The 111,991-nt window shown below is 72.0% G+C and carries 102 protein-coding genes, 8 tRNA genes, 1 pseudogene and 2 CRISPR repeat arrays (2 of these 113 cut by a window edge); of the genes and pseudogenes, 59 read left to right on the top strand and 52 right to left on the bottom strand.

The genetic code is table 11. From position 1 onward, the window contains the following. A CRISPR array of direct repeats spans positions 1 to 870; the repeat unit is 29 nt; unit sequence GTGAGCCCCGCAGACGCGGGGATGGACCG; it reaches 135 nt to the left of the window's first position. Positions 871 to 887: 17 nt separating this feature from the next. Continuing rightward, positions 888 to 1,067, top strand: a pseudogene (locus DVR05_RS04610) (BldC family transcriptional regulator); the annotation flags it as partial. Between the two features lie 281 nt (positions 1,068 to 1,348). Here the strand turns inward: DVR05_RS04610 and DVR05_RS04605 are convergent. The 3 genes from DVR05_RS04605 to DVR05_RS04595 all read right to left on the bottom strand — a co-directional run bounded on the left by DVR05_RS04605 (position 1,349) and on the right by DVR05_RS04595 (position 1,619). Next, positions 1,349 to 1,425, bottom strand: a tRNA-Val gene (locus DVR05_RS04605). A 14-nt stretch (positions 1,426 to 1,439) separates the two neighbouring features. Further along, positions 1,440 to 1,510: transfer RNA gene (locus DVR05_RS04600), tRNA-Cys, on the bottom strand. A 36-nt stretch (positions 1,511 to 1,546) separates the two neighbouring features. Next, a tRNA-Gly gene (locus DVR05_RS04595) sits at positions 1,547 to 1,619 on the bottom strand. 215 nt (positions 1,620 to 1,834) lie between these two features. On the opposite strand from DVR05_RS04595, the gene DVR05_RS04590 reads away from it, so the two are divergent. After that, entirely contained in the window at positions 1,835 to 3,031 is a 1,197-nt protein-coding gene (locus tag DVR05_RS04590) for a molybdopterin molybdotransferase MoeA (RefSeq protein WP_232831981.1), read from the top strand. Positions 3,032 to 3,289: 258 nt separating this feature from the next. On the opposite strand, the gene DVR05_RS04585 is transcribed toward DVR05_RS04590, so the two are convergent. Then, positions 3,290 to 4,927: an MFS transporter gene (locus DVR05_RS04585; protein WP_116244538.1), complete on the bottom strand. Its 1,638-nt coding sequence runs from the start codon at positions 4,925 to 4,927 to the stop codon at positions 3,290 to 3,292. 172 nt (positions 4,928 to 5,099) lie between these two features. Between DVR05_RS04585 and DVR05_RS04580 the strand changes: the two genes are divergently transcribed. From DVR05_RS04580 to DVR05_RS04570, 3 genes are all read left to right on the top strand, one after another. Then, complete coding sequence (locus DVR05_RS04580; protein ID WP_116244537.1) at positions 5,100 to 5,651, top strand: TetR/AcrR family transcriptional regulator; 552 nt, start codon at positions 5,100 to 5,102, stop codon at positions 5,649 to 5,651. 330 nt (positions 5,652 to 5,981) lie between these two features. Continuing rightward, entirely contained in the window at positions 5,982 to 7,172 is a 1,191-nt protein-coding gene (gene manA / locus DVR05_RS04575; protein ID WP_116244536.1) for a mannose-6-phosphate isomerase, class I, read from the top strand. Positions 7,173 to 7,258: 86 nt separating this feature from the next. Next, positions 7,259 to 7,630 (top strand): FKBP-type peptidyl-prolyl cis-trans isomerase, encoded by a 372-nt coding sequence (locus DVR05_RS04570; RefSeq protein ID WP_116244535.1) that lies wholly within the window; start codon positions 7,259 to 7,261, stop codon positions 7,628 to 7,630. Between the two features lie 103 nt (positions 7,631 to 7,733). On the opposite strand, the gene DVR05_RS04565 is transcribed toward DVR05_RS04570, so the two are convergent. Then, positions 7,734 to 8,909: an acyl-CoA dehydrogenase family protein gene (locus tag DVR05_RS04565; RefSeq protein ID WP_116244534.1), complete on the bottom strand. Its 1,176-nt coding sequence runs from the start codon at positions 8,907 to 8,909 to the stop codon at positions 7,734 to 7,736. 162 nt (positions 8,910 to 9,071) lie between these two features. Here DVR05_RS04565 and DVR05_RS04560 point away from each other — a divergent pair, with 162 nt between their 5' ends. Continuing rightward, positions 9,072 to 9,707: a TetR/AcrR family transcriptional regulator gene (locus DVR05_RS04560; protein ID WP_116244533.1), complete on the top strand. Its 636-nt coding sequence runs from the start codon at positions 9,072 to 9,074 to the stop codon at positions 9,705 to 9,707. Here DVR05_RS04560 and DVR05_RS04555 read toward each other — a convergent pair. Continuing rightward, positions 9,704 to 10,276 (bottom strand): TetR/AcrR family transcriptional regulator, encoded by a 573-nt coding sequence (locus DVR05_RS04555; protein ID WP_116244532.1) that lies wholly within the window; start codon positions 10,274 to 10,276, stop codon positions 9,704 to 9,706. The genes DVR05_RS04560 and DVR05_RS04555 overlap by 4 nt on opposite strands. A 121-nt stretch (positions 10,277 to 10,397) precedes the next feature. Here DVR05_RS04555 and DVR05_RS04550 point away from each other — a divergent pair, with 121 nt between their 5' ends. Further along, entirely contained in the window at positions 10,398 to 11,882 is a 1,485-nt protein-coding gene (locus DVR05_RS04550; protein ID WP_116244531.1) for an FAD-dependent oxidoreductase, read from the top strand. Between the two features lie 49 nt (positions 11,883 to 11,931). Here the strand turns inward: DVR05_RS04550 and DVR05_RS04545 are convergent, their stop codons facing one another. Next, positions 11,932 to 13,338, bottom strand: coding sequence for an MATE family efflux transporter (locus DVR05_RS04545; protein WP_116244530.1), 1,407 nt, complete (start codon positions 13,336 to 13,338; stop codon positions 11,932 to 11,934). Between the two features lie 171 nt (positions 13,339 to 13,509). Between DVR05_RS04545 and DVR05_RS04540 the strand changes: the two genes are divergently transcribed. Then, positions 13,510 to 13,956, top strand: coding sequence for a carboxymuconolactone decarboxylase family protein (locus tag DVR05_RS04540; protein ID WP_116244529.1), 447 nt, complete (start codon positions 13,510 to 13,512; stop codon positions 13,954 to 13,956). Positions 13,957 to 14,114: 158 nt separating this feature from the next. Then, complete coding sequence (locus DVR05_RS04535) at positions 14,115 to 15,932, top strand: long-chain fatty acid--CoA ligase (RefSeq protein ID WP_116244528.1); 1,818 nt, start codon at positions 14,115 to 14,117, stop codon at positions 15,930 to 15,932. Positions 15,933 to 16,035: 103 nt separating this feature from the next. On the opposite strand, the gene DVR05_RS04530 is transcribed toward DVR05_RS04535, so the two are convergent. Beyond that, positions 16,036 to 16,545, bottom strand: coding sequence for a hypothetical protein (locus DVR05_RS04530; protein ID WP_116244527.1), 510 nt, complete (start codon positions 16,543 to 16,545; stop codon positions 16,036 to 16,038). 235 nt (positions 16,546 to 16,780) lie between these two features. Next, positions 16,781 to 17,752 (bottom strand): SDR family NAD(P)-dependent oxidoreductase, encoded by a 972-nt coding sequence (locus DVR05_RS04525; RefSeq protein WP_116244526.1) that lies wholly within the window; start codon positions 17,750 to 17,752, stop codon positions 16,781 to 16,783. A gap of 96 nt (positions 17,753 to 17,848) precedes the next feature. Between DVR05_RS04525 and DVR05_RS04520 the strand changes: the two genes are divergently transcribed. The 4 genes from DVR05_RS04520 to DVR05_RS04505 all read left to right on the top strand — a co-directional run bounded on the left by DVR05_RS04520 (position 17,849) and on the right by DVR05_RS04505 (position 21,106). Further along, on the top strand, positions 17,849 to 18,421 hold the full coding sequence (locus tag DVR05_RS04520) for a TetR/AcrR family transcriptional regulator (RefSeq protein ID WP_116244569.1): 573 nt from the start codon (positions 17,849 to 17,851) through the stop codon (positions 18,419 to 18,421). A gap of 117 nt (positions 18,422 to 18,538) precedes the next feature. Further along, positions 18,539 to 19,300 carry an SDR family NAD(P)-dependent oxidoreductase gene (locus DVR05_RS04515; protein WP_198659038.1) on the top strand — a complete coding sequence of 254 codons (762 nt, stop codon included), beginning with the start codon at positions 18,539 to 18,541 and terminating at the stop codon, positions 19,298 to 19,300. 184 nt (positions 19,301 to 19,484) lie between these two features. Further along, a complete protein-coding gene (locus DVR05_RS04510; RefSeq protein WP_116244524.1) occupies positions 19,485 to 19,682 on the top strand; it encodes a hypothetical protein in 198 nt (65 codons plus the stop codon). Positions 19,683 to 19,846: 164 nt separating this feature from the next. After that, positions 19,847 to 21,106 carry a potassium transporter TrkG gene (locus tag DVR05_RS04505; RefSeq protein ID WP_116244568.1) on the top strand — a complete coding sequence of 420 codons (1,260 nt, stop codon included), beginning with the start codon at positions 19,847 to 19,849 and terminating at the stop codon, positions 21,104 to 21,106. A 237-nt stretch (positions 21,107 to 21,343) separates the two neighbouring features. Here DVR05_RS04505 and DVR05_RS04500 read toward each other — a convergent pair whose 3' ends face one another. Both DVR05_RS04500 and sph read right to left on the bottom strand, forming a co-directional pair. Then, entirely contained in the window at positions 21,344 to 21,649 is a 306-nt protein-coding gene (locus tag DVR05_RS04500; protein WP_369974496.1) for an SHOCT domain-containing protein, read from the bottom strand. 209 nt (positions 21,650 to 21,858) lie between these two features. Then, complete coding sequence (gene sph, locus DVR05_RS04495; RefSeq protein ID WP_116244523.1) at positions 21,859 to 22,782, bottom strand: sphingomyelin phosphodiesterase; 924 nt, start codon at positions 22,780 to 22,782, stop codon at positions 21,859 to 21,861. Between the two features lie 371 nt (positions 22,783 to 23,153). Here sph and DVR05_RS04490 point away from each other — a divergent pair, with 371 nt between their 5' ends. After that, positions 23,154 to 24,908, top strand: coding sequence for a Na+/H+ antiporter NhaC family protein (locus DVR05_RS04490; RefSeq protein WP_116244522.1), 1,755 nt, complete (start codon positions 23,154 to 23,156; stop codon positions 24,906 to 24,908). A gap of 15 nt (positions 24,909 to 24,923) precedes the next feature. On the opposite strand, the gene DVR05_RS04485 is transcribed toward DVR05_RS04490, so the two are convergent. After that, complete coding sequence (locus DVR05_RS04485; protein ID WP_116244566.1) at positions 24,924 to 25,325, bottom strand: MerR family transcriptional regulator; 402 nt, start codon at positions 25,323 to 25,325, stop codon at positions 24,924 to 24,926. A 64-nt stretch (positions 25,326 to 25,389) separates the two neighbouring features. Between DVR05_RS04485 and DVR05_RS04480 the strand changes: the two genes are divergently transcribed. Then, positions 25,390 to 26,637, top strand: coding sequence for an MFS transporter (locus tag DVR05_RS04480; protein WP_116244521.1), 1,248 nt, complete (start codon positions 25,390 to 25,392; stop codon positions 26,635 to 26,637). Between the two features lie 523 nt (positions 26,638 to 27,160). After that, positions 27,161 to 28,165: direct repeats of the CRISPR family, unit length 29 nt; unit sequence GTGAGCCCCGCAGACGCGGGGATGGACCG. 488 nt (positions 28,166 to 28,653) lie between these two features. On the opposite strand, the gene DVR05_RS04470 is transcribed toward DVR05_RS04480, so the two are convergent. From DVR05_RS04470 to DVR05_RS04450, 5 genes are all read right to left on the bottom strand, one after another. Next, positions 28,654 to 28,730 (bottom strand) — tRNA-Val (locus DVR05_RS04470). Between the two features lie 25 nt (positions 28,731 to 28,755). Next, positions 28,756 to 28,830 (bottom strand) — tRNA-Cys (locus DVR05_RS04465). Between the two features lie 46 nt (positions 28,831 to 28,876). Next, positions 28,877 to 28,949 (bottom strand) — tRNA-Gly (locus DVR05_RS04460). Positions 28,950 to 29,011: 62 nt separating this feature from the next. Continuing rightward, positions 29,012 to 29,084 (bottom strand) — tRNA-Gly (locus tag DVR05_RS04455). Between the two features lie 174 nt (positions 29,085 to 29,258). Beyond that, positions 29,259 to 29,690 carry a roadblock/LC7 domain-containing protein gene (locus tag DVR05_RS04450; protein WP_116244520.1) on the bottom strand — a complete coding sequence of 144 codons (432 nt, stop codon included), beginning with the start codon at positions 29,688 to 29,690 and terminating at the stop codon, positions 29,259 to 29,261. Positions 29,691 to 30,090: 400 nt separating this feature from the next. Here DVR05_RS04450 and DVR05_RS04445 point away from each other — a divergent pair, with 400 nt between their 5' ends. Continuing rightward, entirely contained in the window at positions 30,091 to 30,933 is an 843-nt protein-coding gene (locus DVR05_RS04445) for an aminotransferase class IV (RefSeq protein WP_116244519.1), read from the top strand. 72 nt (positions 30,934 to 31,005) lie between these two features. Here DVR05_RS04445 and DVR05_RS04440 read toward each other — a convergent pair whose 3' ends face one another. Beyond that, a complete protein-coding gene (locus DVR05_RS04440) occupies positions 31,006 to 31,428 on the bottom strand; it encodes an SsgA family sporulation/cell division regulator (protein ID WP_116244518.1) in 423 nt (140 codons plus the stop codon). 476 nt (positions 31,429 to 31,904) lie between these two features. Here DVR05_RS04440 and DVR05_RS04435 point away from each other — a divergent pair. Next, positions 31,905 to 31,978, top strand: a tRNA-Val gene (locus DVR05_RS04435). Between the two features lie 123 nt (positions 31,979 to 32,101). Here DVR05_RS04435 and DVR05_RS04430 read toward each other — a convergent pair. Beyond that, a complete protein-coding gene (locus DVR05_RS04430; protein ID WP_198659036.1) occupies positions 32,102 to 32,401 on the bottom strand; it encodes a PGPGW domain-containing protein in 300 nt (99 codons plus the stop codon). Between the two features lie 502 nt (positions 32,402 to 32,903). Between DVR05_RS04430 and thrS the strand changes: the two genes are divergently transcribed. After that, positions 32,904 to 34,880 (top strand): threonine--tRNA ligase, encoded by a 1,977-nt coding sequence (thrS, locus tag DVR05_RS04425; protein WP_116244517.1) that lies wholly within the window; start codon positions 32,904 to 32,906, stop codon positions 34,878 to 34,880. A gap of 258 nt (positions 34,881 to 35,138) precedes the next feature. Here thrS and DVR05_RS26900 read toward each other — a convergent pair whose 3' ends face one another. The 5 genes from DVR05_RS26900 to DVR05_RS04405 all read right to left on the bottom strand — a co-directional run bounded on the left by DVR05_RS26900 (position 35,139) and on the right by DVR05_RS04405 (position 41,427). Continuing rightward, positions 35,139 to 35,297: a hypothetical protein gene (locus DVR05_RS26900; RefSeq protein WP_198659035.1), complete on the bottom strand. Its 159-nt coding sequence runs from the start codon at positions 35,295 to 35,297 to the stop codon at positions 35,139 to 35,141. A 111-nt stretch (positions 35,298 to 35,408) separates the two neighbouring features. After that, a complete protein-coding gene (locus DVR05_RS04420; RefSeq protein WP_116244516.1) occupies positions 35,409 to 36,086 on the bottom strand; it encodes a hypothetical protein in 678 nt (225 codons plus the stop codon). Positions 36,087 to 36,573: 487 nt separating this feature from the next. After that, positions 36,574 to 37,731, bottom strand: a complete 1,158-nt coding sequence (locus DVR05_RS04415) for an acyl-CoA dehydrogenase family protein (protein WP_116244515.1) — start codon at positions 37,729 to 37,731, stop codon at positions 36,574 to 36,576. Continuing rightward, positions 37,728 to 39,722: a biotin carboxylase N-terminal domain-containing protein gene (locus DVR05_RS04410; protein ID WP_232831980.1), complete on the bottom strand. Its 1,995-nt coding sequence runs from the start codon at positions 39,720 to 39,722 to the stop codon at positions 37,728 to 37,730. The genes DVR05_RS04415 and DVR05_RS04410 overlap by 4 nt, the downstream gene beginning before the upstream one ends. Before the next feature lie 94 nt (positions 39,723 to 39,816). Further along, positions 39,817 to 41,427 carry a carboxyl transferase domain-containing protein gene (locus DVR05_RS04405; RefSeq protein ID WP_116244513.1) on the bottom strand — a complete coding sequence of 537 codons (1,611 nt, stop codon included), beginning with the start codon at positions 41,425 to 41,427 and terminating at the stop codon, positions 39,817 to 39,819. A 134-nt stretch (positions 41,428 to 41,561) separates the two neighbouring features. Here DVR05_RS04405 and DVR05_RS04400 point away from each other — a divergent pair, with 134 nt between their 5' ends. Continuing rightward, the gene (locus DVR05_RS04400; RefSeq protein WP_116244512.1) at positions 41,562 to 42,176 is read left to right on the top strand and encodes a TetR/AcrR family transcriptional regulator; all 615 of its coding nucleotides are present in this window, start codon (positions 41,562 to 41,564) and stop codon (positions 42,174 to 42,176) included. A 97-nt stretch (positions 42,177 to 42,273) separates the two neighbouring features. Continuing rightward, positions 42,274 to 43,746 carry a catalase gene (locus DVR05_RS04395; RefSeq protein WP_116244511.1) on the top strand — a complete coding sequence of 491 codons (1,473 nt, stop codon included), beginning with the start codon at positions 42,274 to 42,276 and terminating at the stop codon, positions 43,744 to 43,746. Between the two features lie 61 nt (positions 43,747 to 43,807). On the opposite strand, the gene DVR05_RS04390 is transcribed toward DVR05_RS04395, so the two are convergent. After that, on the bottom strand, positions 43,808 to 44,845 hold the full coding sequence (locus DVR05_RS04390; RefSeq protein WP_116244510.1) for an alpha/beta hydrolase: 1,038 nt from the start codon (positions 44,843 to 44,845) through the stop codon (positions 43,808 to 43,810). A 145-nt stretch (positions 44,846 to 44,990) separates the two neighbouring features. After that, positions 44,991 to 45,434 carry a hypothetical protein gene (locus tag DVR05_RS04385; protein WP_116244509.1) on the bottom strand — a complete coding sequence of 148 codons (444 nt, stop codon included), beginning with the start codon at positions 45,432 to 45,434 and terminating at the stop codon, positions 44,991 to 44,993. A 266-nt stretch (positions 45,435 to 45,700) separates the two neighbouring features. On the opposite strand from DVR05_RS04385, the gene DVR05_RS04380 reads away from it, so the two are divergent. After that, the gene (locus DVR05_RS04380; RefSeq protein WP_116244508.1) at positions 45,701 to 47,077 is read left to right on the top strand and encodes an NAD(P)/FAD-dependent oxidoreductase; all 1,377 of its coding nucleotides are present in this window, start codon (positions 45,701 to 45,703) and stop codon (positions 47,075 to 47,077) included. On the opposite strand, the gene DVR05_RS04375 is transcribed toward DVR05_RS04380, so the two are convergent. Continuing rightward, positions 47,062 to 47,793, bottom strand: a complete 732-nt coding sequence (locus DVR05_RS04375) for a metal-sensitive transcriptional repressor family protein (RefSeq protein WP_198659034.1) — start codon at positions 47,791 to 47,793, stop codon at positions 47,062 to 47,064. The two genes, DVR05_RS04380 and DVR05_RS04375, sit on opposite strands and share 16 nt — an antisense overlap. Positions 47,794 to 47,846: 53 nt before the next feature. Beyond that, on the bottom strand, positions 47,847 to 48,137 hold the full coding sequence (locus DVR05_RS04370; RefSeq protein ID WP_116244507.1) for a metal-sensitive transcriptional regulator: 291 nt from the start codon (positions 48,135 to 48,137) through the stop codon (positions 47,847 to 47,849). A gap of 324 nt (positions 48,138 to 48,461) precedes the next feature. On the opposite strand from DVR05_RS04370, the gene DVR05_RS26495 reads away from it, so the two are divergent. From DVR05_RS26495 to DVR05_RS04345, 5 genes are all read left to right on the top strand, one after another. Beyond that, on the top strand, positions 48,462 to 49,943 hold the full coding sequence (locus DVR05_RS26495) for a hypothetical protein (RefSeq protein ID WP_157982383.1): 1,482 nt from the start codon (positions 48,462 to 48,464) through the stop codon (positions 49,941 to 49,943). Positions 49,944 to 50,089: 146 nt separating this feature from the next. Further along, positions 50,090 to 50,710 carry a DUF4126 domain-containing protein gene (locus DVR05_RS04360; RefSeq protein WP_116244506.1) on the top strand — a complete coding sequence of 207 codons (621 nt, stop codon included), beginning with the start codon at positions 50,090 to 50,092 and terminating at the stop codon, positions 50,708 to 50,710. A gap of 93 nt (positions 50,711 to 50,803) precedes the next feature. Beyond that, the gene (locus DVR05_RS04355) at positions 50,804 to 51,478 is read left to right on the top strand and encodes an HAD family hydrolase (RefSeq protein ID WP_116244505.1); all 675 of its coding nucleotides are present in this window, start codon (positions 50,804 to 50,806) and stop codon (positions 51,476 to 51,478) included. 263 nt (positions 51,479 to 51,741) lie between these two features. After that, positions 51,742 to 53,748, top strand: a complete 2,007-nt coding sequence (locus DVR05_RS04350; RefSeq protein WP_116244504.1) for an acetoacetate--CoA ligase — start codon at positions 51,742 to 51,744, stop codon at positions 53,746 to 53,748. A 262-nt stretch (positions 53,749 to 54,010) separates the two neighbouring features. Continuing rightward, complete coding sequence (locus DVR05_RS04345) at positions 54,011 to 55,273, top strand: heparan-alpha-glucosaminide N-acetyltransferase domain-containing protein (protein ID WP_116244564.1); 1,263 nt, start codon at positions 54,011 to 54,013, stop codon at positions 55,271 to 55,273. Positions 55,274 to 55,324: 51 nt separating this feature from the next. On the opposite strand, the gene DVR05_RS04340 is transcribed toward DVR05_RS04345, so the two are convergent. Continuing rightward, the gene (locus DVR05_RS04340) at positions 55,325 to 56,014 is read right to left on the bottom strand and encodes a hypothetical protein (protein WP_116244503.1); all 690 of its coding nucleotides are present in this window, start codon (positions 56,012 to 56,014) and stop codon (positions 55,325 to 55,327) included. A gap of 211 nt (positions 56,015 to 56,225) precedes the next feature. Here DVR05_RS04340 and DVR05_RS04335 point away from each other — a divergent pair, with 211 nt between their 5' ends. The 7 genes from DVR05_RS04335 (at position 56,226) to DVR05_RS04305 (ending at position 64,558) form a co-directional block, all read left to right on the top strand. Then, positions 56,226 to 57,644, top strand: a complete 1,419-nt coding sequence (locus DVR05_RS04335; RefSeq protein WP_116244502.1) for a sugar porter family MFS transporter — start codon at positions 56,226 to 56,228, stop codon at positions 57,642 to 57,644. Positions 57,645 to 57,925: 281 nt separating this feature from the next. Continuing rightward, complete coding sequence (gene deoC, locus DVR05_RS04330; RefSeq protein ID WP_116244501.1) at positions 57,926 to 58,867, top strand: deoxyribose-phosphate aldolase; 942 nt, start codon at positions 57,926 to 57,928, stop codon at positions 58,865 to 58,867. A 4-nt stretch (positions 58,868 to 58,871) separates the two neighbouring features. Continuing rightward, positions 58,872 to 60,302 (top strand): aldehyde dehydrogenase family protein, encoded by a 1,431-nt coding sequence (locus DVR05_RS04325; protein ID WP_116244500.1) that lies wholly within the window; start codon positions 58,872 to 58,874, stop codon positions 60,300 to 60,302. Then, positions 60,295 to 61,206 carry an aldehyde dehydrogenase family protein gene (locus tag DVR05_RS04320; protein ID WP_116244499.1) on the top strand — a complete coding sequence of 304 codons (912 nt, stop codon included), beginning with the start codon at positions 60,295 to 60,297 and terminating at the stop codon, positions 61,204 to 61,206. The genes DVR05_RS04325 and DVR05_RS04320 overlap by 8 nt, the downstream gene beginning before the upstream one ends. A gap of 58 nt (positions 61,207 to 61,264) precedes the next feature. Next, the gene (locus tag DVR05_RS04315) at positions 61,265 to 61,927 is read left to right on the top strand and encodes an N-acetyltransferase (RefSeq protein WP_116244498.1); all 663 of its coding nucleotides are present in this window, start codon (positions 61,265 to 61,267) and stop codon (positions 61,925 to 61,927) included. Beyond that, the gene (locus DVR05_RS04310) at positions 61,924 to 62,721 is read left to right on the top strand and encodes a purine-nucleoside phosphorylase (protein ID WP_116244497.1); all 798 of its coding nucleotides are present in this window, start codon (positions 61,924 to 61,926) and stop codon (positions 62,719 to 62,721) included. The genes DVR05_RS04315 and DVR05_RS04310 overlap by 4 nt, the downstream gene beginning before the upstream one ends. Before the next feature lie 169 nt (positions 62,722 to 62,890). Then, positions 62,891 to 64,558 (top strand): phospho-sugar mutase, encoded by a 1,668-nt coding sequence (locus DVR05_RS04305; protein ID WP_116244496.1) that lies wholly within the window; start codon positions 62,891 to 62,893, stop codon positions 64,556 to 64,558. Between the two features lie 18 nt (positions 64,559 to 64,576). Here the strand turns inward: DVR05_RS04305 and DVR05_RS04300 are convergent, their stop codons facing one another. After that, a complete protein-coding gene (locus DVR05_RS04300) occupies positions 64,577 to 65,068 on the bottom strand; it encodes an Lrp/AsnC family transcriptional regulator (RefSeq protein WP_116244495.1) in 492 nt (163 codons plus the stop codon). Between the two features lie 745 nt (positions 65,069 to 65,813). On the opposite strand from DVR05_RS04300, the gene DVR05_RS04295 reads away from it, so the two are divergent. The 10 genes from DVR05_RS04295 to DVR05_RS04250 all read left to right on the top strand — a co-directional run bounded on the left by DVR05_RS04295 (position 65,814) and on the right by DVR05_RS04250 (position 76,840). Further along, positions 65,814 to 66,851 (top strand): thiamine pyrophosphate-dependent dehydrogenase E1 component subunit alpha, encoded by a 1,038-nt coding sequence (locus DVR05_RS04295; protein ID WP_116244494.1) that lies wholly within the window; start codon positions 65,814 to 65,816, stop codon positions 66,849 to 66,851. Beyond that, positions 66,848 to 67,867 (top strand): alpha-ketoacid dehydrogenase subunit beta, encoded by a 1,020-nt coding sequence (locus tag DVR05_RS04290; protein ID WP_116244493.1) that lies wholly within the window; start codon positions 66,848 to 66,850, stop codon positions 67,865 to 67,867. The genes DVR05_RS04295 and DVR05_RS04290 overlap by 4 nt, the downstream gene beginning before the upstream one ends. Positions 67,868 to 67,872: 5 nt before the next feature. After that, the gene (locus tag DVR05_RS04285) at positions 67,873 to 68,217 is read left to right on the top strand and encodes a biotin/lipoyl-containing protein (RefSeq protein WP_116244492.1); all 345 of its coding nucleotides are present in this window, start codon (positions 67,873 to 67,875) and stop codon (positions 68,215 to 68,217) included. 139 nt (positions 68,218 to 68,356) lie between these two features. Next, positions 68,357 to 69,088, top strand: a complete 732-nt coding sequence (locus DVR05_RS04280; protein ID WP_116244491.1) for an alpha/beta fold hydrolase — start codon at positions 68,357 to 68,359, stop codon at positions 69,086 to 69,088. A 334-nt stretch (positions 69,089 to 69,422) separates the two neighbouring features. Beyond that, the gene (locus tag DVR05_RS04275; RefSeq protein WP_116244490.1) at positions 69,423 to 70,475 is read left to right on the top strand and encodes a BMP family protein; all 1,053 of its coding nucleotides are present in this window, start codon (positions 69,423 to 69,425) and stop codon (positions 70,473 to 70,475) included. Between the two features lie 162 nt (positions 70,476 to 70,637). After that, complete coding sequence (locus DVR05_RS04270) at positions 70,638 to 72,248, top strand: ABC transporter ATP-binding protein (RefSeq protein ID WP_116244489.1); 1,611 nt, start codon at positions 70,638 to 70,640, stop codon at positions 72,246 to 72,248. Then, positions 72,245 to 73,798, top strand: a complete 1,554-nt coding sequence (locus tag DVR05_RS04265) for an ABC transporter permease (protein WP_116244488.1) — start codon at positions 72,245 to 72,247, stop codon at positions 73,796 to 73,798. The genes DVR05_RS04270 and DVR05_RS04265 overlap by 4 nt, the downstream gene beginning before the upstream one ends. Then, positions 73,795 to 75,057, top strand: coding sequence for an ABC transporter permease (locus DVR05_RS04260; RefSeq protein ID WP_116244487.1), 1,263 nt, complete (start codon positions 73,795 to 73,797; stop codon positions 75,055 to 75,057). The genes DVR05_RS04265 and DVR05_RS04260 overlap by 4 nt, the downstream gene beginning before the upstream one ends. Beyond that, complete coding sequence (locus tag DVR05_RS04255; protein WP_116244486.1) at positions 75,036 to 75,467, top strand: cytidine deaminase; 432 nt, start codon at positions 75,036 to 75,038, stop codon at positions 75,465 to 75,467. The genes DVR05_RS04260 and DVR05_RS04255 overlap by 22 nt, the downstream gene beginning before the upstream one ends. 83 nt (positions 75,468 to 75,550) lie before the next feature. Next, entirely contained in the window at positions 75,551 to 76,840 is a 1,290-nt protein-coding gene (locus DVR05_RS04250; RefSeq protein WP_116244485.1) for a thymidine phosphorylase, read from the top strand. Positions 76,841 to 76,927: 87 nt separating this feature from the next. Here the strand turns inward: DVR05_RS04250 and DVR05_RS04245 are convergent, their stop codons facing one another. From DVR05_RS04245 to DVR05_RS04230, 4 genes are all read right to left on the bottom strand, one after another. Further along, positions 76,928 to 77,305 carry a DUF1330 domain-containing protein gene (locus DVR05_RS04245; protein WP_116244484.1) on the bottom strand — a complete coding sequence of 126 codons (378 nt, stop codon included), beginning with the start codon at positions 77,303 to 77,305 and terminating at the stop codon, positions 76,928 to 76,930. 203 nt (positions 77,306 to 77,508) lie between these two features. Next, positions 77,509 to 77,811, bottom strand: coding sequence for a hypothetical protein (locus DVR05_RS04240; protein WP_116244483.1), 303 nt, complete (start codon positions 77,809 to 77,811; stop codon positions 77,509 to 77,511). Positions 77,812 to 78,093: 282 nt separating this feature from the next. After that, positions 78,094 to 78,987 carry an SPFH domain-containing protein gene (locus tag DVR05_RS04235; protein ID WP_198659033.1) on the bottom strand — a complete coding sequence of 298 codons (894 nt, stop codon included), beginning with the start codon at positions 78,985 to 78,987 and terminating at the stop codon, positions 78,094 to 78,096. A 228-nt stretch (positions 78,988 to 79,215) separates the two neighbouring features. After that, positions 79,216 to 79,662 carry a hypothetical protein gene (locus DVR05_RS04230; RefSeq protein ID WP_116244482.1) on the bottom strand — a complete coding sequence of 149 codons (447 nt, stop codon included), beginning with the start codon at positions 79,660 to 79,662 and terminating at the stop codon, positions 79,216 to 79,218. A gap of 512 nt (positions 79,663 to 80,174) precedes the next feature. Here DVR05_RS04230 and DVR05_RS04225 point away from each other — a divergent pair. Further along, complete coding sequence (locus tag DVR05_RS04225) at positions 80,175 to 81,314, top strand: vanadium-dependent haloperoxidase (protein WP_198659032.1); 1,140 nt, start codon at positions 80,175 to 80,177, stop codon at positions 81,312 to 81,314. Between the two features lie 69 nt (positions 81,315 to 81,383). Here DVR05_RS04225 and DVR05_RS04220 read toward each other — a convergent pair whose 3' ends face one another. Together DVR05_RS04220 and DVR05_RS04215 are read right to left on the bottom strand one after the other, a co-directional pair. Beyond that, positions 81,384 to 82,670 carry an RNA polymerase sigma factor gene (locus tag DVR05_RS04220; protein WP_116244480.1) on the bottom strand — a complete coding sequence of 429 codons (1,287 nt, stop codon included), beginning with the start codon at positions 82,668 to 82,670 and terminating at the stop codon, positions 81,384 to 81,386. Between the two features lie 15 nt (positions 82,671 to 82,685). Beyond that, entirely contained in the window at positions 82,686 to 83,105 is a 420-nt protein-coding gene (locus DVR05_RS04215; protein WP_116244479.1) for a YciI family protein, read from the bottom strand. 210 nt (positions 83,106 to 83,315) lie between these two features. Here DVR05_RS04215 and DVR05_RS04210 point away from each other — a divergent pair, with 210 nt between their 5' ends. Further along, on the top strand, positions 83,316 to 84,077 hold the full coding sequence (locus DVR05_RS04210; protein ID WP_116244478.1) for an MBL fold metallo-hydrolase: 762 nt from the start codon (positions 83,316 to 83,318) through the stop codon (positions 84,075 to 84,077). Between the two features lie 220 nt (positions 84,078 to 84,297). Here the strand turns inward: DVR05_RS04210 and DVR05_RS04205 are convergent, their stop codons facing one another. After that, a complete protein-coding gene (locus DVR05_RS04205) occupies positions 84,298 to 84,924 on the bottom strand; it encodes a hypothetical protein (RefSeq protein WP_116244477.1) in 627 nt (208 codons plus the stop codon). 152 nt (positions 84,925 to 85,076) lie between these two features. Here DVR05_RS04205 and DVR05_RS04200 point away from each other — a divergent pair, with 152 nt between their 5' ends. From DVR05_RS04200 to DVR05_RS04175, 6 genes are all read left to right on the top strand, one after another. Beyond that, a complete protein-coding gene (locus tag DVR05_RS04200) occupies positions 85,077 to 86,819 on the top strand; it encodes an acyclic terpene utilization AtuA family protein (protein WP_116244476.1) in 1,743 nt (580 codons plus the stop codon). A 107-nt stretch (positions 86,820 to 86,926) separates the two neighbouring features. Continuing rightward, positions 86,927 to 88,462 carry an acyl-CoA carboxylase subunit beta gene (locus tag DVR05_RS04195; protein WP_232831978.1) on the top strand — a complete coding sequence of 512 codons (1,536 nt, stop codon included), beginning with the start codon at positions 86,927 to 86,929 and terminating at the stop codon, positions 88,460 to 88,462. Between the two features lie 26 nt (positions 88,463 to 88,488). Next, positions 88,489 to 90,597: a biotin carboxylase N-terminal domain-containing protein gene (locus DVR05_RS04190; protein ID WP_116244474.1), complete on the top strand. Its 2,109-nt coding sequence runs from the start codon at positions 88,489 to 88,491 to the stop codon at positions 90,595 to 90,597. Further along, positions 90,594 to 91,766: an acyl-CoA dehydrogenase family protein gene (locus DVR05_RS04185; RefSeq protein ID WP_116244473.1), complete on the top strand. Its 1,173-nt coding sequence runs from the start codon at positions 90,594 to 90,596 to the stop codon at positions 91,764 to 91,766. Before DVR05_RS04190 ends, DVR05_RS04185 begins: the two co-directional genes overlap by 4 nt. Before the next feature lie 61 nt (positions 91,767 to 91,827). Further along, positions 91,828 to 92,442, top strand: a complete 615-nt coding sequence (locus DVR05_RS04180; RefSeq protein WP_116244472.1) for a TetR/AcrR family transcriptional regulator — start codon at positions 91,828 to 91,830, stop codon at positions 92,440 to 92,442. A 106-nt stretch (positions 92,443 to 92,548) separates the two neighbouring features. Continuing rightward, positions 92,549 to 93,121 (top strand): hypothetical protein, encoded by a 573-nt coding sequence (locus DVR05_RS04175; protein WP_116244471.1) that lies wholly within the window; start codon positions 92,549 to 92,551, stop codon positions 93,119 to 93,121. A gap of 14 nt (positions 93,122 to 93,135) precedes the next feature. Here DVR05_RS04175 and DVR05_RS04170 read toward each other — a convergent pair whose 3' ends face one another. Next, positions 93,136 to 94,014: a hypothetical protein gene (locus tag DVR05_RS04170; RefSeq protein ID WP_116244470.1), complete on the bottom strand. Its 879-nt coding sequence runs from the start codon at positions 94,012 to 94,014 to the stop codon at positions 93,136 to 93,138. A 283-nt stretch (positions 94,015 to 94,297) separates the two neighbouring features. Here DVR05_RS04170 and DVR05_RS04165 point away from each other — a divergent pair, with 283 nt between their 5' ends. The 3 genes from DVR05_RS04165 to DVR05_RS04155 are packed head-to-tail and all read left to right on the top strand — an operon-like array spanning position 94,298 to position 95,464. Next, a complete protein-coding gene (locus DVR05_RS04165) occupies positions 94,298 to 95,116 on the top strand; it encodes a helix-turn-helix transcriptional regulator (protein WP_116244562.1) in 819 nt (272 codons plus the stop codon). Beyond that, positions 95,103 to 95,282, top strand: coding sequence for a DUF397 domain-containing protein (locus DVR05_RS04160; RefSeq protein ID WP_369974495.1), 180 nt, complete (start codon positions 95,103 to 95,105; stop codon positions 95,280 to 95,282). Before DVR05_RS04165 ends, DVR05_RS04160 begins: the two co-directional genes overlap by 14 nt. A gap of 2 nt (positions 95,283 to 95,284) precedes the next feature. Beyond that, entirely contained in the window at positions 95,285 to 95,464 is a 180-nt protein-coding gene (locus DVR05_RS04155) for a DUF397 domain-containing protein (protein WP_116244468.1), read from the top strand. Positions 95,465 to 95,518: 54 nt separating this feature from the next. Here DVR05_RS04155 and DVR05_RS26490 read toward each other — a convergent pair whose 3' ends face one another. From DVR05_RS26490 to DVR05_RS04135, 5 genes are all read right to left on the bottom strand, one after another. Then, complete coding sequence (locus DVR05_RS26490; RefSeq protein ID WP_157982381.1) at positions 95,519 to 95,848, bottom strand: hypothetical protein; 330 nt, start codon at positions 95,846 to 95,848, stop codon at positions 95,519 to 95,521. A 243-nt stretch (positions 95,849 to 96,091) separates the two neighbouring features. Then, entirely contained in the window at positions 96,092 to 97,411 is a 1,320-nt protein-coding gene (locus DVR05_RS04150) for a GH1 family beta-glucosidase (protein ID WP_116244467.1), read from the bottom strand. A gap of 29 nt (positions 97,412 to 97,440) precedes the next feature. Beyond that, on the bottom strand, positions 97,441 to 98,763 hold the full coding sequence (locus tag DVR05_RS04145; RefSeq protein WP_116244466.1) for an MFS transporter: 1,323 nt from the start codon (positions 98,761 to 98,763) through the stop codon (positions 97,441 to 97,443). Positions 98,764 to 99,235: 472 nt separating this feature from the next. Further along, the gene (locus DVR05_RS04140; RefSeq protein ID WP_116244465.1) at positions 99,236 to 101,188 is read right to left on the bottom strand and encodes an acyl-CoA dehydrogenase; all 1,953 of its coding nucleotides are present in this window, start codon (positions 101,186 to 101,188) and stop codon (positions 99,236 to 99,238) included. Between the two features lie 145 nt (positions 101,189 to 101,333). Next, positions 101,334 to 101,609: a helix-turn-helix domain-containing protein gene (locus DVR05_RS04135; RefSeq protein ID WP_116244464.1), complete on the bottom strand. Its 276-nt coding sequence runs from the start codon at positions 101,607 to 101,609 to the stop codon at positions 101,334 to 101,336. 78 nt (positions 101,610 to 101,687) lie between these two features. Between DVR05_RS04135 and map (DVR05_RS04130) the strand changes: the two genes are divergently transcribed. The 3 genes from map (DVR05_RS04130) to DVR05_RS04120 are packed head-to-tail and all read left to right on the top strand — an operon-like array spanning position 101,688 to position 103,168. Beyond that, positions 101,688 to 102,458, top strand: a complete 771-nt coding sequence (gene map, locus DVR05_RS04130; RefSeq protein ID WP_116244463.1) for a type I methionyl aminopeptidase — start codon at positions 101,688 to 101,690, stop codon at positions 102,456 to 102,458. A gap of 39 nt (positions 102,459 to 102,497) precedes the next feature. Then, positions 102,498 to 102,773: a hypothetical protein gene (locus DVR05_RS04125; RefSeq protein ID WP_116244462.1), complete on the top strand. Its 276-nt coding sequence runs from the start codon at positions 102,498 to 102,500 to the stop codon at positions 102,771 to 102,773. Then, positions 102,773 to 103,168, top strand: a complete 396-nt coding sequence (locus tag DVR05_RS04120) for a type II toxin-antitoxin system VapC family toxin (protein WP_116244461.1) — start codon at positions 102,773 to 102,775, stop codon at positions 103,166 to 103,168. Before DVR05_RS04125 ends, DVR05_RS04120 begins: the two co-directional genes overlap by 1 nt. Positions 103,169 to 103,212: 44 nt before the next feature. Here the strand turns inward: DVR05_RS04120 and DVR05_RS04115 are convergent, their stop codons facing one another. From DVR05_RS04115 to map (DVR05_RS04085), 7 genes are all read right to left on the bottom strand, one after another. Next, on the bottom strand, positions 103,213 to 104,202 hold the full coding sequence (locus tag DVR05_RS04115) for an LD-carboxypeptidase (RefSeq protein ID WP_116244460.1): 990 nt from the start codon (positions 104,200 to 104,202) through the stop codon (positions 103,213 to 103,215). 96 nt (positions 104,203 to 104,298) lie between these two features. Further along, a complete protein-coding gene (locus DVR05_RS04110; RefSeq protein ID WP_116244459.1) occupies positions 104,299 to 105,672 on the bottom strand; it encodes a M20/M25/M40 family metallo-hydrolase in 1,374 nt (457 codons plus the stop codon). A 135-nt stretch (positions 105,673 to 105,807) separates the two neighbouring features. Beyond that, positions 105,808 to 106,641: a M55 family metallopeptidase gene (locus DVR05_RS04105; RefSeq protein ID WP_116244458.1), complete on the bottom strand. Its 834-nt coding sequence runs from the start codon at positions 106,639 to 106,641 to the stop codon at positions 105,808 to 105,810. A gap of 227 nt (positions 106,642 to 106,868) precedes the next feature. Then, a complete protein-coding gene (locus DVR05_RS04100) occupies positions 106,869 to 107,123 on the bottom strand; it encodes a hypothetical protein (protein ID WP_116244457.1) in 255 nt (84 codons plus the stop codon). A 293-nt stretch (positions 107,124 to 107,416) separates the two neighbouring features. Next, positions 107,417 to 107,680: a hypothetical protein gene (locus DVR05_RS04095; protein WP_116244456.1), complete on the bottom strand. Its 264-nt coding sequence runs from the start codon at positions 107,678 to 107,680 to the stop codon at positions 107,417 to 107,419. Positions 107,681 to 108,051: 371 nt separating this feature from the next. Then, entirely contained in the window at positions 108,052 to 108,291 is a 240-nt protein-coding gene (locus tag DVR05_RS04090) for a hypothetical protein (RefSeq protein ID WP_116244455.1), read from the bottom strand. Positions 108,292 to 108,564: 273 nt separating this feature from the next. Then, positions 108,565 to 109,416, bottom strand: coding sequence for a type I methionyl aminopeptidase (gene map, locus DVR05_RS04085; protein WP_116244454.1), 852 nt, complete (start codon positions 109,414 to 109,416; stop codon positions 108,565 to 108,567). A 126-nt stretch (positions 109,417 to 109,542) separates the two neighbouring features. Here map (DVR05_RS04085) and DVR05_RS04080 point away from each other — a divergent pair, with 126 nt between their 5' ends. Continuing rightward, positions 109,543 to 109,722 (top strand): hypothetical protein, encoded by a 180-nt coding sequence (locus DVR05_RS04080; protein WP_116244453.1) that lies wholly within the window; start codon positions 109,543 to 109,545, stop codon positions 109,720 to 109,722. A 129-nt stretch (positions 109,723 to 109,851) separates the two neighbouring features. Further along, positions 109,852 to 110,547, top strand: coding sequence for an NADPH-dependent F420 reductase (gene npdG, locus DVR05_RS04075; protein ID WP_116244452.1), 696 nt, complete (start codon positions 109,852 to 109,854; stop codon positions 110,545 to 110,547). Between the two features lie 40 nt (positions 110,548 to 110,587). On the opposite strand, the gene DVR05_RS04070 is transcribed toward npdG, so the two are convergent. Both DVR05_RS04070 and panB read right to left on the bottom strand, forming a co-directional pair. Next, the gene (locus DVR05_RS04070; protein WP_116244451.1) at positions 110,588 to 111,628 is read right to left on the bottom strand and encodes an LLM class F420-dependent oxidoreductase; all 1,041 of its coding nucleotides are present in this window, start codon (positions 111,626 to 111,628) and stop codon (positions 110,588 to 110,590) included. A 183-nt stretch (positions 111,629 to 111,811) separates the two neighbouring features. Continuing rightward, a protein-coding gene (gene panB, locus DVR05_RS04065; protein WP_116244450.1) for a 3-methyl-2-oxobutanoate hydroxymethyltransferase crosses the window boundary here: on the bottom strand, positions 111,812 to 111,991 show its final stretch. The gene runs 675 nt beyond the window's last position; 180 of the gene's 855 nt are visible here — the last part of the coding sequence; the start codon falls outside the window, past its right edge; the stop codon is at positions 111,812 to 111,814.

The following is a 111,991-nucleotide window of genomic DNA, read 5'->3' as shown; positions in this document are numbered from 1 at the left end:
ACGCGGGGATGGACCGCGGGACGGGCAGACCCGGCGGTGGATGGTGCCGTGAGCCCCGCAGACGCGGGGATGGACCGCCTACGAGCGGGCCCGTATCCGCGCCGACTTCGTGAGCCCCGCAGACGCGGGGATGGACCGCCTACGAGCGGGCCCGTATCCGCGCCGACTTCGTGAGCCCCGCAGACGCGGGGATGGACCGCCGTCCAGTTCGTCATCGGAGGTGGTGGTGACGTGAGCCCCGCAGACGCGGGGATGGACCGAACCCCCCGTGTCCGGCCTCAGCGACGACCTGGTGAGCCCCGCAGACGCGGGGATGGACCGGGCGACACGTACACCGTTCCCAGCGCCCTTGAGTGAGCCCCGCAGACGCGGGGATGGACCGGCCGTCGACCAGGCCCCCACGGACCCGGAGGGGTGAGCCCCGCAGACGCGGGGATGGACCGCCAACGCACTCCAGATCGCGACCGGCGACCCGGTGAGCCCCGCAGACGCGGGGATGGACCGGACATGGGCACCACCGCCGAAGACGAGCAGCCGTGAGCCCCGCAGACGCGGGGATGGACCGACGACTTTCGGGCCAGGAGAGCGACCTCCTGGGTGAGCCCCGCAGACGCGGGGATGGACCGGTTTTCGCGATGGCTGTAGTAGCCACTGACGGGTGAGCCCCGCAGACGCGGGGATGGACCGATGTCGTACGTGGCGTTGTGGCAGATGACCTGGTGAGCCCCGCAGACACGGGGATGGACCGGCCGACACCATCCGAGCAGCGCGCACTGGCACGTGAGCCCCGCAGACGCCGGGATGGACCGAAGGGCGGCCGTCCCTCCAAGGGCGACCGACAGTGAGCCCGGCGGACGCGGGGGTGGACCTCAGGTGTACCGACAGGCGTGTCCCCGCCGATCGGCGAGCCGGAGCCCCTGCTGGCCCCCGCCGAGGTCGTGGTCATGTTCCACGTGGCACCCATGACGGTCACGCGGTGGGCCAGGTCGGGAAAGCTGCGTTCGTTTCGCACCCTGGGCGGCCACCGCCGCTACTGCGAGGCCGAGGTGCGCTCCTTCCTGAACGGAACCCCACGGGTCTGGCGACTGACGGAGGTTGAAGCCTCGGGTCGTGGAACGACTGCATGGTCGGCTTCGCTGATCCCTGCCGCCGGGATCGACGCCGTATCCGATGATCCCGTGTGCCTGGAGTCCTGCTCCGGGCGCACGGGGGCTACGTGTTCGGGAGTGATTCGGTGGTGTCGCCTGTCGACCACGGGCCAGGAACGCGGCAGGCCCTCGTTCTGGCGCCAGAGCGCCTGGACACGACGAAAACGGGCTCCCGCGGGAGCCCGTTCCGAAGGTGTTGCTGGTGGGCGATACAGGATTCGAACCTGTGACCTCTACCGTGTCAAGGTAGCGCTCTAACCAACTGAGCTAACCGCCCGTGTGAAGCATGGGAGGTGGAGACGGGATTTGAACCCGTGTAGACGGCTTTGCAGGCCGCTGCCTCGCCTCTCGGCCACTCCACCGAGACACGCGGAGCACGAGGCCCCGCGTCTCCTCCGAGCGGACGACGGGATTCGAACCCGCGACCCTCACCTTGGCAAGGTGATGCTCTACCAACTGAGCCACGTCCGCTTGCCGCTCGGCCCGGGCCCCGTTTCCGCGGCCCCCGCCGTGCTGCTGGTAAGAACTCTAGCGGAAAGTCGGCAGACGGCAAATCGGTCCAGCGCGCGACCGGTGCGCGGCCCCTCGTCGGCGCCCGCGCCGCCCGCGTGAGCGGCGGTTAACGTCCGCGTCACACCGAGGGGTGAACAATGGGAAGCACCTGCGCGAACGACGGGGGAGGCGGCATGGACGGGACCGGGGGCGTCCCCACGGACGGAGACCCGGGACACGGCGCACAGCGGTCGTGGCGGGAGGCCCGGGAGACGGCGCGCCGCCTCGGCCTCGAACTCGCCCTCGCCCCGCGCGAGGTCCCGCTGGAGGAGGCCCTGGGCGCCGTCCTCGGCGACGACGTGCGCGCCCTGGTCGGCCTGCCCGCCTACGACGCCTCGGCCATGGACGGCTACGCGGTGGCGGGGGAGGGGCCCTGGCGGCTGGTCGGCACCCGGTTGGCTGGGGCGCCGGCGTCGCGCGACGGGCTGCGCCCCGGTGAGGCCGTCGAGATCGCCACCGGCGCCCACGTGCCCAAGGGCACCGAGGCGGTCCTGCCCTACGAACGGGCGACGCTCGCGCCGGGCCGGGTCGGGGGCGATGTCACGCCGGGGCGACACGTGCGCTGGTCGGGTGAGGAGATCGCGCCGGGTGAGACCGTTCTCACACGGGGTGCCGTGGTCACTCCGGCCGCGCTCGGCCTGGCCGCCAGCCTCGGCCACGAGACCCTGCCCGTCCGCCAGCCCCGGGTGGCCGTGATCGTCACCGGCGACGAGGTCACCGACTCCGGACTGCCGGGGGAGGGCACCGTGCGCGACGCCATCGGCCCCGTTCTGCCGGGGGTCGCCCGGTGGGCGGGGGCGCGGGTCGTACGGGTGCGCCGCCTGGGCGACGACCGGCGGGCGCTGCGCGCGGCCGTCACCGGGACGGGCGCCGACGTGGTCGCCGTGTGCGGCTCGTCGTCGAAGGGGCCCGCCGACCACGTCCGAGCGGTCCTGGCCGACCTCGGCGCCGAGGTCGTCGTGGACGGCGTCGCCTGCCGACCAGGCCACCCCCAGGTGCTCGCGCACGCCGGCGGCACCGCGTTCGTGGGCCTGCCGGGCAACCCCGGTGCCGCCCTCGTCGCGGCGCTCACCCTCCTGGTCCCCCTGGTCAGCGCCCTGGCGGAGCGGCCGGACCCGAGCCGGGACGCCGCCCGGGTGCCCCTGGAGGGTGACGTGTGTCCGCACCACCGCGACACCCGTCTCGTCCCCGTGCGCGTGTGTGACGGATGCGCCCTCCCGGTGGGCCACGACCGGCCGGGCAGCCTGCGCGGGGCCGCGATCGCCGACGCCTACGCCGTGGTGCCGCCGGGTTGGTGCGGTTCCGACGTGGAACTCCTCCGCCTGCCCTGACCGGTCACGGGGCACCACCGGCCCCGGACAGGCGTCGGCCCCGGGGAACCCTCCCCGGGGCCGACGCCTGTCCGGCTAGGGCCTGTTTCTGGAACGGTCACCCGAAGGGGTGTCGTTCGGGTGCCGCCAGGGTGCTGCAAGACGAGGCGAGCCGCGAGCGAGGAACGAGCGTCAGGCGTGGCCGAGGATGAAGCATCCCTGGCCGTTGGGGCGCCCGAACACGGTCCGAAGCGAAGCGGAGGACCCAAGGAACACGGCCTATCCGCGCGACCGCTCCTGCTCGCGTGGCTCCGCGGCCGACGCGTCGGTCCCGTCCCGCTGGCCCGTCATGGCCGGGCCGGTCTCCCGGCGCAGGAGCACCCACGCCTGGACGGCCGCGGCCAGCACGATCAACGCGGCGATGACGCTCGTCACGTGCATCCCGCCCGTGAACGCGGTCCGCGCCGCGTCCAACAGGTCGGCGCCGGCGGTCCCACCCAGGCCGGCCGCGGCGTTGGCGGCCCCGCCCAGGGTCTGCCCCGCCTGCTCCATGCTGGGCGCGGGAACACCCTCGACCCTGGTCAGACCGGACTGGTAGAACCCGGTCAGCACGCTGCCCAGCACCGCGACGCCGAGCGCGCCGCCCAGCTCGTAGGCGGTCTCGGAGATCGCCGAGGCCGCGCCGGCGCGCTGTGGCGGGGCGGCCGACATGATCGCCCCGTTGGTCAGGGTCTCGGCGAAACCGGCGCCGGTGGCGATCAGGCCGAAGCCCAGGGCCACGACCGCCACGCCGGTGGCGGTGTCGTGCTCGGAGGTGAGCACGAGTACCGCGAACCCGGCCGCGGTCACCACGAGGGCCGAACCGATCACCGTCGCCAGGCTGAGCCGACGGGCGGCCCGCACGGCGACGAAGCTCGCCAGCACCGACAGCACCAGGCCCGGCAGCAGCACGTACCCCGCGCGCATCGGCGACACCCCCAGCACCAACTGGAGGTACTGCGTGAGGAAGAACAACGACGCGACCAGCGAGAACACGATCATCAGGTTCGTGACGACCGCCACGCTGAACACCCGCGACCGGAACAGGTCCACGTCGATGAGCGGGTCCTTCAGGACCAGCTGTCGCCGGACGAACACGGCGCCGAGGACCAGGCCGAACACCAGGGACACGGCCGGAACCACCGTGATCCCCTCCGTGGCGAGCTTCTTGATCCCGTACACGGCGGGCAGCATCGTCGCCATCGACAGCGCGACGCTGGGCAGGTCCATCCGGCCCGGGCGCGGGTCGCGCGACCCGCGGACCAGGATCGGCACGAACACCAGGATCAGCGCCATCACCGGCAGGTTGATGAGGAAGACCGAACCCCAGAAGAAGTGCTCCAGCAGCCATCCGCCCAGGATCGGGCCGAGCGCGGCTCCGGCGGAGAACCCCGACGCCCAGATGGCGATGGCCAGCAGGCGCTGGCGCGCGTCGAGGAAGGTGTTGCGCAGCAGGGACAGGGTCGAGGGCATCAGTGACGCGCCCGCCACGCCCAGCAGGGCGCGGGCCACGACGAGCACCTCGGGTGTGGGCGCGAACGCGGCCAGCAGGGACGCGCCGCCGAAGGCCGCGGAGCCGACCAGCAGGAGTCGGCGGCGGCCGACGCGGTCCCCCAGGGACCCCATGGTGATCAGCAGTCCGGCCAGGATGAAGCCGTAGATGTCGATGATCCACAGCAGCTGGCCCGCGCTGGGCCGCAGTTCCTCGCTCAGTTGGGGGACCGCGAACCCGAGCACGGTCATGTCGACGGAGATCAGGACGACGGGCAGGACCAGAACGGCGAGCGCGGCCCACTCACGCGGCCCCGCGAGCGCGGGGGCGGCCCCTCGGGGGCCGAGCGTGGGGATCAGGCCGCGGCGGGCCTTGCCGAAACTCATCTTTCCTCGTTACGACTCGTTGGTGGCGCGCCGCACGGATCGGGGGCGCGGTGCCGCCGGACGGGACCAGGGGTTCCGGGCCGACGGGGGAGGGTGATCGACCGGAGGCACACTCCGGGATTCTTAAACCGTCCAGACGGTACAGTACCGTCCAGCCGGTACAGTGTCAATCGTGAACACATCGAACACCCGTGACCGCATCCTCGACGCGCTCCAGGACATCCTCATCAACGAGGGCTACACCGCGGTGACCCTGGAGGCGGTCGCGCGCGCGGCCTCGGTCTCCAAGGGCGGCCTGCTCTACCACTTCCCCTCCAAGTCCGCTCTGCTCACGGGGTTGATCGACCGCCTGAGCGTGCTCGCCGAGGAGGAGTTCCGCGAGGCCCGGGAGGGCGGCGAGGGCGTGGTCCGCGTGTTCCTGCGCACCTCGCTTCCGCAGAGCCCGGAGGAGCGCGAGCTCTACTGGTCCGTCATCGCCGCCCTGCGCGGCCAGGAGGACCTGTCCGAGGAGGCCGTCCGCCTGGTCCAGAACCTCTTCACGCGGTGGGGGGAACTCCTGCACGAGGAGCTCGCCGACCCGGTGCTGGCCGAGATCATCCTGCGCGCGGGCGACGGGCTGTACATGGCCGCGATCGCCGGCCTGCCCCAGCCCGACCCGGCGCTGCGCCAGCAGATGTTCGACCGCCTGGTCGAGGCCTCCGACAAGGTGCGTCGCCCCCGCTGAACCGGCGCGGAGCCGGGTGTCCGGCGCCCCGGTCCGGGAAGGATCACCGACACGGGTCCGCCGCCCGCGGAGGTGTCGGGAGTGTGTGGGGGAGGTAACGGTGTGGTGCTGTTCACACGACTCCGATCGTGGTTTACTAGCCAGTAACTTCGTAGCCGCAACCGGGCCCCGCGCTCGTCGGGTGCCCGCCCACCTGGCGAGGTGAAGTGTGCACTACCTCAGTGAGTGGGGTGCGCCAGGTCGACCCGGGCGCCGTGCTTCGCGAGACTGGTCCCACCTCGCCGGAGCGTCCACGGGGTGAGAACACGCAGACGGGAAGGCGGGGAGCCGATGCACAGGCTCACCAACCAGGTACGGCCGTACGCCTGGGGCGCGCGAACCGCGATTCCTCGGCTCCTGGGCACCGAGCCCGACGGCACACCCCAGGCCGAGCTGTGGTTGGGCGCCCACCACGGCGCACCCAGTACCGCGCACTGTGACGAAGGCCCCAGACCCCTGCCCCGCCTCATCGCCGACGACCCCCACCGCGTCCTCGGCCGCCGGGCCGCCGAACGCTTCGGACCCCGCCTCCCCTTCCTGCTGAAGTTCCTGGCCGCCGAGGCGCCCCTGTCCCTCCAGGTGCACCCGGACGCCGAACGCGCGCGATCGGGCCACGACGCCGAGGAGCGCGCGGGCATCCCCCTCGACGCGCCGCACCGCAACTACCGCGATCCCCACCACAAACCCGAGCTCCTCCTGGCCCTGGAGCCCTTCGAGGCGCTGTGCGGCTTCCGCGAACCCGCCGCCGCCCGCGCCGACCTGGAGGGGCTGGACTGCGCGCTGGCCCGACTGCTGCGCGACGACCTCGCCGCCCCCGACGCCGGCGACGCCCTGCGCTCGGCCCTCACCCGCCTGCTCACGCTGCCCGCGGCGGACCGGGGGAGGCTGATCGGCGAGTTCGTCGCCGAATGGTCGGCCCGCGGGGGGCGCGGCGCGCACGCGGGGATCCTCACCGACCTGGCGGACCGCTACCCGGGCGACCCCGGCGCCGTGGCCGCCCTGCTGCTCAACCGCGTCACCCTCTGGCCCGGACAGGCGCTCTTCCTGCCCGCCGGGAACATGCACGCCTACCTGCGGGGCACGGCCGTGGAGGTCATGGCCAGCTCCGACAACGTGCTGCGGGCCGGGCTCACCTGCAAGCACGTCGACGCCCCCGAGCTGTTGGACGTGGTGGACTTCTCGGTTCTGCCGATCCCCTACTCCCGCCCCCGCCTCCTGGACGGACGCCGCGAGTTCCGTCCGGCCGCGCCCGAGTTCGCCCTCCACGAGATCGGCCCCGGCCGGGTGGCCGCCCACCTGCCCGGCGAGGGGCCGACCGTGGTGCTGGCGCTGCACGGCGAGGTCGAGCTGGTGGCCGAGGTCGGCCGCGGGATCACCCTCCAGCGCGGCGAATCGGTGTTCGTGCGGGCCGACAACGGGCCGATCAAGGTGGAGGGGCACGGCCACGTCGTCGCGGCCACCGTGGGCGACCAGGGCCGTTGACGCTCGGTTCGTCCGCCGCGGAGCACCTCGTACCCGCCGATACCCTGGGCCCCTACGTTCACTCTGACAACATGAGGGGTACCACCATGGCGCTTGAGCGTCCGGAGATCGACATGCCCGACGGCCCGCCGCCCGCGGAGCTGGAGATCACCGACATCACGATCGGTGAGGGCGAGCAGGCCGGGCACGGCAGCAACGTCGACGTCCACTACGTCGGCGTCGCCCACTCCACCGGCGAGGAGTTCGACGCCAGCTGGAACCGCGGCCAGACGCTGGGCTTCAGGCTCGGCTCCGGCCGGGTCATCCCCGGCTGGGAGCAGGGGGTGCTGGGCATGCGCGTGGGCGGCCGCCGCAAGCTGGTCATCCCGCCGCACCTGGCCTACGGCTCCAGCGGCGTGGGCCCCATCAAGCCGAACGAGACGCTGATCTTCGTCGTCGACCTGGTCGGCGTCAAGTAGGGGGCCGACCTCGGGGCGCCGTGCTCGCAGGGCGCCCGGACACGGCGACGGGGCCCGGGGCGCGCGGAAGGCGCGCCCCGGGCCCCGTCTTCGTTCCCGCGTCCTACCCGAGGGTTGCGCCCACCGTCACGTGGCCCTTGAGCAGGTCGCGGGCGATGGTGCGGCGCTGGATCTCGTCGGTTCCCTCGAAGATGCGCAGCAGCCGCAGGTCCCGGTACCAGCGTTCGATCGGCAGTTCGCGCGTGTAGCCCATCCCGCCGTGGATCTGCATGACGCGGTCGACGATCTCGTTGGCCTTGACCCCGCCGAAGAGCTTGGCGATGGACTGGGCGTGCCGGGAGTCGCGGCCCACCGAGACCTGCCAGGCGGCGTGCAGGACCAGCAGGCGCAGCGCCTCGATCTCCGTCTGGGAGTCGGCGATCATCCACTGGATCGCCTGTCTGTCGGCGATCGGCGCGCCGAAGGTCTCCCGGGTCTTGGCGTACTCGATCGCCATACCGAGCAGTCGTTCGCAGCCGCCCAGGGCACGGGCGGGCAGCAGGTAGCGGCCCTTGCCGATCCACTGCATGGCCAGCGCGAAGCCCTGGCCCTCCTCGCCGAGGATGTTCTCGTGCGGCACGCGCACGTCCTGGAGGATCAGGGCGGCGGGGCGGCGCTCGCCCATGGTGTCGATGGGCTCGGAGGTCCACCCCATCTCGCGGTCGACGAGGAAGCAGGTCACCCCGCCGTTGGCCCCCAACGTAGGGTCGGTGACGGCGAAGACCATCGCGAAGTCGGCCTCGTTGCCGCCGGTGATGAAGGTCTTCTCGCCGTTGAGCACCCAGGTGTCGCCGTCGCGGACGGCCCGGGTGCGGATCGCCTTGGCGTCCGAACCGGCTCCGGGTTCGGTGATGGCGAAGCAGGACCTGCGCTCGCCCTCGATCGTGGGCAGCAGATAGCGCTTCTTCTGCTCGTCGTTGGCGTGGTAGAGGATGTTGTCGGCCTCGCCGCCGAACCGGAACGAGACGAACGACCGGCCCAGCTCGATCTCGATGATCGCGGCCGTGATCGGGTCGAGGCCCATCCCGCCGTACTCCACCGGGGTCTCCACACCCCAGAAGTCGGACTTGCGGGCGAGCGCGCGCAGCCCGTCGCGCTCCTCGGCGGTGAGGCCCGGCGTGTGGCCCGCGCGTTCGCGCCGCAGCACCTCGTTCTCCAGGGGGATGAGTTCGCGCTCCACGAAGGTCCGCACCCAGTCGCGGACGGCGCGCTGTTCTTCACTCAGCGAGAAGTCGATCACGGCCTGCTCCCAATAACCTAACGGCGTTCGGTTATGTGAGCGTACGGCCTCCCCCGCCCGGTGTGCAAGGGGTCGGGCGGTCCCGGTCGCCGTCCGGACGTGCGATGATCGGGCCGAGGTGGCCGGACGGTCCGCCGCGAGAACCGAGAAGGGGAGCAGTCCGTGGCCCGACCCAAGACGCCGATCCTGAGCAGGCAGGCCATCCGAGCCGCCGCCCTGGAGCTGATCGACAGGGAGGGGCTGGACGGTCTGTCCATGCGCAAACTCGCCCAGGAGCTCGACGTGCAGGCGGCGTCCCTGTACAGCCACTACCGCACCAAGGAGGAGCTGCTCGGCGAGGTGGCCGACGAGGTGACCTCGCGGGTCGACGTCTCCGGCTTCGAGAAGGAGGACTGGCGCGCGGCCGTCGCGGCGTGGGCCCGTTCCTACCGGGCCGCGCTGGCCGCGCATCCCAACCTGGTGCCGGTGATCGCCGCCGGTCCCGGGCGCCGTGAGGACGCGCTGCGCCGGGCGGACGCGGTCCACGGCGGTCTCGTGCGCGCGGGGTGGCCGCCGAGGTACGCCACGATGATCGGCGCCTCGACCAAGTACCTCGTGGTGGGCGCGGCCACGCAGTCCTTCGCGCGCGGCTTCGACGACGACGTGCGCGTCTACCGCGACCGCTACCCCAACCTGTCGCAGGCGCACCGGCTGCCGGACCACGCGGCCGAGATCGACGAGGCGAGCTTCGAGCTGGCGCTGTCGGCCTTCCTCGACGGCCTCACCCCCCTCTACGAACGGGTGTGCTCGCAGTCCTAGCGGGCGGCCGCCGCCAGGGCCCGGGCCACCCGCTCAGCGTCCTCACCCCGGGGCAGGGGTAGACCCGAGGCCAGTCGGGCCATGATCATCCCCGACAACAGGTCGGCGACCACCAGGGCGTTCCTCGTGTCGGGCAGTTCGCCGCGCGCCACGGCCCGGCCCAGCACCTCGGTCACCAGTTCCAGGCGCCGGCCGAGGGTCGTGCGCAGTATCACCTCGCCCTCCTGGTTCCGGAAGGTCGCGGCGAGGGCGTGCCGGGCAAGCGCCTCGGTCCCGGGCTGTGAGAACACCCGGAACACCGTCGTCGCGACCGCGACCATGTCGCTGTCCAGCGAACCCGTGTCGGGGACCTCGACGCGGTCGATCGTGACGCTCTCCGCCGCGGCCAGCACGAGTTCCTGCTTGGTGGCGTAGCGCCGGAAGACGCTCGTGCGGCCGACCCCGGCGCGTGCGGCCACCTCGTCGAAGGTCAGGTCGAATCCGCGTTCGACCAGCAGTTCCGCCGCGGCGTCGAGGATCGCCGCGTCCACGGCCGGGTCGGGGCGGCGACCGCCGCGACTTCCACTCATGGGTTCCCACCTCCGGGGGTTGACTCTGATTCAGGTACTCGTAGTATCGGTACTTAAGATACCGGAACTCACAGTACCGGATATTGTCCGTCCGGTGCCGCACCCTCCGAAGGAGCACGTCATGAGCGTCATCGTCGTCGGAGCCGGCCCCACCGGGCTCATGCTCGCCGGAGACCTGGCCGAGGCCGGGACGGACGTGAGGATCCTGGAGCGCCGCTCCCATGAGTCCAACCTGACCCGGGCCTTCGCCGTCCACGCCCGCTCCCTGGAACTGCTGGAGGCGCGCGGCATCGCCGACGAACTCGTCGAACAGGGCTTCACCGTTCCCGAACTGCGCGCCAGCTTCGGCACGCGCGGCTTCTCCGTCGACCTCGGCCGCCTCGACAGCCGCCACCCCTACGTCCTCATGGTCCAACAGGCCCGGACGGAGACCCTGCTGCGCCGCAGGGCCGAGCGGCTGGGCGTCCCCATCGTCCGGGGCGCCGAGGTCACCGGCCTCACCCAGGACGGGGACGGGGTCGTCCTCACCGTCCGCACCGCCGAGGGCGAACACACCGAGCGCGCCGACCACGCCGTGGGCGCAGACGGAGCCCACAGCGCGGTCCGCGGCCTCCTCGGGGTCCCCTTCGTCGGCCGCAGCTATCAGACGCACATCATGATCGCCGACGTCCGCCTGGAGAACGACCTCCCCAACGCGATCAACCCCTTCGTCGCCGCTGACGGCTTCGCGCTCCTGCCCCCCTTCGGCGACGGCTGGTTCCGCGCCGTGGTGTGGGACCGCACCCGTGAGGAGACGCCCCTCGCCGAGCCCGTGACCGAGGAGGAGCTGAACGCCTCCCTCGACCGCCTCACCCGGGGCCGGGTCCGCGTCGCCGAGACGCGCTGGTCCACCCGTTTCCTCAGCGAGCGCCGCCAGGCCGAGCACTACCGCGTCGGCCGTGTCCTGCTCGCGGGGGACGCCGCGCACGTCCACTCGCCGATCGGCGGCATGGGCATGAACACCGGACTCCAGGACGCCGCCAACCTGGGCTGGAAGCTGGCGGGGGTCGAAGCGGGCTGGGCGCCCTCCTGGCTCCTCGACTCCTACGAGGCCGAACGCCACCCCGTCGGCCGCGCGACCCTGCGCCTGACCGACACGATCACCCGCATGGTCGTCGCCTCCGGCCCGGTGCGCGCCCTGCGCCCCTACGTGGTGCCCCGACTGGTCGCCAACGAGCGGGTGTCCCGCGCCGTGCTGGGGATGATGTCCGGGATCGGGTTCTCCTACGACCCGCCCGACTCCCTGGTCGGCTCCCCGGGCGCGGGGGAGCGGGTCCCCGACCTGGACCTGCGGGTCGACGGTGCGCCCACACGGCTGTACGCGCTGATGGACGCGGTGCGCTTCACCCTGGTCGACACCTCGCCGGACGGTGCCGCCGCCACCGCCGCCGAGCCCTGGCGCGCGCGGGTCCGCCCGGTGCGGGCCGGGGGAACGCTGCCGCACGGCGCCGACGTCCTGCTGGTCCGCCCCGACGGCCACACCGCCTGGAGCGGCCGGGCCGCCGACGCCGGAGACCTCCCCCGGGTGCTCACCGAGTGGGCCGGGACGGCGCCCGCCGTCCGCTGACGGCGGTTCCCGTGACCGTCCGAACGCGCCTTCGCGGCCGGGTGCCCGTTCATACGCGGGCCGACAGCCGCCAGAACGCCACCCCCTGGCCGACCACGAGCCCCAGCGTCGCCACCGCGTACCCGGCCCACAGCAGGGTGAGCCCGCCCAGCTCGGCGAGCGGGACCGCGGCCAGGGCCAGCAGGCCATAGCAGACCCCGAACGAGTACAGGGACGGCAGCGTGTTCCGGAGCCCCATCAGACCCATACCGGGCTGCGACTGCGCGGCGTCGCACACCGTCACGACGAACAGCACCGGCAGCAGCGCGGCCACCCCGGACCGCACCTGGGGGTCGGCGGTGAGCAGCCCCACCACCGGAGCCGACGCGACCCAGACCGCCGCCGTGCTCACCACCACGACCGGCAGCGACACCAGGTAACCCGCCGCCACCGAGCGCCGCACCCCCGTCCGGTCGCCCCGCCCCGCGGCCCTGGCCGTGAACGGGACCGAGGTCTGACCGGCGGCCACGGCGGGCAGGAAGGCGAACGAGGCGATGACGACCAGCAGCTGGTGGGTGGCCGCGTCCGCGGTGGTGGTCCGGGCCATGGCCATTGCCAGCACGCTCAGCGTCCCGAACTTGACGAGCAGGGTCGATCCCGTGGGCAGGCCCACCCGCGCGATCGCCCAGACACCGGACCACCGGGGCGCGCCGCGCCAGACCGGGACCCGTCGCAGGACGGTGCGCCGACGGACGACGTACACCGACAGCGGTACCGTGAGAGCGCCGTCGACGAGCAGCGCCACCGCCGCCCCGGTCAGCCCCAGTTCCGGCGCGGGACCGACACCGAGGATCAGGGCCGGGGTGAGCACGACCGACAGACCCGTGCTCACCAGACTCAGGGCCAGGACGCTCCGGCCGCGCCCCAACCCGATGAGCAGCACGGTCATCGACGACTTCACCGCCGCCAGCACCACCCACGCGCCGATGAGGAGCGGATAGGCGCCCAACGCCGTCAGCGTGGGCTCCGCGACGCCGAGCGGCCCGGCCCACAGCGGCACCGACGCCACGAGCGCGCCGCCCAGGAACCCCAGGAGCACGGCCAGCAGGGCGCTGTGCCGCACGACCTCCACGAGCGCTCCGGGGTCGGTCTCGTGCTCGGCGACGAAGGGCATCGACCCGCGCAGGGCGCCCTGCACCACCATGAGCACGGGGTTGAGGACGGCGACGACCAGCGCGTGCGCGGCCAGATCGGCGGTGCCGACGTTGCCGAGGACCCCGGCGGTGACCATGCCTCCGACCATCGTGGCCAGCATCGACAGGTACAACGGCCCGGCCTTGCCCGCGATGGTGCGCGCCAGGCGGCCGACGGGTTCGGCGGGCGCGCCCCCGGCGGGGCCGTCACCGGCGGGCGCGTCCGGTCCGGTGGTCCGGGAGCCGGGTGCGGGGGTGGGGGGATCGGCCGGTCTCCCGGGCATGGGTTCCCTTCGACGGTGCTCCGTGGCGGGGTCGGGACAGACGGTAGCAGTCGGCCCCGGACACGCGACCGTCGCGGGCGAGGGGGATCCGCGCCCGGCCGGTTGGTAGCGTGAACGCGGACACGTGCCGCGCGAACGCGCGGGGAACCGCGGTCGTCACTGGAGGGCGTCATGGCCGAGAAGCGTGTGATCTGGTCCAAGAAGCTTCCCGAGGTGTACGGCAAACTCGACGAGGTCGACAAGGTCGTCGGCGAGCACCTCGACACCACTCTCCTGGAGCTGCTGAAACTGCGCTCCTCGATGCTCAACGGCTGCGCGTTCTGCGTCGACCTGCACACCCGGCGGGCGCTGGATGCGGGTGAGACCCAGCAGCGCCTCTTCCAGGTGTCCACCTGGCACGAGGCGGGGGAGGTGTTCACCGACGCCGAACGCGCGGTGCTGGCGCTCACCGACGAGATGACCCGCATGGGCGAGGGCGGGGTGTCCGACGCGACCTACGCCGCCGTCGCTGAACACTTCTCCGACGAGCAGGTGGCCGCGCTGATGACGGCCATCGCCATGATCAACCTCTACAACCGGCTCGCGGTCACCAGCGGACTGCACCCGCGCAGGCGCTGAGCCGCGGCCGCCCGGCCCCGCCGCCAGGCGCGCGGCGCCGGGTGGCCGCAGGGTTCGGTCGTGACCCCCTTTCCGGAGGGAGGCGGAGGGGTCACAGTGGGACCGACGCAGTCGGTTCCCCTCCTGGCCCCGGCCAGGACGAACTCCGGGAGTGCGGTATGACCTCCGACGTTTCCGTCGACCGTGACACCACCGACCACACGATCTGCTCCCTCCTCCAGCGCAACGCCGACGACCGTTCCGACCTGCCCGCCCTGTCCTGGCGCGACCCCGACTCCCTCGAGTGGTCCACGCTCACCTGGTCCGGGGTCCGTCAGCGGGTGGCCGACCTCGCCGGGCGGTTGGCGGCCCTCGGGGTCGAACCCGGCGACCACGCTCTCCTCATGATGGGCAACCGCCCCGAGCACTGGCTCTGCGACCTCGCCCTGGTCCATCTCGGAGCCGTCACCACGACCGTCTACGGCACCTCCGCCCCCGCCCAGGTCGCCTACATCGCACGGCACAGCCGGGCCCGCCTCGCCGTGGTCGGCGACGCCGCCACCGCCGAACTCTGGGAGGACCTCCTGCGCGCGGACGACGTCCCGCTCGAACGGCTCGTCGTCGTGGACGGCGCCGATCCCGCCCGGGGCCACACCGACCTGGCGGACACGGCCGCCGAGCCGGGGGAGGGCGCGGCCCGACACTGGCGCGACCTGACCCCCGACCACCTCCTGACCGTCATGTACACCTCCGGGACCACCGGCGACCCCAAGGGCGTCGCCGTGACCCATCGCGACGTCCTCAGCAACGCCGTGGCGCTGGACGCGGTCACCGAGGTGCCCGAGCGCGCCGCGCACGTCTGCTACCTGCCGCTCGCCCACATCGCCGAGCGCATGCTCGGCCTGTACCTGCCCCTGGTACGCGCGTCGCACGTGTGGATGTGCGAGGACCCGGCGGCCCTGACCGACGTCCTCAGGCACGTGCGGCCACCGCAGTTCTTCGGGGTCCCGCGCGTGTGGGAGAAACTGGCCTCCGCGCTCCGGGCGGACCTGGCCCGGCTGCCGGGGGACCGGCGCGCCGCCGTGGACCGGGCGCGGGCCGTGGCCGCCGAGTACGCCGCCCACCGCGAACGCGGCGGAGGCGTCCCCGCCGACCTGGGCGAGCGGTTCGAGCGGGAGCGCGCACGCGTCCTGGAGCCGATCCTGGCCCGTGTGGGCCTCGACCGCGTCACGTGGGCCTCCTGCGCCTCGGCGCCGATGCCCGTCGAGGTCCTGCGGTTCTGGGCCGGGTTCGGCGTGTGCGTCATGGACGCGTGGGGGCTGACCGAGACCTCGGGGGTGGCCACCGTGAACAGTCCGCGCACCGGCTTCCGGACGGGGTCGGCGGGCCGTCCGATCCCCGGGACACGGGTCCGGATCGGCGACGACGGGGAGGTGTTCGTCCGGGGGGCCTCCCTCTTCCAGGGCTACCTGGGCGCGGACGGCTCGGTGGCGCCCGCCGCGGACGCGCGGGGGTGGTTCGCCACCGGCGACGTCGGACGCGTCGACGAGGAGGGGTTCCTGTGGATCACCGGCCGCAAGAAGGAACTCATCATCACCTCCGGCGGCAAGAACGTGTCGCCCGCCCTGGTGGAGGGCGCGCTCAAGGAGCATCCGCTGGTCGGGCAGGCCCTCGCCCACGGTGACCGCCGTCCCTACCTGGTCGCCCTGCTCGTCCTGGACCCGGAGACCGCGCCGGTGTGGGCCGCCGAGCACGGAATCGACACCGGCGGCGACGTGCGTGCCCTGGCCGAGCACCCGGCCGTGGTCGCGGAGGTGGGGCGCGCGGTCGAGGCCGCCAACGCGCGGCTCAGCCGCCCGGAGCGGGTCCGGCGCCACGCGCTGCTGGCGCGGGAGTGGGGGCCGCGGACCGGGGAACTGACGCCGACGCTCAAGCTTCGCCGCGGGGTGGTGGTCGAGCGCTACGGCGACGTTCTGGACCGTCTCTACGAGGACTGAGGGGGCGGTCCGGACGGTCCGGACACGGGAACGTCCCCGCCCGGGATGGTCGGGCGGGGACGCTGTCTCGGTGGTGACGGCGCCGGATTCCGGCGCGCGACGGTCAGCCGGTCGTCTGTTCGCGTCCGCTGGACCGTTCGGTCGACCCCTGCGCGCTCTTCGCGCCGCGCGGCGCCTCGTGGGCCGCCTGGTAGCCGCTGCGGTAGGCGGCCTCCCTCCGGTCGGGCTCCGTCTCCTCGGTCGAGGGCCATCCGGCGGTCATGCCGTAGATCACCAGGACGTTGACGGCGATCGCGACGAGTGACCACAGCGGCATGGCCACGAGGAAGGCCATCTGGGCGACGATGTTGATCGCGGCGAGGACGACGCCGAACACCCGGGCCCAGGTGCTGCCCGACAGCACGGCCAGACCCGCGATGACGAGGACGGCGCCCCACAGACCCAGGAGCGCGCCCCAGGCTCCGTACTCCCATACGAGCATCCCGGTCTCCGTCACCGCGTAGAAGCCGGGTGTCACGAGCGCGACCACGCCCTGCACGATGTTGATGGCGCCGATGACGATCATGAGTGTCGCGACGAAGAACTGCCAGCCGTTGGCGGGTGGTGTCCGCATGGCGTGCTCCTAACCGGCCGTCCGGGCGGACCGAGGTCGGACTCCGGGTACGGCTCCACGGGTGTCACGGACGTGTGCGCTGGTACGCATACCGCCCGTTCATCATCCGCCAGGGTCGGTCACCGGGAGCCCAGCGTCGGTTCCGGATCCGGCAAAGCCCGCCAGCCGGAGGGGGACGTCCCGCGCGGCGGGCGATCCGACGCCCGGCCGGGCACCGGATCGCGAGCCCGGTCCCTCAGGGCCGGGAGGCCGACGCGAAGGCGTCCGCCCCCGTGAGTTCGGCCGACCACGCCCACAGCCGTTCGGCCTGCTCGGGGTCGACGGCGTAGGAGCGCACCCCGGGGCGCGCGTCGTCGGTTCCCGCGGGCACGGCGATGTCGCAGTCCTCGCAGTACACCCCGCCCATCCCCGAGAGCCGGGGCGACGTGGCGGCCCAGACCTGGGTGGCGGCGCCCTGCTCGGGGGTCTTGAACGACGGGTTGGCCAGGTTGCCGTCCTCGTCGATCCACCCGTTGGCGACCATCTCCTCCTTGGCCATGTGCCGCTGCAGCGGGGTGAGGATCGCGCCCGGGTGCAGGGAGAAGGCCCGGACCCCGAAGGCGGCGCCCAGCCGGTCGAGATGGACGGCGAAGAGCACGTTGGCCGTCTTGGCCTGCCCGTAGGCCAGCCAGCGGTCGTAGCCGCCCTCGAACCACGGGTCGTCCCAGCGGATCGGCGAGTTGTGGTGTCCGACCGAGGAGACCGACACGACCCGGGCGCCGCCGTCGGCGAGGGCGGGCCACAGCCGGTTGGTGAGGGCGAAGTGCCCCAGGTGGTTGGTGGCGAACTGGTACTCCCAACCGGGCCCCGCCGTCCACCGGGGGCAGGCCATGACCCCGGCGTTGTTGACGAGGAGGTCGATCGTGCGGCCGGTGTCCAGGAGGCGGTCGGCGAAGGCGCGCACACTGTCCAGGTCGGACAGGTCGAGGGTGTCGACCACCACGCCCCCGATCCCCGCCAGCTCCCGCTCGGCGGTCTGCGGGCGCCGCGCCGGAACCACCACCCGGGCGCCCGCACCGGCCAGCGCCCGGGTCGTCTCCAGCCCGATCCCCGAGTATCCGCCGGTCACCACCGCCGTCCGACCGGTGAGGTCGATCCCCTCCAGCACCTCCCGCGCGGTGCTGCGTGCGCCGAACCCGGAACCGATCGTCTGCTGCGGTGTCGTCATGCCCCGAACCCTAGAACCTGGAGCGCACTCCAGGTCAAGCGTGTCCCACCCCCCTTTTCTTGACCGATCATTCTCGAAAGGGCTAGTGTCGTGGACATGGCGAGAACCAAGGAGTTCGATCCGGACGCCGTGCTGCGCAAGGCCGTGGACCTGTTCCGGCGCAAGGGGTACGAGGCGACCTCGATGGCCGACCTCGTCGAGCACCTGGGCATCAGCAGGGCCAGTCTGTACTCCACCTTCGGGGGCAAGCGCGAGCTGTACGTGCGGGCCCACGACCGGTACGTGGCGGAGGGGGTCGACTTCGTCGGCCTGCTCTCCCAGCCCGGGCCGGTCCTCCCGGCCGTCCGCTCGATCGTGGAGCACTACGCCGAGGAGGCCGTCGCCGACCGTGACGGCTGCCTCGTGGTCAACTCCGCGGTGGAGATGGCGCCGTGCGACCCCGCGGTCGGGCGCCGGGTCGAGGCCAACTGGAACCTCGTGGAGACCGCGCTGGCCTCGGCCCTGACGCGGGCGCGGGCCCAGGGGGAGCTGTCCGAGGACCGGGACCCCCGTGCCCTGGCGCGGTTCCTGCTGGTCCTGCTCCAGGGGATGCGCGTGGTCGGGCGGGGCGCCGAGGACCCCGCCAGGATCCGCGACGCGGCCCGGGAGGCGCTGGCCGCTCTGGACTGAGCGGTGCCCGCCCTTCCCGGGCGTTCTCATGCCCAAATTCAAGAACGATCATTCTAAAAAATGTCCCCTTCCGGCTTCGTCAGAGCGCGCCGGAGGGACCGACCCGAGGAGCCCCACGTGACCGCACGCTTCACCGACCGCACCGTCCTCGTCGTGGGCGGGGGGAGCGGCATCGGCCGGGCCACCGCCCGCGCCTTCGCCCGCGAGGGCGCCACCGTCGTGGTCGCCGGAACCACCGAGGCGACCCTGTCCGAGACCGTCGCGCTGATCACGGAGGACGGGGGACGGGCCGACCTCGTCCGCGCCGACGTCACGTGTGAGGAGGAGGTCGAGCGCATGGTCGCGACCGTCGTGGAGCGCCACGGCGGGCTCGACGTCGCGCACAACAACGCCGGCGTCTTCGGCCAGGCCGCCCCGGTCGCCGATCTGGACCCGGACACGTGGCGGCGCGTCATGGACGTCAACGTCACCGGCGTGTTCCTCGCCATGCGGCGCGAGATCACCCACATGCGCGCGCACGGCGGCGGCGTGATCGTCAACACCTCCTCCAACATCGGCGCCCACCAGAGACTGGCCGGGCTGGCCGCCTACGGGGCCTCCAAGGCCGCCCTGAGCCACCTGACCCGCACCGCGGCGCTCGACCACATCGGCGACGGCGTCCGGATCAACGCCGTCAGCCCCGGCCCCGTGGACGCACCGATGTCCCTGCTCCCGGGGGAGAGCGCGGAGCAGCGCCAAGCCCGGATCGCTCCGTCCGTTCCCGCCGGGCGGATCGGTGGCCTGGACGAGGTCAGCTCCGCCGTGCTCTGGCTCGCCTCGGACGAGGCGGGCTTCACGGTCGGTCACGACCTGGTGCTGGACGGGGGCATCACGGCCTGAGCCCCGGCCGGAAGGGCGCCGCACGTGACAGGACCGGCCGCGGTCCTGCAGAGTCGGTCCGGCGCCCTCCCGGGCCGCCGCACGCGACCCGGGAGGGCCACGGCGTAGCATCGTCTCCGCACGAGAAACGCCGAAACCGGCGCTGACCTGGCGTTCTGACCCAGGTGGAGGACGGAACACCCCAATGCACAAGGACAATCGCGCCCTGGGCGCCGACGGCTGCGTCACCAAGCCGTTTGGGACGAGGACGAGCCGTTCGTCCGGGTCGGGGCGCCCGCGTCACCTCACCGCCGACCCCGGGCCGGGGGGTCGGCCCCTCCCGGTCGCGGCGGAGCGGGGCGCCCTCGGCGCCGAGGAGGACCGGTGCGGAGGCCGGGAGTGATCACGAGAGGTCAGGGGCGCGTGGGATCGCGGCTGTCCCGGCTGCGACTGAGGGCGAGAAGCCGGGCCGACCGCGCCCTCCGAGGGCTGTCGGGATGGGCGAAGCCGCCCCAGTTGACGGCCGGGGCGTTCGCCTCGGTGATCCTGGTCGGCACGGCCCTACTGATGCTGCCCGCCGCCACGGAGACGGGGGAGGCCACCCCGTTCGTCGCGGCGCTGTTCACCGCGACCTCGGCGGTGTGCGTGACCGGCCTGGTCGTCGTGGACACCCCGGTGTACTGGTCCACGTTCGGTGAAGTGGTGATCCTGGCGCTGATCCAGGTCGGCGGCTTCGGCATCATGACGCTGGCCACGGTGCTGACCCTGGTGGTCGGCCGCAAGCTGGGGCTGCGCATGGCCGTGCGCGCCGGGTCGGAGGCCAAGGCCCTGACCCTGGGGGACGTGCGCCAGTTGGTGACGGGCATCCTCCTGGTGACGGTCGTGGTCGAGTCGATCCTCGCGGCGATCCTCTCGCTGCGCTGGTGGCTCGCCTACGGGGAGTCCGTGGGCCACGCCCTCTACCTCGGGGTGTTCCACTCGGTCTCGGCCTTCAACAACGCCGGGTTCGCCCTGTTCTCCGACAGCCTCGAAGGCTACGTGACCGACCCGTGGATCAGCGTTCCGGTGGCGCTCGCGGTCATCGCGGGCGGCCTGGGCTTTCCCGTGTGGGTGGAGCTGTGGCGGTTCTCCCGCAGGCGGCGCACGGCCTACCACTGGTCCCTGCACGCCAGGATCACCCTGACCACCACCGCCGTCCTGCTCGCGGTCGCCTTCGTCGCCTTCCTCACCCTGGAGTGGAGCAACCCGGCGACCATGGGCGGGCTCGACCTGCGGGGCAAGGTGCTCTCGGCGTTCTTCCAGGCGGTGATGCCGCGCACGGCCGGGTTCAACAGTCTCCCGTTCGGGGAGATGAATACCTCGACCCTGCTCGTCACCGACATCCTGATGTTCGTCGGCGGCGGCAGCGCCGGGACCGCCGGGGGTATCAAGGTGACCACCTTCGCGCTGCTGGCCTTCGTGATCTACGCCAACGTGCGCGGCGAGCCGAGCGTCCACGTGGCCGGCCGCCGCCTGGCCTCGGGGGTCGCCTCCCAGGCCATGACAGTGGCGCTGCTCGCCGTCGGCCTGGTCATGGCCTCGACCCTGGCCCTGATGGTGATGACCCCGTTCACGTTGGACCAGATCCTGTTCGAGGTGACCTCGGCCTTCGGCACGGTCGGCCTGTCGACCGGCATCACCGGCCAACTGACGGCGCCGGGGGAGGTGCTCATCGTGTTCCTCATGTTCGTGGGCAGGACCGGACCGATCACCCTGGCGTCGGCGCTCGCGCTGCGGCGTCGGGCGCGCCGCTACGAACTCCCCGAGGAACGCCCGATCGTCGGTTAGCCGGTGCCGTCCGCGGTGGTCCCCGGGGGGCGAGCGGATCCGTCGACCCCCTGCCCTCCGGTCGGGATGTGCGTCCCGGTGCGGTCCCAGGCCGGGCCGGGAGGAGACACGCGTCCGGTGAGCGACCACATCCCCGGGGCCACCGCGGCCCACGAGGAGCTCATGCCCTGGAGGGCGCCCAAGCGGTCCTGACAGGGGCCCGGCCGGGCGGTGTGTCGGCGCCGTCCGGCCGTGAGATCACTCTTCGAGGTCGGTCTTCCTCTGGAAGTACTCCTCGCGGGAGATCTCACCGGTGGCGTACCGCCTCCGGAGTTCGGCCAGCGCGGGGTCCGGCGGTGACGGGTGCGAAGCGGCCGTGCCCCGGGAGCCCCCCGAGCGGCCCAGCCAGACCACGAGCGCCACCACGAGGACGATGACGGCCAGGGCGCCGAGGACCCAGACCCCCATCAGCCAGCCGCCCATCAGCCAGGGACCCGTCATCCAGGGGTGGGGTGGTCCCCACCCGTACGCGATCGTCGGGACGTCCACCAGGGTCTGCCACATGACCGCTCCTCACCCCGTCCGGGTGCGTGGCCGGCGCGGTGACCCCCGCGCCGGCCGCCCGGGCGCGTCCACCGACGGGACCGTTCCTCCTTCCACGCTACTCCCGGGGCCCGGGCCGGTCGCCAGCCCGGCTCCCCGGTGCGGGAACGGTCGGGGCACGCCCCGGAGGGGTCCGGAACGTGCCCTTCGCGGATCGTCGCCGCGGCGCGCTAGCCGCCGAGGACGGGGTAGTGGTCGGAGTAGTCCTCGTAGGTGTAGGAGCGGCCCCACGACCAGACCGTCCACGGTTCGCTGTGCACGTCGCGCGTCTCGTTGACGTAGGAGGCGGGCGCGGCGGAGTTGCGGATCGGCAGCACGTGGTCGAGGTGTTCCGACGGCCAGTCGGGGTAGTTGTAGCGGGCGATGGAGTTGGTCTCGGTGTCCCAGGAGTAGGGGGCGCCCACGAGGGTCGGCTCGACGGCGTCGAGCTGCTTGAGGGCCCGCTCCCACTCCTGGCTGCCGCCGACGATGTTCAGGTCACCGGCGAGGTAGACGGGTTCGTCGTCGGGGACGGTGGTGTCGATGAAGCCGCGGATCTGCCCCAGCTGGTGGGTGCGGATCTCCTGGTCCTCGCCGTCGGAGCAGGCGCTGTCCTCCGACTGCATGTGGGTGCCCACGACGTGCAGGGGGCCGTCGGGGGTGTCGAGCTCCACGTAGGCGAAGCCCTTGTTGGCGAACCAGTCGGCGCCGCAGGCGCGGGTGAAGATGTGCTGTTCCCGGCGGGTGATCGGCCACGTGCTGTGGATGCTCACGCCGCCGTTGGTCGTGGTGTAACCGCGGTAGCCCGAGGTCGCGTCCCAGCCGTCGCGGGAACGGCCGACCACGGGGGTGCCGTGCGGGTACTCCTCGGAGATCCCCTCGCGCAGGATGTCGGCCGAGGAGTTGTCGAACAGTTCCTGGAGCACCACGACGTCCTGGCCGGAGACGACGCCGTCCCGGACGATCAGGTCGGCGCGGATCGACTGGCCCCAGTTCGGGTACAGCGCGGTGGGCAGCAGGTAGGCGTTGTAGGTGGTGATGCGGGGAGCCCGTCCGTCGTCGGCCGAAGCGGGGACGGCCGTGACGAGGAGGGGGATGAGTGCGGCGAGAATCATGGGGGCAATTCGTCTGTACACGAGGGCACAGCCTGACCACCCCAGAACGCTAACCGGGCACCGCCGGGTTACTTGTCGGTAGCGAAAGCGTGGCCGTTGTACCCCTGTGACCTGTTCCTTCACCGAGGGTATGGGTGTGGTGCCCCTGCGTCCACGCCGCCGCCGGGGTCGGGCCCGCGCGCCGGTCCTCGGGACCGGTGCCGTCGGCGGCGAGGGTAAAGACCGTTCCCCGAAAGGACAATTCGCGCGGTCGTTTCGCGTTCGGCGCCCCGGGGTGGGCGACCGTCGAGGTACCCGTCGACCACCGATGACCCCGCGCGTACGCCCGGAACACCAGCCCGCCCGACGGTACCCACCCGGAAGGAACGGCCATGACACGGATCAGACCGACCACGGAGGACGGCCGGGCCAGGGGAACCCGTGCGCCGCGCCCCGGGCGGTGGCGGAGCGGGGGCGGTGCGCTGCTGCTGGCGGCCGTCGCGGTGGTCGTCCTGGGCGCCTTCGTCTCGGCCGCGGGGGCCGCACCCGCACCCGCCGCCCCCGCGCAGGAGGTGGACGCCGTGTCGACGGGGCGCTGGTGGTCGATCCTGCCGCCCGTGCTGGCGATCGGGCTCGCGCTCGCGACCCGGCAGATCCTGCCCGCCCTGTTCGCGGGCATCTGGCTGGGAGCGTGGCTCCTGGAGGGGCTGTCCCCGCTCGGTCTGCTGACCTCGCTGCTCGACTCGGCGAGTGTGTACACCGTCGAGGCGCTGGCCGACCCCGATCACGTGATGATCGTGGTGTTCACGCTGATGATCGGCGGTCTGGTGGGGGTGATCCGCAAGAACGGCGGCACCGACGGGATCGTGCGGGCGGTGACCCGGTGGGCCGGTACCCCGCGCGGGGGCCAGACCGTCACCGCGGGCCTGGGCGTGGCCGTCTTCTTCGACGACTACGCCAACACCCTGGTGGTCGGTAACACGATGCGCCCGATCCTGGACCGGCTGAACGTGTCCCGGGAGAAACTCGCCTACATCGTCGACTCCACGGCGGCGCCGGTGGCGACGCTCGCGCTGCTGTCGACCTGGATCGGCTTCCAGGTGGTGCTGATCGACGACGCCGTCGCCGGGACGGGACTGGCCATGAACGGGTTCGCGGTCTTCGTGGAGTCGCTGCGGTACGCGCTGTATCCGATCCTGGCGATCGTGTTCGTCTTCGCGGTCGCGCTGACGGGCCGGGACTTCGGTCCGATGCTGGCCGCCGAGCGTAGGGCGCGCTCCACGGGGGAGGTGCTGCGCCAGGGGTCCCACCTGGGTGTCGGGGAGGGCACGGAGGACGAACTGGCCCCGGCCGAGGAGACGCCGCGCAGGCTGCTCAACGCCCTCGTCCCGATCCTGGTCCTGGTCGCTGTCACGGTGGTCGGGCTGTTCGCCACCGGGGAGGGTGACACGGTCGTCGAGATCGTGGGGGACGGGGACCCGTTCTCGTCACTGCTGTGGGGGTCGCTCCTGGGGCTGATCGTGGCGGCCGTGATGAGCATGGGACAGCGGATCCTGAGCATGGGGGAGGCCGTCGACGCGTGGTTCGCGGGCCTCAAGTGCGTGCTGTACGTGGTCATCATCCTGACCCTGGCCTGGGCGCTGTCCGACCTCACCGCCCGGCTGGGCACCGCGGAGTTCATCGCGGGCACGCTCGGCGAGGCGATCCCGCTGTTCCTCCTCCCGGCCCTGCTGTTCGTGATCGCCGCGGCGGTGGCCTTCGCCACCGGGACGAGTTGGGGGACCATGGGCATCCTGACCCCGCTGGCGGTCCCGCTGGCCTGGGCCGCGCTGGAGGCCCGGGGGTTGGACGCGCCCGACGGCCACCCCATCCTGTTCGCCGCCGTCTCGACCATCCTCGCGGGTTCGGTGTGGGGCGACCACTGTTCGCCGATCTCCGACACCACGGTCATCTCCTCCCTGGCGTCCCAGTGCGACGTCATCGACCACGTGCGCACGCAGTTGCCGTACGCGCTGTTCGTGGCCGGGGTGGTGCTCGTGCTGGGGCTGCTCCCGGTCGGGCTCGGCCTGCCCTGGTGGGCGGCGCTGATCCTGTGCGCGGTGGCCGTCGTGGCCGGTCTGAGGTTCCTGGGGCGCAGGGTGGAGTGAGGCACGGCCGCGGGCTCAGGCGTGGGAGGGGGGCTCGCCCACCTGGCCGGACGGGGCCCGGCGCACCGCGTCGAGGTACTCCGACACCGCGTCCCTGTTGCGGGTCAGGCACTCGATACGTCTGGTCATCCGTTCCCGTTCCCGTTCCCGTTCCAGCATGGCCAGCATCTCCGGTGTCGCGTCGGAGAAGTGGATCGTTCGCGGCTTGTCCAGGCACGGCAGGATCTGCTTGATGATCCTGGTCGGAAGACCCGCGTCGAGCAGCCCCCTGATCTGTGTGACCCGGTCGACGAAACGCTCGTCGTACTCCCGGTACCCGTTGGGAAGGCGTTCGGGGACGATCAGTCCCTGCTCCTCGTAGTACCGGAGCAGGCGACGGGAGGCGCCGGTGCGTTCCGACAACTCACCGATGCGCATGTGGCACACCTCACTGTGGTCCGGATTGACCTTCACATAAGTGTGAGGGTCTGAGTATGCGGTCATGTCCACTGACAGCACACATCCACCGGCGAAAAGCACCGAAGGCCGGACACTTCCCGTCGCCGCGCTGTTGGCGCTCGCCACGGCGGTGTTCATCACCGTTGTGACGGAGACCCTGCCGGCGGGACTGCTGCCCGCGATGAGCGAGGACGTGGGGGTCGACGAATCCGCGATGGGGCAGGTCGTGACGGTCTACGCGATCGGCACCGCTCTCACCGCGATTCCCCTCACCGCAGCCACCGCTGGCTGGCGCCGCAGAAGACTCCTGGTGACCGCTGTGGCGGGTTTCGCTCTGGCTAATACCGTCACAGCATTCTCGGCGGACTACGTCCTGACCATGACGGCTCGCCTCGTCGCCGGTGTGGCGGCGGGGCTGGCGTGGGCGATGCTCGTCGGGTACGCGCGCCGTATGTCCCCCGAACACCTCCAGGGCAAAGCGATCGCGATCGTCATGGCGGGCATCCCCATCGCCCTGTCCCTCGGAGTGCCCGCCGGAACCTTCGTCGGCGGCTTCCTCGGCTGGCGCGTGACGTTCGCGATCATGACCGGCCTCGCTCTCGTGGCGATCGGCTGGATCCTCGTGGCCGCTCCCGACTTCCCCGGGGAGAAGTCGCGTCACCGCACCTCGGTTCTGCGGGCCCTCACCATTCCGGGCGTGGTCCCGGTCCTCGCCGTCACCCTCCTCTACGTGCTCGCGCACACGATCCTGTACACCTACATCGCCGCCTTCCTGGAGGGGGTCGACATGGGTGACCTCGTCGGCCTCGTACTCCTGGTCTTCGGCGCCACCTCCATGATCAGCATCTGGGTCGTGGGGTCGTTCATCGACCGCGGACTGAGGACGCTGACCGTCGCGGGTATCGTCCTCATCGGCGCGGCCGCCGTGGTCCTCGCGGTCCTGGCGCAGAGCCCCGTGATGGTGTACGCGGCCGTGGGGCTGTGGGGCCTCGGCTGGGGTGGTGTCCCCACGTTGTTGCAGACCGCGGCGGCCGACGCCGGAGGTGATCCCGCACAGGCCATGCTCGTCACCCTGTGGAACGTGGCGATGGCGGGCGGCGGAGTCGTCGGCGGCGTCCTCCTCGGCGTACTCGGCTTCGGCGCCTTCCCGTGGAGCGTGATCCTGCTCCTCGTTCCGGTGCTGCTCATCGTGCTCGCCGCACGGGCGCACGGCTTCCCCGCCAAGAACGCGGGCGTGCACGCGTCAGCGGCGATGTCGACGGTCCGTCGGGTGTCGCCCCCGGCCGAGTGAACGCGCGGAGGTGAGGAAGGGCGTGTGCCGGAGGAGCCCGGCGCACGCCCTGAGGTGAGTCGCGTCGTCGGGCGGACCCGAGGCGGGCCGAAGGGACCCCGCGAGGCGGAGACCCGTGTCCGGGGCCCCGGGGTTTCCGCCCGAACGAAGAAACGACCCGGCGAGGCGGCCGAGGGCCGCCGAGCAGGATCGTTCCGGAATGAAGTGGGCGATACAGGATTCGAACCTGTGACCTCTACCGTGTCAAGGTGGTCACGGCGTTGGGGCGACCCGCGTCGACAGGCATCCGTAGATCCCTCGGGCATCATGGAAGGGTGGTGGGGAGGGAGCCCCTCCGATGGCCACGATAGGTCGGCGTTGTGGCCTTACTTGTGCTCATGGGGGGAGCGTAGCGGTGGTGTTCTGTTCGCACATGTTCGAGTTTCGCGTTGTGCAACGGCGAACCTGAGTGGTGCACGGCCCCTGTCACTGCTATCTGGTGTTGCGGGAAGATAACGCTTGGCGTTGTCGCAGGTCATTTGCTGTGAGCCCCGCAGACGCGGGGATGGACCGGGCCTTCACTGATCGGTGGGTGGACTCCCGTAGTGAGCCCCGCAGACGCGGGGATGGACCGATCAGCGCGCCGGACAGCCCGGTGTACGCGGCGTGAGCCCCGCAGACGCGGGGATGGACCGTCGACCCACCAGCCTCGAACGCGGGATTCACGGTGAGCCCCGCAGACGCGGGGATGGACCGGAACGTGAGATCCTGATACGTAGGAACGCCCGGTGAGCCCCGCAGACGCGGGGATGGACCGCCATCCGCGCGAGGGAGGTCGCCCACACCAGCGTGAGCCCCGCAGACGCGGGGATGGACCGTCACCACCGGCCTTCGCACCGCGCCCGAGGCAGTGAGCCCCGCAGACGCGGGGATGGACCGTTGCGGGAAGACTTTGTTATTGGAGTCTGGACGTGAGCCCCGCAGACGCGGGGATGGACCGGTCGTCTCGACGGTGGTGGCGCTCCACACCCGGTGAGCCCCGCAGACGCGGGGATGGACCGCCATCTGGGACATGGGCCGTGTCCCCGACCCCGTGAGCCCCGCAGACGCGGGGATGGACCGCTCAATCGCGTCGGATAGGACATTCCATAGCTGTGAGCCCCGCAGACGCGGGGATGGACCGCCCGCCGGACCTCCCATCCGGCATCTGTCCCAGTGAGCCCCGCAGACGCGGGGATGGACCGTCGGCGCCGGCGACCACGATCCGCCACGACTGGTGAGCCCCGCAGACGCGGGGATGGACCGTCGATCGAGTCAAACAGATCCTCGATCTGGGGGTGAGCCCCGCAGACGCGGGGATGGACCGAACACCACCACCGGCACACCAGCCGCCTCCAAGTGAGCCCCGCAGACGCGGGGATGGACCGGCCGACCCCGAACAGCTCGGATGGTTCGGCAAGTGAGCCCGGCAGACGCGGGGATGGACCGCCAACGGGCGGCTCGAACTCTTACTGCATCGGGTGAGTTCCGCGGACGCGGGGGTGGGCCTCAGGTGTATCGACAGGTGTGCCCCCGCCGATCGGCGATCTGGAGCCCCTGCTGGCCCCCGTCGAGGTCGTGGTCATGTTCCACGTGGCACCCATGACGGTCACGTGGTGGGCCAGGTCGGGAAAGCTGTGTTCGTTCCGCACTCTGGGGGTGGCCACCGCCGCTACTGCGAGGCCGAGGTGCGTTCGTTCCTGAACGGAACCCCACGGGTCTGGCGACTGGCGGAGGTTGAAGCCTCGGGTCGTGGAACGACTGCACGGTCGGCTTCGCTGATCCCTGCCGCCGGGATCGACGCCGTGTCCGGTGATCCTGTGTGCCTGGAGTCCTGCTCCGGGTGCACGGGGGCTACGTGTTCGGGAGTGATTCGGTGGTGTCGCCTGTCGACCACGGGCCAGGAACCCAGGAACGCGGCAGGCCCTCGTTCTGGTGTCAGAGTACCTGGACACGACGAAAACGGGCTCCCGGGGGAGCCCGTTCCGAAGGTGATGCTGGTGGGCGATACAGGATTCGAACCTGTGACCTCTACCGTGTCAAGGTAGCGCTCTAACCAACTGAGCTAACCGCCCTCATCTGGGGGATGAGGTCCCACAGTGGAGCCGGAGACGGGAATCGAACCCGTGTGCAGGGATTTGCAGTCCCTTACCTAAGCCACTCGGACACTCCGGCAAGGAAGGGCACGAGGGCCTTGCTCCGACCCGTGCGGGCCTCCTCGAGCGGACGACGGGATTCGAACCCGCGACCCTCACCTTGGCAAGGTGATGCTCTACCAGCTGAGCCACGTCCGCGTGTGGTCCGAACGAATCCGGACCGGTGCGGTTCACCCGGGGAGGGAACCACACCTTTTCCGAGCGGACGACGGGATTCGAACCCGCGACCCTCACCTTGGCAAGGTGATGCTCTACCAGCTGAGCCACGTCCGCGCGGCGAGTTCTTCCGGTCCGGCCGGTCCTGCCGGCCGCCCCGCTCGCTGCGTTAAGAACTGTAGCGGATTCCTGGCCAAGCACGAAATCGGCTTTCCCCGGGCGTGCTTCCGCTCCCCCGCGGCGGTCCTCGCACCCGTGGCCCGCCCCGACGGCCCGCCCGGACGACCCTTCCTACTTCTCCACGTGCGCGGGGGTGGACGGCATGTCCGGGCGCGGCGGCGCCGAGAGGTACTGGCCGACCCTCTCGATCACCTTGTTCATCTCGTAGGCGATGAGGCCGACGTCGCTGTCGGCGTCCGACATCAGCGCCATGCAGGCACCCTCGCCCGCGGCGGCCACGAACAGGAAGGCGCGGTCCATCTCGATGATGCTCTGCCGGATGTCGCCCGCGGAGAACTGCCGGCTCGCTCCGCCCGCGAGGCTGTGCAGTCCCGAGGCGATCGCGGACAGGTGCTCCGCGGCCGGGCGTTCCAGCCCGCTGGAGGTGGCCATGAGGAGTCCGTCGGTGGACAGGACGATGGCGTGCTGCGTACCGGAGGCGCGGGTGAGGAGATCATCCAGCAGCCAGCTGAGTTCTCCACGTGCAGTGCTCGGTGGGGTCATGGCTCTCTTTTGCTCTGTCAGTCGGTCGGGCGTGACGGGGACCCGCGCGTGGTGCGCGGTTGACCTGCCCTGTGGGGGTGGCGGCCGACGGCGTGCACCGGTCCCGCATAAGCGTTGCCCAGATGATAGTCATTCGTAACTTATCTGTCCGGTCCGTCGACCGTGGCCGGGGTGGGCCGGAGTCGGGAGTCGACTCCGTGACCAGTCGTGATGCCGTGCGAATGGCGAATCAGAAAGCAGACCGGCGGCCGGTGCCGGACACGGGCCTTGCCAAGCGGCCGGCATCGCCGGTACGGGGACGTGGCCGCGTCCGGGGTGGTCGCGCCGCAGGTCGGGCGGGGGTGGCAGGATCGACGGTGTGGCATCGCCCGAGAGTGCGCGAGAGGACCTGGGGGTTGGGATGAAGGTGTGGATCGCCGGGGCCGGTTTCGGCCGCGGCACGGTCGTGGACGAGCGCGAGGCGCTCATCCCCGTGTTCGACCACGGCATCACGGTCGGCGACGGTGTCTTCGAGACGGTGCGCGCCCGGGAGGGGCGCCCGTTCGCGCTCACGCGGCACCTGCGCAGGCTCGCCCGCTCCGCCGGGGGCCTCGGCCTGGCCGAGCCCGACCTGGACCTGATCGCCGACGGGGTGACCCGGGCGCTGGCGGCCAACTCCGAGGTCACCGACGCGCGCGTGCGGATCACCGTCACCGACGGCGCCGGGCCGCTGGGCTCGGACCGCCTGCCGGGAGAGCAGACGGCGATCGTGGCCGTCAGCCCGTTTCCGACGATCCCGCCCACCGCCGATGTCGCCCTGTCGCCCTGGCCGCGCAACGAGTTCGGCGCGCTGGCGGGGCTGAAGACCACCTCCTACGCCGACAACGTGCGCGCGCTCGCCCACGCGAGGGAGCGGGGCGCCTCCGAGGCCGTCTTCCGCAACGTGAGCGGCAACCTGTGCGAGGGCACCGGCAGCAACGTCTTCGTGGTGCTGGACGGCAGGCTGGTCACCCCGCCGCTGTCGGCCGGGCCCCTGGCGGGGATCACGCGTGAGCTCGTCCTGGAGTGGTTCGGCGGCGAGGAGGAGGACGTCCCCATGGAACGCCTCCCCGAGGTCTCCGAGGCCTTCCTGACGTCCACCGGGCGCGACGTCCAGCCGATCCTGCGCGTCGACGGGCGCGAGATCTCCTCCGGGCCCGGTCCGATCACCACGAAGGCGCGCTCGGTGTTCCTGGAGCGCGCCGCGGCCGACATCGACCCCTGAGGGACCTCGGACACGACTGGGGGGACGGCGCCGACGGCGCCGTCCCCCCAGTCGTGTCGGGTGAGGGTCGGGTCAGGGGTTCAGGTGTCGCTGGATCTCCTCGTCCAGGTCCACGAACGTGGGCTCCTGGCCCGCGGGCACGATCTCGTACGTGCGGTGCAGGAACTCGGCCAGCGGCGAGACCTGGGTGTCGAACTCGGCCTGGCCGAAGGGGGAGGAGAGCGAGATACTCACGGTGCGCTCCCCGTTGTCGTCCTTGGAGGGCCACACGCGGACATCGCCCTCGCCCACCGGGCGCACGATGCCGACGGTGAGGAGTTCGCGGGCGAAGATCCACTCGACGGGGTCGTCCTCGCCGGTGTGGAAGGCGACCCGGATCGCGTACGGGTCGTCCGCGCTGTAGTCGAGTCGCGCGACCAGGGGCACCGAGGTGCGCTCGGGGACCACGAGCCGCAGGCCCAGCTCGGCGGTGGCAGTGGTGTCGCTACTGTTCATGTTCGCCAAACCTTTTCTCGTCCGGCCCTGCCGTTGCGGTGCGGGTCGGTTGCCGTCTCACTCGCTCCAACGCGGCCGTCCGCGGACTATGACGTGAGTACGGAGACTTTCTTGGTCGGGTGGGACCGGAGGCCGCGCTGTCCGCTCCTCGGGGCCAGCGTGCCGCATGGCGGCTGCCCGATCCTTCGTCACTGTAATGACCAGGGGAAACCAAAGATTTCCCAACGTCGGGTGGCCCACGTCACGCCAGAGTAATGAGGGAGGGTCCTCCGCGGGCTCCCCTGGGGCTGGATCTCCCTCCCACGGCGGGGATCCGGGCCACATCTTGGCAGGATCGGACGGGCGGCGGGGGTGAATGTGACCTCCGTCACATGTCTTGGCGGCCCCGGGGTGCGGACGGGTGCGCGGACCACCCCCGAACATGCGCTAGAGTCTTTCTTGTCCGGCCGACGGGGCGGACGGGGCAGCAGCCCGGAGGGCGATTAGCTCAGTTGGCTAGAGCGCGTCGTTCACACCGACGAGGTCACTGGTTCGAGTCCAGTATCGCCCACACACGCCAAGGGGCCGACTCCGTGGAAACGGGGTCGGCCCCTTCGTCGTCCGTGATCCGCGCGGTGCGCGCTCGGCGGGCTTCCGGCCGGGGCGAGGGCCGGGAGAGGCTGCGGAGGCCGTCCTAGTCGGGGTCGGGGGCGGTGAGGCCCTTCCTGGCCGCCCGCCGGGCGCGGAGGCGGCACAGGAGTTCGGCCTTGACGCGGTGGCCGTACCGTTCGGCGCGGCGGAACCACCTGCGCGCGGGGCGCAGGAGACGGTGGGCCCAGTGGAACTCCGTGCTCAGGATGAACAGGCCGAGGATGACCGAGGCCGCGCCGGGGCCGGGGAACACCAGCATGACGAGCCCGGCCACGATGACGAGGACCGCCACGGTGGTGACCGCGACGCGCCAGGTCAGGCGCAGGGCCGGGTGGGCGTGCATGTATCGCCGGAAGAGGCGGAGCCGAGCCCGCAGCCGCCGCCACCGGCGAACGCGAGCAGGGAAGGGGGATGTCTCCGGGGCCGACGGACCGTGGGAAGGGCTCGGTGACATGCGCTCACAGTATTCGGTCGAAGTGAGTGTTCAGATTCGGGTCGGATACGGGGGCGATCAGATGTCAGCTGATTCTCACCGATCTTCGGGGGTTGATCAATGCTCCACGGTGGGGGAGTCAACGATCTCGGGAATATCGTGACGATCCATGACAGATTCGGCGGGGATCGGTGATGGGGCTTCTTCCTCCTCCTTCGTGGGGATGTGTCTGGGGACCGCCCCACGTATCCGAAATCATGCGACCGAATCGAGCGCCCTGGCCGCCCGCCGGGCTGTGGACAACGCGAACCGGCGCGTACGCGGAGCCGATACCATCGGACGCGAAACGCCTGGCCGCCCGCCCGTGGCGGCCTCGGCGCCGACCACGAACCACGCATCCCTAGGAGTCACCGTGTCCGCCGCGCCTGAGCTGCACATCACCCTCGCCGGAACCCCGCGTGCGGTGGCGGCCACGACCACGGCGGGGCAGGCCCTGGAGGCCGACGGCAGGACCGTGATCGCGGCGATGGTCAACGGCGAGCCGCGCGACCTCGACCGCGAGCTGGCCGACGGCGACGTCGTCGAGCCGATCGCCATCGACTCCGAGGAGGGTCGGGCGATCCTCCGCCACTCCACCGCCCACGTCCTCGCCCAGGCGGTCCAGGAACTCTTCCCCGAGGCCAAACTGGGCATCGGCCCGCCCGTGGAGAACGGTTTCTACTACGACTTCGACGTCGCCGAGCCGTTCACCCCCGCCGATCTGAAGAGCATCGAGAAGAAGATGCAGCAGATCATCAAGCAGGGGCAGCGTTTCGACCGCCGGGTCGTCTCCGACGAGGAGGCCCGGGCCGAACTGGCCACCGAGCCGTACAAACTCGAACTCATCGGTATCAAGGGCAGCGACGCGGCCGAGGCCGCCGAGGGCGCCGGCGTCGAGGTCGGCGCGGGTGAGCTGACCATCTACGACAACGTCCACCCGCGCACCGGCGAGCAGTGCTGGAAGGACCTGTGCCGGGGCCCGCACCTGCCCACCACCAAGGTCATCCCGGCCTTCAAGCTCATGCGCACCGCCGCCGCCTACTGGCGGGGCAAGGAGACCAACCCGCAGCTCCAGCGCGTGTACGGCACCGCGTGGGAGAACAAGGACGCCCTCAAGGCGTACCTGACCTTCCTGGAGGAGGCGGAGAAGCGCGACCACCGCAAGCTCGGCTCGGAGCTTGACCTGTTCTCCATCCCGGACGAGATCGGGTCGGGCCTGGCGGTCTTCCACCCCAAGGGCGGGGTCATCCGCCGCGTGATGGAGGACTACTCGCGCAAGCGGCACGAGCAGGGCGGCTACGAGTTCGTCTACTCCCCGCACGCCACCAAGAGCACCCTGTTCGAGAAGTCGGGGCACCTGGACTGGTACGCGGACGGCATGTACCCCCCCATGCAGCTCGACGGCGGTCAGGACTACTACCTGAAGCCGATGAACTGCCCGATGCACAACCTGATCTTCGACGCGCGCGGGCGCTCCTACCGCGAGCTGCCGCTGCGCCTGTTCGAGTTCGGCACCGTGTACCGGTACGAGAAGTCCGGTGTGGTGCACGGCCTCACCCGCGCCCGGGGCTTCACCCAGGACGACGCGCACATCTACTGCACCAAGGAGCAGATGGCGGACGAGCTCGACTCGCTGCTGACCTTCGTGCTGGACCTGCTGCGCGACTACGGGCTCGACGACTTCTACCTGGAGCTGTCCACCAAGGACCCGGAGAAGTACATCGGCGACGACCACGTGTGGGCGGAGGCCACCGAGACCCTGCGCCAGGCCGCCGAGAAGCAGGGCCTGGAGTTGGTCATGGACCCCGGCGGCGCCGCGTTCTACGGCCCGAAGATCTCGGTGCAGGCCAAGGACGCCATCGGCCGGACCTGGCAGATGTCCACCATCCAGCTGGACTTCAACCTGCCCGAGCGCTTCGACCTGGAGTACACCGCCGCGGACGGTTCCCGTCAGCGTCCGGTGATGATCCACCGCGCCCTGTTCGGCTCCATCGAGCGGTTCTTCGCCGTCCTCCTGGAGCACTACGCCGGCGCCTTCCCGGCGTGGCTGTCCCCGGTCCAGGTCGTCGGCATCCCGATCGCCGACGAGCACGTCCCCTACCTGCGCGAGGTCGAGGCCAAGCTGCGGGCCGAGGGAATCCGGGTCGAGGTGGACGCCAGCGACGACCGGATGCAGAAGAAGATCCGCAACGCCCAGAAGCAGAAGGTGCCCTTCATGCTGCTGGCCGGTGACGAGGACATCAGCAAGAACGCCGTGTCGTTCCGCTACCGCGACGGGTCGCAGAACAACGGGGTGCCGATCGACGAGGCGGTGGCCGAGATCGTGGCCGCCGTCCGCGAGCGCCGTTAGCGGACTCCCGCCGAGGAGAGGACACGGCGGGGCGCCACCGGGCCGGGGCGCGGTTGGGCGCCTCCCCGCGGCGCGGACCCCGGCCCCACACGTGTGAACGCCCACCCGGATCGACCCGGGTGGGCGTTCGTCGTTCCCGAGGGCCGCCGCTGAGGGACCGACCGGTGCTGGGAACCGGGGACGGGACATCATCGGGTGTGCCCGAGGAAATCGTGTCCGAGGTTTTAGGCCGCGCGTCGGCCCTCTCGTCCGGGGCGGTTAGCGCTCGGACCGGGGAGCCAACGGCTCGTCGTCCCTGAAGAGCTCCTCACGGGAGATCTGGGCCGTGGCGTTGGGGTCCGGTGCGGTCCGCTCCTCCTCGTCGTCCCTGAAGAGCTCCTCGCGGGAGATGTGGTGCGTGGCGTTGGGGTCACTCATGGGGGTGGTACTCCTTGTGCGTTGGGGCAAGCCGGATTTTATCTCGCCTTCACGCCTGGTACGGCATGTTCCGTCCCGCGCACACACGGTTCTGGCGTGGTCGGCCGCTGCTCAACGGCCGGTCGGACGTTCATGCCACACCGCCGCCGGAACCCGGTCCAGGAGGTCGATGAGGTAGTCGGCCGCGGTGAGCGCCCGATCCGGGTCCAGTCGCATGGGCGCCCAGGTCAGGACGTGGTCGCCGGAGAACCGGACCGGAAGGGACCGGGAACGGGTGTCGGCCAGCAGCCAGGCCCTGGTGGACCGGTCCAGGACCGCGTGGGTGAACGCGGCGTCGCTGCCGAAGGTGTGGAAGGCCAGCTCGAACAGGGTGTCGGTCGGGTCGCTGTCGGCGGTGGCGGACCGGGGCGCCACGCGTCGGCGGATCTCCAGCTCGGCGTTGGGACCCGGTGTGCGCACGGCCACGATCCGGTAGGTGTGCCGTGACCGGCCGGTGCCCCGCCGGTCGCTCGCCGACGCGGCGTGCGTGTACTCGAACGCGGTCACCAGGTGGGCCCCACGCCGCCCGGTGAGCACGTGCTGGGAACGCGCGTGCTGGCCGTGGACGGCGCGGGGGAGCACCGTGCCCTCCAGCGGTCGCGGATGGTGGTCGGTGTAGTGCCAGCCGTGCTCGCGGGCCCAGGAGCGCAGCTCGGCCGCACGGTCCTTGCGGAAATGCGCGGCGACCGCGATCGCGCCCGCCGACACCACGACGGCCACCAGCGCGATCACCGACAGAGCGCCTTCCATCCGGTGTCTCCTCCGGCCGGGGAACGTGGAACGGCCTCGTCACCCGTGGCGGGGCCGCTGCGCGCGGTTCGGGTGCGGGACCCGATATCAGGGGGTCCGGCCGTGCGAGTCCATTCTGTGCTGATCGCGGGTACTTGTCACCCCTTCCGGTCGCCCCTCCGACGGTCCCGGCGTTCCCGTGCGCCCCGGTGGCGTCCCGGCCGCGCGCGTACTCCGCCGAGCACCGGCGCCACCAGAGCCCCGCGCTCCACCAGCGATCGGATGACCACCGCCATGACCAGCGCCTTCGCGCCCCCGCCCGTCGAGCGCCCGGTGGCTGGTGCGCACCGTGCGCACTGTGCGCTCACCTCGGCCACACGGGGGGCGAGGGTTGTCCGGAACCGGCCACGAACCATGTCCGAACGCCCCTGGCGGGGAGGACCGCAGGCGCCCACGGCACCGTACCCGCGGTCCCCGGGAGCCCCCTCCCGGGGACCGCGTCCTCCGATCAGGCCGGAAGGCCCAGCTCACGGGCGATGAGCATCTTCTGCACCTCGCTGGTGCCCTCGCCGATCTCCAGGATCTTGGCGTCCCGGTAGAACCGGCCCACCGGGTACTCGTTCATGAACCCGTACCCGCCGAACACCTGCGTGGCGTCGCGCGCGTTGTCCATCGCGGCGTTGGAGGCCACCAGCTTGGCGATCGCCGCCTCCTTCTTGAACGGTTCGCCCGCCAGCATCCGGGACGCGGCGTCGTAGTAGGCCAGCCGCGCCGTGTGCGCCCGCGCCTCCATCTCGGCGATCTTGAACTGGATCGCCTGGTAGTGCCCGATGTGGTGCCCGAACGCGCTCCGCTCGTGGGAGTAGCGCACGCTCTCGTCCACGCAGCCCTGGGCGAGCCCCACCGACAGTGCCGCGATCGCGATGCGCCCCTCGTCGAGGATCCGCAGGAACTGCGCGTACCCCCGCCCGCGCTCACCCACCAGGTTGGCCTCCGGCACGCGGCAGTCCTCGAACACCAGCTCGTTGGTGTCGGAGGCGTTCCACCCCACCTTCGAGTACTTCTGCCCGACCGTGAACCCCGGCGTCCCCGCGGGCACCAGGATCGACGAGATCTCCGGCCTCCCGTCCTCGCGCCGACCCGTCACCGCCGTCACCGTCACCAGCGCCGTGATGTCGGTCCCCGAGTTGGTGATGAACGACTTGGTCCCGTTGATCACCCACTCGCCGCCCTCCAGGCGCGCCGTGGTCTTGGTCGCGCCCGCGTCCGAACCGCCGTCCGGCTCGGTCAGCCCGAACGCCCCCAGCGCCGCGCCCGAGCACAGCCCGGGCAGGTAGGTCTTGCGCTGCTCCTCGGTACCGAACCGGAAGATCGGCATCGCGCCCAGCGACACCCCCGCCTCCAGTGTGATCGCCACCGACGAGTCGACCCGGGCCAGCTCCTCCAGGGCCAGGCACAGGGCGAAGTAGTCCCCGCCCATCCCCCCGTACTCCTCCGGGAACGGCAGCCCGAACAGCCCCATCCGTCCCATCTTGGCGATGATCTCGTATGGGAAGGCGTCCCTGTCGTAGTAGTCGCCGATCACGGGCGCGACCTCGGAGCGGGCGAACTCCTCCACGGCGGCCCGCAGGTCCGCGTGCTCGGTCGACAGCTCATGGCGGTTCATCGTGTGGTCTCCTCGCTGGTGGCGGGGTCGGACGGGGCGGCCGCGGTGGCCTCCGCCCCGTCGGGTGTGACGGTCACCAGGGCGGCGTCCATCGGTACGGACGCGCCCGGCCGGACCGCCACGTCGGTGACGGTCCCGTCGATCGGGGAGGGCACGGAGTGCTCCATCTTCATGGCCTCGACGACGGCCAGTGCCGTGCCAGCGGTGACGTGCTGACCCACCTCGACCGGGACGGCGAGCACCGTGCCCGGCATGGGGCTGCGCACGGTGCCGTCGGCGGCGGCCTCGTCGTCGCGCAGGGCGGCGGCCACCGGTTCCTCGTGCAGGGTCCACACCACGCCGTCGGCGCCCAGCCAGCGGTGGGCGGTGGCCGTGTCGTGGGCGCGGACGTAGCAGCGCGTCCGCCCCGCGTGGGTGACGGTCAGCCGCCCGCCGTCGGGCGAGCGGTGGGCCCGGGCGGCGACCGGCGCGCCTTCCGCCACCCGGACCTGGTACGACCCGGCCGCCACGCGGCGCACGTACACCACCGCCGAGTCGTGCCGGGGCGCGCGCAGCCGCCACCGCGTCCAGGCGGGTCCGCCCATCCGCCACCCGTCGGGGACGGCGAACCGGTCGGCCGTCGCGGCGGGCTCCAGGTCGAGCTGGTGGTCCAGGGCGGCGGCCACGTACACCTCCTCCGGCACGCGGTCGGGCGAGGTCTCGGGGGGGTCGGTCTCGATCAGGTCGGTGCTCAGGTCCCCGGCCACGACGCGGGGGTGGCGGAGCAGGCGCCGCAGGTAGGCGGTGTTGGTGACGCAGCCCAGCAGCAGGTACCCGGCCAGGGCCGCGTCCATCCGGCGCAGCGCCTGGGCGCGGTCGGGCCCCCACGTGACCACCTTGGCGAGCATGGGGTCGAAGGCGGAGGTCACCTCGCCGCCCTCGGCGATCCCCGAGTCCACCCGAACCCCCTCGCCGGAGGGCTCGGACAGGGCCAGGATCGGCCCGCCGCTCGGCAGGAAGCCCCGGTCGGCGTCCTCGGCGTAGATCCGCGACTCCACCGCGTGCCCCTCGAAGCCCACGTCCTGCTGACCGAACGGCAGCGGTTCGCCCAGGGCCACGCGCACCTGGAGTTCGACGAGGTCGACGCCGCGTACGCCGCCGATCGCCACGACCTCCTCGGTGACCGGGTGTTCGACCTGGAGGCGGGTGTTCATCTCCAGGAACGAGAAGGACAGCTCGCCGTCGTCCCCGGACTCGGCGATGAACTCGACCGTGCCCGCCCCCTCGTAGCCGCACGCCCGGGCGGCGGCGACCGCGGCCTGACCCATCCGCTCCCGCTGGGCTTCGGTGAGCAGCGGGGAGGGCGCCTCCTCGACCACCTTCTGGTGGCGGCGTTGCAGGCTGCACTCGCGCTCGCCCAGGTGGACGACGTTGCCGTGCCCGTCGGCCAGCACCTGGACCTCGATGTGCCGTGGGCGTTGGACCAGGCGTTCCACGAGCAGCGTGGCGTCCCCGAACGAGGCCAGCGCCTCCCGGCGCGCCGCCGCGGCGTCGGCCAGCAGCGTGTCGGGGGAGTGGACGGCGCGCATCCCCTTGCCGCCCCCGCCCGCCGAGGGTTTGATGAGCAGCGGGTAACCCGTGGACTCGGCCGCCACCACCAGTTCCTCGTCCGACAGCGGACGGCCGGGCTTCTCGGTGAACCCGCCCAGGACGGGCACCCCGGCGGCGGCGACGGTGTCCTTGGCGCGGATCTTGTCGCCCATCGCCTCGATCGCCGAGGCGGGCGGGCCGACGAACACCAGACCGGCGTCCGCGCAGGCCCGGGCGAAACCGGCGTTCTCGGACAGGAACCCGTAGCCGGGGTGGACCATCGTCGCCCCCGCCTCCAGGGCGGCGGCGACGATCGCGGGGGCGTCCAGGTAGCCGTCGACCCGCAGGGCCCGGTCGGCGGCCAGGGTGTGCGGCGCGTCGGCGTCGGCGTCGGTGTACACCGCCACCGACCCGATTCCCATCCGCCGCAGCGTGCGCAGGATTCTCAGGGCGATCTCACCCCGGTTGGCGACGAGCACGATCGCCGTGGGTACTGAGGTCGTGGTCACGGGTTCCTCACATCCGGAAGACGCCGTAGCCCACCGGCTCCAGCGGCGCGTGGCGGGCGGCGGACAGGGCCATGGCGAGCACCTCGCGGGTGTCGACGGGGTCGATGACGCCGTCGTCCCACAGGCGGGCGGTGGAGTAGTAGGGGCTGCCCTGCTCCTCGTACTGGTCGCGGATGGGCGCCTTGAACGCCTCCTCGTCCTCGGCCGACCACTCCTCGCCCCGGGCGGCCAGCTGGTCGCGGCGGACGGTGGAGAGCACGGAGGCGGCCTGTTCGCCGCCCATCACCGAGATCCGGGCGTTGGGCCACATCCACAGGAACCGGGGGGAGTAGGCGCGGCCGCACATGCTGTAGTTGCCCGCCCCGAAGGAGCCGCCGATGACCACGGTGAACTTGGGGACGCGGGCGCAGGCCACGGCGGTGACCATCTTCGCGCCGTGTTTGGCGATCCCGCCCGCCTCGTAGTCGCGGCCGACCATGAACCCGGAGATGTTCTGGAGGAAGACCAGGGGGATGCCGCGGCGGTCGCACAGTTCGATGAAGTGGGCGCCCTTGAGCGCCGACTCGGCGAACAGGATCCCGTTGTTGGCCACGATGCCGACCGGGTGTCCGTGCAGGTGCGCGAACCCGGTGACCAGGGTCGTGCCGTACTCGGCCTTGAACTCGGTGAACTCGCTGCCGTCGACGATCCGGCCGATGACCTCGCGCACGTCGTAGGGGGTGCGGGTGTCGGAGGGCACCACCCCGTACAGCTCCTGCGGGTCCAGCGCGGGCGGGCGCGGGTCGCGTGTCTCCCAGGCCGGGGGGTCGGGCGGCCCCAGGGTGTCGGCGATGCGCCGCACGAGGGCGAGGGCGTGGGCGTCGTCGTCGGCCAGGTGGTCGGTGACGCCGGAGACCCGGGAGTGCAGGTCGCCGCCGCCCAGCTCCTCGGCCGTGACGACCTCGCCGGTGGCGGCCCTGACCAGTGGGGGGCCGCCCAGGAAGATCGTGCCCTGCTCGCGGACGATGACCGCCTCGTCGCTCATCGCCGGGACGTAGGCGCCCCCGGCGGTGCACGATCCCAGCACGGCCGCGATCTGCGGGATGCCGAGCCTGGACATGGTGGCCTGGTTGTAGAAGATCCGCCCGAAGTGTTCGCGGTCGGGGAAGACCTCGTCCTGCATCGGCAGGAAGGCGCCCCCGGAGTCGGCGAGGTAGACGCACGGCAGGCGGTTGTGCAGCGCCACCTCCTGCGCGCGCAGGTGTTTCTTGACCGTCATCGGGTAGTAGCTGCCGCCCTTGACCGTGGCGTCGTTGGCGACCACGACCACCGGGCGGCCGGCCACCCGGCCGACGCCCGCGATCATCCCCGCCCCGGGCGCGTCCTGCCCGTCCTTCCCGTACAGGCCGTAGGCGGCCAGCGGGGAGATCTCCAGGAACGGGGAGCCGGGGTCGAGGAGGAGGTCGACGCGGTCGCGCGGCAGCAGCTTGCCGCGTTCGACGTGGCGTGCCCGGGTCTTCTCCGGGCCGCCCAGGGCCGCGGTGGCGATCCGCTCCCGCAGCTCCAGGGCGAGGGCGCGGTTCGCCGCGTCGTTGGCGGCGAACGCGGGCCCGGCGGTGTCGACCGCCGAACCGAGCACGGATGCCCTGCTCATGGTGTCCTCTCGTGGAGGGATGTTAATGCTCACTAACGCTTGTGATGTTAATAACTACTAACATGGGTGTCCAGAGGCGGGGCGGCGCGCCGCCCCCGGAGTCGAGAGAGGCGGGGCGGATGGGGCCGAGACCGACGATCGAACGCCGGACGGCGATCCTGGGGGCGGCGGCCGAACTCTTCGCCGAACGCGGGTACCGGGGCGTGACCATCGACGAACTCGGTCGGGCCGTGGGCACCACGGGTCCCGCGCTGTACCGGCACTTCCCGGGCAAGGAGGCCCTGCTCGGCGAGGTCCTCGTCGACATCAGCGAACGGCTCGCCCGGCGCGGGGCGGAACTCGTGGCACGCGCCTCGGGCCCCGAGGAGGCCCTGGAACTGCTCCTGCGCGGCCACATCGCCTTCGCGTTGGACGAGCCCGCGCTGATCACCGTCCACGACCGGGAACTGGGCAACCTCACGGAGACGGACCGCCGCCGGGTCCGCCGCCTGCAACGCGGCTACGTGGAGGAGTGGGTGGACGTCCTGGCCGCGCTGCGTCCCGGGGCCTCGCGCGTCACCCTGCGCGCCGCCGTCCACGCCACCTTCGGCCTGCTCAACTCCACCCCGCACAGCCGGGGCGAACTGCCGCGCGACCGGATGGCGCAGCTCCTGCTGGCCATGGGCACCGCCGCGCTCACCGTCCCCGAACCGTCCTCTCCCACCACGGCTTCCGCCCCCGCGTCCGCCGATTGACCGTAGCTTGACCGGGCCCCGGGTAGGCCACGCCCTGGAGACGCCCCCGGGACCCTGGGCCCCGGGGCGCGAGAGCGTGAACGAGGGGGAGAGTTCCATGGTCGAGGGGCCTGGTCGAAGCGGCGATCCGATCACCACCACCAACGCGGGTACGCCCGTGGCCAGCGACGAGCACTCGCTCAGCGTGGGCCGGGACGGGCCGCTGGTCCTGCACGACGCCTACCTGATCGAGAAGATGGCCCACTTCAACCGGGAACGCGTCCCGGAACGGGTGGTGCACGCCAAGGGGAGCGGGGCCTACGGGACCTTCCGGGTGACCAACGACGTCAGTGAGTTCACGCGGGCGGACGTGTTCCAACCGGGCCGACGGACCCCGATGCTCGCCCGCTTCTCCAGCGTGGCGGGCGAGCTCGGCAGCCCGGACACCTGGCGGGACCCGCGCGGATTCGCGCTGAAGTTCTACACCCGCGAGGGCAACTACGACATGGTCGGCAACAACACCCCGGTGTTCTTCATGCGCGACCCGCAGAAGTTCCAGGACTTCATCCGCTCCCAGAAGCGCGACCCGCGCACGGGGCTGCGCGACAACACCATGCAGTGGGACTACTGGTCGCTGTCCCCGGAGTCGGCGCACCAGGTGACCTGGCTCATGGGTGACCGGGGCATCCCGAAGAACTTCCGCCACATGAACGGCTACAGCTCGCACACCTACATGTGGGTCAACGCCGAGGGCCGACGCGTGTGGGTCAAGTACCACTTCGTCACCGACCAGGGCGCCGACTTCCTCACCCAGGCCGACGCCGACCGGATCGCCGGGACCGACGCCGACTTCTACCGGCGCGACCTGTTCCACGCGATCGAGCGTGGCGACCACCCCTCGTGGACGCTGAAGGTGCAGATCATGCCGCTGGAGGACGCGGCGGACTACCGGTTCAACCCCTTCGACCTGACCAAGGTGTGGCCGCATGGGGACTACCCGCTGATCGAGGTCGGGCGGATGACTCTGAACGAGAACCCGGAGAACCACTTCATCCACGTGGAGCAGGCGGCCTTCGAGCCGTCCAACCTGGTGCCCGGCGTCGGCCCGTCGCCGGACAAGATGCTGCTCGCCCGCCTGTTCTCCTACCCGGACACGCACCGGTACCGGATCGGCGTCAACTACGACGAGCTCCCGCCCAACCGGCCCCATGTGCCGGTGCGCTCCTACGCCAAGGACGGGCAGATGCGCTCCTACCCTCCGGGGACCGGGGCCGTGTACCACCCCAACTCCTTCGGCGGCCCCGAGGGCGCGGGCCAGACCGGGGTGGACCCGACGGGCTGGCAGGTCGAGGCCGGCGAGCTGGTGCGCGAGGCCTACACCAAGCACCGTGAGGACGACGACTTCGTCCAGCCCCGGGCGCTCATCAACGACGTCATGGACGACGCGGCGCGCGACCGTCTGGTGTCCAACATCGCCGGGCACATGTCCTCGGTCACCGACCAGGGCGTGCTCTCGCGGGCGCTGAAGTACTGGCGCGACATCGACTCCGAGATCGGCGAGCGCGTGGCCGCCGAACTCAACGGCGGCTGAGCCGCTGCGCACGGACGGGGCCGTGGGGAGCGGTAGCCTCCCCACGGCCCCGCCACGTCCGTCAGGGGCCCGTGGGCCGTCCCGCCCCGGTGGAGGGCGCCGACCGCGCGCTCTCGGCGCGCTGCCGCGGCACCGCGGCCGTGGTCTCCAGCACCTCGCCGAGGAAGTCCGCGGCGAGCACGAGCGCGGCCCGGTTGGCGCGGGTCTCGCGCAGGGCGTCCAGCATCATGAAGTCGTGGATCATGCCCTGGAAGCGCACGGCCGTCACCGGGACGCCCGCCTCGCGCAGCTTGTTGGCGTAGGCCTCGCCCTCGTCCCGGAGCACGTCGGCCTCGCCGTTGAGCACGAGCGCGGGCGGCAGACCGCGCAACTGGCCGATCGAGGCGCGCAGCGGTGAGGCGGTGATCTCGGCGCGCTGTTGCGGGTCCTGGGTGTACTGGTCCCAGAACCAGATCATCCCGTCGCGGTTCAGGAAGTAGCCCGTGGCGAACTCGTGGTAGGACCCGGTGTCGAAGTTGGCGTCGGTCACGGGGTAGAACAGCGCCTGCCCCCGCAGGTGCGCGTCGCCCCGTTCCTTGGCCATCAGGGTCATCGCGATCGCCATGTTGCCGCCCACCGAGTCCCCGCACACCGCCATGCGCTGGGCGTCCAGTCCCTTGTCGGCGCCGTGGCGGGTGATCCAGCGCGCGACGGTGTAGTTCTGCTCGATCGCGGTGGGGTAGCGCGCCTCGGGTGCGCGGTCGTACTCGGGGAAGACCACGGCGGCCCCGGTGCGGGTGGCCAGTTCGCGGATGAGGCGGTCGTGGGTGCGGGAGCTGCCGAAGACCCACCCGGCTCCGTGGATGTACAGGATCACCGGGAGCACGCCGGTGGCGCCCTCCGGCCGGACGATCCGGGCCGACACCTGGCCGGTCGGTCCGCCCGAGATGGTGGTCCACTCGGAGTCGACGTCGGGTTTCATCACCCCGTAGCCGCTCTGCACGCTCTCCAGCACCTCGCGGCCCTCACTGGGCGGGAGCTGGTAGATGAACGGTTCCGTGGCGTTGGCTTCGGCGAACTCCCGCGCCGCCGGTTCGAGGACGATCGTGTTGTCGGTCATCGCTGTGTGCTCCCGTGGGATGGAGAGTCGGTGTCGGTTCGGTGCGGCGGGGCTCCGCCGCGGCCGGGTACGCGGTGCGTGGTGTCCGTGCGCGCCACACCCCCCGAGGCGCCCGCCTCGGGGGGTGTGGCGTGTGATCCGCGGCTCAGACCAGGCCGCCGACGGGATCGGTGGTCGCGCCCTCGACGGGGTCGGTCGCCCCGCCGACCGTGTCCTCCACGCCGCCGACGGTCCCGGTGGCGTCCTCGACGGCGCCCACGTCGACCGCCTCCAGCGTGCCGAGCGGGTCCTCCGTCTGCAGGAGCCGTCCGATGGCCGCCACCGCGTCGGGGTCGCCGAGCAGCTCGACCGCCTCCGGGTTCGACAGGAGCTCGCGGACCGCCGGGTCCTCCAGCAGGGCTGCCGCCTCCGGCGACACCTCGGGGAGGTCCTCCGTCGCGTCCTCGGCGGTCCCGGTGACCCCCTCGGTGGTCTCCTCCACCGTCTCCACCGGGTCGTCCGGCGGCTGTGCGAGGGCGCTCCCGAGCCCGATGACGGACAGTCCCCCGGCCAGTGCCGAGGCGACGGCGATCTTGGTGAACGCACGCATACGCGTTCCCTGCTCCCTTCGGTCTCACGTGGCCATGCATTTCGTGTTCACATGACCACACACAGTCAACAAGTGTCCGTCCTGTCGGGTCATGTGCGGGTTACGGGGCCCTGAAGCACCCGTATGGCTTTCGCGGCCACGGACAAGGGCCAACAAAGGCACGCAAACCTCTCGTGCGGGTCGTCGCCGCGGGGCCGTACGAACACCCGCCGACGGGTACGCCCGCGTTCGGTGGTGACCAGACGCGCAGAAGGAACGGTGAACTGATGTCTCGGCCTCGCATCGTGGTGGTCGGAGCGGGCTTCGGCGGGCTCCACACCCTGCGTCACCTCGAACGCCGGATCCCGAGGGGGATGGCCGACATCGCCCTCGTCGCCCCGCACGACTACATGCTCTACAGCCCGCTGCTGCCCCAGGTCGCGTCCGGGATGCTCACCCCCCAGTCCGTCGCGATGTCCGTGCACCGGCTCACCCGCGACACCAGGCTCATCCCCGGACACGCCGTGGGGGTCGACACCGCGGACCGGACGGTCGTCGTCCGGCGTCCGACCGGCGAACTCGCGCCGTGCCCCTACGACCGCCTGGTCCTCGCACCCGGCGGGCTCACCCGGTCCTTCGACATCCCCGGTCTGAGCGAGCACGCCTACGGGGCCAAGACCCTCGCCGAGGCCGTGCTCCTGCGCGACCACGTACTCGCCCAGCTGGAGTTGGCCAACGACAGCCGGGATCCGCTCGAACGCGAGGAGCGCTGCCGGTTCATCGTGGTCGGGGGCGGCTACACCGGAGTGGAGACAGCGGCCTCACTGATGCGGCTCACCGAGGAGGCGGCCCGCCGCTATCCCGAGCTGCGCGCAGCGATCAGCTGGCACCTGGTCGACATCGCGCCCAAGGTCCTGCCCGAGCTGGGCGAACGTCTCGGCCGCAAGGCGCTGGACATGCTCCGTGGAATGGGGATCGAGGTCAGGCTCAAGGTCACCGTCCGCGAGGTCACCGCCGACAAGGTCGTCCTGACCGACGGCCGGGCCCTGCCCTGCCGCACCCTCATCTGGACGGCCGGTGTCGCGCCGAGCCCGCTCATGACCACGCTCGACAAGCCCACGGATCACGGGCGGCTGGAGGTCGGCGCCGATCTGCGGGTCCCCGGTCTGGACGACGTGTTCGCCCTCGGCGACGCCGCCGCGGTGCCCAACCTCGCCCACACGGAGCACACCTACTGTCCTCCGACCGCCCAGTACGCCAGCCGCCAGGCCGCCACCGTCGCCTCCAACGTGGTCGCCTCGATCCTGGGTCGTCCGCTCGACGAGTTCCGACACCGCGACATGGGGCTGGTCGTGGACCTGAGCGGCAAGGACGCGCTGGCCCGGGTGCTCAAGTTCGACCTGAGCGGACCGCCCGCGCTGGCGGCCACCCGCGGCTACCATCTGGCGGCCGTGCCCTCCACCCCCGCCCGGGCCCGGATCCTGGCCAACTGGGGGATCCGCGCCCTCACCGGCGGCGAGGTGTCGCGGCTCGGTTTCGCCGACGACGGCAGACCGTCCTCGTTCGTGGACAAGGAGGCGGTGGACTATCTGGACGCGGACACCTCGCGCCGGGAGGGCGCCCGTCTGATGGAGAACCTGCGCGCGCGTTACGGCGAGGACTGAGGACCGGGCTCCGAAGGCTCCCCGTCCTCGGGGGGATCGGGGTTCCCGGTGGACCGCGCTGATGTTCGGCCTCCGGGGGAGCGCAGGTCCCGGAGGCGGGCCCAGCGGTGCAGGACGACGACGGCGGTCGCTCCCAGGGCCAGGGCGATCGCCGCGGCCGTCGGCCACCATCCGTAGGCGTCGATCGTGTCGTCCAGGACCCGGCGGCTGGCCGAACCCGGATCGGCCAGGATCGCGGTGACGAAGACGGCCGCCAGCAGCGTGGTGGTGACGGTCACGGCGGTGCCCCAGCGCCCGGTGAGGCCCATCCGCCGCCGCAGCATGCCGCCCGCCTGGACGATCCGGGTGACCCGCAACAGGTGCAGCGTGCCCACGATCCGCAGCAGGCGCAGGACCTGGGCCGGACCGAGCGCGAACAGGACGGCGGGGACGGTCACGGCCGCGACGACCGTCATCCACAGGTGTCTGCGCAGCCACGCGCGCCGGTTCTCGGCCGACGCGAAGAGCACCGCCCACTCGACCCAGAGCAGGAGCCCGGCGAGCCGGGTGACCGCGCCACCGACGGTCGACCAGGCTCCGCTGCCCCACAGGTCGAGGAAGACGGCGGGCACGGAGACGAGCGCCGACACGAGCACGGGCACGGCCAGTCGGCGTTCGATCTCGCGGGAACGGCTGTTCTCCTGGGGATCGGAGGGGGAGGGGGTGGTGGGGGACATGACGCGCGTTCATCGCGCCGCGCGGGCTCGGGGGAGGCCGCGGGCGCCGTGGGTCAGGAGCGGACCAGTCGGGCGATCGCGTCGGAGGCCTCGCGGACCTTCTCGTCGGCCTCGTCGCCGCCGCTGGCGACGGCGTGCGCGACACAGTGCTTGAGGTGCTCGTCGAGCATGGACAGAGCGAAGGAGCGCAGCGCTTTGTTCACCGCCGAGGTCTGGGTGAGGATGTCGATGCAGTACTGGTCGTCCTCGACCATGCGTTGGAGGCCGCGGATCTGTCCCTCGATGCGGCGCAGTCGGTTGATGTGACTCTGCTTGTCGTTGCTGTAGCCGTGCGTTGCCGCCATGTCGCCGTTTCCGTGTCGTCCCTGTTCAGATGCGATGAGTATACCCCTACGCGGTATTCAACGGCGGAGGATTCGGGTGCATTCCTCCGGTGCGTGCGACCGTGGTGGGCGCGTTCTGGCCGGTTCGGCGCGGGGGAGTTCTCCGCACGAATCGGACGGGGTCGCGCGCTCACCGGTTCTCGGTTCCCGCCATTGAAGTTTGCCTGATCTTGACGCGTGTCGCCCTCCGGCGCCTCGGCCGTGGTTGCGTTCGCTGGCTACCGTTGGACAGTCTGGCCAGCTGTAACTACATAGGGTGATCACTTGAATACTCTTCGTGAAACTATGGTGAGAAAGGCTCGGACAGGTGCCGTCGCGTCAGTCTCGGCGCTGACGGCGTCCGGGCTGATCGTCGTCGGCGCCACCTTGGGCATGCCCGGAGTCGAGGCCCAGCCCGCGACGCCCTACGCGACGAGCACGTGGGCCCAGCTCACGCTGGACCCGGCCGTCTACGGTTCCGGCGCCGTCACGGGCAGCCGTGGCGTGGCCGAGGTCGGTGGCGCAGACGCCGCGCAGGAGTGGAACATCGGTTCCGGGGCCGCGTCGGTGATCGACGACAACGTCCCCTCCGCGACGGGGACCGCCGTCGTGGAGACCACCCTCAACCCGTCGAGCGCGCGTGCCAGGGCGGACGGGGCGTTCACCCAGTTGCTGGTGCCGCCGCCCGAGGGTACGACCGGGCCCGCCCAGGTGATCGTGAACGAGGGAACCCCGGCCGCGGGCGGACTCACCCAGGTCCTTGACGTCGCCACCTGGCAGAACAGCGTCAACTGCACCTTCCCGCACGACCCGATCTTCCTGACGGCCGCGGTGTCCGTCTCGGTCTTCGGCCGGACGGTCCCGGTCTCCCAGCAACTCCAGACGACCGCCCTCGACTTCATGGGCGACTACGGGCCGGGGACGTCCGGTGTCCGGGTTCTCGTGACCACCCAGCAGGTCCAGGAGGCCGAGGGGAGCCGGGGGCACGCCGAACTCGCCCTGTCGGCCACGGCGCAGCTCCTCGACGAGAGCGGTCAGCCCATCGGAGAGACGGTGACGCTCTTCGACCTGATCCTGGGCGACGTCACGATGGACTGTGCTCCGCTGGACCCGTCGCCCAGCCCGAGCCCCTCCCCGTCGCCGTCACCGAGCCCGGAGCCCAGTCCTTCCCCGAGCCCGGAACCCAGCCCGAGCCCGTCGCCTTCTCCGAGCCCGGAACCCAGCCCGAGCCCGTCGCCTTCTCCGAGCCCGGAACCCAGCCCGAGCCCGTCGCCTTCTCCGAGCCCCTCCCCGTCGCCGTCACCGAGCCCGGAGCCCAGTCCTTCCCCGAGCCCGGAACCCAGCCCGAGCCCGTCGCCTTCTCCGAGCCCGAGCCCCAGCCCGGAGCCCAGTCCTTCGCCCAGCCCGGAACCCTCCCCGTCTCCGAGCCCGAGCCCGTCTCCGGAGCCCTCCCCGTCGCCTTCTCCGAGCCCCAGCCCGGAGCCGTCACCGACGGATGATCCGTACTACCCCTACGACTCCCACCGGCTCTCGTACGAGGACGGTCGGGAGGTGGCCGACGCCGACTCCGGCGCGGATGCCGAGTCCGACGCCGAGACCGAGTTGACCGAATTCACCGAGTTCGGGGAGGGCCGCGCGGACAAGCGTCTGGTGGATCACTCCGAGAGCGGCTTCGGTGACCGTCTGGCGCTGACCGGAACCGGGATCGCCGCCATGGTGGTCGCCGGACTCGTGGTCGTCTCGGCCGGTGCCACCGCGCTGATCGCGGCCCGTAGGCGCCGGAGCTGATCCGGGCGGCCCGGGGCCGGACCTCCAGCCCGAGCCCCGGGCCGAAACCACGGGCGGCGCGTGTGCGTCAACACGTGTACACCGGTGTGGGGAGGGGGCGTGCCGCGGGTGCGTCCCCTCCGCCACGGAGAACACGAAGGAAGCGCATGATCGCCACCCTCACCGGCCTGGGGCTGTCCTCGGCGTCGGGGCTGAACGCCTACATACCCCTCCTCCTCGTCGGTCTGCTCGCCCGCTTCACCGACCTCGTCCCCCTCGGCTCCGCCTGGTCGTGGCTGGAGCACCCCGTCACCCTCGTGTGCCTCACGGTCCTGCTGGTGGTCGAGTTCGCCGCGGACAAGGTTCCCGCGGTGGACAGCCTCAACGACGCCGTGCAGACCGTGGTCCGCCCCTCCGCGGGAGGCATCACGTTCGGTGCGGGCGCGACCTCCGTCGAGCTGTCCGAGCTGGGCGCCGCCACCGCCGGGGACGGTGTCGACTGGAGCGCGGTCCTGGCGGGTGTCGTCGTCGCGCTCGTCTTCCACGTCCTCAAGGCCGTGTCCCGGCCGGTGGTCAACACCCTGACCGGCGGCGCGGGAGGTCCGGTCGTCTCGGTGGTCGAGGACGTCGTCAGCGCCGTCACGGCGGTCCTGGCGATCCTGCTGCCGATCCTCATTCTCGTCGTGTTCCCCGGCATGGTCCTCGCCGGGGTCTGGGCCGTGCGGCGCAGGCGCCGACTGAGGGGGCGGCGACGCGGGGAGTGCGCGGCCGAACCGGACGTGACCTGAGGCGACCGGAGGGGCGAGGCGGGCGCGTGGACGGGCCGAGGGGTGGCGAACGACGCATTCCGGTGCGGCCCGGCTGCCCATAAGGTGCTCACAATGGCTGAGACGACTTTTGACCGACGCGACATCACCCACATCGTCTGGGACTGGAACGGCACCCTCCTGGACGACAACCACGCCAACCTCGCCGCCGTGAACGCCGTGTGCGCCAGGTTCGGCCGCCCCCCGGTGCAGATGGAGTACTGGCGCTCCGTGTTCCGGCGCCCCCTCATCCCCTGCTACGAGGACCTGCTGGGCCGGGCCTTCGAGGACGGCGAGTGGGAGGAGGCCGAGCGGCTCTACGACCGCAGCTACCTCGAGCACCTGCCCGCCTGCCGGCTGGCCGACGGGGTGCCCGACGTCCTGCATGACTGGGCCGGTGACGGAGGCACGCAGTCGCTGCTGTCCATGGCCTCGCACGAGCACCTGGTCCCGCTGATCGCCGATCGCGGCCTCGACCCGCACTTCACCCGGGTGGACGGCCGCCGGTTCGCGACCGTGAAGGACTCCAAGGCAGAGCACCTCGTGCACCACCTCGACCGGCAGGGGATCGACCCCGCCAAGGTCGTGCTGATCGGGGACATCGACGACGACGCGCGCGCCGCGCACGAGGCCGGGGCGAACGCGCTCCTGGTCGCCAGCGGGCTCATGGCCAGGGAGCGGCTGGAGGCCACCGGGGCCGTGGTCGTCGACTCACCGGTCGCCGCCGTCGAGGTCCTGCGCGGAGCCTGACCCCACGTCACCCGTTGTGACGTCCGGTCATCCCATCACACGGCCTTACCGCGGTCGTCAAGGTGGCCTTCCCACCCTCTGGCGTCCACCCGTGGGTGGACCCGCCACACCTCCCGCACGCCCGTGGTGACCTGCGATCCCGCCGTGGGAGCCGCACTCGTTTCCGCCCTCCGTAACCCCGAGGGCGGGGCGGGAGCCCGACCACACGGTGGTGTTATATGGGTCTCACATCCACACAGCCATGCGACTGGGAAGGCTGGCCAATGACGGAGAGCAGTGTGCCCCGCGTGCTCTGGGAGCCGGACGAGGCCACGGCCGACTCCTCGAACATCGTCGCGTTCGCCCGCTGGGCGGCGGAACACAAGGGGGTCCGCGCCTTCGGCGAGGGCGCGACCACCCTGGAGTCGTTCGACTACGACGCCCTGTGGCGGTGGTCGGTCACCGACGTCGAGGGGTTCTGGCAGGCGATCTGGGAGTACTACGGCGTCCGGTCGGAGACCCCCTACGAGAGCGTCCTCGCCGAGCGGGTCATGCCGGGCGCGCGCTGGTTCCCCGGCGCCACCCTCAACTACGCCCGGCACATCTTCGAGGGCCGCGACGACGAGGCGGTCGCCATCCGCCACGCGACCGAGCTGCGCCCGCTCGGCGAGTGGACCTGGGGCGAACTGCGTCGCCGCACCGCCGCGATCGCCGCCGGTCTGCGCGAACGCGGCGTGGGCCCCGGTGACCGGGTGGTCGCCTACCTGCCCAACCTGCCCGAGACCGTCGCCGCGTTCTACGCGGTCGCCTCCCTCGGCGCGGTGTGGTCCTCCTGCTCACCCGACTTCGGCGTGCGCAGCGTCATCGACCGGTTCGCGCAGATCGAACCGAAGGTGCTCCTGGCCGTGGACGGGTACCGCTACGGCGGCAGGGACTTCGACCGCCGTCCGGTCGTGGCGGAGCTGCGCGAGGCCCTGCCCACCGTCGAGCACACCGTGCTGCTGGACTACCTCGCCCCCGGCGCCGACCTGGAGGGCACCGAGCCCTGGAGCGCGCTGGAGGCGGCCGGTGACGGCGGGGCCGCGCCCGAACCGGAGTTCACCCCCGTCCCCTTCGACCACCCCCTCTGGGTGCTCTACTCCTCCGGCACCACGGGCCTGCCCAAGGCCATCGTGCACGGCCACGGCGGGATCCTCCTCGAACAGCTCAAGAACCTCCACCTCCACCTGGACGCCCGCGAGGACGACCGGGTCTTCTGGTTCACCACCACGGGCTGGATGATGTGGAACTTCCTGGCCAGCGTGCTGCTGACCAGGGCGTCCATCGTCCTGTACGACGGCAGCCCCGCGGCTCCGGACCTCGGCGCGCTCTGGGACCTGGCCGAACGGGCGGGCGTCACCATCTTCGGCACCAGCGCGGGGTTCCTCTCCTCCTGCATGAAGGAGGACGTCCACCCCCGCCGGGGGCGCGACCTGTCCGCCCTCCGCGCGATCGGATCCACCGGCTCCCCGCTGAGCCCGGAGGCGTTCGCCTGGGTGTACGAGGAGTTCGGCGACGACCTGTGGCTGTTCTCCACCAGCGGCGGCACGGACGTGTGCAGCTGCCTGGTCGGCGGCACCCCCACCCTGCCCGTCTACGAGGGCGAGATCCAGTCCCGGGGTCTCGGCATGGCCGTGGCCTCCTGGGACCCGGACGGCAGGGAGCTCGTCGGCCAGGTGGGGGAACTGGTGGTCACCCAGCCCGCCCCCTCCATGCCGGTGTACTTCTGGGGCGACCCGGACGGCGAGCGGCTGCGCGACAGCTACTTCTCCGTCTACCCGGGGATCTGGCGGCACGGGGACTGGATCGAGATCACCGACCGGGGGACCGCGATCATCTACGGCCGCTCCGACTCGACCATCAACCGCGGCGGCGTGCGCATGGGCACCAGCGAGATCTACCGCGCCGTCCTCGCCCTGGACGAGGTCGTCGACGCCCTGGTCGTGGACGTCCCGCAGAAGGACGGCTCGTCCAGGATCGAACTGTTCACCGTGCTGCGCCCCGGCGCCGACCTGGAGGGCGACCTGCCCAAGGAGATCGCCCGCCGGGTGCGCACCGACTGCTCGCCCCGGCACGTCCCCGACCGCGTGCGCGCGATCACCGCCGTTCCCCGCACCCTGTCCGGCAAGGTCCTGGAGGTCCCGGTCAAGCGCATCCTGATGGGGGAGAGCCCCGACAAGGTGGTCAGCCGCGACTCCCTGGCCAACCCCGAGGCGCTCGACTACTTCACCCGCCTGTCCGACCGGGGCTGATCCACGCGCCGCTCCGTGGACGCGTCGGGAGAGGCGTCCACGGAGCGGCGCACGCGCGGCGGTCGGAGCGTTCGCCGGGGAACATCGCCACGGGGGGCGCCGTTACAGGTGCGCGGGACAGTGACACATCCCACCCGCACACCCCACAGGGAGCGAGTGAGACGCGGTGCAGCTCTGGCGCACGTCAGATGTCGAGACGCAGGTTCGGTCCCCCCGGGCCGGGAAACCGAGGATTCAGGGCGACGGTATAGCTTTGATCAACGTGGCAGAGAACCGATCTGACGACAGACGCAGCCCCGCCACCGACACCACGGCCGCCCCGGCCCGGCACCACCGCATCGACGGCATCGACGCCGCCCGCGCCCTCGCGATCTTCGGGATGTTCGTCGTGCACCTGGGGGTGACCTCGTTCGGGCTGCTGTCCGAGGACGGCGCCACCGCCGTCCACGCGCTCCTTCGCGGCAACTCCTCCGCGTTGTTCGCCCTGCTGGCCGGGCTGTCGCTGGCGTTCATGACCGGTCGCACCACCCCCGCCACCGGTGACCGCCTGCGGCAGGCCACCGTGCGCATCGTGACGCGCGCGGTCGTCATCGGTGTGCTGGGGATCTTCCTCGACATGGTCGGCGCGCCCGTCGCGGTCATCCTCACCTACTACGCGGGCTTCTTCCTGTTGGCCCTCCCGCTGGCCCGGCTGCGCGCCGGGGCACTGTGGGCCGTGGCGGGTGTGCTCGCCGTGGTCGGGCCGTTCGTCTCCTTCACGCTGCGGTCGGCCATGGGCCCGGTCGAGTACAGCGGGGCCTCGCTGGGGTCGCTGACCGAGTTCTTCCTGACCGGCTACTACCCGGCGATCACCTTCATGGCCTTCGTGTTCGCGGGTATGGCGCTGGGGCGGACGGACCTGACGACCACCGCCGTGCGCCTCCGGCTGTTCGCGGCGGGCTGCGGGCTCACCGTGTTCGCCTACGGGGGTTCCTGGCTCCTGCTGTACCCCCTGGGCGGGCTGGACCGGCTGGCGATCGCGGCCGCGGGGACGGAGACGGTCACCGACCCGGCCGTACTGGAGTCGCTGCGCGCCGCCACGCGGGAGGACATGTACGCCATGCACGGCCAGGTGTTCACGGACAGCTGGTGGTGGCTGGCGGTCGGGACGCCGCACACCGGCACCACGTTCGAGATCGCCCAGGCGGTGGGACAGGCGCTGATCGTCATCGTCGCGTGCGTGTGGCTGGCCGAGCGTGTCCGCTGGCTGATGTACCCGTTGTCGTCGGTCGGCCGGATGTCGCTGACCGTCTACTCCGGGCACCTGCTCGCGATCGCCGTCGTCGTGGGCCTGTCGACCCGGGACTGGCACACTCCGTGGCTGCTGGAGGGCTTCGTGGTGGCCACGGTCCTCTTCGCCGTCCTGTGGCGGGTCACCGTCGGACGGGGGCCGATGGAGTCCTGCCTGGGCGCGATCGCCGAGGGAGTGCACGTGAGCGTGCAGGAGATCCGGGAGTCGAGGGAACAGCGCCGCGGGAGGGGTTGAGACCCCCGGAGGCGTTGACGGCGGGCCGGTTCCACCCCGCGCGCGGCCCGGTCAGTGTCGGCCCGACTCCCGGTCCGGGCGGGTGATGTGGTCGGCGGTCCGGTCCCGGTGCGCGAGGGAGTCGGTCGTGGTCCGGGTATTCTGCCGGATCAGCCGCCGCGCGTCGTCGGCGGCCGACCGCGCCACCTCCGGACGCGCCACCGGCCGGTGGGCGACCTCGGCGCCCTCGGGCAGACCGATGTCCACGGGCAGCCCCGCGCGGCTGATCACCCGTAGCTGCGCCGCCTCCTGGGACTTCGAGGGGCGGATGCCCCCCTCCGGGGTGCGCCAGGCCCCCAGACGGGTGCGCAGCCAGTCCGTTCCCTCGGGGCCCTGTTCCCACGGCGTGTGGTCGGGCCGGTGGGCCAGTGCGTGCCGTACGTCGCCCAGGGTCCACCCGGCGGAGAAGAACCGCGCCGTCTCCTGGCGCAGGGTCGGGAAGTCGACGCGGCGCAGTGACGGGTCCTCGCGCCGCAACCACTCGCAGGCCGTGTGGACGTCGCGCGGTGTGTGCCGGGGGCGGTTGAGCGGGTCCGCCTGGGGGCCGCGCAGCAGCGCGTCGTCCACGGTCACGATCACCTCGCCGCGACGGGTGTCCCAGATACTGACCTCCTCGCGCGCCCATCCCTGGGACTCCACGAGCGCCGTGGCCATCCTGCGTAGGTCGAGCTGGTCGTCGCTGCTGATCCGGAACTCCGCCATGCCCACAGGTTACTGACGGCTGGATGTGTCTCAGATCACACTGACCCCGACAGTGCCCTGTTGGTGGGATGTTGTGTGTTTATTTCTTGAATGCAAGCTTTGGTTGACATGTCTGACTTGTGCCCTGTGTCACTGATTTGTCTACACTTCCTGAAGTTGTGAGCGTCGTCATTCGGCGTTTGCCTCAAGTTGACGATGACAAGGAGGGCACGTGAGCACCACGTCACCGGCGAGACCACGGACGTCGACCGGTCAACACCTGCGTTACGTCGTCTTCATCGCCGCGGCGGCGGCGATGGGCGGCTTCCTCTTCGGCTACGACAGCGCCGTGATCAACGGGGCGGTCGAGGGCGTCCGGGGCAGGTTCGGTGTCGGATCGGGACTGCTCGGCGCGGTCATCGCCATCCCCCTCCTGGGCGCGGCTGCGGGCGCCGTCACCGCGGGCCGCCTGGCCGACCGCGTCGGCCGCCCCCGGGTCATGCAGATCGCCGCGGTGCTGTTCACCGTCAGCGCGCTGGGTTCCATGCTGCCCCTGACGGTGTGGGACCTGGCGTTCTGGCGCGCGCTGGGCGGTGTGGCGATCGGCATGGCCTCGGTCATCGCCCCGGCCTACATCGCCGAGGTGGCTCCGGCCGCCTACCGGGGGCGGCTCGCCTCGTTCCAGCAGGCCGCGATCGTCCTGGGCATCGCCGTCTCCCAGCTGGTCAACTGGGCCCTGCTCGGACTCGCCGGAGGCGAGCAGCGCGGCACGCTGCTGGGGCTGGAGGTCTGGCAGGTGATGCTGGGCGTCGAGGTGCTCCCGGCCGCCGTCTACGGGCTGCTGGCGCTGCGCATCCCCGAGTCACCGCGCTACCTGGTCGCCCGGGGGCGAACGGACGAGGCCAAGCGGGTGCTCGCCACGGTCGAGCCCGCGGGCACGGACCTGGACGCCGAGGTCGCCCGGATCGGCGAGCGGATGCGCAGCGAGCACAGGTCCACCCTCCGCGACCTCATCGGCGGTCGCGCCGGTCTGCTGCCCATCGTGTGGGTCGGTATCGGCCTGTCGGTCTTCCAGCAGCTGGTCGGGATCAACGTGATCTTCTACTACAGCTCCTCGCTGTGGCAGTCGGTCGGGATCGACCCGAGCAGCTCCTTCCTCTACTCCTTCACCACGTCGATCATCAACATCGTCGGCACCGTGGTCGCGATGCTGCTCGTCGACCGGATCGGCCGCAAGCCGCTGGCCGTCGTGGGCTCGGCCGGTATGGCCGCCTCACTCGGCCTGGCGGCCTGGGCGTTCTCCTTCACCGCCGAGAGCGGCTCCGGTGTCGTCCTCCCCGACCTCCAGGGCGCCGTCGCCCTGGTCGCGGCGCACGCGTTCGTGCTCTTCTTCGCCCTCTCCTGGGGTGTGGTCGTGTGGGTGATGCTCGGCGAGATGTTCCCCAACCGGATCCGGGCCGCCGCCCTCGGCGTCGCCGCGTGCGCGCAGTGGGTCGCCAACTGGCTGATCACCGTCAGCTTCCCCTCGCTGTCGGAGTGGAACCTGTCGGGTTCCTACGTGCTGTACGCGCTGTTCGCCCTGCTCTCGATCCCGTTCGTCCTGCGCTGGGTGCCCGAGACCAAGGGCCGCTCGCTGGAGGAGATGGGATGAGTCCGGTCTAGACCGCGCCCCTCGCCTCGGCGGGCGACCTTCGGGTGAGAGGGGCGATTCATGGGGGTTTTCGCGGCCAAGTTGGAGGATCATCCTCATAGCCCACCTCTGTCGGTTTGGATACTCCTCCAACCTTGGCCGGTGCGGTCCGCGCGGGTACTGACGCCCGCGCGGACCGGGGTTATGGTGACTGCCTGACGGCCCGGACGGGATGCCCGTACCGCGCCGGAGAGCCCGTTTCCGCTGGCCACAGCGGAGCACACCGTTCCATCGAGCTGTAGGTGCCCGTGCCCCACACCGCATTCGAGGCCACGACCAACCGCGCGCTCCGGGTCTTCCTCCACGGACTCCCGGGTGTCGACGAGGTCGGAGCGCGGACCCGTGCCCAGGACCTGGCCACACGGTCCATCAAGACCACCGCCAAACGGGAGGCCATCGACATGGCCATCCGGATGGTGGACCTGACCACTCTGGAGGGCGCAGACACGCCCGGCAAGGTCCGCGCCCTGTGCGCCAAGGCCGCCCTCCCCGACCCGGCCGACCGGACCGTGCCCAAGGTGGGCGCCGTGTGCGTCTACCCCGACCGCGTCGCCACCGCCGTCGAGGCCCTGCGGGGCACCGGCATCGGCGTCGCGTCGGTCGCCACGGCCTTCCCCTCCGGACGCGCACCCCTGGAGGTCAAACTCGCCGACACCCGCCGCGCGGTGGCCGACGGCGCGAGCGAGATCGACATGGTCATCGACCGCGGCGCCTTCCTGGCCGGTGACTACAAGAAGGTGTACGACGAGATCGTCGCGGTCAAGGAGGCCTGCGGATCCGCGCACCTGAAGGTCATCCTGGAGACCGGCGAACTGGTCACCTACGACAACGTCCGCCGCGCCTCCCACCTGGCCATCCACGCCGGCGCCGACTTCATCAAGACGTCGACGGGCAAGGTGTCCCCCGCGGCCACCCCGCCCGTCGTCCTGGTCATGCTGGAGGCCGTGCGCGACCACCACGCCGCCACCGGCGGGCGCGTGGGCGTCAAGCCCGCGGGCGGCATCCGCACCTCCAAGGACGCCATCCGCCAACTGGTCATGGTCAACGAGGTCGCCGGACCCGACTGGCTGACCCCCGACCTGTTCCGCATCGGTGCCTCCAGCCTGCTCAACGACCTGCTCATGCAGCGCACCAGGCTCAGCACCGGCACCTACCCGGGCCCCGACTACTACACGCTGGACTAGAGCCGTGATCTTCGACTACGCGCCCGCGCCGGAGTCCCGCTCCGTCGTCCGCCTGCGCGACACCTACGACCTGTTCATCGACGGTGAGTTCACCCCCGCCGAGGGCGGTGGGTCCATGACGACGGTCAACCCCGCCGACGAGACCGAGCTCGCCCGCTTCGCGGTCGCCGGGGAGGCCGACGTCAACCGGGCGGTGGCCGCCGCCCGCCGCGCCTACGACACCGTGTGGAGCCGGATGTCCGGCGCCGAACGCGGAAAGTACCTCTTCCGGATCGCCCGGATCATCCAGGAGCGCGCCCGCGAGCTCGCCGTCCTGGAGTCGCTGGACAACGGCAAGCCCATCAAGGAGACCCGCGACGTCGACGTCCCGCTGGTCGCCGCGCACTTCTTCTACCACGCGGGCTGGGCCGACAAGCTCGCCCACGCCGGGCTGGGGCCCGACCCGCGCCCCCTCGGCGTGGCCGCCCAGGTCATCCCGTGGAACTTCCCGCTGCTCATGCTCGCGTGGAAGGTCGCCCCGGCCCTGGCCACCGGCAACACGGTCGTGCTCAAGCCCGCCGAGACCACGCCACTGAGCGCGCTCGTCTTCGCCGAGATCTGCCAGGAGGCGGACCTGCCCCCGGGCGTGGTCAACATCGTCACCGGCGCCGGCGGGACCGGACGGACCCTCGTGGAGCACCCCGGCACCGACAAGGTCGCCTTCACCGGCTCCACCGAGGTCGGCCGCCAGATCGCCCGCTCGGTCGCGGGCACCGGCAAGCGGGTGACCCTGGAACTGGGCGGCAAGGGCGCCAACATCGTCTACGACGACGCCGCCGTCGACCAGGCGGTCGAGGGGATCGTCTCCGGCATCTTCTTCAACCAGGGCCACGTGTGCTGCGCGGGGTCGCGCCTGCTGGTCCAGGAGTCGATCGCCGACGAGCTGCTGCCCAGGCTCAAGGAGCGGATCGGCAGGCTCCGGCTCGGCGACCCCCTGGACAAGAACACCGACATCGGCGCGATCAACTCCGCCGCCCAGCTGGAGCGGATCCGGGAGCTCACCGACGCGGGCGAGGAGGAGGGCGCGCAGCGCTGGTCGCCGTCCTGCGAGCTGCCATCGGCCGGGTACTGGTTCGCCCCCACCGTCCTCACCGGCGTCAGCCAGGCCCACCGGGTCGCCCGCGAGGAGATCTTCGGACCCGTGCTGTCCGTCCTGACCTTCCGCACCCCGGAGGAGGCGGTGGCCAAGGCCAACAACTCCCCGTACGGACTCTCCGCGGGCGTGTGGACGGAGAAGGGATCGCGCATGCTGTGGACCGCCGAGCGCCTGCGCGCGGGCGTCATCTGGTCCAACACGTTCAACAAGTTCGACCCGACCAGCCCCTTCGGCGGCTACAAGGAGTCGGGATACGGCCGCGAGGGCGGACGGCACGGTTTGGAGGCCTACCTTGGCTAAGCAGCGCAGGACGGCTGAGGCGCCACGGCCCCCGCGCCTGGCGGTCCGCAAGACGTACAAGCTCTACCTGGGCGGGGCGTTCCCGCGTTCGGAATCGGGCAGGTGCTACCCCGTGACCTCCACCGACGGCGACCACCTGGCCAACGCCGCGCTGGCCTCCCGCAAGGACGCGCGCGACGCGGTCGCGGCCGCGCGCGGGGCCTTCGGCGGCTGGTCGTCGCGTACCGCCTACAACCGGGGGCAGATCCTGTACCGGGTCGCCGAGGTCCTGGAGGGGCGGCGTGACCAGTTCGCCGCCGGGGCCGAGCGGGCCCAGGGGCTGTCGCGGACCGCGGCCGACGAGATCGTCTCGGCCGCGATCGACCGCTGGGTCTACTACGCGGGCTGGACGGACAAGGTCGCCCAGGTGCTGGGCGGCGCCAACCCCGTCTCCGGCCCCTACTACAACCACTCCGCCCCCGAGCCGACGGGCGTCGTGGCCGTGTTCGCCCCGCAGGGCGCCCCCCTGCTCGGGCTGACCTCCGTGCTGGCGCCGGTCATCGCCACCGGCAACACCGCCGTCGTGGTCGCCTCCGAGAGCGCGCCCCTGGCCGCGATCGACCTGGCCGAGGTGCTGGCCACCTCGGACGTGCCGGGCGGCGTGGTCAACCTGCTCACCGGGAGGGTGCCGGAGATCGGTCCGCACCTGGCCTCGCACGCCGACGTCAACGCCCTGGACCTGACCGGCGCCGGGGATCTGGCTGCGGAGTTCGAGGAGGCGGCGGCCGCCACCCTCACCCGGGTCCTGCGCCCCGGGCCCGGCGCCGACGGGGGAGAGGACGCCTGGCTCGACCCCGACCCGGGCACCGCCCGGATGACGCCGTTCCTGGAGACCAAGACGGTCTGGCACCCGATCGGGGTGTAACACTGGCGGACCGGGGCCCGTCCGGGTCCCGGTCCGACCCGGCGAACGAGGAGCGATCGTGGCGACCCACCCACCGACCGAACGTCCGGGACCGACGCGGACGCCCGGCCTGCGCCTGGTCCGGCTCGACCGGACCACGCCGGAGGTCGCCGTGCTCCGCCAGGTGGTGCTCCGCCACCGCCTGGCGCCCGGCCAGGCCAAGTACACCGGACTTCCGGTGCAGACCCTGCCGCGCGCCGACGCCGACCCCGCGCGCGTGCCGTTCGCCGTCGTGCGCACTGGCGCCGACGCCGCCGACCCCGCCGCGGCCCGCGCGGCCTGCGCCGGTTTCGGGATCGTCGACCGGGTCGGCCACCTGCGCGACCTGGTCGACACGCCGGAGCGCGCGGTGCTCCTGCGCGCCTTCTACGTCGTCCCCGCGTGGCAGGGTCTGGGTGTGGGCAGGACGGCCTGCTCCGCGCCCCTGCTCGACCTGCTCGTGGCCGGGGCCGCTCCCCGGGCCACGGAGATCGTGCTGTGTGTCAACGAGGGCAACGAGGCCGGTCGGCGCACCTACCAGGCGGCGGGGTTCGCCGCCACGGGGCGCCCCTACCTCGGCGGCCCGAACGGCCCGCAGCTCGTCATGACCCGGCCCGTACGCACCGGAGCGCGCGTCCCGCAGCGCACGGCAGCGCCCGTCCCGCCGCGCCCGCGGCCCGAACGAACGGAGAGAACCCCATGACCCGCACACCCCAGGCCATCGCCGAGGAAGCCGCGACCGAACTGCGCTCGCGCACCGGAGTGGACAGCTACGACGTCGCCCTGGTCATGGGGTCGGGCTGGGCGCCCGCCGCCGACCTGCTGGGCGAGTCCACCCACGAGGTGGCCACGGCCGAGCTGCCGGGCTTCCTGCCGCCCGCCGTGGACGGTCACAGCGGCACGCTGCGCAGCGTCCGCGACGGGGAGCGGAACCTGCTCGCCTTCCTGGGCCGCACCCACCTGTACGAGGGGCACGGCACCGACGCCGTCGTGCACAACGTGCGCACCGCCGTCGCCGCCGGGGCCACGACCATCGTGCTCACCAACGCCGCGGGCGGCATCAACCCCGACTACTCCGTCGGCTCGCCCGTGCTCATCGCCGACCACCTGAACATGACGGCGCGCTCGCCGCTGACCGGCGCCGACTTCGTCGACCTCAGTGAGACCTACAGCGCCAAGCTGCGCGCCCTGGCCCGCGAGGTCGCCCCCGAGTTGCCCGAGGGCGTCTACGCGGCGATGCCCGGCCCGCACTTCGAGACGCCCGCCGAGATCCGCATGCTGCGCGCCATGGGCGCCGACCTCGTCGGCATGTCCACCGTGCTGGAGGCCATCGCGGCCCGCGCCGCCGGAGCCCAGGTCCTGGGGATGTCCCTGGTCACCAACGTGGCCGCCGGGTTGGAGGGCGCCAACCTGGACCACGAGGACGTGCTGGCCACCGGGCGCGACGCCGCAGGGCGGGTCGGCCGCCTGCTCGCCGACATCGTCGCCAGGCTCTAGGCGGTGTCGCGTTGGGGCCTTCGCTCCGCCTCGTCCCGCCCGTCGCCCGTCACCACCCTCAACGGACGTCTGCGGCGCGGCCCCATCCATGAGAACCCCGGCGTCGCCCGGACAACACCCCCCGGGGGGGTGACCGTTCCAAAGACACACGCTAGGACGAAGGACTCCGATGACCACCGACACCGTCGCCCGCGCCCGCCAGTGGCTCGCCGAGGACCCCGACCCCGTCACCCGCGAGGAGTTGGGCGCCCTGCTGGACCGCGCCGAGTCCGGTGACGCCGACGCCCTGGCCGACCTCGACGACCGCTTCTCCGCCCGCCTGGAGTTCGGCACCGCCGGACTGCGGGGCGAGCTGGGCGCGGGGCCCAACCGGATGAACCGGGCCGTGGTCATGCGCGCGGCCGCCGGGATCGGCGCCTGGCTGGGCGACGGGAGCCACGTGGTCATCGGGTACGACGCCCGCCACGGGTCGGCGGACTTCGCCGAGGCGAGCGCGGCGGTGCTCACCGGGGCCGGGCACCGGGTGTCGGTGCTGCCGCGCCCCCTGCCCACGCCGGTCCTGGCGTTCACCGTGCGGGACCTGGGCGCAGACGCCGGGATCATGGTCACCGCCAGTCACAACCCGCCGCGGGACAACGGGTACAAGGTCTACGTCGGCGGGGACGGGCCGAACGCGGGCGCCCAGATCGTCGCCCCGGTCGACGCCGAGATCTCCGCGGCCATCGACGCCGTCGGGCCGCTGGGCGACCTGCCGTTGGGCCGGGACTGGACGGTCCTGGGGGAGGAGGCGGTCGGGCGTTACCTGGCGGCGGTCACCGCTCTGCCCCTGGGCGGCGACCGGGAGCTGGCCATCGTCTACACGCCGATGCACGGCGTGGGCGGCGAGGTGCTGCTGGCCGCCATGGAGCGGGCGGGGTTCCCCCGCCCGTCCGTGGTCGACGCCCAGTTCGCCCCCGACCCCGACTTCCCGACCGTGGAGTTCCCCAACCCCGAGGAGCCCGGGGCCATGGACCTGGCGGTCGAGGCCGGGCGGGCCGCGGGGGCCGACCTGGTGCTGGCCAACGACCCCGACGCCGACCGGCTCGCCGTCGCCGTCCCCGGCCACGGGCTGCTCACGGGCGACGAGGTCGGCGGTCTGCTGGCCGAGTACGTGCTCGACCACACCGCCGGGGCCGACCGGGCGGTGGCGACCTCGATCGTCTCCTCCAGTCTGCTGGGCAAGATCGCCCGCGACCGGGGGGTGCACTACGAGGAGACCCTCACCGGGTTCAAGTGGCTGGCCCGGGCCGGTGGGCCCGGTCGGCGGCCGGTCTTCGCCTACGAGGAGGCGCTGGGGTACTGCGTCGGTGGTGACGGAGGCCGTCCCGTGGCCGACAAGGACGGCATCGGCGCGGCGCTGGTGATGGCGGCGCTCGCGGCCGAGGCCAGGCGCGGGGGGCGCACGCTGGTGGATCTGTTGGACGACCAGGCGCGCCGGTTCGGCCTGCACCTGAGCGATCAGCTCTCGGTGCGGGTGTCGGACGTGTCGGTGATCTCGGCGGCGATGCGGCGGTTGCGCGCCGAGCCGCCCGCGGAGCTCGGTCCCCTGAAGGTGGCCGGGGTCGACGACTTCTCCGGGGGGTATGAGGGGCTCCCTCCGACCGACGCCCTGCGTTTCCGCCTGGAGGGTGGCGTCTGGGGGCGGGTGACGCTGCGGCCCTCGGGCACCGAGCCCAAGCTCAAGGCCTACGTCGAGGTGGTTCTGGACGCGGACGGGGACGTGGCGGCCGCTCGCGCGCGGGGTACCGCGCTGCTCGCGGACCTGGTCTCCTCGGTCGCCGAGGCGGTCGGGGCCTGAGCCCGTCTCCCCCTCGGTTCACGCGAACTCGGGGGGCTCCACGACGGGGCGGTGGATGACCTCGTCGATCACGGTGAGCGTCTGGGTCGCGGTCACACCGGGGAGGGACTGGAGGCGGGTGAGGATGAGGTCGCGCAGCTGGTCGGTGTCGGAGACGCGGACGAGGAGGACGATGTCCGCCGAACCCACCACGTACCAGCAGTACTCGATCTCGGGGTAGGAGGACAGGATCTCGCGGTTGGCGCGCCAGTCCGGCTGGCTTCCGGAGATGAGGACGAGCGCGGTGACGCCGAGCCCCATCTTGGCGTGGTCGGTCACCACGGAGTAGCCGCGGATGACGCCCTCGTCGGTGAGCCGCTTGATCCGGTTGTAGGCCGTGGCCCTGGAGACGTTGGCCAGTGCGGCGATCTCCGTGATCCCGGTCCGCGCGTCCTTGGCGAGGGCGCTCAGGATGGTCTGGTCGGTGGAGTCCGGCCGCCGGCCGCTCCTGCGCTGGTCGCCCATGGCCATGTGCGTGCTCCTCATGTGCTCTTGTGTCAGTGTCCGCCCCTTCCGTCGTCTTTGACCGGGGCTAACGAACTACCAGGTAAACGTTGTTCTCGTCCATTGGGATCTCAGCCCGCGAGATTGGGCGGCCGGAGGTGGGCGCCGCCGTCCCGGGAGGGCGATAACCGCGGAGGAACGTTCCGGGGGATCCTCGCGCGGACCCGACGGGAGTGGTGCTGGGTCAGGGGGAGTCCGACTGTACTCAAGGTGGATGACATCGCTGGGGCGGGGGTTTCCCTGACCCGTGAGTAACTACACCGCGTTCCGGTAAACGTGACAGAACTTCTCCCCCGGCGGTCCTTTATGTTGCTGTTTGTCGTGTTGATTCCGGCTCATGAGGGCACGTTGTCCACATGCGGCCAGGCGTACAGTCACGCTCGGTGCGCTACGCACGGTGATCCCGCCCTCGCGTCGGGTGCCTCCGGGGCGGGGGTGCGCGGCGGTCGCGCGGGTGTCCCGGGCGGGGGCGGAGGCCGCGGGGGACAGGGTCCGATTCGCGGTGTATCGCGCGGTGTGTCGTTTTCTATCGAGGCGGCGTGTCCATGTTAGACATATGAGTACGTATGTCGCCGAAGTGTCCTCGTTTGTATCAACTACGAGTGAGTATCTAGCGATTCTGTCGAGATGTCCGGAGAATCACGGGTAGGACCGTGACACCCGAGCCCCGGCGCGCCACCGCGCACGGGGCCACGTTGGGAGCCGCTCGACAATGCCCACCCATGAGCCAGAGGGCCGGGGGTCCATCACCGTGGACCACCTGCCGCCCGACCTCACCCGCACGCTCTACCGCCACATGCGGACCGCGCGTGACCTGGACGCCGAGGCCATCGCCCTCCAGCGCCAGGGTGTCTTCCCCGCCTACGTGTCCGTGCGCGGGCAGGAGGCCGCCCAGGTCGCCAGCGCCGCCGCCCTGGACCCGGAACGGGACTTCGTCTTCCCCACCTACCGTGAGATGGCCGCCGCCCTGGCCTACGGCGTGGAGATGGTCGGTTACATGGCCACCCACCGCGCCCTGTGGCACGGCGGCCTGTACGACGTCATGGCCTCCCGTTTCGGCGCGATCAACGCCGTGGTGGGCGGGCCGGTCCCGCACGCGGTCGGCTGGGCCGTGGGCGAACGGCTGCGCGGCGACGACGGCGTCGCCCTGGCCTACTTCGGCGACGGGGCCAGCTCGGAGGGCGACGTCCACGAGGCGATGAACTTCGCCGGGGTCATGGCCGCCCCCGTCGTCTTCTTCTGCCAGAACAACCAGTGGGCGCTGTCGGTCCCCAACCACCGCCAGATCGCCGGCGGCTCGGTCTCCGCCCGCGCCGAGGGCTACGGGATGCCCGGCGTCCTGGTCGACGGCAACGACGCCGGAGCCGTCTACCAGGCCACCGCCGAGGCGGTCGCCCGCGCCCGCCGCGGCGGGGGACCCACCCTGATCGAGGCGCTGACCTACCGCGTCGAGCCGCACTCCACCTCCGACGACCCCACCCGCTACCGCGACGAGGCCGACGCCGAGCGCTGGCGCCGCCGCGACCCCCTCGACCTGCTGCGCGCGGCCCTGATCGAGGCCGGGCACGCCGACGAGGACGCGCTCGCCGAGGTGGACGCCGCCGCCAGGGAGCGGGCCGAGGCCATCCGCGACGGCGTGGCCACCGCGCCCGAGCCGGACGGCTCCGAACTGTTCACCCACGTCTTCCGGGAGACCACCGACGAGCTGATCCGGCAGCGCCGGGTCTGGCAGGAAGAGGTCGAACTGTGACCGAACTGATCGAACGGGCCGGCGCCCCGGCGGGGTCGGCCCCCGTCGAACTGTCCATGCAGCAGGCGATCAACCGCGCCCTGCGGGTCCTGCTCGCCGAGGACCCCGACACCCTCGTCTTCGGTGAGGACGTCGGCACCCTGGGCGGCGTCTTCCGCGTCACCGACGGGCTCCAGAAGGAGTTCGGCGACCGGCGTGTCTTCGACACCCCCCTGGCCGAGTCCGCGATCATGGGCATGGCGGTCGGCCTGGCCATGAACGGCTGGCGTCCGGTGCCCGAGCTCCAGTTCGACGGCTTCGCGTATCCGGCCATCGACCAGATCGTCAACCAGGTCGCCCGGATGAACTACCGGACCCGGGGGGCCGCGCCGATGCCGATCACCCTGCGACTGCCCTCCTTCGGCGGCATCCAGGCGCCCGAGCACCACGGCGAGAGCCTGGAGGCGCTCTTCGCGCACACGCCCGGGCTCAAGGTGGCCGCCCCCTCCGACGCGGGCGACGCCTACACCCTGCTGCTCCAGTCGGTCCGCTCCGACGACCCGGTCGTGTTCATGGAGCCCAAGGCCCGCTACTGGGACCGCAGGCCGGTCCAGCTCCTGGAACCCACCACCCCCGTCGGCACCAGCCGTATCGTCCGCCCGGGCCGCCACGCCACCCTCATCGCCTGGGGCGCGATGGTGCACCGCTGCCTCCAGGTCGCCGAGCTCGCGGCCGAGGACGGCGTGGACCTGGAGGTGCTGGACCTGCGCTGGCTCAAACCGATCGACGCCGCCGGGCTGGCCGCCTCGGTCGCCCGCACCAGGCGCGCCGTGGTGGTCCACGAGGCGCCGCTCACCGCCGGTCTGGGCGCGGAGGTGGCCACCCTGGTCACGGAGAACTGCTTCCGCGACCTGGCCGCCCCGGTCCAGCGCGTCACCGGATTCGACGTCCCCTATCCCGCGGGTCCCCTGGAGCCGCAGTACCTGCCGACCATCGACCGCGTCCTGCTCGCGGTGCAACGGACCCTGGAGTACTAGACGACATGGCTGAGGACAACACCACCTTCACCCTTCCCGACCTCGGCGAGGGACTGGTCGAGGCCACCGTCCTGGAGTGGCAGGTGGCCGTCGGCGACCGCGTCGAGCGCAACGCCCCGCTGGTGGAGGTCGAGACCACCAAGTCCGCGGTGGTCATCCCCTCGCCGACCGAGGGCAGGGTGGTCACCCTGCACGCGGAGGAGAACGAGGTCGTCCCGGTCGGCGCGCCCCTGGTCACCTTCGCGGTCACGGTGAGTGACGACGCCCCCAGGGCGGGCATCGTCGGAAAGGTCCCGACGGAGGAGGCACGGCCCGCGCGCCGCGTGCGTCTGAAGCCGCCGACGGACTGAGGAACCGCACGTCGCAAGGCCCGTTCAGATGTATCCACAAACGTCTGCCGGTCATCTCCGGTATCGTTTATAGGAACATCTGATTGGGCCTTCGATTTTTCCTGGGTGAAACACCAAGTCCACAATCGATAGGGGAATCATGACCGCGAATCTGGCCGGCGACGTGACAATGCGCTATGTGGATTTGCCGCCGAGTGAACCGGCGGACGCCGTGCCGGTCCTACTTCTGCACGGATTCGGCACGAACTTCGGCATGAATTGGTCCGCCGCGGGGTGGCCGCAGGCACTCGGCGGCGCCGGACTGCGAGTCCTGGGACCGGATCTGCGCGGTCACGGCGGCAGCGACAAACCCCTCGACGAGGCCGCCTACCTGCCCGAACGCTTCACCGCCGACCTGCTGGGCCTGCTCGACGAGCTGGCGGTCGACCGCGTCGACCTGGTCGGCTACTCCATGGGCTCCCGCCTGGCCTGGGAGCTGGCCCTGACCGCCCCCGACCGGGTACGGCGGGCCGCCCTGGGCGGCTTCGGCCCGGTCAACGCCTTCGCCGACGCCGACCTGTCCGCCCCCGGGGCGGGTGACACCCCCTTCGACCAGGTCTTCCGGACGGTGTCCGGGCTGGCCGGCAACGACGCCGAGGCTCTGGCCGCCTGCGCGCGCGGCCAGGCCGCCCGCCCGTTCGCCGCCGACCCCGCCCCCGTCGGCGTGCCCCTCCTGTTCGTCTCCGGCGCCCGGGATACGCTCGCGACGGGAGCCGAGGACCTGGCGGCCCGCTGCGGCGGGACGCACGTCGAGATCCCCGGGCGAGACCACGCCAACGCGGTGTCCTCGCGTGTCTTCAAGCAGGCCGTCGTGGACTTCCTGGTTGGATAGTCCGGTCTAGACCGGACGGCCCCGTCGGCGCCGATCTCGGCGCCGACGGGGCCGTGTGACGCCCGGTGTCCGCGCGGTGCCGGGGAGTGAAAACCCCTCTCCGCGTCGGAGAACCTCAGGTCGGATAAGGAGGAACGGGAATCTGGCCGCCACCGTGCGGCGCCTGCCCGGCGGGGATCGGGTGAGTCGTCGTGTCTCTCAGCTCTCGCCTTCATAACAACTCAGTCCGTCCGTCACGTGTACTTTCCACCAGCGGATATTGTCCGGCAACAGAACTCAGGTCGGATCCGTGTGAATGCGGGCCGCTGAGATGGCGAAGGGGAGAGTTACCGAAGTGAAGCGCAGCAACGCGGCCAAGTTCGCCGCCGCCGCGGCGGCGGGTGTGCTGGCCCTCACCGCGTGTGACAACGCGACCGACACCGTCGACGACGCCGGCAACGGCGGCGAGCAGACCTCCGACGTCCGCGTCGGCCTGGCCTACGACGTCGGCGGCCGTGGCGACCGCTCGTTCAACGACTCGGCCTACCGCGGTCTGACCCAGGCCGCGGAGTCGCTGGGTGTGGAGACCCGCGACTTCGAGCCCGCCGACGGTGAGCCCGAGTCCGCCAAGGAGGAGCGCCTGGCCACCATGGCCGAGGAGGGCTTCGACGTCGTCATCGCCGTCGGGTTCGCCTACGCCGAGTCCGTCCAGGCCGTGGCCGAGGAGTACCCCGACGTCCACTTCGCCATCGTGGACTCCGAGATCGACGGCCTCCACAACGTCACCAGCCTGGTCTTCGCCGAGGAGCAGGCCTCCTTCCTGGCCGGCGCCGCCGCGGCGCTGTCCACCGAGGAGGACCACGTCGGCTTCATCGGCGGTGTCGAGACCCCGCTGATCCAGAAGTTCGAGGCCGGGTTCGTCGCGGGCGTCGAGCACGTCAACGAGGACATCGACGTCGAGATCGACTACATCAGCCAGCCGCCGGACTTCAGCGGCTTCAGCGACCCCGCCGCGGGCCGCGAGACCGCCCAGGCCCAGTACGACCGCGGCGCGGACGTCATCTACCACGCCGCCGGGGCCTCCGGCAACGGTGTCCTCCAGTCCGCCGTGGAGAACGACTTCCTGTTCATCGGTGTCGACAGCGACCAGTACGCGAACGCCGAGGACGACCAGAAGCCGTACGTGCTCACCTCCGCCATCAAGCAGGTGGACGTGGCCGTGTACGAGCTGATCCAGGACGCCGTCGAGGGCGACGTCGAGGGCGGCATCCAGCGCTTCGACCTGGCCTCGGGCGGCGTGGACTACACCCAGTCCAACGAGGAGCTCATCGCGCCGCTGGTCGAGGAGCTCGACGGGTACAAGCAGCAGATCATCGACGGCGAGATCGAGGTCCCGACCGCCCCGTAGCACGCCGCGCCACGGGCCCGTCCCGTGGCACCGCACCGGAGGCGGCACCGGAGCGCGGAGGACCCGCGCCCGGTGCCGCTGCCGGTTGCCGCTTCGCGACGACGGCGTCCGGTGGCCGACACCCCGGCCCCGCGCCCCGCCGCCAGTTCCACGAGGAGACAGATGAGCAGCACGTCATCGGGCGGCGGGTCGAGTCAAACCCCCGCCGTCGAGCTGCACGGGATCACCAAGCGTTTTCCCGGAGTCGTGGCCAACCACGACATCGACATCACCGTGGCTCCCGGTACCGTGCACGCCATCGTCGGCGAGAACGGTGCGGGCAAGTCCACGCTGATGAAGACCCTGTACGGGATGCACCGCCCCGACGAGGGCACGATCCACGTCAAGGGTCAGGAGGTGCGCTTCCACTCGCCCTCCGACGCCATCCGCCACGGCATCGGCATGGTGCACCAGCACTTCATGCTCGCCGACAACCTCACCGTCCTGGAGAACGTGGTCCTGGGCGCCGAGCGCCGCCACGGCATCGGCAGGCGCGCCCGCGCCGAGATCCAGCGGCTGTCCGCCCAGTACGGCCTGGGCGTCGATCCCGACCGCCTGATGGAGGACCTCGGTGTCGGCGACCGCCAGCGCGTGGAGATCCTCAAGGTCCTCTACCGGGGCGCCGAGACGATCATCCTCGACGAGCCCACCGCCGTCCTGGTCCCGCAGGAGGTCGACGAGCTCTTCGACAACCTGCGCGAGCTCAAGCGCGAGGGTCTGACCGTCATCTTCATCTCGCACAAGCTCGACGAGGTGCTGTCCGTCGCCGACGACATCACCGTCATCCGCCGGGGGACCACGGTGGCCACCGCCGACCCGGGCACCACCACCGCCCGGGAACTGGCCACCCTCATGGTCGGCGGCGAACTGCCCGTGCCGGAGCTGCGCGAGTCCACCGTCACCGACCACGTCGTGCTCTCGCTCGACGGGATCACCGTCCGCTCCCCGGAGGGGCGCCCGGTCGTGGACGAGGTCAGCGTCGACATCCACCGGGGCGAGATCGTCGGCATCGCCGGTGTCGAGGGCAACGGCCAGTCCGAGCTGATCGAGGCGATCATGGGCATGCGCCACCTCGCCTCGGGCCGCATCCTGCTGGAGGGGCAGGACATCACCGGCTGGTCCACGCTGCGCATCCGCGAGGCGGGGGTCGGCTACATCCCCGAGGACCGCCACCGGCACGGCGTGCTGCTGGAGTCCCCGCTGTGGGAGAACCGCATCCTGGGCCACCAGACCAAGGCGCCCAGCGTGCGCGGTCCCTGGATCAACAGGGTGGGGGCGCGCGCCGACTCCGAGCGCATCGTCGCCGAGTACGACGTGCGCACACCCAACATCGACGTCATCGCCGACGCCCTGTCCGGCGGTAACCAGCAGAAGTTCATCATCGGCCGGGAGATGAGCGGGCAGCCGCGCTTCCTGGTCGCCGCGCACCCCACGCGCGGTGTGGACGTGGGCGCCCAGTCGGCCATCTGGGAGCAGCTGCGCGAGGCCCGCGCCGCCGGTCTGGCGGTGCTGCTGATCTCCGCCGACCTGGACGAGCTGATCGGCATGTCCGACACGATCCACGTGATCCTCCGCGGCCGTCTGGTCGCCGAGGCCGACCCGACCACCGTCACCCCCGAACAGCTGGGCTCGGCCATGACCGGCGCCGGGCTGCGCGCGGGCGGCGGTTCCACGGAGAGTGACAGCGGTGCTGAGGGTACTGACCGTGCCGACGAGGACGGGGGCGAGTCGTGACGACCTCTGACAACCGACGCCCGCTTCCCGGACCCGCGGCCTTCACCATCGCGGTACTCCTGGGCACGGGTGTCACGTTCGCCCTCGACATGGCGCTGCTGTGGTGGGCCGCGCTGATCATCGGCGTCACCGCGGCCTTCGCGTTCGTGGCCGTGACCCACAACAGGGTGCCGCCCGAGCGCCGTGTCGCCGCCGCCGGAACGGAGGAGCGGGGCACCGCGCTGCACAACACGCTGGTGGTGCCGACGGCCCTGGTGCTGTCGGTGGTCGCCGGACTGCTGTCGGCGTGGCTGCTGGACCTGAGCCTGATCGAGCCGGTCGCCGCCGTCGTCGGCGCCGTCGTCGGATCGGCCCTGACCTTCCTGCTGTTCCACCGCCTGTCGGCGCTGCTGGCGCTGTCCTTCGCCGCGGTGTTCGCGGCCGGGCTGATCGCCATCGCGGTGACCGCGCTCGTGCTGCTGTTCAGCGGCATCGACCCGATGTCGACGTTCGGCCGGATGCTGGAGTACGGCACCCGCCCGGACAGCATGGTGCAGATCATCAACGACAGCACCACCTACTACCTGGCCGCCGTGGCCGTGGCGATCGGCTTCAAGATGAAGCTGTTCAACATCGGCGTCGACGGCCAGTACCGGCTGGCGGCCCTGCTGTCGGCCGCCGTGGGCGGATACCTCATCCTGCCGCCGCCGTTCAGCCAGCTCGTCATGATCGTCGTGGCGGTGGCCGTGGGCGGCGCCTGGGCGGGCATCGCCGGGTACCTCAAGGTCGCCCGGGGCGTGTCCGAGGTGATCTCCACGATCATGCTCAACGCGATCGCCACCGGCATCACCGCCTACCTGCTGAGCACCGACCGCCTCGCGGTCCAGATCAGCACCAACAACATCGGCACCCCGCCGCTGCCCGAGTCGTCGTGGGTCCCCGGGATCCCCGCGCTCTTCCTCGGCTCTGACCGGGAGATCTTCGGCCTGGTGTTCCTGGCCGTCGCGGTCGGCGTCGGCTACTCGGTGATGCTCAACCGCACCCGCTTCGGCTTCGAGCTGCGGGCCACCGGCCAGTCGCAGTCGGCGGCCGAGGCCAGCGGTATCAACGTCAAGAAGATGGTGTTCCTGTCCATGCTCTTCTCGGGCATGGTCGCCGGACTGGTGGGCCTGCCCCAGCTGCTCGGGAGCGCGCACTACTACGCGCTGGACTTCCCCACCGGCATCGGCTTCATCGGCATCGCCATCGCCCTGCTGGGCCGCAACCACCCGGTGGGCATCGTCTTCGCCTCCCTGTTCTGGTCGTTCCTGACCCAGGCGGCGAACATCCTGCCCTTCGACAACATCCCGCAGGAGATCGCGGTCATCGCGCAGGCCACCATCGTGCTCACGGTCGTCGTGGTCTACGAGGTCGTGCACCGGTGGGGCCGCCGTTACCAGCAGCAGCAGATCGGCAAGCAGCTCGGCGCCACGACCGTGACCGCCGAACCGGTGGGCGCCGCGCCCACGTCCGGCGGTGCGGGTGAGACCGGCCCGAAGACCGACGGCGAACGCGGCGGGGAGGCACAGTGAGCCAGGAACTCAACGTCACGGAGGCGGTGCACGAGTCGCCGTACCGTCCTCGGGGATGGGCCAGGTGGCGCTTCCTCACCCTGACCTGCGCGGTGTTCGTGGCCCTGTCCGGGCTGCGGGTCATCACGGGTCAGGACATGCTCACCGACGCGGGCACCATCAACACCACGCTCGCCTTCGCGGTGCCCATCGGCCTGGCCGGTCTGGGCGGTCTGTGGGCGGAGCGCTCCGGCATCATCAACATCGGCCTCGAAGGCATGATGATCCTGGGAACCTGGTTCGGGGCCTACTTCGCGTGGTCCTTCGACAACCCCTGGATCGGCCTGGTGGCGGGTGTGCTCGGCGGCATGCTGGGCGGCCTGCTGCACGCGGTGGCCACGGTGACCTTCGCGGTCGACCACATCGTCTCCGGCGTGGCGATCAACATCCTCGCGCTCGGCGCGATGCGGTACATGTCGATCCTGCTCTACTCGGACGTGCCCGGCGCGGGCGCGGCGCAGTCCCCGACGACGCCGTCGTTCCCGACCCTGAACCTGCCGTGGCTGCCGGACCTGCTGGAGCCGGTGGCCGACAGCGGGATCTTCCTGGTCGGCGACCTGGCGTCGCTGGTGATCGGGCTGACCACGCGGATGTCGGCGCTGACCCTCATCGCGCTGCTCATGATCCCGGTGACCTACCTGGTGCTGTGGAAGACCACCTTCGGGCTGCGGCTGCGGTCGGTCGGCGAGAACCCTGACGCCGCCGAGTCCCTGGGCGTGCCGGTGTACAGCTTCAAGTACATCGCCGTGGTCATCTCCGGCGGCCTGGCGGGCATGGGCGGCGTGTTCCTCGCGATCGTGGCGTCCAACATCTACCAGGAGGGGCAGACCGGCGGCCGCGGGTACATCGGTCTGGCCGCGATGATCTTCGGCAACTGGCGGCCCGGCGGCCTGGCCATGGGCGCCGGACTGTTCGGCTACACCGACGCCCTCCAGGTGCGCGGCGGCGGCGAGGCGATCCATGCCCTGCTGCTGCTCCTGGCGGTGGCGCTGCTGGCGGTCGCGATCTGGCAGGTCCGGTCCGACCGCAAGGGCCTGGCGATCGCCGGCGCCCTGGCGGGCGTCCTGCTGCTGGCCTGGTACTTCACCACCGACTCCCTGCCTCGGGAGCTGGCCACCTACAGCCCGCACATCGCGACCCTGCTGGTGCTGTCGCTGGCCTCGCAGAGCCTGCGGCCCCCCGCGGGCATCGGCAAGCAGTGGAGGGCGAGCCGGTCATGACGGACGCACTCCCGGACCCGGAGTCCGTGGACTGGGCGGCGCTGCGCGCGGTCGCCCGGCAGGCGATGGGGAACGCCTACGCGCCCTACTCGCGGTACCCGGTGGGGGCGGCGGCCCTGGTCGACGACGGCCGGATCGTCAGTGGCTGCAACGTGGAGAACGCCTCCTACGGGATCGGCCTGTGCGCCGAGTGCGGGCTGGTCAGTGCCCTGCACGCCTCCGGCGGCGGGCGGCTGACCGCGTTCAGCTGCGTGGACGGCGAGGGCGAGACCCTCATGCCGTGCGGGCGCTGTCGGCAGCTGCTGTACGAACACGGCGGGCCGCACCTGCTGGTCGACACCCCCGAGGGGGTCCTGACCATGGACCGGGTGCTCCCGCAGGCCTTCGGGCCGCACAACCTCACGCAGTGACCGGGACGTCTCCCCGGCGCCGGAGATCCGGTGCCGGGGAGACGCCTTTTCAGCCGCGGTTCCGCGAAGAAGGGGAACAGGACATGGACGTCATCGAGATCATCAGGGCCAAGCGCGACGGCGCGGAGCTCACCCCCGAACAGATCGACTGGGTGATCGACGCCTACACCAGGGGCGAGGTCGCCGAGGAGCAGATGTCCGCGCTGGCCATGGCGGTCTTCCTGCGCGGGATGAACCGGGCCGAGGTGAGCCGGTGGACCGAGGCGATGCTCGCCTCCGGGGAGCGGTTGGACTTCTCCGACCTGGAGCGGCCCACCACGGACAAGCACTCGACCGGTGGTGTGGGCGACAAGATCACCCTGCCGCTCACGCCCACCGTGGCGGCCTGCGGCGCGGCCGTGCCGCAGCTGTCCGGGCGCGGGCTCGGGCACACCGGCGGCACCCTGGACAAACTGGAGTCGATCCCCGGGTGGCGGGCCTCGCTCAGCACCGACGAGATGCGCGCGGTGCTCTCCACCACGGGCGGCGTGATCTGCGCCGCCGGGGCCGGGCTCGCCCCGGCCGACCGGAAACTGTACGCGCTGCGCGACGTGACCGGGACGGTCGAGTCGATCCCGATGATCTCCGCCTCCATCATGAGCAAGAAGCTCGCCGAGGGCACGGGTTCGCTCGTCCTGGACGTCAAGGTGGGGTCCGGCGCGTTCATGAAGGACGTCGACTCCGCCCGTGAGCTGGCGCGCACGATGGTGGACATCGGTAACGACCACGGGGTGCGCACGGTCGCGCTGCTCACCGACATGGCCACGCCGCTCGGCCGTCAGGTCGGCAACGCGCTGGAGGTGGCCGAGGCGGTCGAGGTGCTCTCCGGCGGCGGCCCCGCCGACGTGGTGGAGCTGACCGTGGCCCTGGCCCGGGAGATGCTGGCCGCCGCCGGGCTCACGCCCGGCCGGGACGGGGTCAAGGACCCGGCCGAGGCGCTCAGGGACGGCAGCGCGCTGGCGTCGTGGAAGGAGATCGTCCGGGCGCAGGGCGGCGACCCGGACGCGCCGCTGCCGGAGGCCGCCGAGACCCGCGTGGTGCTGGCGCCCGCGTCGGGGACCCTCACCCGCCTGGACGCCTACCAGGTGGGGCTGGCCGCGTGGCGGCTCGGCGCCGGGCGTGCCCGCAAGGAGGACGCGGTGTCCTTCGGCGCGGGGGTGACGCTGCACGCCAAGCCGGGGGAGGAGGTCTCCGCGGGCGAGCCGCTGTTCACCCTGCACGCGGACGAGCCCGAGCGGTTCGACCGGGCGGCCGAGGCGCTGGAGGGGGCGTTCGACATCGAGGCGGACGCCGCCCACGAGCCCCGGCCGCTGGTCATCGACCGCGTGGCCTGATCCCGCGTCGACACGGCGAGGGCCGTACCGGACGGGCTTGGGTTCCGGTGCGGCCCTTGGTGCGTGTGGGGGTGGTTCTGCGCCGGGTCACGCCGGGCGGGCGGCCGTCCACGGAACGGTCGGCTGGAGCACGGCCTCGCTCAGGGCACGGGTGCGCAGGTGGGTGATCTCCTGGTACCCGGGGTCGGCGACCATGCGGCTGAACGCCTCGCGGCCGGGGTAGCGGACGAGCAGTACCGCGTCCCAGTCCTGGCCCTCCTCGGCGACCAGGGGCGTCGTGCCGTCACCCGCGTAGAGCAGTTCGGCCCCGTACCTCTTCAGGAAGCGGCCCGCCCGACGCGAGTACTCCTCGTAGGAGGAGCGGCCGTCCGGGGCGAAGCGCAACAGGTTGAGCATGACGAAGGGGCCGTCCGGGACCTCGGACAGTGCTGCGGACAGGGCGGTTCCTGAGGGGTCGACTGCCATCGGTGACTCCTTGTCGTGACCGGCCGCGTCGGGTGACGGGCGCCGGAAACCGGGGGTGACAGCACCCTAGGCGAGGTGTGTCCCCGAATCAAACCGGCCGGTCGGTATGTTCCGGTGTCCCGGGAAGGATGCTCCGCCCGACGTCCGTGTTCCGGGGCCGCGCCGGACGGGGGTTCCGGCGCGGCCCCGCGTGCCGTCGGGGCTCAGGACAGGACCACGACGAGGTGGTACGTGGCCGCTCCGGCCAGGGTCGCGGCCATCGCCGTGAGGACGTGGGTCGCCAGGAGCGGAAGGGCGCGTCTGGGGGGTTTGCGGTGGCGGCTGCGTCGGCGGGGGAGGGGCGGTCGCTTGGGGTTTCCGGGGCGGGGGTCGTTGTCGGGTGCCGTGCGCGGGCGGGGGACCGGAAGCGGCGTCGGGGGGTTCGCCGGGCGTCGGCGAGGCTCGTCCATCCAGGCGGGAAGGATGCCGTGCTGTTGCCGGTAGCGGACACGGGGATTGTCGCGCATCTCCTCCAGGAGGCGCTGTCGCCGGTCGGGTCCGGCGGTCGTTTCGGTGGCTGCGGATCGCGTGAACCGACGGCCACGACTGTGCGCCGCTCATCGACCGGGGTCGGCGGCACGGCGTCCGTGTCGACCTCGAAGTACGCGCTGCCGCAGCCGCACGAACAGCGGTTGCGCACCCTCAGGTGGGGAAGCTGTTCGCGCAGCCCGGCATGGACCGGATCGTCCGCGGTCAGCAGGGCGCCCAGGACGGCGGAGACGTCCGGGGGCAGGCCCTCGTCCATGCCGTCAGTTCCCCGGCGGGGTGATGTTGACGTTGCCGCCCGCGGGAACGGGGAACAGGTCGATGTCGCCGTTCTTCATGGCCTGGTAGAGGATGTAGCCCTCCGGGCCGAGCACGTCCACCAGGGCCTCGATCGCCTCCAGTTCGGTCTGGATACGCTCGTTCTCGGACTCCTGGGCACGGGTCTGCTCGACCGCCTCCTGGGCGGCGGTGAGCGCGTCGCGCACCTCCTCGGGCGGGGTCGGCTGCTGGAGGGTCAGCTGCGGGTCCCCCGGCTCCTCCTCTTCCCCGAGGACGAACGTCGGCGAGATGAAGAACGCGCCGCCGCCCTGCTCGGCGATGTAGTCGGCGGTCAGCTCGCCCACCCGACGCTCCCACTCGGACTTGGCGTCGGGGTCGGTGTAGAGCTCGCGCCAGGTGTACTCCTTGGTGGCGTCGTCGATCGCCCGGTTGAGCGGCTGCCCGATGTAGTCGCGCAGCATCTCGTTCCACCCCGCGTCCTCGTGCGCCTCGTACTTGAGGCCGATCTGCTCGTGGAACAGTCGGAGCGTCTCACAGTCCGGGTTGAGGGCGAAGGTCACCAGTCCGGTGACCTGGAGTTCCAGGTCGTCGGAGGAGACAGCCGTGGACGTGGCCATCTCGGCGTTCTCGGCACCGGAGAAGGTGAAGGTGCGCTGGCCGCCCGGGTAGACGAACATCCGGTCGCCGGGGCCGTAGTACTCGCGGTTGCCGGGGTCCACGCACTGGTCGAACTCGGTGGACGAGAAGGCTCCGGCGTTGTACTCCAGCGCCACCTGGTCGGGGTTCACGGAGGTCGAGCAGGAGGTCAGGAGGAGGGCGGTCGCGGTGAGCGCGGCGGTCGCGGTCACGGTCGCGGCGACGGTGCGGGGGCGTTTCACTGGCTGCTGCTCCTTGGGGGATGCGATCGGTGTCCGTTCGGGGCCGCCGGATCCGTGTCGGGTCCACGCCTGATGCGGCTGTGACCGGTGGGGATCGGGGCGACCGCGGCGACCCGGGTGAGTCGCCGCGTGAACTAGGAAGGAACGGAGCCGCCGGTGGTTCCCTCTTTCCGGGGAACGTTCCGATCCGGGGCCCGGCCCCCGTCGCGCCGGGCGGCGGCAGTGCCGCTACAGGGCCCACCGGCAGTACAGACGTCGGCCCTCCCGTTCGGCGCGGCGGGCCAGACCCGCCAGCGGACGCAGCACCTCGAGCAGGTCGTCGGCCGTGGACGGGTCGTCGCGCAGCTCCTCCGTGTCCGCCCACGGTCCGGCGGCTTCGGCCAACCGGTCCTCGGAGGCGGAGGCCAGCGCCCGCTGGAGACTGTCGGACACGCTCACGACGAAGGCGCTCCCGTGTTCCGGGTCCGACAGCAGTTCCCCGGAGCGCGGGCGGGCCGAGGCCTCGTCGTGGTCGCAGCCCGTCAGGATCGCCTCCAGCCGCGCCATGACGACCACCGGGTCGATCCCTTTCAACGGCAGCACGTCGAACACCGACGGTTCCGGGCCGCCGGGACCATCGAGCACGCCGACGGCCTCCTCGTCACCGGAGGCGGAGAAGTAGTCGCACAACACCACGGGTGGACCCTACCCGGGAGCGGGGACGGCGCCGGGGCCGACCGCGCCCCCGCACCCGAGTTCGGCGATGTCCGGTTATCGGACGTGATCGAATCATTGCTTTCTCCACCGTGGGTTCGGAACCAAAGAGCGGGTGATGATCGCGTCAAGCGTTGGTATCTGAATGTTTTCCGCTGATGCCCTTCCAGGGGCTGTAGGTAGGAATGGTGGGCGCAAACAAAAATCGTGCACCGCGGTTGCTCCACGTTCTCCTCGGTTCGTGTTCCGGGGCATCCGGGTGGTGTTCGTTCGACCGTGGATGGGAATCGCGAGACATGCCCGAATTCACCAGAAGGGGCGGCATCAGGGCGGTAGCCGGTGTCGCTGCCGGTTCCGTAGTCCTTCCTGCGGTCCCGGGGAGGGCGGCTGCGGAGGTTCGAATCGCAGACCATGTCCTTTATTGGAACAAGGTCCTCATCGGTGCGTTCCGTAAAATACCCGGAGGTCCCGGTCGGATTTCCCGTGCCGGGGCCATGATGAATCTGGCGATATATGACGTCGTCGGTTCCGTCGAGTCCTACGGAATGATCTATCTGACCGACACGAGCGATCTGGTCGGAGGGCGGGAGGGCGCCCTGGACCCGGCGATCGACTACGCCGCACACGAGACGTTGGCGGCCCTTTTCCCTCGTCTGGATTTCTCCGACGACCTGCGTGCCGCCCTGGGGACGTACCGCACGGGTTCGCGCGATCACGACCTGGGTCGGCGGGCCGGGCTCCGGACCGCGCGGGCCATGATCCGCCACCGTGAGGACGACGGCTGGGACCGCACCGTCGAGTACGTGCCGGTCCTCAGGCCGGGCCACTGGCGGCCGGACCCGAGTGTTCCCGTCGTTGAGCCGCACTGGGGCAGGGTCCGGCCGTTCGTACTCGGGCACGGCTCGCAGCTACGCCCGGAACCTTGGGGCGGGTACGAGAACACGAGGAAGCGCCTGGCCAGTGAACGGTACGCCGAGGAGGTGGAGCTGGTCCGAACGCTCGGAGGCGCCCACTCGGCCGAGCGCACGCCCGACCAGACGGAGATGGCCCGTTTCTGGGCCAACGACCTGGACGGCACCTACAAGCTGGGCCAGATGTACGAGCACACGGGCATCCTGGTGCGGACCCACCGGCCGGACGCCGACACCACGGACGTCGCCCGCCTCTTCGCCCTCCAGGCGGTGGCGATCGCGGAGGCGGTCATCACCGCCTGGGACGCCAAGTTCGAGACGGAGGTGGACCACTGGAGGCCCCACCACGCCATCAGGATGGCGGATACGGACGGTAACTACCGTACCTCGCCCGACCCGGACTGGCAGCCGTTGTCCGCCGACGTCGACGGCCGCCACTTCGCCCCGAACCATCCCTCCTACCTCTCCGGCCACGCGTCCGTGGCGGGGGCCTGGGCGGGGGCGGTCTCCCACCACTTCGGCACCGCCGACCTCGACTACGTGGCCACGACCGACGATCCGCACGCGGTGGGGGTGACCCGACATCTGCCGAGCATCACCGCGGCCGCCCAGGAGGTGGCGGACGGTCGACTCTACGCCGGAGTCCACTACCGGCTGACGAACGAGCGTTCCCTGGAGCACGGATACGAGGTGGCCGAGCACGCCGTCCGACGTCTGGTGTGACCTGGTTTCCGCCGTGACGGAGGCGAAGGCCGCACCGGACCCCGATCCGGTGCGGCCGACCGCGCCCCCTCACCCGAGGGCGGCGAGCTTGCCCTCCAACACGCCCCGCTCCCGCTCGTTGCCGCACAGTTCCACCGCGCGCTCCAGCTCGGCGCGGGCCTCCTCGGTCCGCCCCAGCCGGGTGAGCAGCTCGCCGCGCACGGTCGGCAGCAGGTGGGTCCTGGCCAGCGTCCCGGATGCGGCCAGTTCGTCCACGATCGGCAGCGCCGCGCCCGGCCCCCGGGCCATGGACACCGCCACCGCCCGGTTGAGGTCGACCACCGGTGACGGCGCGAGCCGCCCCAGCGCCTCGTAGACGAGCACGATCCGCTCCCAGTCGGTCTCCCCGACCGATCCGGCGACCGCGTGGCACTCCGCGATCGCCGCCTGCAACCCGTACGCGCCCAGACCCCGGCCACACCGCTCCGCGTGGGCCAGGGCGGCGCGCCCCCGGCGGATCGCGGACCGGTCCCACCGGCGCCGGTCCTGGTCCTCCAACAGCACCGGCCGCCCCTCCGCGTCCGTGCGGGCGGGGAAGCGCGCCGCCGTCAGCTCCAGCAGCGCCAGCAGGCCGTGCGCCTCCGGCTCGTCCGGGACCAGCCGGGACAGCATCCTGGCCAGGCGCAGGGCCTCGGAGGCCAGGTCGAACCGGATCAGCTCGCCGCCGGAACTCGCCGAGGAGCCCTCGGTGAAGATCACGTACACCACGTTGAGCACCGAGCCCAGCCGCGCGGCGCGCTCCTGGGCGGGCGGCGGCCCGAACGGCACCCGCGCCGCCCCGAGGGTCTTCTTCGCCCGGGTGATCCGGACCTGCACCGTCGCGGTCGGGACCAGGAACGCCCGGGCGATCTCGTCACTGCTCAGACCGCCGACCACCCGCAGCGTGAGCGCCACGCGGGCCTCCCGCGACAGCACCGGGTGGCAGGCGACGAACATCAGCGACAGCACGTCGTCGTCGATCCGGTCCGGGTCCCACAACACGTCCCGATCCCTCTCCTCCGGGGCGGTGGGAACCGGGCCCGAGGCGATGCCGCCCTCGTCCAGCTCCCGGGCGAGGGCGGCGTACCGTTCGTCGCGGGCGGCGCGCCGACGGAACGCGTCGATCGCGCGCCGCCGCCCGACGGTCAGCAACCATCCCGCGGGACTGCGGGGCACGCCCTCGCGCGGCCAGGTCACCAGCGCCTCGGCCAACGCCTCCTGGGCCAGGTCCTCGGCCAGCGCGAAGTCCCCGGTGTAGCGCGTCAGGGCGCCGACGATCCGCGCGGACTCGATCCGCCAGACGGCGGCGACGGCCTCGCGGCCCGTGGGGTCACTCATGTCCGGTCCGTCCGATCAGAGCTGGCCCGTGGCCTCGCGCCACGCGCGCTCCTTCTTGATCCACTCGTTGTCCTGCGGGAACTCGTCGATCGTGGTGACCCGGCGGATCTCGGTCCTGAAACCGGGACCGGCGAGCGGGATCCGCTTGGCCCACTCGATCGCCTCCTCCTTGGAGGCCACGTTGAGGATGTAGAACCCGCCGAACAGCTCCTTGGTCTCCCCGTACGGGCCGTCGGTGACCACCGGGGGCTCGGAGGAGGTGTCCACGACCACGCCCTCGGCGGGGTCGGACAGGCCCTCCGCGGCGAGCAGGACACCGGCCCGGATCAGCTCGTCGTTGAACCTGCCGACCTTCTCCAGAATCTCGTCGAAGTCGACGTCCCCCATCTTCTCCATGGCCTCGTCGGTCGCGCGCATGATCAGCATGTACTTCACGGCTCTGTACTCCCTGGGATGTCCGGGCTCCTCCGTGGAACCCTCTCATCCGTAGGTCGAACCGGGTCGACGCGGATCGACACGGCCGTCGGACTTTTTTCGCGGACCTTCGTGGCGTCCGGAGGGCTTTCCCGACAGGGGTGGCGCTGCTACGTTCGCGGCGGGGCCGCGCGCCCCGGCCAGAGTCGCCGGAACCGGAGGCGGGAAAACGTGTCAGCACAGCCGGAGGGTGTGGTCAAGGCCGCGGACGGCGTCTACTTCGTCGGCGGAGCCCATGTCAACTGGGTGATCCTGGAGGAGGGCGACGACCTCACCCTCATCGACGCGGGCTATCCCGGTGACGCCGACGCCGTGGAGGGGTCGATCCGCCACATCGGCCACCGTCCCGAGGACGTGCGGGCCGTCCTCGTCACCCACGCCCACGTCGACCACATCGGCTCCCTGCCCCGCTTCACCGCACGCTACGGCACCCCCGTGTACACGGACCCCCGCGAGGTGGCCCACACCGCCCGCGAGTACATCGAGCAGGCCACGCCCGGCGCGGTCCTCTCCCACCTGTGGCGCCCCGGGGTGGCGTCGTGGACCCTGCACGTCCTGCGGTCGGGCGGTACCAGCAGGGAGCCCGTGCGCGCCCTGCCCTTCCCGGACGAGGGACCGCTGGACCTTCCCGGCCGCCCTGTCCCGGTCCCGACCCCCGGCCACACCTCCGGTCACAGCTGCTACCACCTGCCCTCGGTGGGCGCCGTCGTCACCGGGGACAGCCTGTGCACCGGCCACGCGATCTCCCGGCTGACCGGTCCCCAGGTGCTCCCGTCGATCTTCCACCACGACCGCGACCGGATGCTGGCCGCGCTCGACACGATCGCCGGACTGGACGCCGACCTCCTGCTGCCCGGACACGGGCCGCTCACGCGCACGCCGACGGCCGAGGCGGTCAGGGCCGCCAGGGCCGGTGCCGCGCGGACGTGGTGAGAGGGGGCGGCGGTCGCGGTCCAGGACGGAGCGCGTGACGGCGCCGGGCACGCCACCGGCCTCGCTGATCCGGGGGATCGCGGATTCGGCACCGGCCGCCCGGGGCGCTCCCCGGCAGTCGGCGGGGCCGGTCCGCGGGTACGGGTGACCCGGCCGGAGCGGTCCGGGACCCGCCGCGCGCGTGTACACCGACGCCGAACGTGAGCGGCGGTGGATCGGGTCAGCCGTTGAGGCTGTACGGCTCGTAGCCGAACCAGCCGAACTCCGCGGACGGCTCGGGCACCCAGGCGTAGGTGGTGACCGCGAGCAGCAGGAACAGCGCGCCGACGAGCACCGTCGCCGCCGCCACCCAGCGTGCCGAGGCCCGCGTGTGCGCCCCGCTCCGGAACAGGGAGACCGCCCCGGAGAGGACGGCCAGGGCGCTGAGCCCGCCCGCCACCGTGATCTCGGAACCGGTGCCGGCGGGTGCCGAGACCGCGCCGCCGAGCACGAACCAGCCGAAGAACTCGAAGAGCCGCGAGTTGATGATGACGGGGGACAGCAGGAGCAGACCGACCACGGCGAAGGTCTCGGCGGAGAAGACACCGCCCAGGGTGGAGGCGGGCGGCAGGGGCGTGCCCATGAGGAAGTCCTCGCTCGCGTCCCCGTTCTCGGCGCCGTCGGCCCCGGCGCCCGCCGACGCGGTCCCGTCTCCGGCGTCCTTCACCGTGGCCCCGGCTCCGCGTCCGTCCCCGGCGGCCTCCCCGGTCGGCGCGGTGGACTTCTCCGCGTTCGCCTCGGCGGCCTCGGCGGGCGCGTCCCCGGAGGCGTCCGTGCTGGGTTTGTTGTCGTCGTGGGAGGTACTCACCGCGCCAAACTACCCCGCGCGTCTCCCCCGGCGCGGACTCACCAACCCGCACCCCGTGGCCACTTCCGGCCATGTGGTGCGCATCGGGACGATACGGAGAAAAACAATCACACGTGCTTGTTTTTTCGTGTGTTCGGTGTCACTCTCGATCCATGACTGCGACACCAGCGCCCCCGCTGCGCGTCGGGAACGCCTCCGGTTTCTACGGCGACCGCTTCTCCGCGGTCCGCGACATGCTCACCGGCGGCCCCCTGGACGTCCTCACCGGGGACTACCTGGCCGAGCTGACCATGGCGATCCTGGGCCGCGACCAGCTCGCCGACCCGGGCCGCGGCTACGCCAGGACCTTCCTGAGCCAGATGCGCGAGTGCCTGTCCCTGGTCATGGAGCGCCGGATCCGGGTGGTCGCCAACGCGGGCGGGCTCAACCCGCGCGGCCTCGCCGACCGGCTCACCGAACTGGCCGACCAGTGCGACCTGGCCCCCCGCATCGCCGTCGTCACCGGCGACGACCTCCTCCACCGCGCGGAGGAGCTCAACCTCGGCACCCCCCTGACCGCCAACGCCTACCTGGGCGCCTTCGGCATCGCCGCCTGCCTGGACGCGGGCGCCGACATCGTGGTCACCGGCCGCGTCACCGACGCCTCCCTGACCGTGGGCCCCGCCATCTCCCACCACGGCTGGACCCGCGACGACCTCGACGCCCTGGCCGGAGCGACCGTGGCCGGACACGTCATCGAGTGCGGCGCCCAGGCCACCGGAGGCAACTACGCCTTCGCCGCCGACCTGCTGCGCCAGGGCCGCGACCTCGACCGCCCCGGATTCCCCCTCGCCGAGATCCACGCCGACGGCGGCGCGGTCATCACCAAGCACCCCGGCTTCGGCGGCGCCGTCACCACCGGGACCGTCACCGCCCAGCTCGTCTACGAGATCGCCGGACCCCGCTACGCCGGGCCCGACGTCACCGCGCGGCTGGACACCGTCCGGCTCGACCAGCAGGGCCCCGACCGGGTCCGCGTCAGCGGCGTACGCGGGGAGGCCCCGCCCCCCGACCTCAAGGTGGGACTGACCAGCCTCACCGGTTTCCGGGGCGAGGTCGAGTTCCTCATCACCGGCCTGGACGCCCAGGACAAGGCCCGCCACGCCGAACGCCAGATGCGCGCCGCCCTCGCCGGACGCAGGCCCGGCGAGCTGCACTTCGAGTTCACACCCGCGCGCGACCCCCACGCCGCCGACCAGGACTCCGCCACCGCCCGCCTGCGCGTCGTGGCCCGCGACCACGACCCCGCCACAGTCGGCCGCTCCTTCGGCGCCACCGCCGTCGAACTGGCCCTGGCCAGCTACGCCGGGTTCCACCTGGCCGCGCCGCCGCGCGACGCCCGCCCCGACGGGGTCGCCATCACCCAGGCGCTGGTCCCCGCCGCCGAGGTGGAGCACACCGTCATCCTCCCCGACGGCGACAGCGCGCTGATCCCGCCGCCTGACCGCACCCGCGCGCTCCTCGACCTCCCCGAACCCCCGCTGCCCGAACCCCTGCCCCCGCACCCGGTGCGGCTCGCCCCCCTCGGGCTGGTCCTGGGCGCCCGCAGCGGGGACAAGGGCGCCGACGCCAACGTGGGCGTGTGGGCCCGCACCGATCCGGGATGGCGGTGGCTCGCCCACGAACTCACCGCCGACCGCCTGCGCGAACTCCTCCCCGAGACCGCCGACCTCAAGATCACCCGCCACGCGCTGCCCAACCTGCGCGCCGTGAACTTCTGGATCGAGGGCCTGCTCGCCCCCGGCGCCCCCCGACGCGAGGGGCCGGACCCCCAGGCCAAGGGGCTGGGGGAGTGGCTGCGGGCCCGACGAGTACCGATCCCCCGACCGCTGCTGGAGGAGGGGGACGCGCTGTGAGCACACCCTCCCGCCCCGCCCCGCCGCCCCCGCCGGGCACCTCCGGCACGGTCCTGCCCACCCGCCTGGACACCGCCGCGCCCGCCTTCGCCGAGGCCCGCGGGGCCATGCTGACCGCCCTCGCCGAGATCGACGCCGAACACGCCAAGGCCGTGGCCGGGGGCGGACAGCGCTACGTCGACCGCCACCGGTCACGGGGCGGCCTGCTCGCCCGCGAACGGATCGAACTCCTCCTGGACGAGGGCAGCCCCTTCCTCGAACTGTCCCCCCTGGCCGCCTGGGGCAGCGACTTCCACGTCGGCGCCAGCGTCGTCACGGGCGTCGGGGTCGTGTCCGGCACCGAGTGCGTCATCGTGGCCAACGACCCCACCGTGCGCGGCGGCTCCAGCAACCCGTGGACGCTGCGCAAGTCGGCCCGCGCGGCGCAGATCGCCGAACAGAACCGGATGCCGCTGATCAACCTCGTGGAGTCCGGCGGCGCCGACCTGCCCACCCAGAAGGAGATCTTCGTCCCCGGCGGACGCACCTTCCGCGACCTGACCCGCCTGTCCGCCGCCGGGGTGCCCACGATCGCCCTCGTCTTCGGCAACTCCACCGCCGGGGGCGCCTACATCCCGGGCATGTGCGACCACGTGGTCATGGTCCGCGACCGCTCGAAGGTGTTCCTCGGCGGTCCGCCCCTGGTCAAGGCGGCCACCGGGGAGGAGAGCGACGACGAGTCCCTGGGCGGCGCGCGCATGCACGCCGAGGTCTCCGGCCTCGCCGACCACCTCGCCGAGGACGAACGCGACGCCCTGCGTATCGGCCGCCGCGTCGTCGCCCGCCTCAACCGGACCAAGGCCGGCCCATCCCCCGCCGCGCCCGCCCCCGAACCCCGCTACCCGGCCGAGGAGCTGCTGGGCGTCATGCCGCCCGACCTCAAGGTCCCCGTCGACCCGCGCGAGGTCATCGCCCGCGTCGTCGACGGCTCGGTCCTGGACGAGTTCAAACCCGCCTACGGCCCCGGCCTGGTCACCGGATGGGCCACCCTGCACGGCTACCCGGTCGGGATCCTGGCCAACGACAACGGCGTCCTGTTCAGCGCCGAGGCGCAGAAGGCCGCCCAGTTCATCCAGCTCGCCAACCGGGCCGACACACCCCTGGTCTTCCTGCACAACACCACCGGCTACATGGTCGGCCGCGAGTACGAGCAGGGCGGCATCATCAAGCACGGCTCGATGATGATCAACGCCGTCTCCAACAGCACCGTCCCGCACTTCTCCGTGCTCATCGGCGCCTCCTACGGAGCCGGGCACTACGGCATGTGCGGCCGCGCCTACGACCCCCGGTTCCTGTTCGCCTGGCCCAGCGCCCGCTCGGCCGTCATGGGGCCGCGCCAACTGGCCGAGGTGCTGTCGATCGTCGCCCGCCAGTCCGCCGCCCGGAAGGGCCAACCCTACGACGAGGACCAGGACACCGCGATGCGCGAGATGGTCGAGCGGCAGATCGAGGCCGAGTCCCTGCCCCTGTTCCTGTCCGGCCGGGTCTACGACGACGGCGTCATCGATCCCCGCGACACCCGCACCGTCCTGGGCCTGTGCCTGTCCTTCGCGCACAACGCCCCCGTCCGGGGCGCCGACCGCTTCGGCGTCTTCCGGATGTGACCCCGGACGTGGAGAGGAGACCCGACGTGCACCGCCCCGAACCGCCCTCACCCCGGGCCGCACCGAGCCCCGTCCCGCCCCCCGCCACCCCCGTGTCCACCCTCCTGGTCGCCAACCGCGGCGAGATCGCCCGCCGCGTCCTGCGCACCTGCCGCGTCCTGGGCATCGCCACCGTCGCCGTCCACGCCGACACCCCCGCCGAGGCCGCCGCCGCGCACGTGGCCGAGGCCGACACCGCCGTGCGCCTGCCCGTTCCCGACGGCGCCGGACCGGCCGCCGCCTACCTCGACCCCCGCGCCCTGGTCGACGCCGCCCGGACGGCCGGAGCCGACGCCGTCCACCCCGGCTACGGCTTCCTCTCCGAGAGCGCCGACCTCGCCCGCGCCGTCACCGACGCCGGACTCACCTGGGTCGGCCCACCTCCCGACGCCATCGCCGCCATGAGCTCCAAGACCCGCGCCAAGGACCTCGCCCACCGGGCCGGGGTCCCCGTCGCCGCCGCCCTGGCCCCCGACGACGTCACCGCCGACCACCTGCCCGTCCTCGTCAAGGCCGCCGCCGGGGGCGGCGGCCGCGGCATGCGCGTCGTCCGCGACCTCGTCGACCTGCCCGGCGCCGCCGCCTCCGCCCGCGCCGAGGCCGCGGCCGCGTTCGGCGACCCGACCGTCTTCTGCGAGCCCTACGTCGACCACGGCCGCCACGTCGAGGTGCAGATCCTCGCCGACGCCCACGGCACCGTGTGGGTCGTGGGCGAACGCGACTGCTCCGTCCAGCGCCGCCACCAGAAGGTGATCGAGGAGGCCCCCGCGCCCGGACTCCCCGACCCCCTGCGGACCCGCCTGCACGAGGCCGCCCGCGACATGGCCCGGGCGATCGGCTACACGGGCGCCGGAACCGCCGAGTTCCTCGTCCCCGTCCGTGACGACGGCCCCGGTGACCCGGTCTTCCTGGAGATGAACACCCGCCTCCAGGTCGAGCACCCGGTCACCGAGTGCGTCACCGGCCTCGACCTGGTCGAGTGGCAGATCCGCGTCGCCGAGGGCGAACCCCTGCCCGACTCCGGCCCACCCGCCCCGCGCGGCCACGCGATCGAGGTCCGCCTGTACGCCGAGGACCCGCGCCGGGACTGGCGGCCCCGGACCGGGGTGCTGCGCTCCTTCGACGTCCCCGGCGTCACCGCAGCCTTCACCCCGCTCACCGCGCCCGGGGTGCGCCTGGACAGCGGCGTCGAACCCGGCGACACCGTCGGCGCCGACTTCGACCCCATGCTCGCCAAGGTCATCGCCTACGGCCGCGACCGCCGCGACGCCCTGCGCCGCCTGTCCGCGGCCCTGGCCACCGCCCGGATACACGGTGTGGGCACCAACCGCGACCTGCTCGTCCGCGCCCTGCGCCACCCCGCCTTCACCGACGCCGACCACTCCGACCCCGCCCGGCGGGCCCGGCTCACCACCGGCTACCTCACCGGCGACCGGCTCACCGCGCTCGCCCAGCCGCTCGCCGACACCGACACCGCGCACCTGGCCGCCCTGGCCGCGAGCCTGTCCGCGACCGAGGCCGCCCGAACCCGCACCCCCGTCCCCACCGGGATCCCCGCCGACTGGCGCAACCTCCCCGCCCACCCGCGCACCCGCTCCTACGTCCGCGCCGGAGACGGCGGAGCACCCGTCACCGCCTCCTACCGGTCCGTCCGCGGGACCCACGTCCCCGAACGCGCCGACGTCCGCGTCCTGTCCGCCGCACCCGACCTGGTGGTGCTGGAGGTCGACGGCCTGCGCCGCCCCTTCACCGTCCACCGGTACGACGGCGACCCCGACGTCCACGTCGACTCCCCCCAGGGCTCGGTCACCCTCACCCCGGTCGACCCCCTGCCGGCCCCCGAGGCCGCCGTCGACCCGGGCGCGCTGCCCGCGCCCATGCCGGGCACGGTCACCGCCGTGGACGTGGCCGTGGGGGAGAAGGTGCGCGCGGGGCAGACCCTGCTGCGCCTGGAAGCCATGAAGATGGAGCACCGCGTCACCGCTCCCGCCGCCGGTGCCGTCCGGGAGCTCCCGGTCGCGACGGGACAGCGGGTGCCCGCCGGGGCGCCCCTCGCCGTACTCGACTACCAGGACCACGAAGGGACCGACACGTGACCGGGGCCATGACCTTCGACGAACCGTCCGAACGCCGCGAACTGCGCGCCGCCGTCGCCGCGCTCGCCGACAAGTACGGATCCGACTACTACAGATCCCGCGCCCGGGAGGGCGCCTACCTCACCGAGCTGTGGGAGGAGGCCGGACGCCTCGGCTACCTGGGCGTCAACATCCCCCAGGAGTACGGCGGCGGCGGAGGCGGCATCGGCGACCTGGCCGCCGTCCTGGAGGAGTTCGCCGCCGCCGGGTGCCCCACCCTGATGATGGTGGTCTCCCCGGCCATCTGCGGAACCGTCCTGTCCCGCTTCGGCACCCCGGCCCAGCGCGACCGGTGGCTGCCCGGCCTGGCCACCGGCGAGGCGATCATGGCCTTCGCCATCACCGAACCCGACGCCGGTTCCAACGCCCACCGCATCACCACCACCGCCCGCCGCGACGGCGACGGCTGGGTGCTCAACGGCCGCAAGACCTTCATCTCCGGAGTGGACGTGGCCGACGCGGTCCTGATCGTCGGCCGGATCGAGGACGAGGCGACCGGCCGCCTGAGCGCGGCGCTGTTCGTCGTGCCCACCGACACCCCCGGGTTCGAGGCGCGCCCGATCGAGATGGACCTGGTCAGCCCGGACCACCAGTTCCAGCTGTTCATGGACGACGTCCGCCTGCCCGGCGACGCCCTGGTCGGCGACCCCGAGGCGGGGCTGCTCCAGCTCTTCGCCGGGCTCAACCCCGAGCGGATCATGGCGGCCTCGATGGCCACCGGGAGCGCCCTGCACGCCCTGGGCAAGGCGGTCGGCTACGCCAGGGAGCGCACGGTGTGGCGGGACACGCCCATCGGCGCCCACCAGGGGCTGGCGCACCCGCTCGCGCAGGTCAAGATCGAGACGGAGCAGGCCCGGTTGATGACCCAGCACGCCGCGCTCCGCTACGATTCCGGCGACGACGCGGGGGCGGGGGAGGCGGCCAACATGGCCAAGTACGCCGCCGCCGAGGCGTGCGTGCGATCGGTCGACCAGGCGGTGCAGACCCTCGGCGGGAACGGCCTGGCCAGCGAGTACGGACTGGGCGCGGCCGTCGTGGCCGCGCGCCTGGCCCGGATCGCCCCGGTCAGCCGGGAGATGGTGCTCAACTACGTGGCCCAGCAGTCCCTCGGCCTGCCCAAGTCGTACTGACCGGACCGACCGCGCGCCGCCCCCGTCCGGGGCGCGGCGCGCACACCTGGGGGGACGCCACGTGGGCACCGAGCTCGACCGGGAGCCGCGACAGGAACGCAGCCGGGCCACCCGGGCGCGGCTGCTGGACGCGGCCGTGCGCTGCCTGGCCGAGCGCGGTGTGGCGGGGGCGACGGTCGGCGCGGTCGCCGAGGCGGCCGGGGTGTCCCGGGGGGCCGCCCAGCACCACTTCCCCACCCGCGACGACCTGTTCCTGGCCGCGCTCGACCGGATGGTCGACAGCCGCGGCGAGGAGCTGCGGCGCGGCGCCGCCGCCGTTCCCGAGGGGCCCGGCCGCACCGAGGCGGTCGTGCGGATGGTCGTGGCCGCCTTCAGCGGAGAGGACTTCCACGCCGCGCTCCAGCTGTGGGCGGGAGCCGCCAGCGACCCGACCCTGCGGGACCGGATCATCCCGATGGAGGAACGGGTGGGGCGCCAGATCCACCGGGCGGCGGTGGAGCTCCTGGGGGCGGACGAGTCGGTCCCGGGGGTGCGGGAGGCGGTGCAGGCGACGCTGGACCTGGCGCGGGGGCTGGGCCTGGCCAATCTGCTCAGCGACGACAGCGCACGTCGGCGGGGGATCGTGCGGCAGTGGGCGCGGATGCTCGACCAGGCGCTGGGGCGGAACTACGGGTGAGCGCTCGGCTTCGCGCGGCGTGCGGGCGCTCGCGGATGTCTATCATCGGAAGCGATCGGGTGTGACCCGACTCAGGCGCATACGGGGACGAGACCGGACGGACGGTGTGACGGTGGGTGCGGAATCGGGCCGGGACCTGCCCGGCCTGGCCAGGCAGGCGGTGGACGCGTTCGCGGAGAGTGCCGCACGGCGCAGGGATCGCGACGCCCTGATGGACACCGCGTTCGCCGCGCTCTTCGAGCTGTACCGGGCCACCACGGCGGCCGAACGCGCCTCCCCGGCGGGACGGAACTTCAACTCGACCCTGGCCGAGCTGCTGGTCAGCGGGAACAACCCCGACCGGCTCAGCCTGTACGTGGTGCGCACCCAGACAGCGGCGGAGAACGGTCGGCACGAGGGCTACCGGCCCGCCTGCTGGCGGCGGTCGATGCTCCAGCTCCTCGGTGACGAGTTCGTTCCCTGGGACCGGTTCCTGCGCCCGGTGGACCTGGAGGCCATCCCGCGCATCGACGACGCCCTGGTCGCGGTGGCGGCCGAGGCCAGCCCGGTCAGCGGCGAGGAGGTGCCCGCCTGGGTGCCCGAGACGCACTGGTGGTGGTGGGAACCGGCCCGCCAGGCCGCGGCGGACGGCGCCGACCGGGCGGACAGCGGCCCCCTCGGCGCCGTCGTGGGCGAGTAGATTCGGGCGTCCCCTCACCCGGCCTCGGCCCGCTCGGCCCGTTCGTCCCGTGCGGTGGCGATCCGGCGCTGGATGACGTCCCGGCAGGTGCCCAGCGCCCGAGCCAGCGCGTTCAGACTCTCCCCGGCCTCGTGACGGGCGAGGATCTCGGCGTCGGACACCCCCAGGTCCCGACGCGGGCGGCCGATGCGCGCCCTCGGCCCGGTCTGGACCCGGCGGGCGCGCTGCCGCGCCTTGCGCCGCCGCTGGCGCAGCAGCTTCATCGGGTTCTGGTGCCGGGCCCCGGGGCGGTCGGCGCCCCACAGCCGTGAGGGCTGCTCGTGTTCGTGCCACAGGGCGAGGAACCGGTGGCGGGCACGGGTGAGCGCGGAGCAGAACGCGCCGTCGGACAGGTTCAGCGAGCGCGCGGCGGCGGTGCGGTCGCCGTGTTCCGCGAGGGCGCGCAGGGCGTCGCGCTGGGTCGGGGTGAGGGCCCGCCAGATCTGGGCGAGGGCGAGCCGGTCCACGATCAGGTCCTCGTGTCCGTGGGTGGGTGCCGAGGCGCTGGTCCAGTACCGGAGGAAGGCGCGGGAGAGGACGGACTGGTCCTGTCCGCCGAAGCCGTGTGCCCGCAGGTCCTGGTAGTGCTGGGCCTTCATGGCCTTCCAGCCGATCGCGATGAGTTCGGTCTCCTCGGGGCGTTCGTGCGTGAGGTGGAGGTGTTCGGTGATCGCCTCCCACGCGGTCTCGGCGCGGTGGGTCATCTCCATGCCGTTGACCCAGTTGCACTCGCGGGCCGCCCAGACGGCCAGGGCGTTGACCTGGGTGGCGGTGTAGCCGTGCGCGACGTGGTCGTCGACGGCGGGACGGGGGAGGAGCGGGCCGAATTCGTTGGACCCGGTGGGAGGCTTCATCGGATGCCTCCCCCAGATATCGGCCGACCGGACGACCGGAAGTCTTTCTGTGTCCGAAATTGGCTGAATTGCTGCGCCATGTCTGGCTCCTCGGTAGCGAAAGAATCAGATGATGTGGTGCGCTCCAAATTGTGCTCTCCATGCTTGGAGAGGGGATCTGGAGGCTGTTCACCTGTTCTGAGTCTTCGAGGAGCCTTGCCTCAGGGCAAGAGTTACCTCACTTCTGGAGGGAGAAGTAGCAGACCCCTACTCAACTGTGCTTGATCTGTGGTTCTCTACTTCCATGGTGGAGCGACGCATTACTGTATGGCGGGAATTCGGGTCCGAGATCAGGCGGCTTCGTCTGGAATCAGGGATGAATCTGGAACGGCTGGCGCCACAGGCCGGTCTGTCTCCCCAGATGCTCGGGGCGATGGAGCGGGGGACACGAAGGACAAAGGAGGACGTAGCGAAGCGGCTTGACGCCTTCTTCGCTACCAACGGGGCGCTCATGAGGCGTTGGTCGCAAGCAGTGCGAGGCGAGGGCGACCCGGACTGGTACGAACAGGTGACTGAGTCGGAGGAGAATGCGACCGAGATCCACATGTACCACCCGAACCTCGTTCCGGGGCTCTTGCAGACTGAGGCGTACGCGCTTGTGGTCTTCCGTGATGATGGCCCCTTGGACTCCCCTGAGGAGCACAAACGCCTCGCGCAGTTGCGGGTGAAGCGGTTGGATGCCTTGGTGGAGGTGAACAACCCCAAGCTCTTGGCGGTGATCCCGGAGAACGTCGTCCGTGCTCGGGTTGGTGATGAGGAAGTGATGCGCGAGCAGCGTGCACACCTGGTGCGTCTGGCAGAATCCGAGAGGCTGAGGTTGCTGGTGGTGCCTGTGGGAACCCCCTACCTCGGAGGATCATCCGGTCCGTTCCGTGTGATTATGTCCGAGGATGGCCCACCCATCGTCTACGCAGAGCACTCCGGTGGCGGTGTGATCATCGACGATAGCCAGGAGGTGGCTCGTCACCAGGCGGTCTACCGAGAGCTCCTGTCGTGGGCGCTTCCTCCTCTGGCGTCGATCGACCTGATTCGCCGCATGAACGAAGAGGATGAACATGGCTGAGAACTGGCACAAGTCGAGCTATAGCGGTGCACGGGGTGACTGTGTAGAGGTGTGCGAGGCCCCGGATGCAGTGAGGATGCGTGACACACGGAACCGGAGCCTTGGACACCTCGCCTTCCCAGGTGACCAGTGGGCGGCTCTTGTTCGGAGCCTACGAGAGGACTGACGATGGCTGAGAACTGGCACAAGTCGAGCTACAGCGGCGGACGAGGTGACTGCGTGGAGGTCTGTGAGGCCCCGGATGCGGTGAAGGTCCGGGACACGCAGAACCGGAGCCTCGGGTACCTCAGCTTCCCGGGCTCGCAGTGGGTTGCCCTCCTCCACGGCCTGCGCGACGAACGAGCCTGACCCCTCCCAAGAACCGAACCGGCGGCGTGCACGATCGCGTGCACGCCGCCGGGCTCAGCGTCCGTTGACGCAGGCATCGAACCCCGTCAACACCGCCGCGAGCTTGTCCCCATGACCCGCCGCTACGAAGAGCTCCTTCACCTCTTGCTTGAGAGTCTCCTTGGACTTTTGCGTGAGACCCTGGGCCTGCGCATCCTCCAGGAGCATCAGGGTTCTGTTCGTCGTTTCCGCGTCGACCGCATTTCCGGCCAGCACATCCCGGGCGCAACCACGAAGCACCTCATCCTGGCTGGTGTCCGAGGCTGCCGCGGAGCCTCCCCACAGAAGTGCCGACGCCGCTGTGAGCGCGGTGGTGAGCGTGGCGAGCCGACGTCCGGATGTCATGCGGGTCCCCCTGGATCATGTTCGTTCTGGTGTCGGCAGCGTAGAGCACGAAGATCGGAATCGAATGGCGGAACGCGGAAACCGAAACGAATTCGCCATCTGAACCAGGTCCAATCGCGGCCAATGCAAACAAACCGTTCCGAGGATGGATTTGGCATACCGAACGAACCCCTGGGCCACCTGGCCCCGGGCTGGTTCCGGGTGGCCCGCACGCCGCCGTCATGTCTGGAAGCTGGGGCGGGTTCACCGCCGGGCGGCGATGAGCCCCCGGTACCAGTCGAACGAGTCCTTGGGCGTCCGCCGTTGGGTCGCGTGGTCCACGTGCACCAGCCCGAACCGCTGGTGGTAGCCCTCCGCCCACTCGAAGTTGTCCGTCAGCGTCCACACGAAGTACCCGCGCACGTCCGCGCCGCGCTCCCGCGCCCGCTCCACCGCCGCGACGTGGCCCTCCAGGTAGGCGATCCGCTCGGGGTCGTGCACGCGGCCCTCCGGGGTGACCGCGTCCGCCTGTGAACATCCGTTCTCCGTGACGTACAGCGGCGGCAGTGCGTCCCCGTACCGTTCACCGAGCAGGAGGAGCAACCGCTCCAGCCCCTCCGGCACCACCGGCCACCCGAACGCCGTGGTCGGCACACCGGTGATCTCCGCGAAGTCGAACGGCAGCCCCGAACCCTCGGCGGGAGCGGCGATCCGGGACGGGTTGTAGTAGTTCACGCCCAGACCGTCCACGCTGTCCGCGATCAGTTCCAGGTCCCCGTCGCGCACCCCCGGCACCTCACCCGCCCCGAACGCCGACAGGTCCGGGTAACCGCCGCAGAGGAGGGGGTCGGTGAACAGCCGGTTGTGCAGGGCGTCGTAGGCGTCGGCCGCCGCGCGGTCGGCCGGGGAGCCCGAGGCGGGCTCGACGGGGGAGTAGTTGTTGGTGAGCAGCACCTCCAACCCCCGCGACCGCAGCTCCCGCGCCGCCAGCCCGTGCGCCAGCAGCTGGTGGTGGGCGACCGCCAGCGCGTCCGGCACGTCGAGGGTCCTGCCCGGGGCGTGGATTCCGAACGCGTGCCCGTAGGCCATGTGCACGACCGGCTCGTTCAGCGTGATCCAGCGCCGCACACGGTCACCGAGCGCGTCGGCGGTGGCGGCGGCGTACGCGGCGAACGCCTCGGCGGTGGCGCGCGCCGACCAGCCGCCCGCCTCCTCCAGCTCCACCGGAAGGTCCCAGTGGAACAGGGTCGGCACCGGCTCGATCCCCCGCTCCAGCAGGGCGTCCACCAACCGGTCGTAGAAGGCCAGGCCGGGCTCGTTCACCGGCCCCCGGCCCCGGGGGACCACGCGCGGCCAGGAGACCGAGAACCGGTAGGCGGTCACCCCCAGCCGACCCAGCAGCTCCACGTCCTCGGCCCACCGGCGGTAGTGGTCGCACGCCACGGCCGGGGTGTGCCCGTCGCGGACGGCGCCCGGGCGTTCGTGGAAGGCGTCCCAGATCGACGGGGTGCGCCCGTCCTCATTCAGGGCGCCCTCGACCTGGAGCGCGGCGGAGGCGACGCCCCACAGGAACGGTGACGGCACGGTGGTGTCCTTCCTCGTCGGGTGCGGACTCACGCCACACCCCGGATCTTCCAGACGAACGCGGCGCCCAGCAGGGTGAGCACGCCGCACACGGTGTACAGCACCGGGTATCCGCCCAGGTACACGACGATCGGACCGGCCAGCGCGGGCGCGATCACCTGGGGTCCGGCGCTGGCGATATTGACGATCCCCAGGTCCTTGGCCCGCCCGTCGGCGCTCGGCAGCACTTGGGTGACCAGGGCGTTGTCCACGGCCAGGAACACCCCGAACCCCACCCCCAGCACCACCGCGCCCACCAGGCTCATCGGCCAGGTGGGGAACGCGGCGAGCAGGAACGCGGGCAGCGCCATCACCCCGCCGGACAGCGCGACCATGCCCCGGCGGCGGCCGGTCCGGTCCGAGACCAGCCCCGCCAGCACGGTCGTGGTCACGACCGCCGCCGTGTAGACGAGGATGAGGACCAGCAGCCCGTCCGCCGCCGACGAGCCGGGGAAGAGCTCCTCGTAGCCGACCCCGTCGCGCAGGAAGTACAGCAGGTACAGCGTGAACATGGCGTTGCCGGTCTGCATGAGGAACCGGGTCAGCCAGGCCCAACCGAAGTCGGGGTGGCGGCGGGGCGAGACCCACAGCCCCCGAAGGAGGTCGCCCCACGGCGGGCGGGCCGAGCGCGGCAGCGGGGGATCGGGGGCCAGGAGGGCGAACGGCAGCGCGCAGACCACCAGGAGCACACCGATCAGGGTGTAGCCGGGCGCGGTGCCGCTGACCACCGTGGTCACCAGCAGCACCGCGACCACCACCCCGGCCGACTGGGGGATGCCGATCCACCCCGACACCGCGCCGCGCTGGCGCACCGGCACGTGGTCGGGGACGGCGGCGAGCAGGGTCGCGTTCAGGCAGGCCAGCGCGCCCTGGATGAACGACCACCCGACGAGCACGCCCGCCACGGTCTCCTGCCCCCCGAGCGCGACCAGCCCGATCGCGCCGAGCACCGCGCCCGCCACGACCCACGGTCGGCGGCGTCCGAACCGCCCGGTGGTGCGGTCCGACAGGGCACCGGCCAGCGGGGTCGCGGCCACGGCGATCGCCGCGCCGACCCCGGTCACCCAGGCGAGCGCGGTCTCCTTGGCGTCGGGTGCGATGAGGGCGATCTGCTCGGGGAGCAGCACCTGGAGCGGGCCGAAGAACGCCATCCACATGCCGAGGTTGGCCAGGCAGATCCCGGCCACCCAGGGGGCGCGCACCGGCCGCGTGGGCTCGGTCAGCGCGGCGGGAACGGGGGAGTCGTCCTCGGGCGGGCCGTGGCCGGAGGGATCGTGGTCAGGGGAGGGGGATCGCGCGGGGGGTGTGCGCACGGACGACCTACCTAACGTGAATTTCCTTCATGTTAGGCGGGTCACATGTCCTGGAGGAAGCCCCGGGCGCACGGAAGTCCCCGGGCTTTCGAGTCGAGTTCTTGAAGCGGGTGAGTAGGGGGTGGCTCATCCGGCTGGCCACCCCATCAGTTCGCCGTGTGCCAGCGGGCGGCCCCGGCCCCGTGCGAGAGCCGATCGGTGTCCCGGGGCGCGTCGTGCGGGCACACGGCTCACCCGGACGTGGACGCGACCCAGAACGCGCTGACGCGCGGATGAACCGGCTCCCCACCGGGGTGAACCGCGCCGGGCGGCTCCCGCCGCGCGATCACGGCGGGGCCGTGCCCCAGGGGAGCAAGTCCCCTGGGGCGCGGTGCCGGTGGAGGGTGAACCGTCGCGCGCCGCGAGGCGTCGTCGGCCCACCCGATCCGGTCGAAACCCCCTCGATTCACGAGGGGGAAGCCATCGCCGACATCTACCCGCCCTGACGCGCGTGCTCCGCGCCGAGGGCGATCGGTGCGCCCAGCCACTCGTCGCGCAGGCCGAAGGCGTCCACCAGCGTGACGGCGTAGGGACGCAGCCCCCGGCACAGGTCGTTGACCGCCTGGCTGACCGCCTTGGCCCGGGCGGTGGACAGGCGTTCGTGCTCCAGGAACCAGGCGCGCTCCTCCTCCACGACCGACAGGACGTACAGGTCGCACACCCGGTTGAGCAGCTTGGTGGTCGCCTGGTCTCCGCAGCGGTCGATCCCGGCCACGAACGCCTCCAGCACCACCCGGTCCATGTGCGCCCGCCCCGCCGCCAGGACGTGGTCCTGGGCCAGGTTGAACACCTCGAAGGCGTCGCTGCCGTCCCGACGCGCCCTGCGCAGCCGTCGCGCCAGCCCTTCGACCACGTGCCGCTCGCGGTCCTCCAGCAGCTCCAGCTGCCAGCCCCGGTTGTACAGGTCGGCCTCCTCACCGCGCCCGGGGGCGGCGGCGATCAGCCGGTCGATCAGCGGCTTGGCCGCCGTGCGCTCGATGACGCCCTCGAACACCCGGCCCGCCATGAACCGGACGAGCCCCAGCTGGTCCAGGTCGCCGAAGGACTCCCGGAAGTTGGTCAGCAGGCCCTTGGTCAGCTGCTGGAGCAGGACCGTGTTGTCGCCCTCGAACGTGGTGAAGATGTCGGAGTCGGCCTTGAGCTGCGGGATGCGGTTCTCCGCCAGGTACCCCGCGCCGCCGCACGCCTCCCGGCAGGTCTGGATGGTGCGGGTCGCGTGCCAGGTGGCCACCGCCTTGAGCCCGGCGGCCCGCGACTCCAGCTCGCGCTGGGCGTGCTCGTCGCGCTCGGGGGCGCGGGACAGCTCGTGCAGGCGGGTGACCAGCTCCTCCTGGGCGAAGTGCAGGGCGTAGGTGCGCGCCAGCGCGGGCAGGAGCTTGCGCTGGTGGGCCAGGTAGTCCAGGATCCGGACCTCGCGCTCGGGCCGGCCGTCGGCCGCGGGCCGGGTGAACTGGCGTCGGACGTCGGCGTAGCGCGTGGCGATGGCCAGGGCCGCCTTGGCGGCCGTGCCCGAACCGCCGGCCACGCTGATCCGGCCCCGGATGAGGGTGCCGAGCATGGTGAAGAAGCGCCGGTGCTCGTTGTCGATGGGGCTGGAGTAGGTGCCGTCGGCGGCGACGTCGCCGTACCGGTTGAGCAGGTTGGTGCGCGGCACCCGCACCCGGTCGAACCACAGGCGCCCGTTGTCCACCCCGTTGAGCCCGGCCTTGGCCCCGCAGTCCTCGATCCGCACGCCGGGCGCGGGGGAGCCGTCCTCGTTTCGGATCGGCACCATGAGGGCGTGCACGCCGTGGTCGGCGCCGTCCGTGCGCAGTTGGGCGAAGACCACCGCCATGCGGCCGTCGCGGGCGGCGTTGCCGATGTAGTCCTTGCGCGCCGCCTCGTCGGGGGTGTGGACCACGAACTCCTCGGTGGCGGGGTCGTAGGTGGCCGTGGTGCGCAGGTGCTGCACGTCGGAGCCGTGCCCGGTCTCGGTCATGGCGAAGCAGCCCGGCAGGTCGACGGTCATCACGTCGGGCAGGTACTCGGCGTGGTGGCGTTCGCTGCCCAGCGCCCGGATCGCCCCGCCGAACAGCCCCCACTGCACCCCCACCTTGACCATGAGGGACATGTCGGCGACGAGCATCTCGAAGGCGACGACGGAGGCCCCGATGTCGTCGCTTCCGCCGACCGCCTCCGGGAAGCCGTAGCCCGGGATCTCGGTCTTGGCCAGGGCCTTGAGCTGGGTGAGGACGCGGGCGCGGTGCTCGTCCACCGACAGTCCGTGGACGGGGGCGAACTCCTCCCCCTGGAGGAGGTCGCGGGCGCGTTCGCGGACGTTCGCCCAGCGTCCGTCCAGCAGGCCGCGCAGTTCGGCCTCGTCCACGCGTAGTGCCCGGTCGGTCATGGTCTCCCCCTGATGCTGCTCGACGGCGCGGCCACTGTCGTGCCTACCACCGCCGGGACCAGGCGTGTCGGGAACACGCCCGGGACACGGGTGTGGTGGCCCCCACGGTACGGCTGGGCGGGCCGGGGCGCCGCTTCGGGGCCGGTCAGACGGCGGTGGCCGTCTCCCGGGCGGTGGCGGTCTCGTGGACCCGGCGCAGCAGGTCGTCCAGGGACACGTCGAGCGCGGTGGCCACGGCGGCGACGGTGAAGAAGGCGGGGGTGGGGATGCGGCCGCCCTCGATCTTGCGCAGGGTCTCGACCGAGATCCCGGCCTGGCGTGCGACGTCGACCATCGTCCGGTCGGCGCGGGCGTCGCGCAGAAGGGCTCCGAGGAGGCGGCCCCGTTGGATCTGGTCGGCGGTCAGCGGTTCACGAACCATGCCGAGAGTGTAGCCCGCGCCACCGTGATCGGTATAGTAATCCCGGTATAGATATCCCACCCCAGGAGAGGAAGCCCCGTGGTCGAACTCAAGACCCCCGCGGAGATCGCCCGGATGCGCGAGGCCGGACGCGTGGTGGCGCGGGCCCTGGCCGCCGCGCGGGCCGTCGCCGCCCCCGGGCGCACCGGGTCGGACCTGGACCGCGCCGCCGCCGACGTCATCGCCGTCAGTGGGGCCGAGCCGCTCTTTCGCGGCTACCACCCGTCGTGGGCGCCCACGCCCTTCCCCGGCGTGGTGTGCCTGAGCGTCAACGACGAGATCGTGCACGGCGTCCCCACCGGGCGGGCGTTGAAGGACGGCGACCTGGTCAGCGTCGACTGCGGCGCCCGGCTGGACGGCTGGTCGTCCGACGCCGCGATCAGCTTCGTCGTCGGTGAGACCGTCGACCCCGCCGACGCGCGGCTGGTCGCCGACGCCGAGGCCGCCCTGGCCCGGGGGATCGCCGTCGCCCGTCCCGGCGCCCGGCTGGGCGACGTCGGCCACGCCGTCGGCGCCGGGGCGCGGCGTGCCGGGTACGGCCTGACCGCCGACCACGGCGGCCACGGCATCGGCCGCACCATGCACGAGGAGCCGTTCGTGCCCAACGAGGGCCGTCCGGGGCGGGGGATGGTCCTGCGCCCAGGGCTGGTGCTCGCCATCGAACCCATGCTCGTGCGCGGCGGCACCGACGCCTACGTCCACGCCGACGACGGCTGGACGGTGCGCACCGCCGACGGGTCCCGTGCCGCCCACGTCGAGCACACCGTCGCCGTCACCGGGGAGGGACCGGTGGTCCTCACGGTCCCGTGACCGGCTCCCCCGCCGAAGAAATGCATGTAAAATACATGCATGATTGCTTTGCAGATCAGAAATGTCAGAGAAGAGACCAGAGACGAGCTGGCGAGTCGCGCCAAGGAGCGGGGACAGTCACTTCAGGCTTTCCTGCTTGACCTGGTCGAGGCCGAGGCGAGGCGTTCACGCAACGCGAAGGTCCTGCGGAGTTACGGGGGGCGTGACGACGGTGTCGGAGACGGCCAGGAGGTGTCGGCCGCCGAGATCATCCGGGCCGAACGTGAGGAGCGCATGGGGCGCTACGGAACCCACGGCGGAGCGGACGGCGGCTAGTGGTCATCATCGACGCGAGTGTTCTCGTCAACGCGCTGGCGTTCGACGGAGCCACAGGGGAACGGGCTCGTGCGCTCCTTGAGGAGGAGTACGCCTGGGCCGCCCCCGAACACATGCCGACGGAGGTCTTCTCAGCGGTCCGAGGTCTCTGCCTCGGCGGGAAGATCTCCGAGGAGCGGGCGGGCAGGATCCTTGAGGACGTGGCGGAACGCATGGAGGTCGAACTGGTCGGTGTGCGTCGACTGTTTCCCCTCATGTGGGAGATGCGCGGCCATGCCACCGGATATGACGCCGCCTACGTGGCCGCGGCGCGGATGCTCGACTGCCCTCTGATCACCGGGGACATCCGTCTGGCGGAGGCGGCCGAGAAGTACTGCCGGACCGTCGCGGTCTGAGGAGAGCCGGTGCGCACCCCGTACACCCCGGGACGTGGCGCGCCTCACTCCAGGCCGGGGACGGCCAGCTCCAGGCTGCCGTCCTCGGCGTCGAGCCGCGCGGGCACCCCCAGCGGAACCGTCAACTGGGCCGCGCAGTGCCCGAACTCCAGCCCCCACAGCACCGGCACGCCCAGCGGTGTCAGCCGGTCGCGCATCAGGTCGGCGATCAACTCCAGGTCCGGCGGGCAGTCCGTCCACGTTCCCAGCGCCACCCCGGCGACCCCGTCCAGCCAACCGGTGCGCAGCAGGTGGGTCAGCATCCGGTCGATCCGCGCCGCGTTCTCCCCGACGTCCTCCAGCAGCAGGACGCCCCCCTCGGCCGACAGCCTGCTGTGCGGCGTGGCCAGTCCGTCGTTGAGCAGGCTCAGGTTCCCGCCGAAGGTCACCCCCCGGGCCCGTCCCGGCACCAGGGCGCGCGCTCCCGGGGAGGTCAGCACGGTCCGCTGCTCCGGGGTGAACAGGGTGGTGCGCAGCTCGTGCTGGGCGACCTGGTCGCCCACGAAGTACCGCGTCCCCACCACCGGCCCGTGCACCGTGGCCACCCCCAGTTCGACGGCGAAGGCCTCGTGCAGCGCGGTGATGTCGCTGAACCCCACCAGGGCCTTGGGCCGCGCGCGCCGCATCGCGGCGAAGTCGAGCAGGTCCAGGGTCCGGTGCGCCCCGTCACCGCCGCGCACGCAGAACACGGCGGCCACGTCCGGGTCGCACCACGCCTCCTGGAGGTCGGCGGCCCTCGCGGCGTCCGAGCCGGCGAGGTAGGGCAGCCGGGGGTGGAGTTCGCGGACGTGCGGCGCGAACTCCACCCGCAGCCCCCACCCGGTCAGCAGCTCCGCCGCGGCCGTCAGCTGGGCGGGCGGCACCGGACTGCACGGCGCCACCAGGCGGACCCGGTCCCCCGCGCGCAGCCGTGGCGGCCGGACCAGGGCTCCCACACCCCGCGCGCTCCGTACCGCCTCGGCCGCGGCCTCCCGGTCACCGCGTACCTCGGTCATCGTGTCCCCACCCGCTCACCGTCCGTCACCGTCGCCGTACCCGCTCCGACGCGCACCGTCCACACCGGGGTCCCACCCTCGGCGGACCCGTGCCCCTCAGGCCCGGAGGAAGGTGTCCAGGACACCCACCCCGGATCTCAGCCCCTCCAGAGGGACCCTCTCGTCCACCCCGTGCAGCAGGCCCGGGTAGTCCATACCCTCCGGCAGGCGCATCGGGGAGAAGCCGTAGCAGTCGATCCCCAACCGGGAGAACACCTTGGCGTCCGTGCCACCGGCCAGACAGACGGGGACCACGTGCGCGTCGGGGTCGTGGGCCACCAGCGCCGACCGCATCGCCCGGAACACGGCCGAGTCCAACGGGGCGGCCACCGGCGGCGAGGCGTGCTCGTACTCCCAGTCCACGCGCTCCCCGGTGAGCGCGTCCATCGTGCGCGCGAACGCCTCCTCGGCCCCCGGCAGGACCCTGCCGTCCACCCCGCCGACCGCCTCGCCCGGCACCACGTTGACCTTGTAACCGGCCGTCAGCATCGTCGGCGTCGCCGAGTTGCGCACCGTCGGAGCCACGAGCGGGACGGCCGCGTCCAGCCGGGCGACCAGGGCGTCGGCCGCGTCGTCGCCGTCGGTGTCCCCGGGCGTCCGCTCGATCTCCAACGCGGCGGTGACCGCGTCGATCGCGGCACGGGTCACCGGTGTCAGGTGCAGGGGCCAGCGGTGGGCGTCGATCCGGGCGACCGCGGCGGCCAGGGCGCCGACGGCGTTGTCCGCAGGCGGGCGGGAACCGTGTCCGGCGGTTCCGCGCGCGCGGAGTGTGAGCCAGGCGCTCCCGCGCTCGGCCGCCGCGATCGGGTAGAGCCGCACCGCACGACCTGCGGCGGTGCGCGCGTGGACCGTGTGGCCGCCGCGCTCGCCGATCCCGACGCGGCAGCCCTCGAACAGGTGCGCGTGCTCGCGCACCAGCCAGTCGGCGCCGAACGCGGCGCTGTCCTCCTCGTCGGCGACCAGGGCCAGCACGATGTCGCGTCTGGGGCGCAGACCGGTGCGGGCCCAGTGGCGGACGACGGCGGTGACCATGCCGACGGTGTGCTTCATGTCCACCGCCCCGCGCCCCCACAGCGACGGGGCCCCGGTGACCGGGCAGTCGGCGATCTCGCCCCCGAAGGGCGGGACGGACCAGTTCTCGGTGTGGGCGGGAACGACGTCCAGGTGGGCGTGGACCAGCAGGGCGGGTGCGTCCGGGTCGGTTCCGGGGACGCGCGCGACGACGTTGGACCGTCGGTGCGCGGGCTCCAGGATCTGCGGCGTCAGCCCGGCGTCGGTCAACGCCTCGGCGGCGAACTCGGCGGCGGCCCGCTCGTCACCCTCCCCGCCGCCGTGGTTGGTGGAGTCCCTGCGGACCAGCTCACGGGCCAGGCGGACGGCGTCGTCCCCCGCCGCGGCCAGGTCGTACGTCGCCTCGGAAGGGTCGCCCACGGCTGCGGCCTCGCTCTCGGCTGGGGTCGTTGGGGCCCGGTGATACGGGTGTGACTGAGGTGACCCGTGTCACGGTCTCACCGTACACAGCCGTGTCGGTCAGCGGCCCGAAGACGCTCCCGACGCCCCGGACGGTCAACCGTAGTCCTCCTCCACCGCCCGCGCGGCGAGCGTGGTCACCGCCTTGAAGCAGCGGATCATCTCGTAGGCGCTCGGCGAGGTGTAGCGGACCCGGCGCACGCCCACCCGCGTCACGCCCGGAACGACGTCGGCGGCCTGCGCCAGGTGCGCGGCGTCGAACTCCACCTCCACGATGTGGGGCCGGGGCTCCTCGGGGACGCGCCGCCCGGCGAGCGTCATGGCGGCCCGGGCCCCGGCCCGGATGTCCTCGGCCGTGCGCGCCGGGGGGAGGCAGCGCGCGGCGTAGCGGCTCACGTGCTCCTTGACCGCGACCGCCCGCGCGGACGGGGCGTAGGCCGCCGCGTCCTGGCACGCGCGGTCGTCGCCGGTGACGAGGATGACCGGCACGCCGTACTCGGCGGCCACGGCCGCGTTGAGCCGCCCCTCGCTGGCGGGTTCGCCGTCCAGCCAGACACCGGTGAGGGAGCCCGGCAGATAGGTGTGTGCGAGCACCCCCTCGTCTCCGGCGCCGCAGTGGTAGCCGAGGAAGACCACGCCGTCGCAGTCGCCGTGCTGGATCCCCTCGACCATCGACAGGTCCTTGTGGCGGCCGGTGATCATGGTGGCGCGTTCGTCCAGGCGCTCTAGGAGGAGGTTGCGCATCGTGGCGTGCGCCTCGTTGACCAGGACCTCGTCCGCGCCGCCCGCGAACAGGCCCTCGACCGCGGCGTTGACGTCGCCGGTGAACATCGCCCGGCAGCGTTGCCACTGCTCGGTCCCGGGTTCGACGTCGGCGGGCCAGGTGACGCCGGTGGCGCCCTCCATGTCGGCGGAGACGAGGATCCTCATGCGGCCGACCCTAGCGCCCCTCACCCCGGTGATCCACGGGGTGAGGGGCGGGGCCTCCGGTCGTGCCGGGGCGGGGGACCGGACACGCCGAGCACACGAGAGTGCCCCCCACTTCCGGCTCTGCCGGGAGTGGAGGGCGGTGGTCGGGGTGCCGGGGAGCTCGGGACTCCCCGACACCCGGCGCGCGATCCGGACGCGGTGCGTCCGACGCCCGCCTGCGGACCGATCTAGCGGACCCAGGGACCGTGGTGGTGGTGGCCACAGCCCTTCTTGCCGTGGAAGCCGCCGAGAAGGCCGTGGTGGCCGTGGTGGTGGTCGAAGGCCGCGGAGCAGATGCTCTGCGACCCCGCGCCGTGCGGACCGGCGAAGGTGGCGTTGGCCTCGTAGAAGCTGTCCGCCAGGGCGGCCGCCGGCACACCGAACGCGAGCGTCGGAGCCGCGACGGCGGTGAGCAGGACTCGCGAGATGGTCTTCATCGTCATGGGATCTCCCCCCTGTGTGTGAACCGGTGTGTTCGTTCCGGCTCGCTTCCGCTCGTTCGAGCGGCACGTCTACGAGTATGCGCGGAATGTGGTTGAGTATGCACAGTTTGTAACCGGATTGACGAAGTGTGCGGTGAGAAGGGGTGATTTGCGCATTGGACGGTCGGGGGAGTGGCGGCTCGGCGTCCGTTTTTTCGGGGTGGCGGCATGAAGAAGGTGCCGGGGAGACATCGCTCCCCGGCACCTGGCTCACGATCCGAACGGTGTCCGTCCGGTGCTCGCCGTCCCCTCGGCTAGTCGAGGACGCTGTTGAAGGGGCCGCGGTGGAAGTCGCGGTCGCAGCCCTTCTTGCCGTGGAAGCCGCCGAACGGACCGTGGTGGTGGTGGCCGTGGTCGAAGGCCGCGGCGCAGATGCTCTGCGAGCCGGCGCCGTGCGGACCGGCGAAGGTGGCGTTGGCCTCGTAGATGCTGTCGGCGAAGGCGGCGGCCGGCAGGCCGAGGGCCAGCGCGGGCGCGGCGACGACGGTGAGCAGGACTCGCGAGATGGACTTCGTCATGGGATCTCCCCCCTGTACGTGGATCGGTGCGTTCGCTCCGGTCCTTACCGGTCGTTCCGTCGTGGTCCGGGGTGACGGAGGCTCCTTGGCCCCCGTACCGGTCTCCGTGGCCCCGGGACGGTCCGGCCGGTCCGCTCCGTTGAGCGGCACATTCAACAGGATGCGCAGATCGTGGTGGATTATGTGCGGTTTGTAACCAGATTGACGAAGTGTGTGGCGATAAGGGGTGATTTGCGCCCTGAATGGTTGGCGCAGTGACAGCTCGGCGTCCGTTTTTTCGGGTGGCGGCATGAAGAAGGTGCCGGGGAGACATAGCTCCCCGGCACCCGGCTCGCGATCCGGACCGCGTCCGGTGCTCGCCGTTGCCCGGCCTACCAGAGCCAGGGGCCTCGGTGGTCGTCGCAGCCACGCTTGCCGAAGCCGCCGAACGGGCCGAAGCCGTGGCCACCGTCGAACGCCGCCGAACAGACGTGCGTCGAACTGGCGCCGTGCGGGCCCGCGACCGTCTGGTCGGCCTCGTAGAAGCTGTCGGCGAAGGCGGCGGCCGGCAGGCCGAACGCCAGGGTCGGTGCGGCGACGGCGGTGATCAGGACTCGCGAGATGCTCTTCATCTGGGATCTCCTCCCTGTGTGTGAACCGGCGCGACGGCACCGGTCGCTCCCGCTCGTTCGAGCGGCACGCTTACGAGGATGCGCGAAATTCATCCCGATATGAGTGCTTTGTAACCGAATTGACCGAGTATGCGGTGATATGTGTGGATTTGAAGACTGAATTGTCGGCGGAGTGACAGCTCGGCCCCTTGCGGGACCGAAGCGTTCCAACCCGCCCCGGACACGACGGCGCCCCGGGAAACCGTGGCTCCCGGGGCGCGTACACCGACGTGTCTAGGGGAGGGTGAGGATCTCCGCGCCGGAGTCGGTGATGACGAGCGTGTGCTCGAACTGGGCCGTCCACGAGCGGTCGGCCGTCACGGCGGTCCAGCCGTCGTCCCACATGTCGTACTCCACCCCGCCGAGCGTGATCATCGGCTCGATGGTGAACGTCATCCCCGGCACCATGACGGTGTCCGCGCGCGGGTCGTCGTAGTGCGGGATCACCAGTCCCGAGTGGAACTCCGGACCCACGCCGTGACCGGTGAAGTCCCGGACCACGCCGTAGCCGAACCGCTTGGCGTAGGACTCGATGACCCGACCGATGACGTTGATCCGGCGGCCCGGACGGCACGCCTTGATCGCGCGCATCGTCGCCTCGCGGGTCCGCTCGACCAGCAGACGGTTCTCCTCGGCCACGTCTCCCGCCAGGAACGTGGCGTTGGTGTCACCGTGCACGCCGTCCTTGTACGCGGTGATGTCGATGTTGACGATGTCGCCGTCGGAGATCACGGTGTCGTCGGGGATACCGTGGCAGATCACCTCGTTGAGCGAGGAGCACAGCGACTTCGGGTAGCCCTTGTACCCGAGCGTGCTCGGGTAGGCGCCGTGGTCGAGCAGGAACTCGTGGCCGATCCGGTCCAGCTCGTCCGTGGTCACCCCCGGCTCCACGTGCTTGCCGACCTCCTGGAGCGCCTGGGCGGCGATCCGCCCGGCCTCGCGCATCCGCTCGATGGTCTCGGGGGTCTGCACGTCACCGAGGACGCCCTCGACCGGACGCTTCCGCCCGACGTACTCCGGCCGGACGATGTGGGAGGGAACCGAACGTTGTGGCGAGATGCGCCCAGGAACCAGCGGGGTAGTCATGGGCACAGATTCTAGTTCGTGCCCACCACCGTCCGAGTTCGACGATCCAGGCCCGGCGGGTGTGAGGGGCACCCCACCGCGGGTAGGTGCCCGACATCCGTTCGGGACGACGGGAGGCGGGCGACGATGAGCGAGACACACACCGGCGACTGGTGGTACTGCCTGAAGCACATGCGCGTCGAACAGGGACCGGGCTGCCCCAACCGGGAACGCATGGGACCCTACGAGACCGAGGCGACGGCGGCGCGGGCGCTCGCCATCGCGGCCGAGCGCAACGAGGAGTGGGAGGCGGAGGACGAACGCTGAGCCCGGGGCGCGTGTTCCCCGGTCCGCGCCCTCTGGCAGGATCGGCGCTGGTCCCCCTCCCGGAGGGGAGGGGCGGCGCCGCGGCGCCCACGACTTTGTCACCGACCACCTCATCCGGGAGGAAGCCCGATGACCGAACCGACCATGCCCCAGGGCGTCGACATCGCGGACAGGAAGATCGCCGTCCTCGGCGGAACGGGTGACCAGGGCCGGGGCCTGGCCCGCAGGTTCGCCCTGGCCGGGCACGGCGTCATCATCGGCTCCCGCAACGCCGAGCGCGCCGCGGCCGTCGCCGCCGACCTGGTCGCAGCCGAGAAGACCGAGATCGACGTCCGGGGTCTGTCCAACGCCGAGGCGGCGGCCGCCGGTGACATCGTCATCGTCGCCGTGCCCTGGGACGGACACCGCGAGCTGCTCGCCGCCCTGGCCGACACCCTGGCGGGCAAGATCGTCGTGGACTGCGTGAACCCGCTCGGGTTCGACAAGCGCGGGCCTTTCGCGCTCGACGTCCCCGAGGGCAGCGCCGCCCAACAGGCCGCCGAGGTGCTGCCGGACAGCCGGGTGACCGCGGCCTTCCACCACGTGTCCGCCGTGGTTCTGCTCGACCCGGACGTGGACACGGTCGACCTCGACGTGCTGGTGCTGGGCGAGGACCGGGCGGCCACCGACGAGGTGCGCGCCCTGGCCGAGCGCATCCCCGGGGTGCGCGGGGTGTTCGGCGGCAGGCTCCGCAACGCCCACCAGGTCGAGGCGCTCACCGCCAACATCATCGCGGTCAACCGCCGCTACAGGACCCACGCGGGGATCCGGATCACCGGACTGTGAGGGGACGCCCCCGACCCGGGGCGGGGGCGTCCGCGCCGGGTCAGGACACCCAGTCCTTGACCCGCTCGACGAGCGCGACCGGGTCCCCGCCCACCGGGGTGACGTTGAGCCTGGTCACGCCCGCCGCGCGGAAGGCCTCCACCCGCTCGCGTACGTAGGACTCCGGGCCGACCAGGTTGGTCAGTTCGACGAACTCGTCGGGCACCGCCGCGGCGGCCTCGTCCTTGCGGCCCTCCAGGTACAGGTCCTGGATGGTCTCCGCGGCCTCCTCGTAGCCGTACCGGCGGGCCAGGGTGTTGTAGAAGTTCTTCCCCTTGGCGCCCATACCGCCCACGTACAGCGCGATCATCGGGCGGACGAGGTCGAGCAGCCGCTTGGTGTCCTCGCCCTCGCCGATGGCCAGCAGGCCGCCGGCGGAGATCTCCAACTCCCCCAGGGAGGGGTCGCGCCGGGCCCTCCCCTTGGCGAGGGCCTCACCCCAGACGGCCTCGGCCTTCTCCGGGACGAACAGGTGGGGGAGCCACCCGTCGGCGATCTCGGCGGTCATCTGGACGTTCTTCTCGCCCAGCGCGGCGACGTAGACGGGGATCTCGGGACGCACGGGGTGGTTGATGATCTTGAGCGGCTTGCCCAGGCCGGTGCCCCGGTCCGGGGGCAGCGGGAGCTGGAAGACCGCCCCGTCGTGGGTGAGAGGCTCCTCCCGCGCCCAGATCCTCCGGCAGATCTCGATCGTCTCGCGGGTACGCGCCAGGGGCTTGGTGTAGGGGACACCGTGCCACCCCTCGATCACCTGGGGGCCGCTGGCGCCCAGGCCGAGGATCGCGCGCCCGCCGGACAGGTCGTCCAGTCCGGCGGCGGTCATCGCCACCAGGCTCGGGGTACGGGTGTACAGCGGCAGGATGGCGGAGCCGATCGACACCGTCTCGGTGCGGGCCGCGATGTAACCCATCAGCGTGGGGCTGTCGAACCCGTACGCCTCGGCCACCCACACGGTGTCCAGGCCGGCCTTCTCCAGTTCGACCACCTGGTCCACGGCGGCCTTGGGCTCGCCCGCGTACTGGAGCGGCATCGAGATGCGCATCTGTCCTCCCGGCGGGCCGGTCCCGGCCCGTGTCGGTGCTGGGTACGCAGCGACTGTACTACCGAGTACCGTTCGGAAAGTAGCCCGGAGCACACCCTGCCGGGTCCGGACCCGGACACGGCACCGCCGGCCGGGGCGGATGTCCCGACCGGCGGCGTGGGGCCGGGGCGGACCCGGCTCCGGTCAGCCGGCGTAGGAGTGGCGCTCCTCGGGGAAGGCGCCGCCCACGACCTCGTCCGCGAAGTCGGACGCGGCCTCACGCAGCGTGTCGGCGAGGCTGGCGTAGGTCTTGACGAACTTGGCCACCTTGGGGCTGAGCCCGGCCATGTCCTGCCAGACCAGCACCTGGGCGTCCGTGGACGG

Source organism: Nocardiopsis sp. FIRDI 009 (assembly GCF_003386285.1).
GTDB lineage: Bacteria > Actinomycetota > Actinomycetes > Streptosporangiales > Streptosporangiaceae > Nocardiopsis.
This window is presented reverse-complemented; position numbering and strand designations above follow the sequence as displayed.

Bases quoted from the DNA above. Each gene is read 5' to 3' on its own strand.
- DVR05_RS04480 (WP_116244521.1), top strand. From the start codon at position 25,390: ATGTCCACTGACAGCACACATCCACCGGCGAAAAGCACCGAAGGCCGG.
- DVR05_RS04360 (WP_116244506.1), top strand. From the start codon at position 50,090: ATGATCGCCACCCTCACCGGCCTGGGGCTGTCCTCGGCGTCGGGGCTG.
- DVR05_RS04395 (WP_116244511.1), top strand. From the start codon at position 42,274: ATGGTCGAGGGGCCTGGTCGAAGCGGCGATCCGATCACCACCACCAAC.
- DVR05_RS04390 (WP_116244510.1), bottom strand. From the start codon at position 44,845: ATGACCGACAACACGATCGTCCTCGAACCGGCGGCGCGGGAGTTCGCC.
- DVR05_RS04135 (WP_116244464.1), bottom strand. From the start codon at position 101,609: ATGGTTCGTGAACCGCTGACCGCCGACCAGATCCAACGGGGCCGCCTC.
- DVR05_RS04415 (WP_116244515.1), bottom strand. From the start codon at position 37,731: ATGAACCGCCATGAGCTGTCGACCGAGCACGCGGACCTGCGGGCCGCC.
- DVR05_RS04100 (WP_116244457.1), bottom strand. From the start codon at position 107,123: ATGACGATGAAGACCATCTCGCGAGTCCTGCTCACCGCCGTCGCGGCT.
- DVR05_RS04165 (WP_116244562.1), top strand. From the start codon at position 94,298: ATGGTGGAGCGACGCATTACTGTATGGCGGGAATTCGGGTCCGAGATC.
- DVR05_RS04160 (WP_369974495.1), top strand. From the start codon at position 95,103: ATGAACATGGCTGAGAACTGGCACAAGTCGAGCTATAGCGGTGCACGG.
- DVR05_RS04500 (WP_369974496.1), bottom strand. From the start codon at position 21,649: ATGTGGCAGACCCTGGTGGACGTCCCGACGATCGCGTACGGGTGGGGA.
- sph (WP_116244523.1), bottom strand. From the start codon at position 22,782: ATGATTCTCGCCGCACTCATCCCCCTCCTCGTCACGGCCGTCCCCGCT.
- DVR05_RS04530 (WP_116244527.1), bottom strand. From the start codon at position 16,545: ATGCGGACACCACCCGCCAACGGCTGGCAGTTCTTCGTCGCGACACTC.
- manA (WP_116244536.1), top strand. From the start codon at position 5,982: ATGCACAGGCTCACCAACCAGGTACGGCCGTACGCCTGGGGCGCGCGA.
- DVR05_RS04370 (WP_116244507.1), bottom strand. From the start codon at position 48,137: ATGGCGGCAACGCACGGCTACAGCAACGACAAGCAGAGTCACATCAAC.
- DVR05_RS04115 (WP_116244460.1), bottom strand. From the start codon at position 104,202: ATGACCGAGGTACGCGGTGACCGGGAGGCCGCGGCCGAGGCGGTACGG.
- DVR05_RS04280 (WP_116244491.1), top strand. From the start codon at position 68,357: ATGACCGCGAATCTGGCCGGCGACGTGACAATGCGCTATGTGGATTTG.
- DVR05_RS04505 (WP_116244568.1), top strand. From the start codon at position 19,847: ATGCTGCCCGCCGCCACGGAGACGGGGGAGGCCACCCCGTTCGTCGCG.
- DVR05_RS04095 (WP_116244456.1), bottom strand. From the start codon at position 107,680: ATGACGAAGTCCATCTCGCGAGTCCTGCTCACCGTCGTCGCCGCGCCC.
- DVR05_RS04525 (WP_116244526.1), bottom strand. From the start codon at position 17,752: ATGACGACACCGCAGCAGACGATCGGTTCCGGGTTCGGCGCACGCAGC.
- DVR05_RS04340 (WP_116244503.1), bottom strand. From the start codon at position 56,014: ATGGCGGAGTTCCGGATCAGCAGCGACGACCAGCTCGACCTACGCAGG.
- DVR05_RS04125 (WP_116244462.1), top strand. From the start codon at position 102,498: ATGATTGCTTTGCAGATCAGAAATGTCAGAGAAGAGACCAGAGACGAG.
- DVR05_RS04450 (WP_116244520.1), bottom strand. From the start codon at position 29,690: ATGACCCCACCGAGCACTGCACGTGGAGAACTCAGCTGGCTGCTGGAT.
- DVR05_RS04485 (WP_116244566.1), bottom strand. From the start codon at position 25,325: ATGCGCATCGGTGAGTTGTCGGAACGCACCGGCGCCTCCCGTCGCCTG.
- DVR05_RS04520 (WP_116244569.1), top strand. From the start codon at position 17,849: ATGGCGAGAACCAAGGAGTTCGATCCGGACGCCGTGCTGCGCAAGGCC.
- DVR05_RS04540 (WP_116244529.1), top strand. From the start codon at position 13,510: ATGGCCGAGAAGCGTGTGATCTGGTCCAAGAAGCTTCCCGAGGTGTAC.
- DVR05_RS04570 (WP_116244535.1), top strand. From the start codon at position 7,259: ATGGCGCTTGAGCGTCCGGAGATCGACATGCCCGACGGCCCGCCGCCC.
- DVR05_RS04375 (WP_198659034.1), bottom strand. From the start codon at position 47,793: ATGTCCCCCACCACCCCCTCCCCCTCCGATCCCCAGGAGAACAGCCGT.
- DVR05_RS04420 (WP_116244516.1), bottom strand. From the start codon at position 36,086: ATGGAAGGCGCTCTGTCGGTGATCGCGCTGGTGGCCGTCGTGGTGTCG.
- DVR05_RS26900 (WP_198659035.1), bottom strand. From the start codon at position 35,297: ATGAGTGACCCCAACGCCACGCACCACATCTCCCGCGAGGAGCTCTTC.
- DVR05_RS04155 (WP_116244468.1), top strand. From the start codon at position 95,285: ATGGCTGAGAACTGGCACAAGTCGAGCTACAGCGGCGGACGAGGTGAC.
- npdG (WP_116244452.1), top strand. From the start codon at position 109,852: ATGACCGAACCGACCATGCCCCAGGGCGTCGACATCGCGGACAGGAAG.
- DVR05_RS04195 (WP_232831978.1), top strand. From the start codon at position 86,927: ATGCTGACCGCCCTCGCCGAGATCGACGCCGAACACGCCAAGGCCGTG.
- DVR05_RS04090 (WP_116244455.1), bottom strand. From the start codon at position 108,291: ATGAAGAGCATCTCGCGAGTCCTGATCACCGCCGTCGCCGCACCGACC.
- DVR05_RS04300 (WP_116244495.1), bottom strand. From the start codon at position 65,068: ATGGCCATGGGCGACCAGCGCAGGAGCGGCCGGCGGCCGGACTCCACC.
- DVR05_RS04105 (WP_116244458.1), bottom strand. From the start codon at position 106,641: ATGAGGATCCTCGTCTCCGCCGACATGGAGGGCGCCACCGGCGTCACC.
- DVR05_RS04080 (WP_116244453.1), top strand. From the start codon at position 109,543: ATGAGCGAGACACACACCGGCGACTGGTGGTACTGCCTGAAGCACATG.
- DVR05_RS04350 (WP_116244504.1), top strand. From the start codon at position 51,742: ATGACGGAGAGCAGTGTGCCCCGCGTGCTCTGGGAGCCGGACGAGGCC.
- DVR05_RS04410 (WP_232831980.1), bottom strand. From the start codon at position 39,722: ATGGGAATCGGGTCGGTGGCGGTGTACACCGACGCCGACGCCGACGCG.
- DVR05_RS04200 (WP_116244476.1), top strand. From the start codon at position 85,077: ATGACTGCGACACCAGCGCCCCCGCTGCGCGTCGGGAACGCCTCCGGT.
- DVR05_RS04440 (WP_116244518.1), bottom strand. From the start codon at position 31,428: ATGAACAGTAGCGACACCACTGCCACCGCCGAGCTGGGCCTGCGGCTC.
- DVR05_RS04270 (WP_116244489.1), top strand. From the start codon at position 70,638: ATGAGCAGCACGTCATCGGGCGGCGGGTCGAGTCAAACCCCCGCCGTC.
- DVR05_RS04445 (WP_116244519.1), top strand. From the start codon at position 30,091: ATGAAGGTGTGGATCGCCGGGGCCGGTTTCGGCCGCGGCACGGTCGTG.
- DVR05_RS04550 (WP_116244531.1), top strand. From the start codon at position 10,398: ATGAGCGTCATCGTCGTCGGAGCCGGCCCCACCGGGCTCATGCTCGCC.
- DVR05_RS04585 (WP_116244538.1), bottom strand. From the start codon at position 4,927: ATGAGTTTCGGCAAGGCCCGCCGCGGCCTGATCCCCACGCTCGGCCCC.
- DVR05_RS04355 (WP_116244505.1), top strand. From the start codon at position 50,804: ATGGCTGAGACGACTTTTGACCGACGCGACATCACCCACATCGTCTGG.
- DVR05_RS04220 (WP_116244480.1), bottom strand. From the start codon at position 82,670: ATGAGTGACCCCACGGGCCGCGAGGCCGTCGCCGCCGTCTGGCGGATC.
- DVR05_RS04535 (WP_116244528.1), top strand. From the start codon at position 14,115: ATGACCTCCGACGTTTCCGTCGACCGTGACACCACCGACCACACGATC.
- DVR05_RS04225 (WP_198659032.1), top strand. From the start codon at position 80,175: ATGATGAATCTGGCGATATATGACGTCGTCGGTTCCGTCGAGTCCTAC.
- DVR05_RS04510 (WP_116244524.1), top strand. From the start codon at position 19,485: ATGCACAAGGACAATCGCGCCCTGGGCGCCGACGGCTGCGTCACCAAG.
- DVR05_RS04400 (WP_116244512.1), top strand. From the start codon at position 41,562: ATGGGGCCGAGACCGACGATCGAACGCCGGACGGCGATCCTGGGGGCG.
- DVR05_RS04240 (WP_116244483.1), bottom strand. From the start codon at position 77,811: ATGCGCGACAATCCCCGTGTCCGCTACCGGCAACAGCACGGCATCCTT.
- DVR05_RS04285 (WP_116244492.1), top strand. From the start codon at position 67,873: ATGGCTGAGGACAACACCACCTTCACCCTTCCCGACCTCGGCGAGGGA.
- DVR05_RS26490 (WP_157982381.1), bottom strand. From the start codon at position 95,848: ATGACATCCGGACGTCGGCTCGCCACGCTCACCACCGCGCTCACAGCG.
- DVR05_RS04305 (WP_116244496.1), top strand. From the start codon at position 62,891: ATGACCACCGACACCGTCGCCCGCGCCCGCCAGTGGCTCGCCGAGGAC.
- DVR05_RS04295 (WP_116244494.1), top strand. From the start codon at position 65,814: ATGCCCACCCATGAGCCAGAGGGCCGGGGGTCCATCACCGTGGACCAC.
- DVR05_RS04170 (WP_116244470.1), bottom strand. From the start codon at position 94,014: ATGAAGCCTCCCACCGGGTCCAACGAATTCGGCCCGCTCCTCCCCCGT.
- DVR05_RS04590 (WP_232831981.1), top strand. From the start codon at position 1,835: ATGGACGGGACCGGGGGCGTCCCCACGGACGGAGACCCGGGACACGGC.
- DVR05_RS04245 (WP_116244484.1), bottom strand. From the start codon at position 77,305: ATGGCAGTCGACCCCTCAGGAACCGCCCTGTCCGCAGCACTGTCCGAG.
- DVR05_RS04555 (WP_116244532.1), bottom strand. From the start codon at position 10,276: ATGAGTGGAAGTCGCGGCGGTCGCCGCCCCGACCCGGCCGTGGACGCG.
- DVR05_RS04310 (WP_116244497.1), top strand. From the start codon at position 61,924: ATGACCCGCACACCCCAGGCCATCGCCGAGGAAGCCGCGACCGAACTG.
- DVR05_RS26495 (WP_157982383.1), top strand. From the start codon at position 48,462: ATGGTGAGAAAGGCTCGGACAGGTGCCGTCGCGTCAGTCTCGGCGCTG.
- map (WP_116244454.1), bottom strand. From the start codon at position 109,416: ATGACTACCCCGCTGGTTCCTGGGCGCATCTCGCCACAACGTTCGGTT.
- DVR05_RS04070 (WP_116244451.1), bottom strand. From the start codon at position 111,628: ATGCGCATCTCGATGCCGCTCCAGTACGCGGGCGAGCCCAAGGCCGCC.
- DVR05_RS04140 (WP_116244465.1), bottom strand. From the start codon at position 101,188: ATGACCGACCGGGCACTACGCGTGGACGAGGCCGAACTGCGCGGCCTG.
- DVR05_RS04545 (WP_116244530.1), bottom strand. From the start codon at position 13,338: ATGCCCGGGAGACCGGCCGATCCCCCCACCCCCGCACCCGGCTCCCGG.
- DVR05_RS04430 (WP_198659036.1), bottom strand. From the start codon at position 32,401: ATGCACGCCCACCCGGCCCTGCGCCTGACCTGGCGCGTCGCGGTCACC.
- DVR05_RS04385 (WP_116244509.1), bottom strand. From the start codon at position 45,434: ATGCGTGCGTTCACCAAGATCGCCGTCGCCTCGGCACTGGCCGGGGGA.
- DVR05_RS04490 (WP_116244522.1), top strand. From the start codon at position 23,154: ATGACACGGATCAGACCGACCACGGAGGACGGCCGGGCCAGGGGAACC.
- DVR05_RS04250 (WP_116244485.1), top strand. From the start codon at position 75,551: ATGGACGTCATCGAGATCATCAGGGCCAAGCGCGACGGCGCGGAGCTC.
- DVR05_RS04380 (WP_116244508.1), top strand. From the start codon at position 45,701: ATGTCTCGGCCTCGCATCGTGGTGGTCGGAGCGGGCTTCGGCGGGCTC.